This is a genomic window from Bacillus sp. AP8 (assembly GCF_000321185.1).
GTDB classification, from domain to species: Bacteria; Bacillota; Bacilli; order Bacillales; family DSM-1321; genus Bacillus_AD; species Bacillus_AD massilioanorexius.
The window spans coordinates 1-115,343 of sequence record NZ_CAPG01000027.1; the positions used below are offsets into that span (position 1 = coordinate 1).

Sequence of the window (115,343 nt, forward strand, 5' to 3'; positions counted from 1 at the left end):
ATTTTTTAGAAGTTATGTTAAGCATTGACACGATCTTCATGTGCGTCATCCATAGTTAAAGCCATAAAAACAGTTAATGCTACAAACCCTACAAAGAATGTACCAAAAGATTGAATAAGACTTCCACTACCCCACGCATCAAAACTAAATTTAAAAGCGACAATCAATAATAGTAAAGAAAGGATTTTGCTAGCTAATTTCATGAGAATCACCCTTTTATAATTTTTTTAAAATATTTAATATTTCTAATTGATGATTTTATTATAACCCAAAACGAGTGAAATGTGTACAATTTGTGACTCGTTTTTGAATATTTTTTTAAAATAGAAAAGTGTCACGTAAAATTCATTGAATTTTGGAGCGTTTTTGCTTTCTTTTTTCTCGTATTGTGATAAGAAAATAGGGAGCTTTTATTATTTACTTGTTTGAAATCTTTTACTTAATGTAAATTTTCTAAAGCGGATAGTGAAGTATTGCACAATTCTATGAAGAATTAGCTTTATAAAAATATGAATTGTATTACGATTTCTGTGAAAAAAGATAGAAGTTAATATATGTAAAAACATTAGGAGGAGTTCAAAATAAAAACCACAAAGATTAGTATCTTTGTGGTTTTGAATGGGTTGTGAGGGGATCGAACCCACGACCCGCTGATTAAGAGTCAGCTGCTCTACCAACTGAGCTAACAACCCGAAATACAATGTTATATTGATATATTTAATTATAACACTTAATTTAAATTTTTCAAACATTTTTAATTAAAATTATAAAAAGAAAATTCTTTAATGGGAATATATTGTTGGATAATAAAGAATACAAATAGAAACCTTGTAGCAAAAGTAGGCTATAATGAAGGGGATATCATTATCTAAACAAGTGGATTTAACATATCATTTCCTGAAATTATTGTTCGTTTCTTTTTTATGAAAAAGTCGAAATAATAATAACTTATATAGAATAAAGAGGTGTGAATTTAATATGGAATGTACCGCTATCATATTAGCTGGAGGAAAGTCCAGTAGAATGGGGAAAAATAAAGCATTACTAACTGTTTTTGATCAAACGAATATAGAAAATATTGTAAAGAAATGTCAGGAAGTTGCTTCGGAAGTATTGATTGTTACGAATGAATCTTCTCAATATGAATTTCTCAATGTCCCTTTGGTGAAGGATCGTTACAAAGACTGCGGGCCGTTGGCAGGATTAGAAGCAGGGTTGCAAGCTGCTAAATATGATAAATGTATGCTAATTGCTTGTGACATGCCATTTATCCAACCGAATATTATGGAAACACTTATTCGTAGTTTCGAGGATTTCGATGCTGTTGTGCCAAATATAGAAGGAAAGCTTCACCCACTGTTTGCTGCATATCGAAAGTCATGTATTCAACCAATTGAAAAAAGATTACATGACAGAAAGCATAAAATGAGAGAACTCTTTAATGATATTCAAGTGAAATTTATGACGGAGGAAGAATTATCATTAAATTTTAAAGATGCTAATTATGCCTTTTTTAATATGAATAGACCAGAAGAATATGAAGAGGCTAAAAATATGAAAGCGATCCTTGAACAAAAGGATAAAAAGTAAAGTATAGGCCTGTTTGTTATAATTTTGAACAACTTTAATAAAATTTCAGTTTATAAAATGAAGAATAGTATTTCTTTTCGTTTGGTTAAACGTTATTATAATATAATAGTTTTTGATATTTAAAAGAAATGAAGAAGGTGGACTTGAAATGAACTGCGAAATTACAAAAGAGCCAATTGATGTACAAAAATTAATTGATAAAGTTGTGAAAAGAGAAGCAGGAGCGATTACTACTTTCATTGGAACAGTAAGAGAATGGACAAGCGGTAAAAAAACAATGTATCTTGTTTATGAAGCTTATGTTCCGATGGCTGTAAAGAAATTAGAGCAGATTGTCTCAGAAGTGAAAGAACGATGGCCAGATGCGGAAATGGTCATTACTCATCGTATAGGAAAGCTTGAAATTACAGATATTGCTGTTGTAATCGCTGTTTCAACTCCACATCGACGTGATGCCTATGATGCAAATTCTTATGCTATAGAAAGAATTAAAGAAATTGTTCCTATCTGGAAGAAGGAGCATTGGGAAGATGGAGAAGAATGGATTGGTAATCAACAAGGTACAATTGAATATCCTTCAGGCAGACCAGAGGAGGAACATTTAAATGATTAACATCTTATTATTTACAAATTTAAAAGAGAAGTTCGGTAAAGATAACATGGAGTATAACGGAAACGGGAAAAGTATTTCTCAACTGAAAGAGCAACTGATCGCTGAATTTCAATTAGCTGAGGAATTGAAAGCTGTTATGGTAGCGGTAAATGAAGAGTTTGTTGATGAAGATTATATCCTTGTTGATGGAGATACTGTAGCATTCATTCCACCTGTTAGTGGGGGGTGATAGTAGTGAGTGAACGATATTCAAGACAAGAGCTATTCTCTTCAATCGGTGAGCGAGGTCAAGAGTTAATTCGTTCAAAGCATGTACTTGTAGTTGGAGCAGGAGCACTAGGATCAGCTAATTGTGAAATGCTAACTCGGGCTGGTGTTGGGAAGTTAACAATTATTGATCGAGATTATGTTGAGGAAAGTAATTTACAGCGTCAGCAATTATATACTGAAGAAGATGTATGGCAAAAGCTCCCAAAAGCTGAAGCGGCTAAGCGACATTTGAATAAAATAAATTCTGATGTTGTTATAGAAGCGATTGTTGCAGATGGTAATGCTATAACGTTAGAAAAACTTGTCAAAGAAGTAGACGTTGTTGTGGATGCAACAGATAACTTCGAAACACGTATGGTAATGAATGATTTGGCTCAAAAGTATAATAAACCATGGATATATGGTGCGTGTGTTGGAAGCAGTGGTATGAGCTTTACGATTATTCCAGGAGAAACCCCATGTTTGAGTTGTTTATTAACAACGCTTCCATTACAAGGAATGACTTGTGATACAAATGGAATTATTGCACCAGCTGTGACAATGGTAGTAGCACATCAAAATGTAGAAGTGTTGAAAATTCTGACAGAGAATTGGGATAAAGTTCGTACAGGCTTTGTTAGCTTTGATGTATGGAATAATGATTATAGAGTGATTAAAGCAAGTAAAATGAAAAAATCTACATGTTTATCATGTGGAGAAAATCGTACCTATCCTTTTCTACAAAAAGAGAATGCAACAAAAACAGCGGTTCTTTGTGGAAGGAATACCGTACAAATTCGACCTGCGCAAAATCGACAGCTTCAATTAAATAAACTTGCTATAGAGTTGAAAGCAGCAGGTTATGAAGTGAAAGCTAATCCATTTCTCGTTGCAATTGAACATCGTGGTGAAAGAATGGTCATTTTCCAAGATGGACGAGCGTTAGTACACGATACAAAAAATGAAGCCAAAGCTAAATCCTTTTATCAAAAAATATTAGGGTAAATGATTTAAACTGTATCGAATGGAGGATGTCATGAGCGTAATTGAGCATAAAAAAGAGGCGCCTAACAGTGTTAATGTGATGGTGATTACTGTTAGTGATACACGTGATAAAGCAACTGATCGAAGTGGTCAAACGATGATGCAATTGTTAGAAGAACAAGGTCATCATGTGACGAAGTATCGTATTGTTAAAGATGAGCAAGAGGAAATCCATTCAGCGTTAAAAGAGGGCTGTGAATCGCCAGAGGTTGATGTCATTATTACAAATGGCGGAACAGGAATATGTAAACGAGATGTTACAATCGAAACCGTAACGAAAATTTTGGATAAAGAAATGCCTGGTTACGGGGAAATCTTCCGCATGCTGAGTTATACAGAAGATATTGGTTCGGCTGCAATACTTTCAAGAGCTATTGCTGGTGTAGCAAAAGGAACGGTAATATTCTCGACTCCAGGATCAACAGGGGCTGTGAAATTAGCGATGAATAAGCTCATTTTACCGGAAATTACTCATGTTGTGAGAGAAGTAAGAAAAGATTTACAGTAAGTATTACAAAAGCAAGGAGACTATGTGAAAGTCATATATATGACTTTCACATAGTCTCTATTTTTTAATCCATTATTAATTCAGTTATTGGGGTCGAAATTAACTGAAGAGTTTAGAAATGATTGTGTATAGAATGAATAGCTCATCTGGATTTTAGATGCGTTATCTATTTCAAAGAGGCTATAAGGCTTTTTAGAATAAGAATATGTGAAGTATGAATACATTAACACAATCAGTGTGCCTTAGGGCACACTGATTAAAAGATAATCGAAAGCCAACCTTTACAGCTCTCTAATGTAGTCTCCGTTTTTACCGCCTGTTTTTTTCATGAGCATGGTAGGTCCTATAATCATATCTTTACCGCCAGCTTTACACATATCATATATAGTTAACGCTGTAGCTGCTGCGGCTGTTAATGCTTCCATTTCCACACCTGTTAATCCTTTTGTTTTTGCTTCTGCAAGGATTATTACCTCATAATGAGAAGTTGACTCATCAATCTTCCACTCAAAATTTATGTTCACGCCAGTTAAAGCAATTGGATGACACATTGGAATAATAGAGGAAGTTTGTTTAGCAGCCATAATTCCAGCTACTTGTGCTACTGCAAAGACGTCTCCTTTTTTATTTTTACCCTCAACGATTTGGTTATAGATGTTTTCATTGACGATGATAGAAGATTTTGCGATTGCAGTACGCTCTGTTTCATTTTTATAAGAGACGTCGACCATCTTTGCTCGACCTTGTTCGTTAAAATGTGTTAATTCGCTCATGAATAGCACCCTTTCAGTTCTTGGTTCTTTTGGTATAATGACAGTGATACATGATGATGTATAATAATGAATTGTAACATTAAGATATGGATTTATACAATTTCTTATTGAAAGAAATAAAACCTATATATTTTTGTGATATAATAATTTTTCGTATAAGTAGTATTGGAATCATTATAGTAGCTATACATGAATTACATAAGGAGTCGATTGTACATGGTAGAAAAAAGAAAACCTATTCCTGTTTCAGAAGCAATTCATAAATTAATGCAAAGAGTAAATGTTCTAGATACCGAAGTAGTTTCTTTATCAGATGCATACAACCGCATTTTAGCAGAATCTATATTGGCAAAACATGATATCCCACATTTTGACCGTTCGGCAATGGATGGCTTTGCTGTAAGAGCAGAGGATACAGTTGGTGCAACTGGGGACAATCGTATTTCTTTTAAAGTAGTTGATCATATTGGAGCAGGTCACGTTTCAAAAATTACTGTTGGAAAGAATGAGGCCGTGAGAATAATGACTGGTGCCGCGCTACCTGATGGAGCAGATACGGTCGTGATGTTCGAACAAGCACGTGAATTGGACGATACTTTTTCTGTACGCAAAACATTTGAAAAAGGCGAAAATGTTTCTTTTAAAGGAGAAGATGCTAAAATCGGTACAGAGCTTGCTAATCCAGGATCACTTATTCATCCAGGTGTGATTGCCTTACTCGCTACTTTGGGTTATGGCAAAGTTACTGTAAGTAAAAAGCCGGTTGTTGGTTTACTTTCTACAGGAACGGAACTACTTGATGTGAATGATGAATTAGAACCAGGTAAAATTAGAAATAGTAATGGCTGGATGATTGAGGCACAGCTCAAAAGAATGGGCATTGAATGCCGTTCTTATGGTATGCAATCGGATGATTTGGAAAGTTGTTATGAAACAGTTGTACAAGCTCTGAAAGAAACAGATTGCTTAATTACAACAGGTGGCGTTTCCGTAGGAGATTTTGATTTATTACCAGCTATATATGAACGTCTTGGAGCAGAAGTGTTGTTTAATAAAATTGCCATGAGACCAGGCAGTGTAACAACGGTTGCTGTTACTGAAAAACATATTTTATTCGGACTTTCAGGGAATCCATCAGCATGTTTTAGTGGTTTTGAATTACTAGTTCGACCTGTGTTATTAAAAATGATGGGTAGCACAAAGCCATACTTACCACAAACAAAAGCCGTTTTACAAGAAGACTTTGTGAAAGCAAACCCATTTACTCGTTTTATAAGAGCTACCTTTGAAAACACTACAGATGGTGCGATTGTGACACCAGCAGGATTTAACAAGTCGAATGCTGTATCATCTTTAGCGAAGTGTAATGCAATAATTGTTTTACCAAGTGGAACAAAAGGCTTCACTGCCGGAATAGAAGTAGATGTTTTATTATTAGGATATGAAGAAGGAGAAGCGGAGTGGAAGCTGTGAAGATTCTACAAATCGTAGGATATAAAAATAGTGGTAAAACGACGCTTATTGAAAAGTGGATTGAGTTGTTAAAAAAAGAAGATATACGTGTTTCGGTTATAAAGCACCATGGTCATGGAGGCCCTTTAGAAATGCCTTCAGATCAAACAGATAGCATGAAGTTTTTAAATAGAGGGGCAACTAGTTCTTTAGCTATTGGTAATGGTGTCGTACAAGTACATTTTCAAGATGATTTAGTATTTAAGCAATTATTAGCTATCTCTGCTTTTGCTGAACCAAATGTGATATTAGTTGAAGGGTTTAAAAATGAAAACGAACCAAAAGTAGTCATTGTTCGTTCAGCAGAAGATTGGAAAACGTTAAGAAAATTAGAAAACATACAACTTGTCATTGTGCATAATCAAATCGATATTAATGAAGAATATGTGGTAATGAATCGAAATAATCAAGCGGAAATAGATAGTTGGCTTGTGGAATACTTAACGAAGTAATGTTTTATAAACAAATCTATATATAGTGTTGTCTTGAAATGTTACCATAAACAATTACTTCACTGTATAATATGTAAAAAAGGCGAAAAACTTTTGAAAACAAATTAGTATTGAGGAGAAGAAGTACATGACGGTAAAGCCAATGATTGACCAACTAAAACGACCAATACATGATTTGCGTATTTCGGTAACAGATCGTTGTAACTTTAGATGTGCATATTGTATGCCTAAAGAAGTATTCGGAGACGATTTTGTCTTTATGCCTAAATCTGAATTACTTTCGTTTGAAGAGATGCACCGAATTTCAACGATATTTGCCTCATTAGGTGTTAAAAAACTACGTTTAACTGGTGGAGAACCATTGTTAAGACATAATCTAGAAGTTTTAATAGAAAAACTTATAAACATTGATGGGATTATTGATATAGGCTTAACAACAAATGCCGTATTATTAAAGAAAAAAGCAAAAGCACTCTATGATGCAGGATTGCGAAGACTGAATATTAGTTTAGATGCGTTAGAACCAAAAACATTTGGTGAGTTAAATGGAAGAGGAATTGAATCATCAATCATTTTGGAGAATATCGAGTACGCACAGCAGCTAGGGTTTGAAATAAAGGTGAATATGGTTGTGCAAAAAGGTATCAATGAGCAAGAAATTCTTCCCATGGTAGCTTATTTTAAAGAAAAAGGAATCACATTACGTTTTATTGAATTTATGGATGTTGGTAATGACAATGATTGGAGCTTTGAAAGGGTCGTTACATCAAAACAAATTTTAGAAATGCTTTCCGAAACATATAATTTATCTCCTGCTCACGAAAATTATTATGGAGAAGTGGCAAAACGTTATAAATTTGATGATTGTGATTCTGAAATTGGTTTTATTTCATCTGTGTCGGAATCATTCTGTTCATCTTGCACAAGAGGAAGACTATCGTCTGATGGTAAGTTTTATAAATGTTTATTTGCATCCGAAGGCTTTGATTTAAGAAAAATGCTTCGAGATGGGTCAACAGATGAAGAAATCATCCAAGCAATTAGACAAGTTTGGGAAGGTCGAACAGATCGTTACTCAGATGAAAGAACGGCTCAAACAGTGAAAAATCGTAAGAAAATTGGTATGTCTTATATTGGTGGTTAATAATACATTTTTCTTTTAGACGTAAAAATAAGGCGGAACACATAATAAACGTGCTACATCAGCGTTTATTAAAAAGTAAGAATACACATAAACCATAACATGTTCACTGGAAATAATACAATTTGAAGCGTAGAGGCGTCTAAAAAGGGATTGACAATCTCTTTTTAGACGCCTCTTTTTCATTTTATGCGGTTGTTTTTATTTCTTCTTTAGGTTTATCTTTTGGAATCCAAAATGCAAAAAACAAACTCACTAAGGAAAGTGCTGCTAAGATGATAAATATTCCGTGTAATCCATTTGCCAAAATAGTAGGAGGAACATCATTACCGCTACTTGCGTAAGAACTAATTTGTTGATTTAAATATGTTCCTAAAATCGCAACACCTAACGTTTGTCCTAATGTACGGAAAAAAGTATTAGATGAAGTAGCGACACCTCTTAAGCTCCAATCAACTGCTGATTGTACAATGATTGTGTAAATGGTCATGGACAAACCAAACCCAAGTCCAAGGATAAAAATAATAAAAAGAATAACCCAACTTGGTGTAGAAACAGAAATAGCCGTTAAGGAAAGTGAACCGAGGGCTAGTAGGATAATTCCAATAAATGATATAGGCTTAGGTCCATATTTAATCATTAAACGACTCCCGAGTGTCGCTCCAAGTGGCCAGCCAATTGACATCGGCATTAAAATCATACCAGAAAACATGGCTCCTTTTCCTAAAACTCCTTGTACCCATAAGGGAATATAAGCAGTGACACCAATCAGTATTCCACTTGCTAAAAATGAGACTAAGTTTGAAACAGATACTTCTCGATATTTAAATACTTTAAATGGTAGCATCGGTTCTGGATGTTTGATTTGAATAAAAATAAAGATAGCAAGAAACAAAATAGAAATGGCAAATAAAGTTAAGATGATGTTTGAACTCCAAGCGAATTCACTACCACCTGTGAGTAATGCTAATAGTAAAGCACTCGTTCCTAGAGTAAATGTTAAAGCTCCACCGTAATCAATTTTACGTTTTTGTTTGTCGATTTTTTCTTCAAGGTTTTTGGCAATTAGCCAAATTGTAATTAGACCAAAAGGGAGATTGATAAAGAAAATCCAATGCCAACTAATATAATCGACTAAGAAGCCTCCGAATAAAGGTCCGATAATCCCCGCAATTCCCCATATTGAACTAAACAGACCTTGTACTTTAGCTCGTTGTTCAAAGCTGAAAATATCTCCAATTATCGTGAATGTAATAGGTACGACAGCGCCTGCGCCAATACCTTGTATTGCTCGGAACAGAATTAATTGACCCATATTTTGTGAAAGTCCACATAATGCAGACCCAATCAAAAATAAAATTGTCCCAAATAAGAATACTTTTTTTCTTCCAAAAAGATCAGCTAATTTTCCATAAATAGGAGTAGTAACCGCTGATGTCAGTAAGTATACGGCAAAAACCCAACTTATCAACTCGATACCACCAAGCTTACTTACGATTGCAGGCATTGCTGTACTAATGATGGTTCCTTCTATCGCAGATAAAAAGGTTGCAATCATTAAGGCTATAGTTATTTTTTTTTGATAAGAATTCATCTGTAGCTATCCTCCTGAATAGTAGATGGAACAAAAAGTGAAAACTATATCATATAATTTATCCAATTCATCTCATCACTGAACTTGTAAACATATGGAATAGTTTAAGAAATATTCAGTAATTGGTCAATATAAAAACTGTTTAATATTATTTGTAAATGGTGGAGAGGAAAGAATTGTTTTTTATAAAGGTAAAAATTATGAAATGTACGATTATTTCCAAAAAGACTCTCCATTCATTTTGAAAATCAGTAAGGAACTAACATAATGTGGGAATGGCTGATGGATCATGGTGTAAAAGTGACAAGAAAATGACGATAACCCTTATCAATTAGAATGCAGAGGAATTGTTTTAAAATTTTGTTTACTTCAATAAAGCTTTTATATCAGTGTTTATTTAGTTTAAAAAAAGCAATGTGTAATTTTCTACATTTACATAGGGATAAAGATGTTCAATTTTACACTCTATATCTTAAAGTACCTTTGTTACAATCTGTATAGTGAAAACGTAAGGAGGGTTATTAAAATGAAAAGAATGATTACTTATATGATGTGTTTAATAGCTTCTTTCGCTATTTTAACAGGTTGTTCTGAAGAGAGTAATTCAAATGTTAATCCAGCAGTCGATAATGGCTCTGTAGACGATAATTACATCGGAGATCCGAATCCTGTTTTAGAAGAGAACTATAAACAAACACCGGCTGAGGCTAAACAATTAGAAGATCTAAAAAAACAGATTGAACAAGAAGAAAAAGTTGAAGAAGAAGAAAGTTCTGGTGGAGGACATATTCTATAAAAATCAATCGATTTGAAAAGGAAGTGGAAAACAAATTGAAAGTGAACGAAGAGAAAATTATACATCGACTTGCTTTATATATGTTTCTACAAAAATTTTATGCAGGACATTTAAATCAACTAGATTTGTCTAACTGGAAAGAGCTTTTCATTCATTTAAACAAAGATGTTCATTATTTCACAAGCTCTGAGATGTTAAAAGCGATGGAGTCGTTTGCCAAGCTTAAAGAGGAAGATCTTGAGGATTTATTATATGATTTTAATCGTCTGTTTGTTGGACCTAATAAACTAGAGGCATCACCATTTGAATCTTCTTATCGCAGCGAGGAACGTGCAGTATTACAATTCTATACGCTTGCTGTAAGACGTTCTTATGAAAGAGCAGGTTTAGTATTAGTAAAGAAAAACAATGAACCAGATGATCATCTTGCATATGAGCTTGAATTTATTTGTTATTTGCTTGAAAACGGCTTAGATGATGAGACATATCTAAAAATGCATGAAGCCTTTTTAAATAATCATTTATTTGAATGGATCCCAGCACATAGTGAACTAATTCGAAAACATACAACGAATCCTATAATAATAGGAATTTCTTATTTATTAGATGGATTATTAGACGTAGAAAAAAATGATGGACTTCTTAAGGAGGGAAAATAATGGGTAAATTTTCTAGACGTACCTTTCTAAAAGGATCTGCTACATTAGGAGCTCTAGTAGGATTAGGAACGACAACTTCTAGCTTTAATAAGGTAGATAAAAATAAAGCACTTGCTGCAGGAAAAACAAAGCAAGTGTATGGTACATGCCCAAGAAACTGTTATGATGCTTGTTCACTTGTTTCAACAGTAGAAGATGGAACAATCAAGTTTATTACAGGAAACAAAAATAATACGTATACAAATGGTCGTTTATGTGTGAAAGGATACACATATCCTAACTATGTATACTCACCAGACCGTATCAAATATCCAATGGTACAAAAGAAACGTGGATCAGGTAAGTGGGAGCGTATTTCATGGGATGAAGCCTATGAAATGATTGCTAAGAAAATCTTAGCCATTAAAGAAAAGCATGGTAGTACATTACCAATTTGTTTAAATAAATATTCTGGTAACCAAAACATCCTTGCAGATGCTGTCGGAGGAATGATGGCTAGCTGGGGATATACAACAAAAGCAACAGGTACACCTTGTTGGCCAGCAGGTATTGATTCTCAAACATTTGACTTTGGAACGGCACTTAATTCAGATCCAGAAACAATGGGTGAATCTAAACATTTAATTCTTTGGGGAGTAAATCCTGCCTGGACTTCTGTTCACTCGATGACTATTGTTCAACAAGCGAAAGAAAAAGGAACAAAGGTTGTAGTCATCGATCCAATTATGACAGATACAGCATCAAATGCTGATGAATTCATTCAAATCAAACCATCATCTGATGGTGCGTTAGCACTTGGTATGGCGAAATATATTTTAGATCATAATCTACAGGATACGGAATGGATGAAAAACAATTCGGTAGGTTATGAGGAGTACATGAATTATGTACGTAATAACATTACTTTAGAATGGGCAGCAGAAGAAACTGGTATACCAGTTCATGAAATTGAGCGCCTTGCACGTGAATATGCCGCAGCAAAACCTGCAGGTATTTGGATTGGTTATGGCTTACAAAGACATACGAATGGTGGAGCAACAGTTCGTGCTATCGATGCTTTAGTTGCATTAGCTGGAAACATTGGTATTTTAGGTGGCGGGGCTAACTACGCTATGCTAGATAGCTATATCTTTAATTATAATTGTGCATCTGCAGAGACTCCAAAAGGTAGTGGAGGAGAGGGAGATCGTACAATCAACATGAATAACTTCCCAGCTCAAGTTCTTGCTCTTAATAATGATCCAAACGCTATTCCTATTGAAATGCTTTGGGTAGCATGTCGTAACCCAATTGCTCAAGATCCAGAAACATCTGTATCTTTAAAAGCCTTTGATTCAATTGATTTTGTTGTAACAGCAGATCTTTGGTTTAATGAGACGGTTAATCAATCGGACTTAGTTCTACCAATTAGTTCTATTTTCGAAAATTGGGGAGCAACAGCAAGTTACTGGCACCATTGGATTAACATTAACGAGCCAGCAATTGAGCCATTGTATGAAACTAAAATGGATATCGAGATTGCGATGGGAATCTCGAAAAAGTTAAATGAATTACAACCAGGTTCTTGTACGTATCCAACAGATCTTACACCAAGAGAATGGCTTGAAAAAGAATTCTCTCAAGAAACTCTTCAATCATTAGGATTATCTAAATTTGAAGATTTCTTAGATAAGGGTGCAGCGAAAATAAAAGGCTATGACAAGCCATGGTCAGATGGTAAGTTTAGAACACCATCAGGTAAATTTGAATTCTCATCTAAATTATGTGCGGAATTTGGACATCATAATCTACCTGTTTATGTAGAAAAAGTGAAGGCGCCAAAAGAATATCCGATTCGTATGATGTCACCACACTTTAAATATGGCTTACACTCTCAATTCCAAAACCTTGAGTGGATGCAATCTATCAACAATGAACCGTTTGTAGAAATTCACCCTGAGCTTGCGAAGTCAAGAGGTATTAAAGATGGAGATATGGTACGCGTGAAAAATGATATTGGTTTCTTAGACTTGAGAGCTAAATTTACGATTACTGTTCCAAAAGATACAGTTGTTATTTATGAAGCTTGGTATAAGGATCAAAAATTTAACGTGAATTATTTAGTTAAAGCAACTCCATCTGATATGGGATTAAATGCAACTGGTCAAGCTGGATTAGCTTTCCATGATCAGTTTGTAACTGTTGAGAAACTGTAAGGAGGTTTAAATGATGGCAAAGAAAAAGGAAAGATTAGGTTTCCAAATTAACATGGATCGTTGTATTGGCTGTAATGCTTGTACAATTTCATGTAAAAGTTTTTACAATTTAGAGCCAAGCATCAATCGTCGATTTGTAAATGAGTTAAGTGAAATGTTAACAGGTACGCAAAAACGCTGTTATATTTCAACAGCTTGTAACCATTGTGATGAACCAGCTTGTGCGAAAGCATGTCCTACGGGAGCATATACAAAGCTTGAGAATGGTATTGTTAAACATAATCAAGATCGTTGTATTGGTTGTCAAATGTGTGGAACGGCATGTCCTTACGGAGTACCACAATTTGATACGGTTAAGAAGAAAATGGATAAATGTTCAATGTGTTCAGATCGTTTAGCAGAAGGTGAAGATACAATTTGTGTAGCATCTTGTCCAATGCAAGCTATTTCAATCATTGACTTAAATGCAATTAATGAAACTGAACTTGTTTCTGATGTAGAAGGATTCGTGGATTCAAGTATTACTGGCTCATCTACTCGTTTCAAATTACCAGAAACAACTACTGTCGTTAGAGGTGATGTATAATGGAACATAGTATGACTCTTGTTGTATTCACATTTCTTTCTCAATTAGCAATCGGTGCGTTTGCTGGATTCTTTTTCTTAGATGTAATGAAGAAATCTATTTCTAAGAAAACTAGTTTTATTGCATTGATTACGATTTTAGTAGTATCAGTTGTAGCGGTAATTGTTTCTGTTTTCCACTTAGGTCATCCGTTTGCGGCCTATAGAGCCATTTTAAATTTTGGTGATTCATGGTTAACAAGAGAAATTGTGTTCTTCCCTTCATTTATGTTATTTGTATTTATCTATGCATTTTTTGCAAAAACAGATGGGATGAAAAAAATCATTGGATGGATTACAGTGGCTCTTGGAGCGATTACGATTTTCTGTACAGCCATGATTTATACGATTCCAGCTATGCCGGCTTGGAATAATGGAACGACAACGGTTGCATTCTTTGTAACAGCTTTATTAGTAGGACCAGTTCTTGTTCAAGTGTTAGTTTCAGTTCTAGAAGGTAAGTTTGTTGACTTTACAGTCTTGACACTTGGTGCAGCTGTTGTAGCAATTGGATTAAATGTGATTAACTTGACAATCATGAACGGAAGTTTTCCAGCTGCAGTTGAAACTGCTTCATTATTAATGTCTAGCCCGCTATTCTGGGTAAAAATGGTATTGTTAGTAGTTGGTTTGGCGATTGCAGTTATTTCATTGGTTAATCGCAAGTTTAAATCTGTTACATTTGCATCTGCCATTTTGGTTTGCTTCATCGTAGCAGAATTTGTTGGAAGAATGTTATTCTATTCAACTGGAGTACATTTATAAAATTTTTCTAAAAAGCAGTAAGCCCTGTACCATTGCGGACAGGGATTTTACTATAAACACAAGCCTGTTACATTTGAAGGAGGGGGATTGCGATGATTTTTGATCGAATTAAAAAAATGTCTAATGTTCTAATGAAGAAAATAGATAAAATTGAAGTAGATTCTAATAAATGCTTAAAGGTTCGTTCGGTAATAAGTAGTTGCCAAGCATGTATGGATGTATGTCCGGCAAATAGCATTCAGATTAAACAAGATTCTTTAGAGCTTGAAGATACTTGTCTAGCATGTGGGTTATGTACCGCTGTTTGTCCAACCAATGCATTAAAGTGGAACGATCCTCCTCTTATTCAATTGTATAATCAGCTAACTCGTATGTTAGAAAAAGAACAAATCGTTTATGTAGCATGCTCAACTTCATTTCAGCATAATCGAAATGTGAACGTAATGGAAGTGCCTTGTTTTGGTATGCTTCCAACTGAATTTTGGGTTAGCCTTGGAAAGTATGCTTCTTACTTACGTATTTTGCATGATTCAAATCATTGTACAACGTGTAAAATTCCTAACGGTGAAAATTTATTTATGGAACAGTTGCAAAAAGCTGAGCGTTTGCTAGAGATATCTTTTCAAATTGTATCAACCATTCATGAAGAAAGTGAAAATGATGTCGAAGAAATTGACCATAATCGTCGTCGTTTTTTATCTTCTATCTTTGAGGAAGTAAAAGAAACGAACACGATTGCCGTTAAGGAAGCATTAGAGGTTAATAAAACACTTTCACCTTTTGAAAAGTTTGATCGATATTATCAGCAGCAAAATGAAGTAGAAGCCATTGCGGATGAAGTAAATGAAATTAAAGAAACGGTGGTTCATCAATTGTTGAGTGATGCAGTAACGCACACGGACAAACGAGAACTGTTGTTAAATACATTCAAGAAATCAGATAAGTTGCAAGCAGAAATGAACTTTTTGATGCCGGAAATTAACGAAAATTGCACCCGCTGTGGAGCTTGCTCATTTCTATGCCCGACTGACGCACTCTATGCAGATGGTAAGGACATCATTTTAGCAACTAGCAAATGTGTATCATGTCAGTTGTGCGTAGAAATTTGTTACGAAAAGCATATATCTCTTGTACCGAAATCTGGTACAATTTTTAATAATAAATTTATGTATCTCTTAAAAGAGTGAAGAAAGTGCTCAAATATAGCACTTTCTGACTGTTATTAAAAGGTATTGAGAGGACTTCCTCTTAATACCTTTTTTTGCGGTTAAAGCGTTTTTTTATCTTAGAAGAATTGTTTGTTTTATAACAATATTTAGATTTGAGTTTACATATTCAGTTGACCGTAGCGGACAGTGGCGACCCCTGCGTGAAAAGCGGCTCGGGTACCGCCTAAGGAAAGTCGACGACATTTTATCTATAATACATATAGTCAAAGAAATAAGAGGTTGACTCAAAAGGTCATATTTTAGATGGAATAAAGAGGCATCTAGAAGCTTAATCATTCCAATCACATGACAAAGCGAGAGTCATCAGCTTTTATTAACAAGGTAAAACACATTAAAAATAATGTATTGTGAAGCGTGGAGGCGTCCAAAAGTAGCGGAACATCACTTTTGAGACAGCCTCTTTTTGTGATTCAAAGTTTAGTAAAATAGTAGAAATGATCTAGTTTTTTAAAAAAATTTTATTTTATAAAACAAATTAGACACGTATTACGTCTATACTATATGTATAAGGAACTTATTCGATTTATTAAAATATGAATATATTAAAATCAAATGTTGACAGAATGGTTTTAAGGAAGAGGAGTGAGACAACATGAAAAAGTTCTATCGTATCGTAATCGCTCTTGTGCTATTGAGTTTTGCGTTAGGAAGTATGGTACATTTTGCTTATGCCGATACCGGAAAAAAAGAAAATACGAAGAAGAGTGTTAAGTTATCCAGTATTAATTATGAATACAAAGCGAAACAAGCACCGGTAAAGTTTAATGGAAAAGTTCGGAAAATTGCTTACTTAACAATTGATGATGGACCGTCTCCATATAGTGCTAAGCTTATTCAAGTGCTAAATCAAAACAAGGTACCCGCCACTCATTTTTTAATTGGGAGCAATGTCAAAGCATATCCAAAATACGTAAAGCAATTTTATAATCGTGGAGACTATGTTGGTATGCATACCATGAGCCATAATTATAATAAACTGTATAAGCAAGGTCAGATTGTAAAAGAGCTTAAACAAGAGCAACAGCTGATTAAAGGTATCACTGGGAAATCGCCTCGATTATTTCGATCACCGTATGGATCGAAACCAGGTTTAACGAAGCCTTTACGTGATCAAGTTGTAAAAGCGGGTTTAAGAACTTGGGATTGGACAATTGATTCAAATGATTGGCGCTATCAAAAAAATCCTGCTAGAATCGTGGCTGAAGTTAAAAAGCAATTAAAGAGACCTGTCGAAGTGATATTAATCCATGATAAAAAAGGTACAATTGAAGCACTACCGCAGATTATTAAGACAATTAAAGACGCTGGATATGAATTTGGTGTATATGAGGAATCGAAACACTTTATGGTCAATTTTAATAAGGATAATCGCATATAAAGGGTATGGAATGGACGATGAATAAGAATAAGACATTACTAATAATACTATCTTTGTTAACTATTAGCTCTTTGGTCGGATGCTCAAATGAAGAGAAAGAATACATTGATAAACATACACAAATCGTTAGACAAGCGACAGAAATTTCAAAACAAAATGTTCTCTTTGGAGAATATCATATGGAAGAACAAGAGTTGTACGAGATTATTATATCTGAAGGTGAAGATTCGATAAATAATGTACAAAAACAAATGGAAAATGCATTAACAATTATTAATCAGAGTAAAGAATTAGTAAAAAGTGAAAATGATAGTTTGCTAGTAACAAAGACCAAATTAGACGAAAATGAACCATTGTTAAGTAAGCTTAGAAAAAGCAATAAAAAGAGCATTGCACTCAAGTTGGATCATATGTATAAAGAAAGAATGACAATATATCAAGAAGCGTTAAATCAATATGATCAATTATTAGATTGCGAAGAAAAACTATATGTAGCATTTCAAAATGGAGCAGAACTTAAGGAAGTTTCAGAGGAAGTAGATCATATTAACGAGGAAAGTCAGAAAGTAAGAAATGTTATACAACAATTTAATAAGGTTACTCAGAGGTACAATCAAATATGTGAGAAATTATAAAATTTTTGTCCTAAGGAGAATTTGTTTTCAAAGATGTAGAAGTCTCTAGTTCCTCAATGCTCTAAAAAATCCGTACAGAAGTTCAAGGAGCAACCTTCTAGTCAGATTTTTAATGTTAGTCGGAGGTCCACAGGATGGAGGTCGCGTCGGCATTGCCATAGAACGTGGCGATTTTTGCCGATTGTGGTTGCGCTTTTCTTCTAAGGGAGTAACTGAAAAGTCTTGAATAAACAAATAAGCGTAAAGCTAAGTAAAGATGTCACTGAGATGTCTTTTACTTAGCTTTTTCTTTTTTCATCAATAAGAGATAGCAGTTTAGTTGTGAGTTAATATATCGAAATGCTAATTATAGTTATTTTAATATGTACAAAATTACACTTGATAAGTGATTTTTGACTAGAAAATGACGATAATCATTATCATTTATCTGATGAAATGAAGATTTTGCATAGATTAACAATGGTTAAAAACTTGTGATATCAATGGTTTGAGGCGATTTTTGGTGGTGAGTGTAATTTTGAACACTGTACTGCTTAGAATCATGTATAGATTTACACTCTATTTATTATAATTCCTTTGTTACAATTATTTTGAAAAAGAAAGAAGGAGGAGCGGTTCTACATGAAGCGAAAGATAACGTATATGGTCTGTATAGTTGGAATTTTAGCTGCATTAACAGGTTGTTCAAATGAAAAAAATGCGATTGAATCTTCAAAGGTAAACAGTGGAGAAATTGATAAAAATTATGTAGGAGATCCTAATCCAGAATTGAAAGAAGAATATTTCCAATCTTCAGAAGAGTCAAAAATACAAGATGCTGTTAAAAAGGCTATTTCTGAGGAAGAGAGCGATCATGATAGCGGCGCACTTTCTGTTCATTAATTCAACATTGAGATTACGGACATCATTAAAGGAGGTACATATAAATGACTAAATTTTCTAGGCGTTCTTTCTTAAAAGGGTCTGCAACACTTGGAGCATTAGTAGGAATCGGTACAACAGCTTCTAGTTTTAAAAAGGTTAATCAAAATGAAGCGAAAGCAGCAGGTAAAACAAAACAAGTCTTTGGATCTTGTCCAAGAAACTGTTATGATACTTGTTCTATCGTGTCAACAGTACAGGATGGAACAATCAAGTTTATTACAGGAAACAAAAATAATACGTATACAAATGGGCGATTGTGTGTGAAAGGTTACACATATCCGAACTATGTATATTCACCTGATCGTGTAAAATATCCTATGAAGCAAAAAGGACGTGGAACAGGGAAGTGGGAACGTATTTCCTGGGATGAAGCATATGAAATGATTGCGAAAAAAATTCTTGCCATTAAAGAAAAGCATGGAAGTACTTTACCTATTGCGCTAAACAAGTACTCTGGGAACTTTAACGTATTATCATACGGTGTAGAAGGTATGATGTCTAGCTGGGGTTATACAACACGAGCAACAGGGACACCTTGTTGGCCAGCAGGGATTGATTCTCAAACTTTTGACTTTGGTACAATCGTTAACTCTGATCCAGAGATGATGGTGAAATCAAAGTATTTAATTATTTGGGGTGCGAATCCTGCTTGGACATCTGTCCACTCTATGAGCATTATTCAAAAAGCAAAAGAAAACGGTACAAAAGTTGTAGTAATCGATCCTATTATGACAGATACTGCGGCAAATGCAGATGAGTATATTGAAATTAAGGCTTCATCAGATGGAGCATTAGCTTTAGGTATGGCGAAGTATATACTAGATCATAACTTACAGGACAATGCATGGATGGAGAAGAACTCAATTGGCTATAAAGAGTTCATGAATTACGTTAAAAACAACATCACTTTAGAATGGGCTTCGAAAAAGACTGGAGTACCAGTTGATGTGATCGAACGTCTTGCACGTGAATATGCAGCAGCAAAACCAGCAGGAATTTGGATCGGTTATGGTATGCAAAGGCATACAAAGGGTGGAGCAGCTGTTCGTGCAATTGATGCGCTTGTAGCATTATCAGGTAATATCGGTGTAGTTGGTGGTGGAGCAAACTATGCACAACTTGATAGTTGGGGCTTTAATTATGCTGCACAAAGTGCTGGTACACCACCTGAAGGTAGTGGCGGAGAAGCGGATCGTGCCATCAATATTAATAATTTCCCAGCACAAGTATTGGCACTTAATAATGATCCAAATGAAATTCCAATAGAAATGCTTTGGGTAGCATGTCGTAATCCAATTGCACAAGATCCGGAAACATCCGTTTCGTATAAAGCATTCGATTCTATTGATTTTGTTGTAACAGCTGACCTATGGTTTAACGAAACGGTAGCACAATCAGATTTAGTACTTCCAATCAGTTCGATTTTTGAAACCTGGGGCTTACATGCAAGCTATTGGCATTATTGGATGAATATTAATGAACCAGCAATTGATCCATTATATGAAACAAAATGTGATGTCGAAATTGCAATGGGCATTTCCAAAAAATTAAATGAACTTGAACCTGGTTCTTGTACTTATCCAACAGATCGATCTATGGAAGAATGGGTAGCTATGGAAATGAGTGACGCATTTATTGAGAACTTCGGTTTTAAATCATGGAAGGATATTTTAGAAAAAGGAACAGCAAAAGTTAAAGGCTATGATGCAGCTTGGGCAGATGGTAAGTTTAGAACACCTTCTGGTAAATACGAGTTTCTATCAAAAAAATCTGCCTCATTCGGGCACCATGCTTTACCAGTTTATGTTGAAGAAATGGAAGTTCCAAAAAATGCTCCAATACGTTTATTATCTCCACATTGGAAGTACGGTTTACACTCTCAGTTCCAAAATTTAGAATGGATGCAATCAGTTCACAATGAGCCTTACATGGAAATTCATCCTGAATTAGCGAAGCAAAAAGGGATTAAAGATGGCCAAATGGCTAAGGTTTTCAATGATATTGGTTTTGTGGAAATTAAAGCAAAAATAACTCAAACAGTTCCAAAAGATGCCGTTGTCATCTACGAGGGATGGTATAAAGATCAGAAATTTAATGTGAACTATTTAGTTAAAGCAACTCCAGCTGATATGGGTTCATGTGCAACTGGACAAGCTGGATTGGCGTTCCACGATCAGTTCGTAAATGTTGAAAAAATGTAAGGAGGTTTAAGGGATGACGAAGAAAAAGAAAAGATTAGCGTTTAGTATTAACATGGATCGTTGTATAGGATGTAATGCTTGTACGATATCATGTAAAAGTTTTTATGATTTAGAACCAAGTATAAATCGACGCTTTGTTCGAGAAAGTGATGAAATGCTAACAGGAACAGCAAAAAGATGCTATATTTCAACTGCTTGTAATCACTGTGATGAACCAGCATGTGCTAAAGCATGTCCGACAGGAGCATATACAAAACTTGAAAATGGAATCGTAAAGCATGATCAAGAGCGTTGTATTGGCTGTCAAATGTGTGCAACAGCATGTCCTTATGAAGTTCCACAATTTGATACAGTTAAAAAGAAAATGGATAAATGTTCGATGTGTTCAGACCGTATAGATGAAGGAGAAGATACTATCTGTGTTTCATCTTGTCCAATGGAAGCTATTTCTATTATAGATTTAAATTCCATTAACGAGTCGGACTACGTTACAGATGTTGCGGGCTTTGTTGATTCAACAATTACTGGTTCATCAACAAGATTTATCTTGCCTGAAGCAAGTCATAGTGTTAGGAGGAAACAATAATGGAACATAGCATGACTCTCGTATTTTTTACATTCCTTTCACAATTAGCTATTGGCGCTTTTGTTGCATTCTTTTTTCTTGATGTTTGGAAGAAAAATGTTTCGAAGAAATCTGGTTTTATTTCTTTAGTGACAATTTTAGTTTTTTCGGTAGCTGCTGTAATCGTTTCACTATTCCATTTAGGACATCCGTTTGCAGCTTTTAGAGCATTGTTAAATATCGGGGATTCATGGTTAACAAGAGAAATTGTATTTTTCCCATTATTTATTTTATTAGTATTCATTTATGCATTTTTTGCAAAGTCAATCGGTGCGAAACGATTGATTGGATGGATCACTACATGTGTAGGAGCGATTACTATCTTTTGTACTGCAATGATTTATACAATTCCAGCTGTTCCAGCTTGGAATAATGGTACAACAATGGCAGCATTTTTTATTACTGCGTTATTAACGGGACCTGTATTCGTTCAAATATTAGTGTCGTTTCTAGAAGGTAAAGCTGTGGATTTTTCAAAGTTTACGATTGGAGCAGTGCTTTTAGCTTTATTAGTAAATGTGATTAATATCACAATAATGAAAGGTAGCTTCGCTCAAGCAGTAGAAACAGCTGATTTATTAATGGCAAGCCCTTTGTTTTGGTTAAAAATGGCTTTGTTAGTAGTTGGTTTAGCAGCTGCTGTTTATTCATTAATCAAAACAAATATTAAATCCTTAACAGTGGTTTCTGTAATGTTCATATGTTTTGCAGTGGCTGAATTTGTTGGAAGAATGCTATTCTATTCTACTGGCGTTCATTTATAAAAGTTTTTATCTAAAAGATTGTAGTGTGACTTATTCGTGAGCAACGAGTTAGGTGAGTATACAAAGATACTATGTGTTGAAAGGTTCACTGCTCCCCCAGTGGAAAGGGACGTCTTAGAGCGAAATTAAACTTAGCCTATATTCACGATCTGTTCATAGCAATATAGACAAAGAATACGAAACCGCCTTATAAAATGAAGATATTCTAGAATGAGATGGATAATAGGGTGACGGGAGAAGTTTGTGGTTAAAAAGTTGGGGATAATTGCTTTCTCAAATGAGTTTAGATAGTTAAAAATGATTCAATAAGTATGGGCTTGTCATAGGTGAATAGATCTCACTTTTGGCAAGCCTTTAATTAGTTAAGGTTTTTTATAGATTACCCATGCTATCTCATGTCCTGTGAAATTTTTAATGAGAGCATTAAATTCATTAAATCAGTATAGGAGTTTAGCTGTACATCTAAAATACTTTCAATTTTTTTTAACCGTTGACGAAGTGTATTTTGATGAATGAAAAGTGCTTGAGCTGTTTTAGAGATATCACCGTTATGATTGCAATAATAATATAACGTTTGAATAAGCTCCGTTTCGTTTTCTCGATCATGGTTCATGAGTTTTCCTAAATACTGCTTCGAAAAATCTTTTAATAAGTCATCATGGATATAGGATAACAGGCGAATGTAGCCAATATCTTGATAATGAATCAAACCATCACTACCTTGAACATAATCATGCATTTGTAAGGCTATTTTTGCCTCTTGAAAGCTCTTATGCAAATCTAGGTTTGAAACATAGGGACGACCAATGCCAATTACCGTTTTAATATCAGGGTATAATTCTGAAATTTTACATTGTGTTTGACGGAGCCACTGATTAAACTCTTCTTTTGATATCGTCTTGGATTTAAAAAAGATAATGGAAACAATTCGATGGCTTAAATAGGTTGAATAAATATTTAATCTGTCATGCGTTTCGAGTTGATTTTGAATATTGTTAATGATGTCTTTTGTAATGGCATGATTACTTTGCAAATTAATGGCTAATACAAAACCGTTTGGGGTAAAATCCATTTTCCAAATCTGTATGAGCTCATGTAATTCATTCTCCGTTTCAATATTGTTATTTAATATGTCAAAAAATAATTGATCTCGATATTTTAAATGGATAGATTGTGCACTTTCCTCTTGTTTAATCCATGTCTTTATAGCTGGAGTTACAAGTTGAAATAAACGAATGATATCAAAGTCCAGTCGATTGCGGATTTTCTCTAGAAAAAGATAGCCAATCGTATTCTCAAAAGAATCTTTAATCTTGTATGAGAAGAACTCATTTGAACCGTCGCTAATAATAGATATATCATTTTCGATTAATTGAAATTCATTTAAATGGTTTATATCATTGCTAGATAAATGAAATGATGAGAGATTGCCATATTGCTTTTTGTTATTAAAAAACATAACCTCTTGCCCTATAAATTTGCTAAGACGCTTCAAAACAGTATGAATATCGTTCATATTTAAAATCTCGAGCCAATAAGAGACCATTTCATTTGAAAGAATATGGAGTAGGTTTTGTTTTTCTAAAGATAATACTTGGTTTAACTGATTAAGTAAATAATGCTCATCTTCCTTTACAAAGAAGAGTAAGGGTTTTTGAATTTCATTTGCTAGATCAATTAAATAATAGGGTACAGATCTGTTGGTTTTTGAAAAAACAATAATTCCATTCGTTAGCTTGTTCTCAAGACTAGCTTCTATTAAGGGGAATTGTTGTTCAGTGCTTTCAATAATTAACACGCTATCTGGTTGAGATGGAATCTCATTAAAACAAACATTTGAAATAATATTTGCTTTTCCATTCCAACCAGCAAGAATGTTACCAAAAAAGAAGGGGTTACAGGTCATCAGTTGATTAAATGTTAGTGACATAGCTTTCTTACTCACTTTCTTTAGCCCAAATCTGTGTTCTATTTGCTTTTTGATATTTATATCGTGTAGATGGATTTGTAATTGTTTTCATCGTGTATTCTTTTAATGTAGCCTTATATAAATCATCACATTCATCATTTATTGACCCGATTGAAATAGCTTCAGCAATACATGCTTGCACACAAACAGGTTGTTCGCCTTTTTGTAAGCGCCCGTAGCACATATCACATTTATCAGCTTTATTTGTGCTTTTGTGAATGGTTATTGCTTGAAATGGACATGCAGATGCGCATTTACCACAGCCAACACAGTTTTGATTATCTAAAACTACAATACCATTACGCATTTTTCGAATACAATGGTGATTGCAAACGGTCATGCATGCTGGTGTTTCACAATGGTTACAAGATGTTGAAAAATGAATATGCTCTTGTTCATCCTGTTGATAAATAGTTTGGATTCTTCTTCGATTTGTTTGACTAGTTTCATGTTCATTGCTACAAGCATACGTACAAGAACGGCAATAGATGCATTTATTGACATCAATAAAAAAGGCAAGCTGTTTCATTGGAATCACCTCATTCATTATCATACAAGAAATGAGATCAGAAAGTAAGAAAAATGTGATGAAATTCACATATAAAGATGTTATGATTTTATCAGCTATGCCTAAAAGGAGAATAGTAATGTATTTTACTCAATTAGAAAGGTAAGCAGTGTTGAAGGCAATATTTTTATTATAATGTAGAACTTTTAATATAGCTGTTTTTTTTAGAGAGTTGCTTTTCAATATGTTCGGTGATTAAAATCAGAGGATAAAGAACACGGTTGATAGAAACGTAAGGTGCGAGACTTCTGTGGATGCAACCTATACCTATACTCACTTTCAAAGTTTGCGAAAACAGTCTTCGTTATAAATGACTAGCAGTAAAGATGTAAGAAAGGAGGTAAAGAGCTTGGATCAAAACTATAAAGTAACTCGACATATATGTCCGCGAAATTGTTATAGTAGCTGTGCTATGTTAGGGTATACGAAAAATGGAACGCTGATGAAGATTTCTGGAGATCAAAAACACGGTTATACAAAAGGAAAGCTTTGTCCAAAAGGTTACAATTATCTCTCCCATGTCTATCATCCAGAAAGGCTCAAATTTCCGATGAAGCAGATTAAAAGAGGAAGTGGGGAATGGATTAGAATTTCTTGGGATGAGGCAATTGAAATCATTTGTCAAAAAATGATTGAGTTATATGATCGATATCATTCAAACTTATCTTTAGCATTAAATAAATATTCAGGAAACTTTGGTGTACTTCATAATAGTGTAGAGGGATTCTTTAATAGTCTGGGACAAACGACTCGGGCTGTTGGTTCACCGTGTTGGTCTTCTGGATTAGATGCTTCCATTTATGATTTTGGCAATTATAAAAACTCTGATCCAAGTCAACTAGCACTAGCAGATACCATTATTTTATGGGGGAGTAATCCAGTTTGGACATCCATGCATTCAGTACCGTATTTATATGAAGCTAAACAAAGAGGAGCAACTATCATTACGATAGATCCGGTTTATACAGCGACAGCAAAAAAATCAGATATTTATGTGCAAATAAATCCAGGTACTGATGGTGCACTTGCTTTAGCGTTAGCAAAAGTTATTTATGATGAGAATAATCATGACGAGTCATTTCTCAATCAGAATACAAAAGGATTTCATGCATTCATTGATTATGTGAATTCTCTGGATTTGGAGCTGTTACTTCAAGAGTGTGGTCTATCTAAGGATGCTCTTCAAGTCATAGCAGCTCATATTTCAAAAGCCAAAAAAACGATTACTTGGATAGGTTTTGGTTTTCAAAGAAATATAAATGGTGGGCAAAATATACGCACTATTAATGCATTAATGGCCATGACAGGTAATGTTGGAAAACCAGGTACGGGTGTTTTATATGCACAAATGGGGAGTTGGAAATTCTCAAATAAAATAATGAATTATTATAACCAAGGTTATTCAGAGTCAGACTGTGTGAGGTCGATCAGCATGAATGACTTTGCTCAGTCGTTAAAGTTTACGAAGAATCCACCCATTAAGTTCCTTTGGATTTCTTGTCGTAACTTATTGGCGCAAAACCCTGATCAAAAGTTGTTGAAAAAACAATTGCAGGAATTGGAGTTAATTGTGACAGTTGATCAATTTTTAACTCCATCTGCTGAGCTTTCTGATATTGTACTACCCACTACTACCAACTTTGAAGAATGGGATATCGTACCTAGTTATTGGCATCATTGGATTGGGATTAACGAGCCTGCTATTTCACCTTTTTATGAAAGTAAAAGTGATTTAGATATTTCGTGTTTACTATCAAAAAGGCTAAATGAATTACGACCTGGATTCTCAAGTTTTCCTTATGATAAGTCTACGGAAGACTTCATAACAGAACAATTTACAGACGATATTTATAAGCGATTAGGTATTTCTAGCTGGAAAGAGCTATTACAAGGGCCACGATTGTTAGACTTTCCGAAGATTGCATGGGATAAATGGCAATTTGAAACACCATCCGGAAAATTTGAATTTTATTCAGAAAAAGCGTTAAACAATGGGAAGCCTCCTATCGCCATGTACCCATTAAGTCATGAAAAAGTAAAGAAGGATCAATTTTTACTTCTTTCTAATCACGGACAATTTAATTTAAATTCTCAATTTAAAAACTTGAACTTTTTACAAGAGAAAAGTAAAGAACCCATTGTGTATATACATCCTATTAGTGCAGAGAAAAAAGGAATAAGGAATGATTCACGAGTTGTTATTTATAATCGTAATGGTGAGTTAAAATTGAAATGTTTATTTTCACAGGAAATACATCCTTCCATTTTACTCGTTCAAGCGGATCATTTATTAGTTAATGAATTAATTTCGTATACACCTACGGATATGGGAGAGATGTCCTCTTGTTTTGAAGGAATGGCTTTTAATAGTACCTATGTGAAAATAGCATCACTTGACACATTTTCTTTATAAGAAAGTGTGTTTTCTTTGTATGGAAGAAGTGATAATTAAGTATTTTTGATAAGCTTTTACGGTTGTTAGTTAATTTTCAGAAAATGGTTTCGTCTTATTCGGTGAAATTCTTTACGTTCTTTTCTTTCAGAAATGAAAGATTAAAGTAAGGTATATAAATGTTATTTTTTATAAATATTTCGTATAATCTCATAGAGGAAGGGGGGAGAAAATGAATATACCATATAATGCAGATTTATTTAGGCTAATCAATGATTTAGGAAAAGATAACACGTTCTTAAATCCCCTTTTTATATTCTTAGCAGAGTATATGATTTATTTTTTAGCATTTGCACTCCTTGTCTTTTGGTTTACGAGAACGAGACAAAATAGACTTATGGTAGGAAGTGCAGTCTTTTCTTTTGCGCTAGCTGAGCTGATTGGTAAAAGCTTGGGTCACTTTTATTCAAATTATCAGCCTTTTGTCGAGTTGTCGAACGTTAGTAAGCTTATTGAAAAGGATATAGGTAATTCATTTCCTAGTGACCATACTATGGTCTTCTTCGCTATATGTTTCACGTTCTTTTTGTTTAATAAAAGATTTAGAAGCCTATGGTTATTTTTAGCTATTTTTGTAGCAATTTCACGTATGTGGGTAGGTGTTCATTATCCGGCGGATGTTCTAACAGGAGCAGCAGTTGCTATTGTTTCATCTTTTATTTGCTACAAGCTCATTCCTAAAAGTCGTGTTGTTAAAGTACTTCTAGACTTTTATGAAAAATGTGAGAGTGCTGTTTTGCCTAATAAACAAAAGGGAAAAGAGAGCCAATTATAATAGCCATTTTAGAAGAAATGAAATCAAAAACACACTTTTAGGAAAAGTGTGTTTTTGCATGTGAATAAGGATGAACCATAAGATGAGTTCTTGTTTTACAGGGTAAAAAAATGTAGAATGTGAATGAGTACACAAAAGTGCTTATTCTTATAAAGAAGGGTATGACAGTTATATTGGAATGGAGAAACATTTATCGTGGCATCTTAATGGGAGTTAGCGATTTAATTCCCGGCGTTAGTGGTGGTACGATTGCCTTTATTTTAGGCATATATGATCGATTATTAAATGCGATAAGTGGATTTTTTAGTCGCGATTGGAAGAAACATATTGGATTCTTATTGCCATTGGGTTTAGGGATTGGTATTTCCTTATTATTATTAAGTCGAGTGATTGATTACTTATTAGAAAAACATTATGAGCCAACGCAATTCTTTTTTCTAGGTTTAATTATTGGTGTGTTACCCTTAGTTTCTGTACAAGCCAATGTTAAAAAACATTTTACCGGGAAGCATATCACACTTTTATTGGTAGTAGCTGCTTTGCTAGCTTCTTTAGCGTTTATTAAACCTAATGAAACGCAACCTATTACAAGTTTAACATGGGCATCAACAATTGGCTTGTTTTTTGCTGGTTGGTTAGGTAGTATGGCGATGCTACTACCTGGAATAAGCGGTTCTTTTATTCTGCTTATACTAGGTGTATATTCGACAGCCATATCAGCACTATCAAATTTAAATTTACCCATCATTTTAACTATTGGTGCGGGTGTAATTGTTGGTTTTATAGTCAGTAGCAAAGCCATTAGCTATGTGCTTCAGCATTATCCATATATAACTTATGCTGTAATCATAGGCTTGATTGTCGGATCAATCTTTGTAGTATTTCCAGGAATTCCGAATAGTATAATGACAATGATTATAAGCGTGATTACTTTTATATTAGGTCTTGCTGTCACATTTATGTTTAGTAAAATGAATAATAAAGGCTAATTATGTAATAAAAATTTAGTATATAAGAAGGGCTGTCTTTTAAGATAGCTCTTCTTTTTTGGGGTAAGTATGTTTTGGAAAGATATGATCGATATTGAGATATAAATGAGCGGATTGAAAGAAGAATGATTGATAACGAGCAACATATGAGAGATAACCAAGCTACTAATGATCGAATGAAGAGAATTTCCTAGTGATAACATAGTAATTCAAGTATGATAGATTATACTTGATGAAATGATTTATTAATGCACTAATATTGAGGTTGTTTTCTAAAAGATTGTTGTTTCTAAACAAGTACAGTGAATAAACAATGCATAAAAAGGTTGATTGGAACCCTAGGTGGAAGATTCTTATGGGAGCACCACCTCTACAAAAAGCAAACATCCTGGAGCGGAATTCAACTCACCCTATCTTCACTACTTGTTCATAGGCAACAAAGTATGAGGAAACAGCCATTTATAATTATGGCTAAAATAAAAATTCTACCCCCTAAAATTCCAGGAGGTTTGACATCTGTTCAATACCTTGACATGAATGAAAGTTCGTTTGAATTACTTGAAATCAATGATTGTAGGATAGTTGGAGAGGAAATAGAACGACTTAGATTCGAACAGGTTATATTTAAAAATGTACATTTTATTGATGTGGATTTTAGGAATATTGAATTAATAGATGTTATATTTGATCATTGTGATTTATCTAATGCTAACTTTACAGATGCAATCATTCATCGTGTTGAGTTTAATGAATCTAAAATAGTAGGTTTGAACTTATCTGAAGCAACTATACATAATGTTCTATTTAATCATTGTCATGGTAATTTAACTGCATTCGGCTATAGTAGAATGAAGCAAGTAACATTTATGAATAGTTCATTAAGGAATGCAGATTATTATGAAGCAACATTTCATAAAGTGACTTTTGAAAATTGTGATCTAAATGAAGCGAATCTTAGTGGTACATCTCTTAATGGAATGGATTTAACAAGTTGTACGTTTAATCAATTACTTGTAGGAAGAGATGATTTAAATGGCTGTATCGTTTCTCCGGAGCAAGCGATTGGTTTTGCTGGTTTGTTAGGACTCATTGTGAAAAACGATTTATAGAATAAAAGATAAAAAGCGTCTCAACAGTAGGTGTTGCATACTTTTGAGACGCTTTATTCTTCTATCTGTTCAATTAGAGTTCATAATTTCAAGAAATTCTTCCTCAGTCACAGTATATGTTCCATGTTTGAAAGCGGCTGATACTTTTGTATCACCAAATCGTTGACCAATGATCAAATAATCAGTTTTGGATGTTACAGAGCCTGCCATTATCCCACCTTTTAGAGTGATCTCTTGCGCCATTTGTCTTCTTGTTTTAGAGAGTATACCTGTGATGACAATAATTTTCCCTTGGATAGGATTAGTTGATGTAGAGGGTTGTTTGTACAAGATGATACCACATTCCTTTAATAATAAATCGCAGCTTTTACAATGATATCGTACCATATTTTAAACTATTTTTTTATAATGAATTCTAGAGAAGAGGAGGTAGTAAATGTTTAAAACAATAGAATATCTTCGCAACGGTAACGAAAAGCAACGACGTGCTTATGATGTAATCAATAAAATAGGAGTGATGAAAGATTTACTATCATACACACCTATTTTATGTGGAACAATTCCAATTCAAATTGATTTAGAAGATTCAGATTTGGATATCATAATGGATGTGAAAGACTTTCATGATTGGAAGAATACGATTACTCAATTATATAGTAAGCAGCTAAACTTTAACCTGAAAGAGAAGATTATTCGTAATCAACCTACAATAAAAGCTAATTTTATATATGAAGGATTTGAATTTGAACTCTTTGGTCAATCGAAGGCAGTTGATCATCAATATGCTTATATCCATATGCTCATTGAGCATGAAGTAATGTTACGTAATCCTTCCATGAGAGAAAAAATTATCGCATTAAAAAAACTAGGATATAAAACCGAGCCTGCGTTTTGTAAATTACTTCAACTAGAAGGAGATCCTTACGAAAGTTTAATTGAATATGGGAGAGAGAAGGGAATCATTACATAATGAAAATTTTGATGGTTTTCTTTTTGAAATGAAGTGACTAGTGCTATTATTAAAGATAATCACATAAAATAAAGTCTACATTTACGAGTACTTAGTATTATGAGAAATTCTATGTTTTTTCGTTGAGACTTATTAGTACTGTACGTACTATACCTTCAGTGAAATGTAAGAGTCTCGCTTCAAAATGTAGAAAATATACGGAGGGAACGATAACCTCTATTAATTAAAGGAGAGAGCGTATGATTACATATAACAGTCGTAATGAAGTCCCAGAACAAGAAAAATGGAATTTAAACGATTTGTATTCATCAATTGAGGCGTGGGAGTCTGATTATTCAAAAGTTGAGGCAATGGCCCAGGAGTTAGCTGCCTTTGACGGAAAAGTGAATGATGGAAAAAATCTATTAGAATTTCTGACAAAGCAAGAAGAAATGTCAAGTTTATTTAATAATGTCTATGTGTATGGTATGTTAAAAAAAGATTTAGACACAAGGGACTCTGAAGCTCAAGTTTTAACAGATAAAGCTTCAAACTTAGCCGTAAAAATTAATTCAGCATTATCCTTTTTTACTCCACAATTATTAAGTATAGATGAAGCTGATTTGAAAAAGTATATTGCTGAAAATGAAGGTTTGAAATACTTTGAACAAGATTTAATAGAAACATATCGTTATAAACAACATGTGTTAACAGAGGAAAAAGAAGCACTTCTTTCTCAATTAGGGGAATCATTAGGTGCATCGCGAAAAACATATGAAATGATTAACAATGCGGATATCCAATTTGGTGAGGTTATGAATAAAGATGGAGAAAAGGTCGAACTAACAAGAGGAATGTATTCGAAACTAATAGAAGATGAAGATAGAGAGGTAAGAAAAGAAGCATATAAAGCCTATTATAAGCCTTATCTTCAATTGAAAAATTCGATTGCTTCAACACTTTCTTCCGCTATTAAAACGAATGTAACTTTGTCTAATATACGCCAATATCCATCGGCACTCGAAAAAGCTCTTTTTGGAGATATGGTATCCAAGGACGTATACGAAAATTTAATTCAAGCTACGAAAAATAATTTAGCTCCCGTTCATAAATATACTGAAATTCGTAAAGAAAAGCTAGGATTAGATGAACTGCATCAATATGATTTAAGTGTTGATCTCGTAAAAGGAGTGAAGCAGGAAATCTCATATGATGAAGCATATGATACAATGCTAAAGGCGTTAAAACCACTAGGTGATGAATACTTAGCTATCATTTCTTCTTTTAAAGATAAGCGCTATATCGATGTTAGAGAAACTCCTGGTAAGCGATCTGGTGCATATAACTTGGGTGTTTATGGTGTTCATCCATTCGTATTGCTAAATCATCACGATGATTTAGATAGCTGTTTTACGTTAACTCATGAGCTTGGTCATGCTATGCACTCATGGCTTTCATCAAGCCATCAGCCTCGTATATCGGCAGGCTATTCCATTTTTGTTGCTGAAGTCGCATCAACGGTTAATGAAGTTTTGTTAATTAATTACTTAATAGAAAATGCAAAAGACGATCAAGTCAAGGCATATTTAATTAATCATTTTATCGATCAATTCCGTGGCACTTTTTATACGCAAGTAATGTTTGCAGAATTTGAAAAAATCACACATGAACTTGCAGCTAATGGCGTTCCATTAAATGTACAAAAATTTAATGAAATATATGAAAAATTATTCCGTGAATATAATGGTGATATGATAGTTTTTGATGATGAAGTGAAATATGGTTGGTCACGAATTCCTCATTTTTATCGTCCTTTTTATGTTTATAAATATGCAACGGGTTATGCATCAGCCATTTATATTGCTGATCAGCTGTTAAAAGGCAATAAAGATATGCAAAAGAATTATTTGGAATTCTTAAAAAGTGGCAGCTCGGATTATCCATTAGAGCTATTAAAGAAAACAGGTGTGGATTTAACAAATCCAGAACCGATTAATAATGCGTTGCAACGATTTAGTCAATTAGTCGATCAATTTGCGAGCTTGTAAATCAATTTAAGGAGGGACTTCATAAAAGTGGCATTTTGCACTTTTATGAGGTCCCTATTTTTTTATATAAGCGTGAATGAAAGCTGCTGGATGCCTTAAGGGATTCCTGGATTATAGGTTGCTATGGCTTGTTCATATAAATTCTCTTTATTCATATTTATGATGGTTCTAAAGAAATAATCTTTTAAAAAAATTCAATTGAACAACATATAAATTTCACTTTCTAGGGGAAGTAAAACTAGAGTGACTTTCTCAAAAGTTGATTATTGTAAGACTACTCGCTAGTGGATTTAGCTTGTATTTTTCTTTTAATGAATTGACCATCAATTTACTCACTCTTTGTTAATAGGTAATAAAACAAGATACAACCTAAAGAAATGAGGTTTATATCATGGCATTTGTAGAAATAAGAGATTGTTATAAAACATATCAAATGGGAGATACAATTGTTGCGGCGAATAATGGCGTGACCTTTGAAATAGAAAAAGGAGAATTTGCAGTTATAGTGGGACCTTCTGGAGCAGGAAAGTCTACCGTTTTGAATATACTTGGAGGGATGGATACGTGTGATGAAGGCCAAGTTATTGTTGATGGTACGGACATTGCAAAATTTAATTCTATTCAATTAACAGGTTATCGAAGAGCGGATGTTGGATTTGTCTTTCAATTTTATAATCTAGTTCCAAATTTAACAGCAAAAGAAAATGTTGAATTGGCTTCGCAAATATCGCCAAAAGCATTAGAGGCAACGGAAGTTTTAAAAGAGGTTGGTTTAGAGGAACGACTTAATAATTTTCCTGCTCAACTGTCCGGAGGAGAACAACAGCGAGTGGCTATTGCAAGAGCTGTAGCAAAGAGTCCAAAGTTATTACTTTGTGATGAACCAACTGGTGCCCTAGATTTTGAAACAGGTAAGTCTGTTTTGAAGTTATTGCATGATACATGTCGTAATAAAGGGACGACGGTTATTGTCATTACTCATAATTTAGCGATTGCCCCAATGGCAGATCGTGTAATTGAAATCAATAATGCCAAGGTTCGTCAAGTAAAAGTCAATTCAAATCCTACACCAATTGAAAATATTGAGTGGTGATGGAAATGAAGAAAAAATCATTATATAAAGATATAAATCGTGAAATCTGGTATTCAAAGGGGAGATTTTTCTCCATTCTCATTCTTACCATGCTTGGTGTTGCTTTTTTTGTAGGATTAAAAGCTGCAGGTCCAGATATGTTACATACTGCTAATCAATACTATAATCAATATCATTTAGCAGACATTGAAGTTCAATCTACATATGGTTTAGATGAAAGTGATGAAAAAATATTAAAGAAAGCTTCAGGAGTCGAAAATATAGAATTTGGTTATTCAGCTGATGTAGCATTTAAGAATTCTGATTTAGTTGCGAAAGTTTTTTCAACTTCTGATAACCAAAAAATTAATAACTATCAAATCAATAAAGGACGTATGCCATCAGCTTCAGGTGAAATGGCAATGGATCATAAGTTATCTAATCAATTTAAAATTGGAGATATAATAACATTTGAAGAGAATGAAAATCAAAAATTAAGTGATGTATTTCACAAAACTACATATAAAATTGTAGGTTTCGTTACATCTAGTCAATATATTGAAAAAAGTGAGCGTGGAGTTAGTTCTATAGGTAAAGGGAAAGCAGATGCGTTTCTCATCATTCCTGAACAAGATTTCAATATGGATGTATATACTGTTGCTAGAATTCTATTAAAGAATACGAAATATGCTCCTGCGTATTCCGAAGAATATGAACAGTATATTGAGACAAATATAGCAACTATTGAAAAGCTTTTAAAGAATCAGCCACAATCTCGTTTAACAGCTATGAAACAGGAAGCTGAGAAGGAAATTAATCAAACAGAAACAAAATTGAGTCAAAGCAAGCAGGAGTTAGTGAATAATCAGAAAAAACTAACGAATGCAAAAGAGGAGATTAATAAAGCAAGAGAACAATATAAACATGGAGAATCTGAACTATATAATAAATTACAGACTGTAGAATCACAACTAAATGAAAAGGAAAAACAATTACAAGCGGCAAAACTCGAACTAGATGATACCTCTAGTAAAATAGTAAATGGTAAAAAAACAATAGCTGAAGGCCAAGCAAAATTAAAGGAAGCTGAACAAGTATTAGAGACAAAACAAAAAGAATTAAATGAACAGAAACAAGAACTTGAATTAGCAGGATTATTATATGGTGAAAATTTCATGAAAATCCAAGCAACACAAGCACAGTTAACAACTGAAAAGAATAATCTTGAAACAACTAAACAGAAATTTGCTAGTCAAGAAGTCGAAATAAGAGAAGCTGAGAATGAATTAAGATTAGGAACAGAACAATATAAAAAAGGTAAAGCACAATTAGCTGTAGCTTGGGAACAATATAAGAATGAGAAGTTTAAAGGAATACAAGATTTAACTAATGCAAAGTCAAAAATCGATGTAAGTGAAAATGAATATGAAAAAAATCTAGCCCTTTTTCAAAAAGAAAAACAAAAAGCAGAGAGGAAATTTAAAGAGGCAGAGAAAAAAATTCAACAAGCAAAAGCTGATTTAGAAAAGCTAGAGTTACCAAAGTATTATGTAAATGATCGTTCTAATAATCCGAGATATTCCGATTTTAAAGATAATGCTAATCGAATAACTTCACTATCGTCCATTTTTCCAGTGCTGTTTTTCTTAATAGCAGCTCTCGTTTGTTTAACAACAATGACTAGAATGGTAGATGAACAACGTACCCAAATAGGTTTGATGAAGGCTTTAGGTTATAAAAACCAAGATATTATTGCTAAATATTTTGTGTATGGTTCTTTAGCCTCTATTATTGGCTCCTTTTTTGGCTTACTTATTGGCTTAGAGCTATTTACTAGAATCATTTATAATGCATATTTAACATTGTATGATATGCCAGATTTAATTATATTATTTGATTTTAAAATCATTACGGTTGCTGTTATTGTTGCATTAATTTGTACAAGCGCTACCGCTTTCGTTTCCACAAGAAACATATTACGGGAAAATGCAGCTACACTTATGCGTCCAAAAGCTCCAAAAAATGGTCAGCGAATTCTACTGGAACGTATAAGATTCATATGGAAACGGTTGAATTTTACAAGCAAAGTTACATCGAGAAATCTATTTAGATATAAGAAAAGAATGTTTATGACAATTTTTGGGGTAGCTGGCTGCACGGCATTAATGTTCACAGGCTATGGGTTACGAGATACTATCCAAGATCTTGTGCCACTGCAATATGGTGAAATTATGAAATATGATGCAGCGGTATTATTATCAAATGATGCAGAAATAAAGACGTATGATCAGCTGTTAGCGAAAAAGGATAATGTGACTTCGAAAACCAGTGTTTTTCAAGCTAATATGACGGCAGTAAAAAAAGGTGTAAATAATCAAGAAGTAATGGTAATGGTTCCAGAGAAGAAGAAGGAATTGAATACTTATATTACATTGCGACATATGGACACAAAGAAATCGGTGAAGATACCTCATGAAGGAGCGGTCCTTTCTGAAAAATTAGCATCTTTATATAATGTGAAAGTTGGAGACTCTTTCATTGTAAAAAAAAGTGATGGTGAACAGTTTCGATTAAAGGTGAATGATATTGTTGAAATGTATGCAGGACACTTTCTTTTTGTTTCACCTTCTTATTATCAATCTATTTTTGGAGAAAAACCGAATTATAACGTTGATCTATTGAAATTGAAAAATACAAATGAATCATGGGAAAATACTTTTGCAGAACAATTAATGAATATAAGTGGAGTAATTGGGATTAGTTATACAAATACCTATAGCAATTTATTACAAAATACAATGGATAGTTTAAATGTGGTAGTAATCGTTTTAATCGTTTCTGCGGCATTATTAGCTTTTGTTGTTTTATTTAGTTTAGCAAACATAAATGTCTCTGAACGAATTCGTGAATTATCTACTATTAAAGTACTAGGGTTTTATCCAAGAGAAGTGACGATGTATGTGTATCGAGAAAATATGATTCTAACTATATTAGGCATTGCTCTTGGGTTTCTATTTGGAAATGGGTTACTTCAAATTGTTATTTCGACTGTGGAGGTAGACCAAGTTATGTTTAGTCATGTTGTACATGTGACTAGTTATGTGTATTCAGCGGTATTAACCATTATTTTCTCATTATTTGTTATGCTTGTCATGCATATCAAACTAAAGAGAGTAGATATGATTGAGGCTTTAAAATCAGTAGAATAACCGTATAATAAAAAACACAATTGTTGTTGAAGTAAAAAAAGATCTTTTGTTAGTAAGTGAGTCTCCTCAATCGCTGCGGGGGCTCACTTGAACTGCTTTTCCTGTGGCGCGGTGAGCTCTCCTTGTTATAAAGTGCCTATAGAATCTTGCTTTTCCCGCTTCCCCGCAAGAATTACGCACCTTACGCTCCTATCAACCGACTTTATATCCACTGTTTTTTTCACCGAACGTATAAAAATAATAATCTTTTAGAAAGCAACCAAAATGAAATATCAACAATTAAGGAAAAACAGAAACAATAAATAGATTATAGTTAAGAAGAGCTACTAAAATGAAAAGCTGTAGCTTTTATTGATGGATTCTGTGAAATTTTAAGAAGGATAGAAGATAACATTATAAAAGCTTACGACTTTATCAGTGGAATTGATATAAGTATGTTCACTATTTGCAGAAAAAGTCATTACCTCATTTTCAGTTAAAGTAAATGGATTTCCCTGAATTTCAATTTCTAATACACCGTTTTTTATCAATATGTATTCTTCTCCAAAATGACTTTCTGATGTGTGTCGATAACCTGGTTGAATATCCACTTTGTATATTTCAAATTTTTTATCGGGATGAAATGGAAAAATGGAATAAACTAAATAATTACCATTCTCATCGTTTACAGGGGCAATTTCATTTAGTTTGATTTTCGTCACTTGAGGTCGATCTTCTTCTTTCATAAATGTTGAAAAGGATACCTGTAATCCATTCGCGATTTTCCACAATGTTGTGACGGTTGGATTAGAGCGTCCTTTTTCTATTTGCGCTAACATAGCTTTACTAACACCTGTAAGCTCAGCCACTTTATCTAAACTTAAATGACGAGATTTTCTTATTTGTAACAGGTTCTTTGCTATCGTTTCCTGAATGGGTTCCATGCATAGCACTCCTTGAAAGATTTCGTTGTTAATTATAACACACGATTGTATAATATAACAAACAAGGAGGGGTAAAGGTGAATCAAGTATCAAAAGCAATGGAGTTAGAAGAAACAAATCCGTTTCTTCAAGGCGTGAAGGATTGCATACCAACATTAATTGGCTATATTAGCATTGGACTTGCGGCTGGAATCGTTGCTGCAGCATCACATTTAAGTGTACTAGAAATGGCACTGATGTCTATACTCGTATATGCTGGTGCATCGCAATTTATTATTTGTGCTTTATTAGTTGCAGGTAGTCCTATTTCTGTTATTATTTTAACCGTTTTTATTGTCAATTTACGACATTTATTATTAAGTATGGCATTAGCACCTCAATTTACAAAATATTCTGTATTAAAAAATGTTGGCTTTGCTACTTTGCTGACTGATGAATCTTTTGGTGTTGCTGCGAATAAAGTAGCTCAAGGTGAGAAGCTAAATGATCATTGGATGAATGGATTAAATATTACAGCCTATTTATCATGGATTGTCTCATGTGTTATTGGAACTTTATTTGGTAAGTGGATTTCTAATCCGGAAGTGTTTGGATTGGATTTTGCTTTAACCGCAATGTTTATAGCTTTGCTTGTTTTACAATTACAAAGTGTAAAGAAAACGAAGCTTTATTTCTATTTATCTCTGGTTTTATATATGATTATTGCAATGGTTATCTTCTGTATGTTTGTTCCATCTCATGTTGCAGTTATTCTATCTACAATCCTTGTTGCAACAATAGGGGTGGTGACAGATAGATGAGTATAAGTTTAACTGTCTTTCTTGTGATTTTGGGAAGTGCAATTGTAACATTTATACCAAGAGTCCTTCCTTTTTTAGTTGTTCGAAATTTAAATCTACCTCAATCGGTCATTAAGTGGCTATCGTTTATACCAATTTGTATACTTACAGCGCTAATTGTGGATAGCTTTCTTATTGATGGAGACCTATCTGTTTCGATTGATTGGAATGTCTTGTTTGCTATTATACCAACATTAATTGTTGCGATATGGACGAAAAGTTTATCGTTAACAGTTATTTTCGGTATTGTCTGTATGGCAGGAATTCGATATTTTTTGTAAAGGCTTATTAGTAAGTTTTGTAGAAACTTTTACAAAATGATCTGATGATTGAAAGGAGAGTATAGGATGAAAGAATTTATAGGTAATTGCTCGATATGTAGAAAGGAACTTTATTGCCTTGATGGATTTTTGAATGGAATTATTTTAGAACATAATCAGTTGCTTATTTGTTTTGATTGTGAGAAAAAAGAAAAGGTCGAAAAGGCTGAATAGTAAATAAATAGTGTTTTAAAGTGAGCTAATCACTTTATTCTTATGACCACTATTCTATATGATAGGTACAAAATCAATGAAAGTGGGTACTAGAAATATGAATGAAAGCTTTCAACCTCTTTTTACTCCATTTACACTTCCGTGTGGGGTAGAATTGAAAAATCGGATTATCATGGCTCCTATGACAACTTATTCAGCAAATGCAGATGACACTGTTTCAGAAGAAGAACTAGCCTATTATACAAGAAGGGCGAATGATGTAAGCATGGTAGTGACTGCTTGTACCTATGTGCAGGCAAATGGAAAAGGCTTTGATGGACAATTTGCAGGTGATCGAGATGAAATGATCCCTAGTATGAAAAGGTTAGCGTCAACTATAAAGAACCATGGAGCAAAAGCAATTTTACAATTGTATCATGGGGGGAGACATGCGAAGCCATCTTTAGTTCAAAATGGTGAAATCGTTGCTCCGAGTTCTGTTGTTTCTGAAAATGATAAAGGGGCTTATATGGTGAAAAAGGCTCCTAGAAGTATGACTGATACAGAAATTTTACAGTTAATTGAAGCTTTTGGACAAACAACTAGAAGAGCAATTGAAGCAGGATTTGATGGTGTAGAGTTACATGGAGCAAACGGATTTATACTACAACAATTTTTTTCTCCTTTTAGTAATCAAAGAACAGACCGTTGGGGAGGGAGTTTAAAAAATAGACTTGCCTTTCCACTTGCTATTATTGAAGAAGTACAAAAGGTAGTGAAACATTATGCAAAAGAACCCTTTATCATTGGCTATCGATTATCCCCTGAAGAACCAGAAACAACTGGTATTACAATGAAAGACACTTTTAACCTAGTAGATGCGATAGCAGATAAAGGTCTGGATTACATACATATTTCTATGCTTGATTTTTGGTCTGAAGCTCGTCGTGGTGTGGATGCAGTTAGACCGAGAATAGAATTAATTCAAGAAAAAGTAGGGGAAAGGATTCCAATCATCGGAGTCGGCTCTATTCGTTCAGCAAATGACGCAATAAGGGCAATCCAATCAACAGATATCCCATTATTGGCTCTTGGAAGAGAATTAATTATGGAGCCTGATTGGGTCGGGAAAATTGTCAGAGGGCAAGAAGAACAGATTCATACTTCACTTAGTAGAAAGGATCAACAGAAATTGTGTATACCTGATCCGCTATGGAAACAAATTATAGAAACGAAAGGATGGTTTCCTTTAGTAGATTAAATAGGGGGTACTAATTTGGTATTTGATTATGTAAGACCTATTTTTATTTTCTTGCTTATTTTTTCGATTTTTACTTTTTGTATGATATGGATAAGAAAAAATAAAATGGCTGGTTTGGATCGCTACTATATATTTTGTTTATCGTTTTTATGTATCGCAGTTTCTGGTATGCTTTCGTGGCAAACTGGAATGATTGTTGATGATTTAAATATGAATGGAGATGGAGTCAGTTTTATTCTATTCTTATGCATTTTTGCTATAAATATAGTGAATGTGGTTTTTAGTTTAGTAAAAAAGAAGCGGGAAGATGTGTAACGGACGGTTAAACTAATAAATTCGAAGCATAACAAAGAGCAATGGAAAGAGATTGATTACCATTGTTCTTTTTATTTAATTTGCCTTATTCGATAAATAGAATGATATGTCATTTGAAAGAATCGATGTATCATTAGGATACCAGAAATATTGTTCCCCGTCATAAAAGATGGAGATTTTATAGGCAAGTGGTCCATTTACATACAGGAGAATATCAAAATGGCTTCGTTTTTCGCGTTTTGGCATTGATTTAAGCGGATTATTTTTACTCGTTTTTAAAAGTTGTATAAATATTTCTATATTATCTCGGTCCTTCCATACAGCCACTTTTTTATTATTCGATGAATAGGTGTTGTAGACTTCAATCGTGTGGATATTATTTAAAGGGATATTTCGGAAAAAGTAGTTATATTTTTTGTGATTTGATGAATCATATATTTTGTATCCGTGAATAAGAGTAGAATCTTTCAAGGCTATTAAGTTGGATGCCTCTTTAATAGAATACATTTTTGTTCCCTTACGGTGAAAGGCAGCATCTCCATTTTTTGATTTATAGTTGGCATCTTGTACATGATTGGCTACTTTGAATTGAACTTCTCCAATTTCTTCTCCAATAAATGATTCATCTGCTATCACTACATCATTAACCGCTATATATTCTTTTTTATCCCATTTTATAAAATCTATCCAATCAATTTCAGGATATTGATAGGTGCAGCCAGATAAAAGAAGTAAGATGAATAGCAATTGCATAATGTTTTTCATTCATTTCTCCTGAAGAATTCTTATTATGTTACGTAGTTATTTATTTGTTTCTATTTTATAACATTTAGTGCTTTATTTGGTGATTAATGTGCGTGAAGATAGGGATTTTCGAACAATAAAAGAATAAGTATGTATAACAACTTGAAGGTAGGTGAAGAAGGTGTATATTGCGATAGCTATTTTTATGTTTGTAGTGATTGTCTTTTTATTAATAAAGTATTTTATAAATAAAAATTGGATATTGGTTTATACAGTGTTTGGAAATGAGGACTATTATAAGATTATTTCTCTTTTGAAGGAAGCTGGAATTACATATAAAGTAGTCAAACCTGACCGTGTAATCAACAGCCGTGTTGAGCGTTTTAATGACCAAACAAAGTATCAAATCTATGTGAAAAAAGGAGAGGAATATCAAGCGGAATTTGTTTTACATAAACGAAAGTAAAGTTTGCTTGCTGAGTAAATAGTATAAAATGTTAACTTAAGGGTCCTTTTTCAATTGTTTAGGAAATGACAAAAATCTATACTTGTGGATAATTTGATTTTCGAATTTGTTGAAGTCTAGTTTCAGCGTCTAGCCTTTTAATGTCATAAGTCAATCCGACTAGAAGGTTAAGAAATAACCTATTAGTCGGGATCAACTTATGCTGGTCGGGCTGATCAAGACGCTTGTGTTTTTGTTCTTTCATATTGATTCAAAGTAAACATTTTTCTTTGTTGTTATAGAAGTGAAAAAAGCCGAAGACAACCATTTTTGTATAGTTCTATAACTTTTCTGTTTTCTTTTCCATATAGTAACCTCGATGAATGACAGATTTAATTGTATAGGTGCAGTTGACCTTTTTTCTAACTCTATAGATTAATGAGCTAATTTCTTCATCAGCTACAATATGATCAGGATCTCCTACTCTTTCTTGCCATACAAAATGTGTAATATCTTCTTTTGAAATAAGATTCCCGATATTTTTATATAGCAATTTAAAACAAGCATATTCTTTAGTTGGCATTTTGATGGTTTTCTTTTCTAGAGTTACCGTTTGTAAAGCATCATTTAATACAAGTGTTGTTGAATTTGTAAGATGAGGTAAAGTAAATTCTCGAGTAACTTCATTATCTATACTTACTTGAAATTCAATTAAACCATTTACTAAGTGAATAATGTCTCCTTGTTTCACTTTATATGGAGTCCAGGGGTCAAGTTTGTTATGGTTCACTTCGGTTCCATGCTTGCTATTTAAATCTTCAATAAAAAGCTCTCCGTTATTCATATATATCGTACAATGTTGTCTAGAAACGAAATCATTGTATAATTTAAAGTCTGCATTGGAATGTTGGGTTGCTCTGCCAATTAACAATTTCTTTCCTTCGAATATATATAGATACTCTCCGTTTTGTTCTTTGTTTACGGATTTTAACATAATTTTATAAGTGTCAGTTAGCATAAAAATAAGTCCCCCTCTATGGAAAAATCAGAAAATTCTATTTATTGTTATCTGATTTTCATTTTCATTACATGGTTATGTAACAGGTTCAATTTTATAATTAAAAAATATGAAGCACCTTCATTCCAACAAAAAGAAATTAAAAAGAAAGTAGGTTGGAAGAATGAAAAAATGGATTATGCTAACAATTTTTTTATTTATCTTAATTTGTGTATTACTATATTGGAATATTTATAAAACAGACAAAACTACGCCTGAGGCTATCTTTAATGAATATATTAAACAATTTTCTTCAAAAGATTACAACAAAATGTTGTCATTAGTTTCTGAAGAAGAACTCAAAAAATATGATTATACCAAAGAAAGCTTTATAAAAAAATACCAGAATATTTATAACGGAATTGAAGTATCCGATATTCGAGTACTATCGAAACATTTTACATATGATGAAGAACACGATTCATATGAGGGTAGCTTTAAAACTGAAATGGACACATTTATTGGAGAAATACAGTCTACATTTACCCTTTCCTTTATAAAAGAAGAGAAAAACGAAGAAGATGCTTGGAAAATTCAATGGAGTCCATCCTTAATATTTCCAGAGATGGGGTGGGAGGACAAAATTAGTGCAAAAACGATTATACCGACAAGAGGAGAAATTGTCGATCGCAATGGCATTCCTCTAGCACAAAATACAGAGTTATATGAATTAGGAATCATACCTAGTCGTTTAGGAGAGGAAAAAGAAAAAAATATTGAGAGAATTAGTCAATTCTTTCATATACCGAAGGAAAATATTACAAAAGCGCTCAATCAAAAATGGGTGAAACCAGAATTATTTGTTCCGATTACGACAATGCCAGTTGATTTTAAGCTTGATTCAGTAGATTTAATGGATATTCCTGGAGCTTCTTTTCAAATAAAAACGATTCGTTATTATCCGTTAAAGGAGAGTGCGGCACATCTGATTGGATATGTAAGAAAAGTCACAAAGGAAGATCTAGAAAAAGATCAAAATCATGTCTATTCTGCCAACGACTACATAGGTAAATCAGGTTTAGAAGAAACCTTTGAAGAACTTTTAAGAGGGAAAAAAGGTGGAAGTATACAAATTATCGACGAAGATGGAAAGCTTAAGAAAGTGTTAAAAGAAATAGAAGTAAAAGATGGTGAGAATATTACCGTTACCATTAATTCTGTCTTGCAAAATAATTTCTATCAATCTTTAAAAAATGATGTGGGATCTGTTAGCGCTATGAATCCATCTACTGGTGAACTTTTGGCTTTAGTAAGTTATCCTTCCTTTGATCCTAATTTAATGGTAACGGGAATGACTGAGGAAAAATGGAAAGAATATAGTGACAACCCGAATCTTCCATTTTTAAATCGATTTACTAGTGTTTATGCACCAGGATCTACTTTTAAGGCAATAACAGCAGCTATAGGTTTAACGAATGGAACAACATATCCTGAAAAAGTGCGACATATATCAGGTCTTCAATGGAGAAAAGATAATAGTTGGGGTGGCTATTACGTTACACGGGTTAGTGATGTTACATCTGTGAATATGATTGATGCACTAGCTTATTCCGACAATATATATTTCGCTCAAGAGGCTTTAGAAATGGGTGTAAAACAATTTGAAAAGCAGGCATTAACATTTGGATTTCAGGAGGATTTTAATCTACCGATTTATTTGAAAAAAAGTCAATTATCTAATAAAGGAATTGACTCAGAAGTATTACTAGCTGATTCAGCATATGGACAAGGCCAAGTATTAATGTCATCCATTCATTTAGGAGTTGCGTTTACGCCATTTGCAAATAATGGTGAGATGGTTCTACCTACTCTTATTCATGATAATGAAGCGCCAAAGACACAACAAACCATTTCAAGTAATGTAGCAAATACAGTAAAGAGTGGGCTAATACAGGTGGTTGAACGAAAAAAAGGGCCAGCGCATAACTTAAAAACATCCAAAGCTGTACTAGCAGCAAAAACAGGTACAGCTGAATTAAAAAATAAAAAAGGTGAAGATGGAATAGAAAATGGGTTTTTAGTAGTTTTTGATACTGAATCACCATCTATCCTGATTACAGCAATGATAGAAAATGTAAAAGGTCGGGGTGGAAGCCATTATGTATCTAATAAAGTCCAACCTATTTTAGATCAATATCTGACCTTTTACAAATGATTAAAGGAATGATTATTATGATTAAAATAAGAAAGAATTTAAGCTCAATAAGTGCATTAATTGTTATTCTTTGTAGCATTATTTATATTGTGTTTCCAACTCCATTTACTCTTAGTATGTATTGTATAACCGCAATTGCGTTTGTAGGTTTTACTCTATTTTATTAAGCAGAATAGGTTGAAGAAATGAAGACATTGAATCCTGAAAAGACGAAAAAACGGAGCGTACAAAACGATAAAGTAAGCATACGGTCAACTCACAATTTAACTTTGGGAGGCTATGCACCATTTAATGAGCCTGAGATTGCTTTTTCGGTCGTTGTTCCTAATACAAAAACAGATTCACATCCAGTCAATAAAAAAAAGGTCAAGGGATTTTTAAAGCATATTTTGATTTAAAGAGGCAATCGAATGAATAAAACAAATCTCATAGCACTATTGTCATCGCAAATATTAAATGTAATACTGTTTCCCTTATTTCTTGACCTCTTTCATTATTTACATCTTATTGTTTATATGGTTATTTGGTTTTGCATAACTGTGTTGGTGTATTTCAGCGTTTATTGGTACAGAAAAGTAAACATTCAGATTTCTAAAAGTCTATTTTATTTTTGTTTAGTTTTATATACAATGTGTCTTTTGATTTTACTCTTTATCCGTCCGGCTGAACAGAATGATTATTCTTATAATCTTGTACCTTTCCAGACGATTTTTTACTATCTTTCAGGAGAAGTGAACTTACTTATTGCTACTTATAATTTAGTAGCAAACATCGGTTTATTTATACCGTATGGTGTGGCTTTCCTGCTCTTAAAAAGTACTCAAGAGTATTCGATAGTAAAACGAACCATTATTCCTATTCTTTCAATTATTGTAATTGAATTATTGCAGTTTATATCACGTAGGGGTAGCCTCGACATCGATGATGTGATCTTAAATGTGATTGGAGCAATAATAGGCTATCGAATAACACCGCTCATTCGTAGAGTGGTAAAAATCATATGATTATTATTGGCTATTAATCGTATAAGAGTAGGTTGCGAAATAAAATTCATGAGTTTTTCCAACTAATTCAATATATAGAATATGTTCCGTTCAATGAGACAATGGTGATTCTATTGTCCAGGCTAAAAGGGTTTGAAAAATTAATAAGGTACAAATAAGCTATTAGAAATTTGTAGTGATACGAGTCTATGGAACGTTTTTCAATCAAGTGTTTTTTAAGTCCGATCATTCATGATGAAAACGATTGAACACAATAGATTGTGAAAAGAAATTAGGATTAGAAGAACTCATTTTTATATATATGAAGAGCTTGTTTGTATAAACTCAAACAAGCTCTTTTGGTATTTTGAAGTATAAGAAATCCATTAATCTTTCATTAAATCAGGCTTAGTAACAGCTACATAGCTAAGGATCACATATGGACACGTCCCAACTTTATTTTGATCTTCATCAGACATTTGAGCTAGAACAGCATCCTGTCTCTCAGTAGTCAAATCTTCATTACCAAAGGTATTCATTAATTTGGTTAATGTGTTCTCCATTCTTTAGCAGTAACTTGTTCACTAGACATGTTGTAACTCAAAAGGTAAATTATGACTGTTTTGCTTTTCTTCTCGAACAATGTCTAGTCCCTTTTCACACAGCTTTATAGCAGGTTCAATTAGATGATACGTATAGGGAAGAGAAAAGTTCTCGATTATCTGCTTGTAGCTGTACATCACCTTTATAAACAAGAACTTTGCTTTCAACATTCTTAAGCAATTCAGCTTTTTCTAGTTTTTACATGATAATATAGTTTAGACGGTTGTTCGTCCAAGTTTTCCGCAAGCTGTTCCAGATGATTTATTAGAGTGTTTTGAAATTTATAGTCAATTATTGTTGTGTGAAAAATTAAGAAAAATTAAAGGAATAGGAAGTCTTATGTAGAAAAGTATCTACAGTTATGAATGAAATTCTAAGGAGGTATACGATGGAAACTCTTCATCCAAAACTAAAGTATGTATTGGATCATTTTTTACCGACGTATCAAGAAGGCTATATACCCTCTTTAGAGGAGATACGTGCTCGAAATGTTTTAGGAACATTTGAAAATGTTGAAACAGTTCATGAAGTAACGAATCGTGTAATCGATGGACTAGCAGGAGAAATACCTTTGCGTATTTATAAACCAGAAGGAGAAGGTCTTTTTCCTATCATTGTATTTTTTCATGGTGGAGGCTTTGTGTATGGTAATCTAGACAGTCATGATGGTGTATGTAGAAGTATTGTGAATGTAGCTGAGCAAGTATTGGTAGCCGTCGATTATCGCTTAGCCCCAGAGCACCCTTTCCCAGCAGCGCCAGAAGATTGCTATGCAGCTACCAAATGGGTATTTGAACATGCGGAAGAGTTGAAAGGAGATCGATTGAAATTATCTGTAGTAGGGGATAGTGCTGGAGGTAATTTGTCGGCAGTTGTTTCGATTATGGCTAAGGAACGAAAGGAGTTTACGATAGCAAAACAAGTGTTGCTTTATCCAGTAACAGATTATTGTCAACCTAACTCGTATGCTTCCTATCATAAATATGGTAGAGGCTATTTTTTAACGAATGAAATAATGGCTTTATTTAAAAGTCTTTACGTTCCAAAACAAGAAGATAAGAGTAACTATTATCATGCACCATTGCATGCTCCGGATTTAACCGATTTACCACCAGCTTTTGTTATTACAGCAGAATTTGATCCGCTTCGTGATGAAGGAGAACTATATGCCAAAAAGCTTGAAGAATCTGGTGTTCCAGTTGTATTAAGAAGAGAAGAAGGGTTGATTCATGGCTTCTTTAATCTATTTGGGATAATGGATTCTAAAGATGATATTAAGGAAGTTTATGAAGCAATTGCTACATTTCTTAATAGTGAAAGGGTACGAACATAGTTAAAAAATGCCATGTCAATCTATATACATTCCTTAAATATTCCTTCTCTAAGAAAAACCACATAATAAAATCTCAAAACGTAATAAAAAATGAATAAGTAAGTAGATTTCTTTAAAGAATAAATATTATGTTCATTATGAAAAGCTGTTTTCTAAAAGATAGTTGTTTTTCATTAGAATGGATAATGGACACCATCTATTAAAATGGTTGGTTCAATGGGCAACAGGGGTGAGACTCCTGCTCGAGAAGCAGAATACGTAAGATCCTACAGGAGAAATGTGGCAAGATGCCTCGATGACTTGCGTGTCGAAAGTTAGCAACTAGAAGAGAAAGTAACGATATTCACTACTTTTTCATTGGATATAAAGTTTACTAAAACGATAAGCCTAAGCTTACATGAACAAAAAGATCATCATGTACTTTAATAATAAGCAAAGGCAAATAGGAACTATAGTCATGGATTACGGTTGCTATTTTCTTTTGTTACATCATGATATTAAAGAGTGGAGAGTATATGATCAGAACGTATTTATACAATAAAAATGAAACAAAAGTAATTAGTGAATTGGATATTCAAAAAGTAAAATGGTACTTGAAGGAAGAAAATATTAATGAAGGGAGTTTACTTTGGGTTGATTTATATGATACTTCGTTAACGGAATTACATATTGTCGGTGATCTATTCAATTTCCATCCTTTGACACTTGAAGACTGTTTACAACATACTTTGCGTTCAAAAGTAGATAAATACGACAATTATACTTTTTTTGTTTTCAATGCCATAAATTATAATGAAGAGAAGGATGAGGAAATTACCACTCAAGAGCTTAATATATTTCTTGGAGAAAATTTTATCGTGACCGTTCATCCAAAGAGAATTAAAGCAATTGGAAGAATCGTAAGTAGAGTGCAGTATTCTACAGTAACAATGGAGAAAGGTCCGGATTATTTATTGTATTGTTTGTTAGATGAGATTGTTGATGAGTATTTTCCTATTCTCGATAGAATCTCAGAACGTATAGATGAACTAGAAGATGAAATGTATGTAAATCCTGCTCAAGAAATTTCTGAAGAATTTTTAGCATTAAAGAGAACAATTGTATTAATCAGAAGGGTGATTCAGCCTAAAAAAAGAATATTTGCAAATGTAGGAAGCCGATATATGTTCAAAGTTCAGGAAGAGAATATTCCTTATTTTATGGATCTTGTGGATCATTTAGAACGAATTGCTGATTCCTTAGAAGTGTTCCGAGATTTGGTTTCTGGAGCCATGGATACCTATTTTTCGTTGGTTTCTGCACGTACAAATCATACGATGAAAAGATTAACAATTATTACGACTATTACTGCAGAATTGACAGCAGTTACAGGTTTTTTTGGTATGAATTTGCCAATCCCTTATCAAGAAAGCCCGTATATGACGACTGCAGTATTTGTTATAGTGCTTCTCATACCTTATATTGGTTGGAAAGCCGCTAAGAAATGGATATAATCAATAGAAAAAAAGGTGTCTTAAAAGTGATATAAGACACCTTTGAAGTAAAAATGATTGTAGGGAAAGTGGATCCTTTTAGGAGAGTCTAGTACTCGAATCTAGAAAATGCTCGAGACTAGTTGAAGTAAAGAAAGTACTCAAGTCGTAGACTTTATTAGTTAAGATTCATAGCGATACCATATGAAGATTGGAAGCAATCAAGTTTTTCAACGACGGCAACGTCTTCTTGAACTACTAGATTCACGTCTTCTCCGTCTTCTAAATGATGAGGATTCTCTTCTTCTGCGTCTTCTGCGTCTTCTCCTTCTAGAAGATGATTCACTTCTATGTCTAGGGCTCATGACTAACACTCCTTTCACTAGTAGTAGATAATATAGTATGAAAAAACAATAGATTATGATACGATATTAGCCTGCTTCTCCGTACTTTAGGAATAATAAAGTGTTTTATTTTCATAGAAAAAGGCCAATTGACTTTTATAGTGCAATTGACCTTTTTTATTTTAGGATATGTTTAAAAAGATGGTTGTTTCTAAATGAGTTCAGTAAAGAAAATTAGTAAAAAAGTCGATTGATGCTTAGGTGTGAGACCCCACAGGCACTGTGTGCCGAGAAGGCTCATAGCCTGCCCCGATGAAAGCGAGCATCCTGAAACTTAAGCCTCTATTAACTAACTTGTTTAAAGGAAACAAAATATTCGAAAACAGCCTTATTTTAAAAGCATATAATGGTTATGCTTCTTTCGTTTCATACCAATCCTTAATCTCATATACTCCAAGGAGCTCTTGTTTACTATAATCACAAACATCACAAGCGTCACTATCTTCTTTTACTAGAATTAGATGTGTAGGTGTTTCGGTAAGAACTCGTAATATTTTTGTTTCGTTTTCTTTCATTTCCACTACGTATTTTTTACCAGAAATAATATTGCCACATTCAAGTAGGTTCTTCATGTATCCTCACCTTATATTTGATTTTTTCTAAATAGTATACTGTCCATATTTAGTCTATAGAAAAATGTACAATACTTCAAGATCACTATATAAGTTACATTTGTATGTATTTATCTCGCACAAATGACAAAAAAGATATCATTTTTATACTTGATTTGTGCACATAAAAATCGCTGGGAATTCATAAACTTCCCAGCGATTACAGGTTCGTTAAATAGTTATTTATATAATTATCATAGAGCTATTTTTTGTGCGCATAGCTATCTCGAGAAATTCTTTTTCGATCGGTTACTTTCCCATTTGTAATCGTTTCTAAATACGTTACACTTTTTGTTACAGTCGTATCATTACTTACAACTGAACTAGATAATTGATAATTTGTATTTGATGGCTTAGAATCATCTGTTGAATAAACAGTAAATGTTACTGATGAAGGACTAACTGTTCCTTCAATATATACAGGTGTTTTGTATGGATTTGTAAATTTTAAATCTTTATATGGATATGCAATCGCTGCATCTTGACCGATTGGAACATATCCGACTGTCATACTATGGTTGTATCGTACATCTGGGATAATACCTGCTTTTATAATGGCATTATATAATGTAGTACTAACTTGACAAACACCGCCTCCTAAACTATCAACAACTTCTCCGTTTAAATAGGAACCAGCAGGTTTATATCCTTTATCTGCTGTCGTATTCCCAACATAATCATTAAAGCTAAACGTTTCACCAGGCATTAGTAAATAAGAATCAATTGTTTGTGTGGCGATTTTGATATTCGTATTACGATTGTAGTTGCTAGCAGAATAATTTGTTGTAAATGTTCCTATTTTTTTCTAACTGGCATCAGTTTTTCTTTTGTGATATTGGCGGAAACCTCTTCTAAATTAGCTGTTACAGTAATGTCTTTTTTATTATTGGAATTAAGTGCTTTAACAAGTGATTGCTGTAGTTGTTCCTGGTTGATTTTATAACCTTTCACATCGTTTGTAACACTCACATTCCCATTTCTAATCGAGATACTAGCATTTTTGGGACTTTTTTTCATTTCTTTCTCAATAGAAGAAACCCAATTATTTAGTATAGACTCATCGATACTATATGTAAGAGTATATTCTTTCCCTTTTTCATCCTTAATCAGTTTGTATTGTTTAAGCAATTTTTCTTTTTTTCCATATTGAAAGGCATCGTTAAGCTGTTTATCTGTGTCGTATTGTACGCCAATATCTTTTAATTTCTTTTGGTATGTTTTTTCTCCTATTTTAACAGTTACATTAATTTCATTGTATTGATTGGTGATATTAGCTAGAGCTTTGACCCCATCTTTTTTAGACATTTTACTTAAATCTTGACCTTCTATGACTACTTTTGGATAAAATGTCTCGTCGTATTTTTTGACGCTTGAGTATATATATCCATAGATAGCTCCGCCTGCGATTATAATAGTTGCAATGATAGCAATTAACCAAATATATCTTTTTTTCATAATAAAAATGATACCCCCAAAATTTTAAGCATTTTTCATTTCATAACATTATACGTTAATGTTACTAATATATTACAAATATTATGGTAATGTTACAAATGTTTCTAGAGTTCTAGTTTAACATAAAGCAAGCTTTTTCGAAAATAGTCTAGAAGCTTTGTATTTAAAAAATTTGAAAGTATATTAACATGACTTTTGTCTAAATTTAAGATTATACCTTCCTTCCAAAATTACAAAATATTTGAATTTTAACAAATGGTGAATATAAACAATTGTTATGATGGTTATGTTGTAATTCTCGTTCCTGTGCATGAAATTCTTTCTTCAAACTCTTAAAGCTTCAGAATTAAGACAATTCATGTATGTATAAGGGAAATTACTTATTATTGACTTGAGTTTATTGTTTTTTTTCATGTAAAATAATGAGAGTATAGAAATTTTTGAAAGGAGTAGTTGATGAATAAAACATTAATTCAACCAGATGATATTTGGATTTTATGGGCTTTCCTTGCAGGGTGGGCAGCCATAAGTATATATTTAGAGCAAAAGTATAAATGGGCATCGAAAATATCCGGTGCAATCATTGCTCTTGTGGGTGCTATGATTTTAGCAAACTTACATATTATACCTACCGAATCAATAGTGTATGATACGGTTTGGGGTTATGTCATTCCGTTAGCTATTCCACTCCTTTTATTTCAAGCAAATATTTTTAAAATTTGGAATGAAAGTGGAAGATTGCTGATCATGTTTTTTCTAAGTTCGGTCGGTACTGTTGCTGGTGCTATTATAGGATTTTTCTTATTAAAAGATTATATTCCTGGATTAGAAAAAATCGGGGCAATGATGACAGGCTCGTATATAGGTGGCGGGGTCAATTTTGCTTCCATGTCAACTAAGTTTGAAACACCCGGAGAATTGGTATCCGCAACTGTAGTTGCAGATAATATGATGATGGCTTTATACTTTTTTATGTTGATGTTAATACCAACATTACAGTTCTTTAGAAAAAGATATAATACCCCTCATATGGATGAAATAGAAAGAAACAATTCAACAGATCATAATCAAGCTGCTGCTTTTTGGAAAAGAAAAGAAATTTCCTTGCAGGATCTTGCATTATCAATTGGAACTGCGTTTGGATTAGTAGCTGTTTCTTTTAAAATAGCTGAAATCATTTCAAAGGTTATTCCTTCAGGGGAAGGAGTATCATTCTTTTATGTGTTCATACGAGGAATTTTTGGTGATAAATATCTCGTTTTAACTACTATTACTATAGTGGTTGTTACTGTATTCGCCAAGTTTTTTGAAAGATTACGAGGTGCACAGGAAATTGGAACGTATTTAATTTACATTTTCTTTGTAGTTATTGGTGTTCCAGCTTCTATTTCTTTAATTATTCAACAAGCTCCTTTGCTATTGTTGTTTGTGGCGATTATGGTTCTTATTAACATGGTCGTATCATTAAGTCTTGGTAAATTATTTAAGTTTAATTTAGAAGAAATAATTGTGGCAAGCAATGCTAATATTGGAGGTCCTACTACTGCGGCTGCTATGGCCATCTCAAAAGGGTGGACAAAACTTATAGTTCCTATTCTATTGGTTGGAACTTTAGGTTATATCGTAGGCAATTATGCAGGTACAGCTATTGGTTATTGGTTTGCTACCATGTTATAAAAAATAAGGGCTGTCTGTAATGTGATAGAACATCGCGTTTTAGACGGCCCTTCGTTATTTTATTTGGAATAAATTTTTTATGAGACTGAAAATTCTGTGTAACATTTTCTGTGAATTAGTTACAATGATTGAATAAGAGGGGTGAAGAAAAATGAAATACATTAAGGTTGAACAGTACGATGCCTTTAGTAATAAACCGAATAAAGGCAATCCAGCTGGAGTTGTTATAGAAAACAGCGGTTTTACAGATGAAGAAATGAAAGAGATCGCGAGAAAAGTCGGTTTTAATGAAACATCTTTTCTTGAGATATCTAAAAAGGCTGATTTTCGTATTCGTTATTTTACACCTGGTCATGAAATGAATTTATGTGGACATGCGACAATGGCTACGATTTATGCTTTGTCTTCGAAAGGATTACTAGGAAATAAACAAGAATTAACCATTGAAACAAATGCGGGTATATTGCCAATAAAAATTGCTAAGGAAAAACAAGATACTTGGATAACAATGCAACAAGCTTCACCTCAATTTAAACCATTTAAAGGATCTAAAGAAGATTTAGCAAATTCGCTTGGAATTGAGTTGACAGATATTTCTGATGAATTACCTATTGTATACGGAAGTACTGGCATTTGGACATTGTTGATCCCTATTCGTACATTACATGTATTCCAAAATATGAAGCCACAAAATCAATTGTTTCCTGATATTCTTAAAGAGATGCCCAAAGCATCAATACATCCTTTTTGTTTAGAAACATATGACGCTGAAGCACATATGCACGCACGTCATTTTTCATCGCCTTTTTCAGGAACTATTGAAGATTCGGTTACGGGTACAGCATCTGGAGTAATGGGAGCCTATTACGCTACTTACATTGGTCCAAACTTTCATTCATCATTACATTTATTAGTAGAACAAGGAATGGAAATAAATAGGGATGGTCGTGTACAAGTCATTGTAACGAGAAATAATGATAAACTCGATATTGAAATTAAAGGGAATGCTGTCTATGTAAAAGAATTTGAAATTACTATATAAAATCGGGTTTATAATCCTAAACAAACGTGAAATACATAATAGTAAGAGTATTATTTGATTATATGAATGACACATGAAAGTCTGAAAAGATACGCTTTCCTAGGGGGAATAATGATGAATCAACTATCAGATATGCCCAATATTGGTAAAGTTGTCGAGGAGCTACTTGTTAAAACAGGTATTGAAGACCAAGAGGCATTAAAAGAAATCGGGAGTAAAGAGGCATTTAAACGAATAAAAAAACTTGATGAAACGTCTTGCTTAAACAAACTTTATGCTTTAGAAGGAGCCATTCAAGGTATTAGGTGGCACGATTTATCAACTGAAAAGAAAGCGGAGCTAAAGGCCTATTTTAACAAAATAAAGGATGGAGAAGGAAAATGAAGCTAGCTAGTTTGCATGCGCATTTTTCCAATATACATTATATAGAACAATGTTTATCATCTTTACCAATAGAATCGATGCATTTTGTGGATCCTGGATTACTAATGAAAGTCCAATCAGATGAACATTTTAGCGATATCGCTGCAAGAAGAAAAGTAAAAGAACAAATTGAATGGATTGCAGAAACAAATGTGGATGCCATATTAATTACATGTACCAATTATATTGCTCTCTTAGATGAAGTAGTTCTTGATTTATCAGTACCCATAATAAAAATTGATGAGCCATATTTTTCTTTTGTATGCAGTATAGAACAGCCACAAATCATTTTATTTACAAATCCAGCAACTGTCACCGCAACGATGCAACGTTTAAAAGAGTATGCGATATCTCATCATAAGTTAATTGATGTAGAGGCGGTCGTGATAGATGATTCATTCCATCTTTTAATGCAAGGGAAAAAATATGAATATAACGAAAAGGTTACGAATTTCATAATGTTATTAATGGAGGATGGTGAAAAAAACATCTCTGTTGCTCAATTATCAATGGTAGAGGCTGCTGACCGGATATCTGAAAATTATAATAAAATGATCATGCATCCATTAAAGATGTTAGCTTCCACATTGACAAATACCTATCACAGTGAAAAAATGTAAAAAGAAAAAGTTTATGGTACCCCATAAAAATGATGAGGAAATTTGACCTAACTATACACTTTTTTGTTACAAGAGGTAAATGGATTTCCAACTTGTATTCAACGATTTGATGATATAGTAGAAGATTAAAAACAGTATTGGTTACAATCACTTTAAATGATGAGGGTGTTCACTAAAAGTTTGACTTTTGGGACAGCCTCTTTTTATGTAGTTTAACTAAAGACAATATTATTACATTAATTCGGTGTGAAAAACTAGTGGGTAAAAAGGTTGATTGAAGCGTAATCTGTGGAGAGACGGTGGTTCAGGTGGAACCCACATGGTGCTATGTTCCGAGGAGGTTTACCGTCCGAAAGTAAAAAGTGTGCATCCTTCCTTAAATACAATTCAATGTATACTGATTCTTCGTTTAATGGTAGGAAATAAAAAATTGTGAAAATAGTCTTTATAACACATGTGCTAAAGATAAAGGACAAATCACGTATGAATATAGTTGTTTAAGTGAAAAATGGAAGCATAGCAGAGAAGTTTTGAAAGGATTTCACTATGAGAAAAAGCCTAATCTTCACTAAGTTATCTCCGGCTCAGATTATTGTTTTGTACTATTTTCTTGCTGTTTCAATTTCAACGATCCTTTTACGTTTACCAATTGCTTTGCAAGATGGTGTAAAGCTCACTATGATTGATTCGTTGTTTCTTGCTGTAAGTGCCGTAAGCGTAACGGGACTTTCTGTGATTGATATTACGAAAACCTTTAGTGTTCCAGGATATTTTATTCTAATGTTTATTCTACAGTTCGGTGGTATTGGCATTATGACTTTAGGTACTTTTTTATGGCTGCTTTTTAAAAGAAAAATTGGTTTTAAAGAAAGACTTCTAATTATGACTGATCAAAATCAAGTTTCTTTCTCAGGACTTGTATTCTTACTAAAGCAAGTATTAATATTAATTCTTGCAATTGAAGCAATAGGAGCAGTTGTGTTAGGTTTTTATTTATTACATTATTATTCTTCTGTTCCTGAAGCATTCTTACAGGGTATATTTATGTCCATTAGTGCAACTACAAATGCTGGCTTTGATATCGGTGGAAGTTCATTGGTTCCGTATGCGCATGACTATTTTATCCAAATGATAAATATTACTCTTATTATTTTCGGATCAATAGGTTATCCAGTACTTATTGAAGTAAAAGAATACATGATAAAAAGGAGAAAGAATAAAGGCATTCATTTTTCTTTATTTACAAAATTAACAACAACTACATACTTCATTCTAATAATAGTAGGAATTGTAGCAATATTAATTTTAGAGTATAAGCATTTCTTAGTAGGAAAAAGCTGGCATGAAAGTTTTTTTTATGCCTTTTTTCAATCAGTAACAACAAGAAATGCGGGTCTGGCAACGATGGATGTTAGTCAATTCACGAATCCTACTCTTTTTGTATTATGTGGACTAATGTTTATAGGTGCCTCTCCGAGTTCTGTAGGTGGTGGAATACGCACAACCACATTCGCTATTACGATTTTGTTTTTGTTTCATTTTGCAAGAGGAAATAGGCATGTGAAAGTATTTAAACGAGAGTTGCATGAAATTGATATAAAAAAATCAGTAGTAGTAACGATGATAGCTTTAATTATATGTAGTATAGGTGTTTTTGTGCTAAGCATAACGGAACCTTTTTCTATTATGGAAATTATTTTTGAGGTTTGTTCGGCATTCGGTACAACTGGATTATCCTTAGGTATAACGCCGGAATTATCGACATTTGGTAAATTAACATTAATAGTTATTATGTTTATTGGTAGAGTGGGTATTCTTTCATTCATTTTCATGCTTGGTGGTGAAAAAGATCCAGATCCGTATCATTATCCAAAAGAGAGAGTTATTATTGGTTAATTATGAAAGAAAAGAGGCTGTCTCTACGTTTTTTGGGGGAAAAATAATAAAGAAATAACCCAAAATAGGAAGGTGTCCATCTGGACACCTTCCTTTTCAATAAATGAGAAGTTAAATAATTTTAGCAGTTTTTTGCATATTTTGCTGCCTATGACAAGTAGTGATTTGAATTCCACATCAGGATGCCCCTTCAAGAGTATCATATCTTACTCTTCGAATGAGGTGTTAGGAAAACAGCCTAATACTAAAAGAGTAAATAGAGCATGATTATGCCGATTCCGCAAACAAGTACAGTTCCAAGAACTCCTTGGATGGCTGGCTTGAGACCAGCTTTTTTGAAATCAGAAAGATTAATTCCTAGTCCAAGGCCAGCCATAGCCATAGCTAACAAATAGGAGCTAATAGGAATTAAGGCATTCGTAAAAGATTGTGGAAAAATATTCAAAGTATTAACGACACTCATAGCCAAAAATCCAAAGATAAACCAAGGAATTGGTAAATTTTTGAGCGATTTTTTTTCGTTTGAAGAAGCTTTTTCTCCAAAAATTGAACCGATTATTAATGCAACAGGTAATAATAAGGCAACTCGACCTAATTTTACGACAATACCAATTGTATCCGATTCAACTCCACCCGGAATCGTTGAAGCAATCACATGAGCGATTTCATGCAGAGTTGCTCCGACCAAAACGCCATAATTATAAGGATGCATTTCTAAAATTGGAAATAAAAATATATAAAATAGAGAAGTAATTGTCCCAAGAATAGCTACCCAGGCAACAGAAACAGCTGTATCCTCTTGTTTACTTTTTAATACAGAAGCAATGGCAACGACAGCTGCAGCACCACATATAGCAGTTCCTACGGATAATAAAATATTTAAATGGGGATCGACTTTAAGGAGCTTGCCAATATAATACATGCCAAAAATCGTAATGACTATCACAATGATATCTGTTAAAAGAACGGGCCAACCTGCATCAAGTATTTGCTGTAAATTTAGCCGTAATCCCATTAAAATAATACCAGCACGTAATAAATATCTACTACTAAAAGATACTCCGCCTTTAATCGAGTCTGGTACTTTTAAAAATGCATTCCATGCCATTCCAAGAAGAATAGCAATAATCATCATCCCCATTATTGAGAAGAAAGGTAATTTGGTAATTTGCCCAGCTATCAGAGCAATGATAAGAGTTAAACCAATTCCAAGGAGAAAGGAAAAGGGTGACTGGGTGTTAGTTTTATTCATGAAAGCCTCCTGCGATGACTAAATATGTAAGAAATCCCCCACTTATATGTAGGGGAGTTTAATGAAAATACGCGTTTATTATAAGACGGGCTTCATCGTTTCCTTTAATACCGAAATAGAGTGGTTTAATTTTTGTTGCTCTTCTTCTGATAGATCGAGTTCAATTACCGATTCAACACCTTTTCGGGAAATGACGGATGGAGCGCTCGAAAACACATCAGTTTGTCCATATATTCCATCTAAATAGACACCTACTGGGAGAATAGCACGTTCATTATTTAATACTGCTTTTGCGATTCGAGCAACGCACATACCAATACCAAAATATGTAGCTTTTTTTCTTTCGATAATATAGTATGCTGCATCACGAGTATCAATAAAAATTTGCTCTAAATCTTTAATATTATACTTGTCTCCATGTTTCTTGATATACTCCTCAATTGGTTGTGAGGCAATTGTTGAATGGCTCCAAGTCGCAAACTCTGTATCCCCATGCTCTCCCATAATGTAAGTGTGTATATTACGAGGATCAACATTGAAATATTCAGATAAACCGGAACGTAATCTAGCCGTATCAAGTGTTGTACCTGAGCCGATTACTTGCGAATGTGGAAGTCCAGATTCTTTCCAAGCAATATACGTTAATATATCAACAGGATTCGATGCAATAATTAAAATTCCGTTAAAACTTGCATCCATAATATTTTTGATAATACTTTTCATAATAACAGCATTTCTCTCAACTAAGGCTAAACGAGTCTCTCCTGGTTTTTGGTTAACTCCAGCAGTAACAATAACCACGTCAGCGTTGCTGCATTCTTCGTAGCCACCTGCACGAATTTTCATACGAGCTGGGCCAAAGGGTACGCCATGACGTAAATCGGCAGCCTCTCCCTCTGCTTTCGCTGTATCTAAATCAATTAATACTAATTCTTCAGTAATCCCTTGATTGACAATGGAATAAGCAATAGCAGTTCCAACGAATCCTGTACCTACAATAACTACTTTTTTTGTTTCATACCCCATATATTAGACACTCCTAACAATAGTTTTAATGAGCTATCACAACTATTATTTAAAAATTACATGTGATTTATTCGAAGAACAGCTTAATTTCTTGCGATGGTGTTAAGATTTTTATGTTAGAATGGAAGATAATTGAAATTTTGGTTGGTGTTTTGGTTGAGTATAGAAGTGAACTTCTATGTATTGCTGGAGGGATGTGCGATAAAATGAAATTCCGTTTGATTCTATTCATGATATTGATAGTAGTTTTCATTTTGTTATTAGTACTTTTTCTCGATCGTGATATAGAAAGAATAAGTGTGATGAAAAACTTTTCTGATCGATCGCATCGAGTAGAAAACAATAAACAAGAGAAAGCAAACATAAAGTATATTGCGTATAAGGAAAAAATAGATGAAAAGAGGGCGGAAAGAGTAAAACATATTCTGCAAAAAGCTGAATGGAAAAGCTTTAAGAAAATCAAAAAGGCGCCAGATTATAAATTCTATTTTAATAAGCGTAAGTTAGGTACTAAGATATCAGTGTTTTCTGTTTATTATACAGGTACGGATGAACAAATCAAAGTAGTTCTACCGCTGCAAAAACAAGTTACTATTTTATCCGAGAGAGATTCTAAAAGTATTTTGAATCTAATAAGTGTCAAATATTAATAGAGAAGTAGGTTGAAGATATTGATTGAAAAAAGAACTTTATGGATTACACCGTTTAATGAATATAGAACTCTCGCTGTATATGTGCCAAATAATTATTATGAAGTGGAACAAGACTATCCTGTATTATATATGCATGATGGCCAGAATGTATTTCAAGATACTGATGCAGTTGGAGGTGTATCTCTAAATATTAATGAATATTTAGATAACCAAGTAATTGACATTATTGTTGTGGCTATTGATGCAAATCCAATAAGAGAAGATAGAATTAATGAGTATTGTCCATGGAAATGTGGAGATTTCTGTGAATCTTTACTAGGAGAACGTAGTAATTTAGGAGGCTTAGGGGGAGAGTATATTGATTATATTGTGCATGAGCTTAAGCCATTTATCGATCTAAATTACCGCACAAAAAAAATCATACATCAATAGCAGGTATTTCATTGGGAGGGTTAATTTCAACCTATGCTGCATGTCGCTATCCAGACATTTTCACTAAGGTAGCAGCTATATCATCTGGCTATTTCCGAAATCAAGAAGAAATGGAAAAAATGATAAGTAGTGCAAATCTTACCAACATCAAAAGATTTTATTTGGACTGTGGTACTAATGAGTTTGGAGAAAGTGAAATAAATTCGGCATTTTTACAATCCAATCAGACTGTATATGAAATGATAAATAGAAAAGTATCAAATTCAATGTTTCGAACAATTGATAATGGAAAGCATGAATACACTTTTTTTAAGAAAAGAATTCCTGAGATCATGACATACTTGTTTGCGGAATAAGAGAAAGTGTAGGAAAGTGGATGCGCTCAGAAACACGATGGGATACTTAGAGTTCACTCATTTCCATATGAGCAAAACTGATATAAGTCTGAATCTAGAGCGGTTGACGTTACTCTGGATTCAGACTTAACTTTCGATATGTGTAATGCGACTGAAAACGGGTCTGTGATAAAATAAGTTTTAGTGCAAATGGGTAAGGAAATGGAGGTATTATTATGTTAGAAAACAAAAAAATGGAGATTAAGCATTTTGCAATAGGTATTCCAAAAACGATGGAATTTGGTATAGACCAAGAAATGCAAACTGCCATTTGTAAAGAAGCTGTTGAAGAAGCGTTTTTAACCAAAGATGGATTTCAAGGTGACGGTAGAGCAGATCAGAAACATCATAGTGGATTAGACCGAGCTGTCTGTCTATATCCTTATGAGCATTATGCTCAATGGGAGAAAGAATTTCAAACTTTATCAAGAGCAGCATTTGGTGAGAATTTAACTGTGTCAAATATGCTTGAACGTGACGTTTGTATTGGGGATATATTTCAAATAGGGGATGCAGTTGTTCAAGTAACACAAGCCAGAATTCCATGTAGTACGATTACAAGAAGAAACAATATTAATGATTTGCTCAAAAGAATTGTTGAAACTGGATATACAGGTTACTTATGTCGTGTTTTGAAAGAAGGAACAGTAAAAAGTAATTCAAACATAACATTAAAACAAGCTCATCCAAAACAAGTAACCATACAATATTGTAATGAAATCTATTTTCACGATCAAAAGAATGTTGAAGGTATAGAAAAAATCTTGGAAGTTGCTGAATTGGCAGATGATTGGAGAGATAAATTAACAAAGAGATTGGAAAAGCTAACAAATAGCAGCTGTTAAGTAATCGGAAAATATCTTATTACAGAAGTCGAATTTGAATGAACTAGTTTACTTATACATATGGTCGTTCATTTTATTGGAGGAAAAAGGGGCTCTACAAAGTGGTTTTTATCACTTTGTAGAGTCCTTATTTTTTGTATGAGTGTGTTCTTAAAACGTGTTTAGTTTTATGTTTCTCTTGGTTGATTTAGAAGGAGTAATATGGAGAGAAAATATAAGGGGGTGTCCTTTATTTTCACTTTTGGACATCCTTTTTTGGGAATAGGTGAAACTCTTAAGGAAAAAGTAATAATTGCAAGACTTTACAGTGTTTATGAATGATGTCTTTTTACGTGAAAATGTTGACTAAATCGGTCATTTAGTAAAAGTTATTGTATTCGTTTTTTCTGTTATTTTAATCCTATTCATAAGGTTGAAGTATTAAGAGGCATAATAATAAAACATATAGTGAACTTTTTAAGAGGTGTTTTATGAATTCTAAAATAAAAATAGCCATTTTTACTATCATATTGATCATAGTAGCTGCTGTTATTGTAGGTATAGGACTAATACAAAATGAACAAACAGAGGTTGAAAAAGAGCGGACTTATACTGTGAAAACGGGAAATATTAAGGCTTATGTTTCAGGAAAAGGCATGGCAACGCCAATTAAAAGAATAATGATTAATACAACTACAGCTGGACGTATCAAAGAGAATTATTTACAAAATGGAAAATATGTTTCAAAAGGAGACTTGTTAGTAAGCTTTGATAAGTATGACTTCTCCAGTGAGAGAGAAAATATTGAAATGAACCTGAAAAAATTACATTTAGAATTAGAATCGTTAGAAGAATTGAAAGTAGTAGCTAATCAAGCGTCTGAATATATTGGGGAAAACCATACAGAATTAGATACACAAATAAAAAAAGTGAAGGTTGAAATAAATAGTGTAGAGAAAGAATTGAGAAAGTTGGGAGAAAAGGAAAAAGCTCCTAAGTCTATCTATGCACCAATTAGTGGTTATATTGCTGTTGGTACTGAGCTGCAAGTTGGTAATGATGTTGCAGCCAATCAAACTCTTGCTTCTATCACGAATTATAAAGAATTAAAAGCGAATCTCTCTGTTGATGAATTAGATATCCCGCAAATTGAAATAGGACAAGATGTTCAAATCATGGTACAAGCTTTTCCAGATGAAGTGTTTGTTGGAAAGGTGATAAGCATTGCAAATGAAGGGGATTACAACAATGGAGTCGCAACATTTAAGGTAGAGGTTTCAATAGAAAATCCAAAACTAATTAAGTCCGGAATGAGTGTAAATGCAAAAATAAAATTGAAAGAAAGTAGTAATAAATTAATCGTACCTATAGAAGCACTCGTTGAAAAAGCTGGAAAGTCTTTTTTAAATGTTATGACAGATAAAGGGACAAAACTCATCGAGGTTCAGACGGGAATTAACGATACGAAGAATATTGTGATTAGAAATGGAGTGAGTGAGGGTCAAAAAATATTATTACCTAAAAAAGAATCTCGTTCAACAAATCAACTTTCTAAATAGAATAATACCTTTTTCATTCTGCTATCGAAGTATTGGAGGACAGTAAATGCTTATTGAAATGAAAGACATTTGCAAAAAATATATTTTAGGAGAAGAGGAAATAACAGCTCTCAACAATGTATCATTGAAAATTACGACAGGGGAAATGGTTGCTATTATTGGTCCATCAGGTTCTGGTAAGTCCACATTAATGAACATTATAGGATGCTTAGATGTACCAACCTCTGGTGACTATCTTTTGGACGGACTTCGAATAAATGCAGCTAAGGATAATGAACTAGCTGAATTTCGTAATCAGAAAATTGGATTTATCTTTCAAAGCTTTAATCTTTTGCCTAGACTGACAGCACTTGAAAACATAGAACTTCCATTAATTTATCGAGGAATTACAGCAAAAAAAAGGAGAAAATATGCAAATCAGGCTCTTGATAAAGTGGGATTAGCTAATCGAATCGATCATCTACCTAATAAACTATCGGGTGGCCAACAACAAAGAGTAGCTATAGCTAGAGCTTTAGCAGGTAATCCACCCATTATTTTAGCTGATGAACCTACAGGAGCATTAGATTCAAAGACAAGTGGTGAAATCATGCACCTTTTAAAAGAGTTGAATGATAAGCAAGGTCATACAATTGTCCTAATAACTCATGATAATAATGTCGCTGATCAAGCCTCAAGGATTCTTCGGATGAAAGATGGTATTTTAACGGAGGTAGAATGAATTTTGGCTAAATTCGAAGTGTTTCGCATGGCAATGAAAAATCTTTGGTTGAGAAAGCTCCGTACTTTTCTGACAATGCTTGGAATCATTATTGGGATAGCTTCTGTGATAACGTTAGTTTCGCTTGGAGATGTCTCTTCTAGAACAGTAAAAGAGCAAGTGAATCAATTAGGCTCAAACTCTATTGTGGTAACAATTACTGGAAGAGGGGAAGAAACAACGATTCCTTATGAGGATACTCTTGAATGGAGAAAAATAGCTGGTGTAGAGGAAGTGTCACCACAGTTTCGAGCTTCCACTACAGCTCGGAGTGAGGCGCTAAATAAAGTGGTTTCAATTGAGGGTGTAACTGAGGGATATAGTGTTGTTAATCATTTTTTTGTGCAAAAGGGAAGATTTATTCATTCTATTGATGTAAGCTCAAGACAAAAAGTAGCCGTGATTGGTGTAGAGGCCGCATCGACCTTATTTCCAAATAAAAATCCAATAGGGAAAGTATTTTTCTTAAGTGGTGAATTATTTGAAGTAATCGGATTGCTAGAAGAAAAAGGACAAACGATAACTGGTTCATTAGATAATACGATTCTTATACCCATAAGTACGGCTGAACGCTTATTTGGACAAACGGGAGTATCTCTAATCAATGTAATGGCAGCCTCTGAAGAAAGTGTTGATTTGGCTGTTAATGGCATTGAGAATCGTTTGCTAGAGATTTTTCATAATAATACGGACAGTTTTATGACGATGACTTCACAAGATTTATTAAAGACCATTGATTTAGTCAGTGCAATTATGACTTTTCTATTAGCTGGAATCGCAGGAATCTCCTTATTTGTAGCAGGAATAGGAATTATGAATATCATGCTTGTGTCTGTGACTGAACGTGTGAAAGAGATTGGTATAAGAAAAGCATTAGGTGCGAAAAGACGTGATATATTAGCTTTATTTTTAATTGAAGCCATTGTGTTAACCACTATGGGTGGAATAATGGGTATTGTTTTAGGAATTTTAAGTGTTATAGGGCTTTGCGATATTATTGGAGTAACACCGCTTATTTCACCGACTATAGTCATTACTGCGTTTTTCTTTTCATTATGTATAGGAATCATATTTGGAATATTGCCCGCTAATCGAGCGGCAAAATTAAAACCAATTGATGCCTTGAAATCAGAATAAAAAAACAGATATTATGAATGAAAGTTTGTTTGTTGTTTTAATTTCATCTCATTAATTTAGCGGACTTCAAAAAAATGGAGCTGTTTTATGCTTATCGATGGAAAGATAAAGAATTTAGGGAAATATTGGCTGTAAGATGGGGCTATAGACCATTTTTTATACAGGTGATTTTTATTTTGATATATAAGCAGGAAAAAGCAAACCTCCTCTAGAAATATGTAGGGAACACAAGAGGGGGGAATCACGAGCATGAAGATCGAATTTTTAGGGACAGGTGGAGCAATGACGATTCCACGGCCACTATGTAGTTGCCGAGTTTGTGAAGAAGCTAGGGTGAAAGGGGTACCATTTAGTCGATCAGGTCCTAGTTTATTTGTACATGAAGCAAATCTATTATTTGATACATCAGAAGATATTTATAGTCAGATTAATCGCTCCAATATTAAACAAATTGATGGTGTATTTTATTCTCATTGGCATCCAGATCACGTCATGGGGAGAAGAGTACTTGAATCATTAAATGTTGATTGGAGAAATTATCCTCCGAAGCACACTCAAACAAACGTATATTTACCCGAACAAGTTTCAAAAGATTTTAATACGTATCTTGGATCAAAAGAACATTTGCGTTTTTTTGAAAATGAGAATTATATTAATCTTCATGAATTGATGGATGAGGATATGATTATTATTAATGATACGCGTATTACTCCTTTTCGATTAGCAGAGGATTATGTCTATGCATTTCTTTTAGAAAAGAATGATAAGAGAATTTTGATTGCAATGGACGAATTAAATAATTGGAAGCCTAAAAAAGATTTAGAAGGCCTAGATTTGGCTATTTTACCAATTGGTATTTTTGAATATCATCCCCTTAATGAGAAAAGACTTTTTGCAAGTGATCATCCTATCCTACAGCAAGAATGTACATTTTTGGAAACATTAGATATTATTAAGACTTTAAAACCGAAAAAAACGATTTTAACTCATGTTGATGAGATAAACGGTTTATCATTTAATGAATTACTAAAGCTGGAAAAGCAACTATATGAAGAAGGACTAAATATTGAAATTGCTTATGATACATTGATAGCAGATGTAGAGTAGTGGCTATTATTTATAATAATTAATTAAAACAGCAGGAAAGGATGGGAATTTCACCTTTCATACTGCTGTTTTTTTATGATTATATTAGTTATTAATCAACGAAAATAACTGATTTCTATTTCTCGGAATTTGGGTGTGTTTAGAAAGCATGTGATTCGCTTTTAGTTTTTCGTAAGTAGCTAGAACCCATGGACATTCCATATGAGCGAGTTCTACTAGGTTTTCCTGTTGAAAAAATGCGATAGGATCTCCCTCGTAGACGATGCCGCCTTCATTCATCACAATTACTTCATCTGCCCATTCGTAAGCTAAGTTTACGTCATGAGTGGACAGAATGATCGTTCGATCATTTTGTTGAATCGAATTTAACACATTTATAATTTGTTTTGAGTAATACGTATCTAAACCAGCTGTTGGTTCATCAAGTATAAAGACGTCTGGATCCATGGCTAAAATCCCAGCTATAGCAACTCTTTTCTTTTGCCCCAGACTTAAAAAATGTGTGGGCTTATGCTTAAAGTCTACAACACCCGTTTGAGCCATTGCCCATTCAACTCTTTTACGTACATGTTCTTGTGACCATCCTAAGTTAAGAGGTCCAAAGGAAATGTCCTGCATGACATTTGATGAGAACAATTGAGAATCTGGATCTTGAAAAGCAATATTCACTTGTTTTCGTAAGGACAGTAAAGATTTTCGGTCATATTTTAATGGATTACCCTTAAAATGAATGGTTCCACTTGTAGGCTGTAAAATTCCATTAAGATGGAGAAATAAGGTGGATTTCCCAACACCGTTTTTTCCAACCAATGCAATCTTTTTCCTTTTTTAATAGTAATTGTTAAATCACATAAGGCAGTCGTTCCATCGGGATAACTGTATGTCACTTTGTTTAAATCAAAATATGTGTTATCCACGTAAAATTGTCCCTCCAAATTGTCTATCTATTATCATTAGAGCAATCAAAAATAGAATCATGATTATCCAGTTAAGCATAGAATAGCGATAATTTTCTTGTATAAATAAAAGATCATCTTTATAACACCTAGCATTCATAGCATTAGTTAGTTGATGAGAACGTTGAAAAACTTGTATAAATAAAGAAGAAACGAGAAGCCCTAATGATTTAATGCCTTGACGAATGGAAATATAACCAAGTCGTGAATGCTGTGCTAAAAAAATATCGTGAGATGTTTCAAGAAATACAAAAATAAAGCGATAGGTTAATTCAATTAGCTCTATTAACAATTTAGGAATCTTCCATTTTCTTAAGATATCAAAAATGGTTGTCATAGGTGTTGTCAATGTTAAAAAGTATAAGCAGCTTATACTTCCTAGTACGGTAAAGAAAAGTTTAATCGCTTTCACGATACTGTCATGCGTTATAAAGATGAACCAATTCCCTACTTTCAGTGACCAAGCAATACTTAGGGGTAATGTGTCAATAGTATCAAATGAAAGTAGAATGGTTATTAAACCTGATAGTAAGAAAAAAGCTGGAAGCAACAATAGCTTCACATAATATGAAAATGGGATTTTAGCTGCAAATAAGATAAAAGAACTCATCACTATAAAAGTGATGAGTGATACAACTATATTTTGAACCATCAAGGAAAAAATCAACATCATCATTGAAAAAGTCATTTTTTCTAATGGGTGAACATCTTTAAGTCGGTTGAAATAAGCATATTTATCAATTAATAACATGATCTTACTCTTTTTGATCTACATTATTTTTTTTCTTCTTTCCTTTGGAAAAACCGATAAAATAGCCTATAAAACCTGCTCCTAAACCTGCTTGAAGCGAAAATAATAAACTTTCAATCTCTCCACTTGGTGGCTCCAATATGGAACTAAACCAAGGCTCATAATCAGGAGCGATATTTCCAATTTCAGCCTCAGCCTCTCCATCAGCTCCACCAAACTCTGCTCCTTTTTGAAGAAATAAAGGAAATATGGCTAGTATAATAACAAATAAGATGAGAAGGAGATTTTTTTTCATTTTAATGAGCCTCCTTTGTAAATACTTTTAATTTCATTAATTCTGCAACATTATATTTTCTTAGTACGTTCATTACGACTACTGTTAGTATACCTTCACTAATGGCTAATGGAATTTGTGTTACAGCAAAGATTCCTGCAAATTTTGTAAATGACGCCATAAAGCCACCAACTTCAGATGGAAAGGCTAAAGCCAATTGAATAGATGTAAAAATATAGGTTCCTAAATCACCTAAGGATGCAGCTAAAAAGACAGCAACGGAGAAGGAGAGACCAACTTTTTTAGCTCCTTTAAAAATGAAAAAGGCAATTATTGGGCCGGCAATTGCCATTGAAAAAGTATTGGCACCTAATGTAGTTAAACCGCCATGAGCTAATAATAATGATTGAAATAAAAGAACAATAAATCCTATAACGCTCATTGCAGCTGGACCAAATAAAATTGTACCAAGTCCCACACCAGTAGGATGCGAACAACTACCTGTAACAGAAGGGATTTTTAATGCGGATAATACAAATGCGAATGCACCCGATAAACCTAACATCATTTTCACTTCTGGGTTTTCCTGCGTAATTTTTTTGATTGTGAGTAAACCAGCAATTAGAAATGGTAATGAAATCGCCCACCAAAAAATCGCCCACTCAGCTGGTAAGAATCCTTCCATAATATGCATCGCAAATGCTTTTTTTGGAACAAACAGCAAAAATACGATAAAGTACAAAATCTTGTAATTCAATCTTTTCTTCATTTTCCAATCTCCTTTAAAGTTTTTTGAAAAGTGCTTTTTTATAAGGGCCTTTTGGCAAATTTTATTGTCTAGGAACAAGTATTGAGTATAGTTGAGTAGAATTCTGCTTCATGATGCACGCTTTTCACTGGGGTAGGCAGTGAGCCAGCTTTTTGCTACGCACTTGAGCAGGCTCGCCCTTTACACTCCAATCAACCTTTAAAAACTCTCAATCTTCTAAACACAGCCTTTAATAAAACAAAAAAGCACTTTCCTCAATAAAGGATAAAGTGCTTGATTTACCATTAAATAAACAGAATGAAACCAATCTGTTCTATCAGCGCACCCATCCTCGTGGGTATTACATTCACTATATTAAATGGCAGGTCTCCTGGCTTCGAATCAACACTTGATTTCACCTTCCCATTTCAATACTAGAAACAGTGGTATAAGAAATAAAGCTCCTCGTTACAGTGGCGGGACCGCTTCGGATTGACACCGAATTCCCTTTTAAGCTAAATGCTACTATGAGCTTTAGCACCATTAAGTGTATTCAATTTTTGTTCCGATAAACATTTTATCACGAATATTTTTAAAATTCTATACATAAATTTCATTTCTTTTTGGAATTATCAAAAAATATTTTTTCGAGAAAAAACGCTGTAATAGCAATGGTTTAGCACCTTTTTGAACCAATGTACTGAATTTTTCATATTTTAAAAGCAGATATTCTGTTGTATGATGTACATAGTTTTTAGATATTGAAATAATTTATTTGTTTTACCTATGTATAGATTTTTACGTTCTACTAATAAGAAAACTACTAATACTGGGTTGAATACAAATATCGGATGAAATGTCTAGTGTTTCGTCTATATTTTATAACTTAATAAGTATGATTAGTTCTCGGTGTGATTTTTCTGTAATACAAAAGTTAAAGATTAATAGAAAATACATTGAGTTAAATGGGAAATCAGTGTAAATCTGATGCAGCCCCCGCTACTGTAATGCTGATGAAATTGTTATGACCACTGGCAAATTGCTGGGAAGGAACAAGAGTAAAATGACGCTAAGCCAGGAGACCTGCTTTTCATACGTGATGATCATTACTTTTCGGTGGGAAAGGTAAAAGAGCTACTATTTGTATGAGAATGTCATGGACTTTTTAACGATGTCTCTTTTTCATGCTTATAGCTTTTTTATGAAACCTTATTCGATAGAGTAAGGTTTTTTCTTTTTTACTTTTTATCTGTTCAATCAGAATAAGTAAGACCGAAAAATAGTCTGGTAAATTTTGAACGAATGAAGGATGGGAAGTTGAATGACAACATGGAATTTAAATGGGACAAGTACTCATTTGTTTATGTGTAATGGTAGCAGTTGCAATCGAAAAGATGCAGAAGAAGTAACTCTTGCAATACGTGATGAAATTGCAAAACAAGGATTAGATGAACATATTCATACAACAAGAACTCGATGTAATGGCCGTTGTAAAGATGCGCCTGTCGTAATCGAGTTTCCAAAAGGTCTTTGGTACGGCTCACTAACACCTGAACTTGGTAGAGAAATCGTTCAAAAATACAATCAAGAACCAATTATGGATTATGTTAGTTATCAATTTATTGATGGAAAAATGGCTAGAAATCAAAAATATAAAGCGATTAATGGAATCTCTAAGAAAAAATAAGATGTCCGAGACATAAAGGAGTGTTTTCATTGAGCGAAAAAGGCAAATTGTTTTTAGTAGGATTTGGTCCTGGTAATTATGAACATATTACAACACGGGCAGTCGAAGCAATACGAGAAAGTGATATAGTACTTGGTTACAAAACATATGTCGATCTCATTCAGGGTTTAATCTCTGATAAAACCGTTGTTAGTACAGGAATGACTGAAGAAGTGAGTCGTGCACAAGAGGCTGTTAAACAAGCGGAACTTGGAAAAAAAGTAGCTGTTATTTCCAGTGGGGATTCTGGTGTATACGGTATGGCCGGGCTCGTATATGAAGTATTGGTTGAAAAAGGCTGGAAAGAAGAAAGTGGTATCGCAATAGAAATAATACCAGGAATTTCTGCTATAAATTCCTGTGCATCTTTGTTAGGTGCTCCGATTATGCATGATGCTTGTACAATTTCATTAAGTGATCACCTAACGCCTTGGGAGCTTATTGCCAAAAGAGTAGATGCAGCCGGACAAGCGGATTTTGTTATTGCGTTATATAACCCACGTAGTGGTAGGAGAACAAGACAAATTGTGGAAACTCAAAAGATTCTTTTGAAATATCGCTCACCTGATACACCAGTTGGATTAGTGAAAGGGGGCTACCGTGATACACAATCAGTTGTTATGACTACATTAAGCGACATGCTAAATCATGAAATTGGAATGCTAACAACAGTCATTATCGGAAATTCTTCCACATTTTTTTATGAAGGTAAAATGATTACACCGAGGGGCTATCAAAGGAAATATACACTTGGTTCGGAAAAACAACCGTTAAAGCCTCATCAACGTTTAAAGAAGGAAGCAGAACCTTGGGCATTAAATCAAGAAACAGTGATTACAGAGATCATACAAGACAAAAACACATCATCGTTAGAAATCGCGTTAGAAGCATTAGCGCTAATTGATGGAGAAAAAAGAGAGTATATACAACCAAAGTTAGAATCCATATTTGAACTTGCAGTAAGTCCTGGAGTTGCCAATAAACAATTTTCAACTCAGCAAATGTTAACACTTGTTGAAGTTGTAGGAGATAAGGGAACGATGGAATATACTCCAGATCATCAAATAGTTCTACGTATCCCAACTGTACAACCAGAGGTTATTACGAAGAAACTTCAAGATGCTGCTTTTTTACTTTCACCAATCGGGGATGTCGTTACGATAAAAGCTTGCGATTTCTGCGATGGTGAAAAGGCGGAATCTATCCCATATGCAGAGGAAATTCAAGAATTAGTCGAAGGAATAAGTTTACCTAAACGATTAAATATCGGCTTTAACGGTTGTGGTATGGCGTGTTATCAAGCCGTCATGAACGATATAGGAATAGTTTTTAGAAAAGGTAAATTTGATTTGTTTCTTGGAGCAAAGCCTGTTGGTAGAACAGCACATCCAGGTCAGCCGGTTGAGGAGGGAATTCCTCCTGAACAAATAGTTGGGAAGATAAAAGCTATTATTGACAATTATAAGGAAAATGCACATCCAAATGAAAGATTATTTAAGTATTTTAAACGTGTAAAAGAAATTGAAGGATATAAGTTTCAGGATATGTCACCAAAAATTGAAATTGCTCCTGCACCTTGTGGAGATTAAAGGGGGAAATGAAATATGAAGGCTGTCTTATTTGTAGGTCATGGAAGTCAATTAAAAGAAGGAAATCAAGAAGTCAGTGCATTTGTTGAAAAAATGCTACCAACTATGGATGGAAATTTAATAGTAGAAACTTGCTTTTTGGAGTTTGAAACACCGAATATTCCACAAGGAATTGCTGCATGTGTGAATAGAGGAGCAACAGATATTCATGTAATTCCGATTATTTTGTTACCAGCTGGTCATTCGAAAATTCATATCCCAGCGGCAATTGACGAGGCAAAGGAAAAGTATCCGAATGTGAACTTTACATATGGTAGACCTATTGGAGTACATGAGCAGATTCTTGAAATACTAACATCTCGCTTACAAGAAGCAGGTCTAGATATAAATGTTAACCATGAAGAGACTGCTATTCTATTAATCGCTAGAGGAGGAAGTGATCCTGATGCCAATAGTGATTTTTACAAAATTTCAAGATTACTTTGGGAGAAGTTAGATGTAAAGTATATTGAAAATGCATTTATGGGTGTAACATCTCCTTCTGTAGATGAAGGAATAGAGCGTTGCTTAAAACTAGGTGCCAAAAAAATTATCATGCTTCCTTATTTCTTGTTCACTGGTGTTTTAATGGAAAGAATGGCTGATTGGAAGGATATCTATGAAAAGCAGTATCCAGAATGTGAATTCGTTTTAGCTGAATATTTTGGTTACGATCCTAAGCTGCAAATTATTTTACAAGACCGTGTGGCTGAGGCTTTACAAGGAACTGTAAAAATGAACTGTGATACTTGTAAATATCGAATTGATGCGATGGAGTTTGTTGACCATCATCATCACCATGATCATTCCCACCATCACCATCACCATCATGAACATCATGATAAAACGGAGTCGGTGAAATGATTTTATTTTTAGCAGGTACTAGTGATGCAAGAGAATTAGCCATTTCCATAGAAGCAGAAGGGTATCCAGTTTTGGCTACGGTCGTAACTGAATCGGCTGCTAATAGCTTGAAAGCAGAGGGCTTGCATGTTCATATTGGTCGATTAACAGCTGAAGATATGGAAGAGATGATTCGTAAAAAAAACTTTAAAGCCATTGTGGATGCAAGCCACCCATTTGCTGAAGAAACATCAAAAAATGCTCTTCTAGCAGCAGAATTAGCGAATGTTCCTTATTTTCGCTACGAAAGAGAAATACAGAGTTTTAAAGATGATAAGCTAATAATCGTGAAAAATTATGAGGAAGCGGCAAATTTAGCTGCCGAAAAACGCGGTGTTATTATGCTGACGACTGGTAGCAAAACACTGCATATTTTTACAGAAAAGTTACTAGGTTTAGAAAATACTAGACTGCTAGCAAGAATGTTGCCGCGCTTAGATAATATGGAAAAATGTCAAGAGCTTGGTGTGGAGCAAAAGAATATCATTGCCATCCAAGGGCCATTTTCTAAGGATTTAAATAAGGCTTTATTTGAAAACTACGGTGTCACGCTCATGATTACAAAAGAAAGTGGAAAAGTTGGTTCGGTGGACGAAAAGCTAGAGGCAGCTTCAGAAAATGGAATCGAAACGATTATGATTTCACGTCCAAAAGTAGAATACGTTAACGTCTATTCAGATTTTGTAGATATGATTGCTGCGATAAAAAGTCAAGTTAGCCAGAAAAAGCATTAGATTAGGAAGTTGAATCAAATAGTAGAAAAGTTGAATCATTTTCTCTTGAAGTTGAAACAGTTTCATAAAAAGTTGAATGAGTTGATCTCAAAGTTGAAACGAATCAATCAAAAGGCAATGGTTTTCATTGAGAAAGGGGAAATACAATTGGATTTTCGTACAGAATTTAAACCATTAACAGTACAACCACAACAAATAGAAGGAATTAGTTTTGACATTATAACAGAAGAAATAGGGGAACATCCTTTTTCACCTGAACAATACAAAGTAGTTCAGCGAATTATTCATGCTTCAGCTGATTTTGAACTAGGTAGAAGTGTTCTCTTTCATCCGAATGCCATTAAAGCCGGAGTAGAGGCTATTAGAAAAGGTAGAAATGTGATTGCAGATGTACAAATGATTCAAGGGGGAGTTAGTAAACCGCGAATTGCGAAGTATGGTGGCGAGGTAAAAGTATATATTTCCGATGAAGATGTCATGAAAGAAGCAAAGCGTTTAAACACAACACGTGCCATAATCTCGATGCGAAAAGCATTAGAAGAAAATGAAGGTGGTATTTATGCAATTGGAAATGCACCGACAGCTTTATTGGAACTAATTCGACTAGTGAAAGAAGGGGTAGCAAAACCAGATTTAATTATTGGTTTACCTGTAGGGTTTGTATCAGCTGCTGAATCGAAAGAGGAGTTGGCTAAATTAGATATACCATTCATTACGAATATTGGTCGTAAAGGTGGTAGTACAGTAACGGTAGCTGCGATTAATGCTATTTCTCTATTAGCCGATCAAAAATAAATGCAAAAAAAAGAAAGAAAAGATCCATCAAAAATGCGACATGGATATACAACAGGAGCTTGCGCAACAGCAGTAACAAAAGCAGCATTACTTGCACTAATTACGGGAGAAAATCAATCTGATGTAACGATTCATTTACCAGTTGGAAAAAAAGCAACATTTCTAATTGAAAAATACGAACGAAATGAGGAATGTGTTACAGCTGAAACGATAAAAGATGCTGGAGATGATCCTGATGCAACCCATAAAGCATTAATCGTTTCAACTGTACATTGGATTAATGAGCCGGGAATTGTATTAGACGGTGGAATTGGGGTAGGCAGAGTGACAAAGCCTGGTTTACCCATTCCGGTAGGTGAAGCAGCAATTAATCCGGTTCCACGAAAGATGATTTATGAAACTGTTCAAGAAGTAATGGAAGAATACGATGTGTCAAAAGGAGTTAAAGTGGTCATCTCGGTTCCAGATGGTGAAGAAATTGCTAAGAAGACGTTGAATGGCCGTTTAGGTATTGTAGGAGGAATATCCATTTTAGGAACAAGAGGTACCGTTGTTCCTTTTTCAAGTTCAGCTTATATGGCTAGTATAGTTCAGGCTATTAGTGTTGCCTTGGCGAATGGTTGTGAACATTTGGTGTTCACTACAGGTGGACGAAGTGAAAAATATGCCATGAGTCTTTATCCAGAATTACAAGAAGAGGCATTCATTGAAATGGGGGACTTTGTGGGTTTTTCAATGAAGCAGTGCAAAAAGCAGGGAGTAAAAAAGGTGTCTCTAGTTGGGATGATGGGGAAATTTTCGAAGGTAGCACAAGGAGTTATGATGGTTCACTCAAAAAGCGCACCTGTTGATTTTCATTTTTTAGCAAAAGTGGCAAAGGAAGCGGGAGCGGATGATGCTTTGTTAGAGGAAATATCGCTAGCAAATACAGCCTCTCAAGTAGGAGATTTGATGCTTGAAAATGGCTATACACACTTTTTTGATCAATTAAGTGCGTACTGCTGTCACTCGATTTTGAAAGAAGTGAAAGGTGGTCTTAACTGTTCTACTGCCATCTATTCCATGAAAGGACAATTATTAGGAAGGGCTGTTGACATTGACACAATCAATTAAGCTAATCGGTATTGGTGATAACGGTACAGAAAGCTTGTTACCGTTATACAAAAAATGGATTGATGAATGTGAAGTATTAGTTGGCGGTGAGCGAGCTCTTTCTTTTTTTCCAAAATTCAAGGGCGAAAAGGTCATCATTAAAGGTGGACTGAAGCAATTAACAGAACGTCTTTTGCAGGAAAAAAAGCCAACGGTTATTCTCGCTTCAGGTGATCCGTTATTTTATGGAATAGGAAGCTATTTATCTAAACATATTAAGCTCGATATCTATCCTTATTTAAGCTCGATACAAGTAGCTTTCTCTAGAATAGGAGAATCATGGCAGGATGCTTATTTCACAAGTGTTCACGGAAGAAGTATAAAGGGATTAGCACAAAGAATAGATGGCTATTCGAAAATTGTGCTTTTAACAGATAATCAAAACACACCCAATGCCATTGCAGACTATTTGTTAAAATTTGGCATGATTGAATACCGTGCTTTCGTTGCGGAAAATTTAGAATCCATCAATGAAAAATGTGGTTGGTATGAACTTGAAGAGATGAAGCAAGAGAACTTTTCTCCGTTAAATATTCTCATTTTGAAAAAAGAAAAAGATTGTAAAGAGTGGTCCTTAGGTATAGAAGATGAAGAGTTTTCTCAACGTAAACCCGATAAAGGATTAATAACCAAAAAAGACATTCGTGTTTTAAGCCTATCATATATGAATCTTAAAAAGGATAGCATCGTTTGGGATGTAGGAACTTGTACTGGCTCAATGGCCATTGAAGCAGCCAAAATTGCTCGTGAAGGCCAAGTGTTTGCAATTGAAAAAAATGAAGCTGATCTTGACAATTGTATGCTCAATCAACAAAAGTTTCGTGTGGATCTCACGGCCATACATGGAAAAGCTCCAGAAGGGTTAGAAATGTTTCCTGATCCAGATGCCATATTTATAGGAGGCACTGGCGGTGAAATGAATGAGCTTATTCAAGTGTGTTGTTCACGACTGAAAAAAGGAGGCCGCATTGTTTTAAATGCAGTCACTATTGAAAATTTATATTTAGCTAATCAAGCTTTCAATCAAGCAGGATTTGATACTTCTGTAACGCATACTCAAATTTCAAAAAGTAAACCTATTTTACAAATGAATCGTTTTGTTCCTTTAAATCCGGTTTATATCATTTCAGCAGAAAGAAAGGAAGGAAACAATGAGTAATCTTGGTACATTGTTTGGTCTAGGAGTAGGTCCTGGTGATCCTGAGTTAATTACAGTTAAAGCTTTCCGCAAAATTACGGAATCACAAGTAATTGCCTATCCGAAAAAAAGAAAAGGTAGTAAGAGTTATGCACAGAAGATTTGTGATGTCTATCTCAATACTGCAGAGAAAGAGATGCTTGGCCTTGTTTTCCCGATGACGAAGCATAAAGAAACGCTTGAGCGTGAATGGAATCAAGCTGTTGAACTTGTATGGGAGAAACTAGAACAAGGAAAAGATGTGGCGTTTTTAACAGAAGGTGACCCCATGCTATACAGCACCTTTATTCATATGATGAATTTGATGACAGCGTTACATCCTGAGGTAAAGATTGAAGTTGTACCAGGTATTTCATCAGTTCTAGGAGTAGCCTCTCGACTTTCCATTCCACTTGCTGATGGTGATGACCATGTTGCGATTATTCCGGCAACTGATAATTATGAAGAAATGAAAAAAGTAATCGAGAATCATGACTGCGTTATTTTTATTAAAGTAGCTAAAGTGATAGATTTAATGCTTTCTGTTTTAAGAGATTTACAATTAATGGATAAAGCGTCGGTTGTTACGAAAGTGACTTCTGATGAAGAAATAATATGGGATATCCGCGAATTAGATGGTGTGGAACTTGAATATTTAACGTTAATGGTGGTGAGAAAATGAAAATTTACATTGTTGGAGCAGGACCAGGTGACCCGGATTTAATCACTGTTAAAGGATTAAATATTCTTCAAACGGTTGATGTCATATTATATACGGATTCATTGGTTAATGATGAATTAATTGCAAAGGCAAAGCCAGATGCAGAAGTGTTAAAAACAGCAGGTATGCATTTACAGGAAATAGTTGAGATCATGGTTAACCGTGTTCGAGCAGGAAAAAAAGTTGCCAGAATACATACAGGAGATCCAGCGATGTATGGAGCTATCATGGAACAAATTTCTCTTTTAAAAACAGCAGGTATTGGCTACGAAATTATTCCAGGCGTTAGTTCAGTTTTTGCTTCAGCAGCAGCTATAGGAGCAGAGTTAACCATTCCAGATTTAACCCAGACGGTCATTTTGACTAGAGCAGAAGGACGTACTCCCGTACCGGAGTTTGAAAAGTTACAAGAATTAGCGAAGCATCATTGTACAATTGCGATGTTTTTAAGTGCAACATTAACCAAAAAAATAATGAAAGAGCTACAAGCAGCTGGATGGAGTGAGGAGACACCCATAGCTGTCATTCAACGTGCCACTTGGCCAGACCAAAAAATTGTCCGTACAACATTAGCACATTTAGATGAAGATATGCGAAAGAATGGGATTCGTAAGCATGCGATGATACTTGCTGGATGGGCATTGGATCCAGGTATTCACGATAAAGACTACCGTTCTAAGCTTTATGATGCAACTTTTACTCATGGTTTTAGAAAAGGTGTGAAAGCATGATGATTCAGTTAAAAGAAGGAGAATTTCCTGCGGTTAATCAACATCATCAATATGCGATTGTCGCAATAACAAAGCATGGGGTTGAACTAGCGAGGAAATTACATGCTGTGTTTACTCATTCTGATTTGTATTATATGAGTAAACTCGAACGAGGTGATGAGCAGCAAAAACATATCCAATTATTTAGTGGAAGCGTTCGACTATTACTTCCTGTTCTTTTTCGAAAATATGATGGTCTTATTTTGATTATTTCGCTCGGTGCAGTTGTTCGTATGATTGCACCGATTTTACAAGATAAAAAAACGGACCCTGGAATTGTTGTAATTGATGATCGTGGTGAAAATGTCATTAGTGTTTTATCAGGTCATTTGGGAGGAGCTAATGAATTAACACATGAAGTAGCAGCTTCATTAGGAGCTAGCGCCATTATTACAACGGCTTCTGATGTTCAAAAAACGATTCCAGTAGACTTATTTGGCTCTCGATTTGGCTGGGTTTGGGATTCTGCTGAAAAATTAACACCAGTTAGTGCATCAGTAGTGAATGAAGAAAGGGTTGCCATTATCCAAGAATCAGGGGAAAAAAATTGGTGGACCTTCGAACGAGAAATGCCTTCTCATTTTACTCTTTATTCTGATATTCAAACGGCATTAATCGATAAACCACAAGCGGCACTTGTGATTACGCATCGGAAGTTAAATGATGATGAACATGCCATTTTGGAAAATGGAGTCGTTTATCGACCGAAAAGCTTAGCTATTGGTATGGGGTGTAATAGAGGTACATCAGCAGAGGAAATTGAACAAGTTATCCTTAATACGATGGACGAGTTAAAGCTATCGATTAAAAGTGTTAAAGCAATTTGCACAATCGATCTGAAAAAAGATGAGCTTGGATTAGTGGAAGTAGCTAATAAATATGATTGGGAATTTGTTTATTATTCTCCTCAGGAGCTTAACAAAGTAAAAATAGAGCAACCATCAGATACGGTTTATAAATATACAGGTGCTCATGGGGTAAGTGAGCCAGCTGTGAGGCTCTATACTAGGGCTGATGAGCTTGTCCTCGTTAAGAAAAAATCAGGTAATACTACAATTTCGGTAGGTGTTATTGAATTCTAATCAAATTGTTAGAGGAAGTGTAAAAATGAAAAGGAGAAGATTAGTCCTAGCGGGAACTGGTAGTGGTGTTGGAAAAACAACATTAACTCTAGGTATTATGTCTGCATTCCGGAAAAAAGGGTATTCTGTTCAAGGCTATAAATGTGGACCTGATTATATTGATCCAACTTATCATAGTGCTGTTACAGGAAGAGTTTCTCGGAATTTGGATAGTTGGATGTTCGATGAAGAAATATTGAAAGATATTATAGCTCGAAATAGTGAGGATGCGGATATTTCAATTATAGAAGGGGTAATGGGTTTTTTTGATGGGAAAAGCCCATTATCCAATCAAGGTTCAACTGCTGAAATTAGTATAATTACAGATTCCCCAGTAATTTTAGTTGTGAATTGTGCAAGTATGGCACGTAGTGTTGCTGCAATAGTTAAAGGCTTTCAAAATTTTGACTCTTCACCGAATATCGTTGGAGTAATAGCTAACTGTGTAGGAAGTGAAGGTCATTATAAAATTGTTAAAGCGGCAATTGAAAAAGAATGTGGGATTCCAGTTGTTGGCTATATGAAAAAAGAAAGCCATATTGATATACCAAGCAGACATTTAGGTCTTATTCCAGTTATTGAACGAGGAGAACTTGATGATTTTTTTGATACATTAGGAGAACTTGTTTTAGAGACTGTGGAGGTAGATCAGCTATATCAACTAGCTGAAACAAAGGTAATTGAAAAAAACATACATCCATCTTTGAATCAAAATTAGAAGAGATTGTAACGATTGCAGTGGCGAAAGATGCTGCATTTAATTTTTACTATCAAGAAAATTTGGAATTATTGGAAGCGTACGGAGCTAAGCTTGTTTATTTTTCACCATTAAAAGGAGAAGTACTTCCTACTGAAGCCAATGGTCTATATATTGGGGGAGGTTTTCCAGAAGAGTTTGCCGATATTTTAGCTCACCATGAAGATGTGAAGAGCTCGATAAAGATTGCCATTGAAAATGGTTTACCAACACTAGCAGAGTGTGGCGGCTTTATGTATTTAACGGATTCTATTATCTCATCAGATGGTAAGAGCTATGACATGGTGGGCTTAATTCCTGGGAAAGTCACGATGCACACTAAAAGAGTGGCATTAGGCTACCGAGAAATTAATGGAGCTACCGATAATTTTTTGATTAGACAAAATCAATTTGTAAAAGGGCATGAATTTCACTACTCGACCTTTTCAACGGATATGCCTTATAAACCGGCTTACGAGACGAAAGGAAGAAAAGGAGTAAAAAAAGAGGGTTATTTATTAGATAATCTTGTATCGGGTTATACTCATCTACATTTTGCTTCTAATCCTGAAATAGTTAATCAATGGGTTCAAACTTGTTTACTGTATAAAACAAAGAAGACATCATAGAGGAAAGGGGTTTGTTTCATGAAGAATGGAAAAGTATATCTTGTTGGGGCTGGACCTGGAGACCCTAAACTATTAACTATACGGGCATTAGAGTGTATAGAACAAGCAGATGTTATTGCTTATGATCGATTGGTCAATCCAGAAATATTAACATATGCTAAAAAGGATGCAGAAATTATTTTTTGTGGGAAATTACCTGGGAAGCATGCATTCATTCAAGAAGAAATTCATCGATTATTAGTTGAAAAAGCGCTGGCTGGTAAAACAGTCACAAGATTAAAAGGTGGAGATCCATGCGTATTTGGTCGAGTAGGAGAAGAGGCGGAAATTTTAGCTGAGCAAGGGATTTATTATGAAATTGTTCCTGGCGTTACTTCTGGTATTGCGGCACCGGCTTATGCAGGAATACCAGTAACTCATCGTGATTATGCGTCTAGCTTTGCCATGGTTACAGGTCATGGAAGAGCAAACAAAGGTCAAGATCATATTAATTGGCAGGCACTTGCACAAGGAATTGATACGATTGCCTTTTATATGGGGATGGGAAATCTACCCTACATATGTGAAAGTTTGATAACCCATGGTAGAGATATTCAGACACCGGCTGCTGTTATAGAATGGGGAACGACGAAACGACAAAGAACCGTTACTGGAACACTTGAGAATATATATGAGTTAGCTGAAGAGGCTGGCTTAAATCATCCAGCTATTTTCTTAGTGGGGGATGTTATAAAAATTCGAGAAAAGGCTATGTGGTTCGAGAAAGTCATTGATTGTGAATAGAATTTAGAGGTGTAGGGATAAGTGAATGTATTAGAGGCTTTAAAAAAACGAAGAGCGATTCGAAATTATGAAAATCGTGAAATAACAAAAGATGTCATAGAAACCTTATTAGAAGTTGCTACATGGGCACCTAATGATCGTAATAGAGAGCCTTGGAGTTTTTTTGTCATAAAGGATGAAGCAAAGAAACGCTATGAAAATATGGCTGAACAATACTTGGAAGAACGTTTTCCAACAAAGCCCAATCTTATTAAGAGTTCACTAGACGTTGTAACGAGTACACCTGTTATCATTGTGGCAACTGCTGATATCACATCAGATGATGAAGCTGCTTCTACAGATAATGAATATGCTGTTTGTTGTGCCATTCATTCCATGTGGTTAGCAGCGGAAGAACTTGGACTAGGTTTTGTCTGGCGTACTCGTGGAGTAGGGCTAGTTAGAGATCAGCGTTTATATGAGTTTATTGGAGCGCCTGAAAATAAAAAAATCATTGGTACTGTCTTTATTGGCTATCCTCAAGAAAATCTTGAATTAACTGATAAAAGAAGAAAATCATATGATAATAAAACAATTTGGCTATAAGTATAGATAATGTCATCATCTTGTGCTGTTTTCTAAAAGGTGTTGTTTTTACATAAGTTCATTAGTATAAAAAGGATGAGTAGAATTCAACTTATGCGCACTTGTGATAGAATGGTAATAATTTTTGCGAAAATATCATGAAATTTAAAAGTATTGTAATAATCTGTTAACAATTAAAGCGTATAGTGTAGTTATAACCCCTTTTTCTTAAAATATATGTTTTGTAAATAGCTAGCCCATTGGGTTAGCTATTTTTCTGTCACTATATTGGAAAATTTATCATTTGGTGTAAGTGCTATAATTATAGATAATATTTGAGGGGGAAGTGGATACTGTGAAGAAAGTTGTCGTCATAGGTGGAGGCATTACAGGACTATCAACGATGTACTATTTACAAAATTGGAAAAGGCAACACGGATTAGAAATTGAGTTACTATTAATTGAAAAAAATAATCAATTAGGTGGGAAGATTAGAACGGTTTATCATAATGGTTTTAAAATCGAAAGCGGTGCGGATTCCATTGTAGCAAATAAGAAGGATGTTCTTCCTTTATTAGAGGATTTACAATTAAATGATGATATTGTTTATAATGCAACAGGTACGTCATTTATTTATACAGATCATCAATTACATAAAATGCCTGATGGCTGTGTATATGGGATACCTACAAGTATAGCTGCTTTAAATAACAGTGCTCTTGTTTCTAAACAAGGAAAGGAAGCTGCGCTTAAGGATTTAGATAGTGAGAATATAAGGTTTACAAAAGAAGACTCTATTGGAGAGTTTTTAGAGTGCTTCTTAGGTAAGGAAATGGTTGAAAAACAAATATCACCGATTCTTTCTGGTGTTTATTCAGGAAATCTTTATGATCTTTCCATTGCTTCAACACTTCCATATTTACTAGATTATAAGAATGAATATGGTAGTATTATACGTGGATTAGCTGCTAATCCTCTACAAGCTAATAAAAACAATAAAAAATTTATTTCGTTTAAAAATGGATTAAAAACATTAATTGATCAATTAGAATCCAAATTGACAGATGTTACTATTTTAAAAGGGGTACAAACATCTTCGGTTCAAAAAGAAAAACATGGATATGCAATCACTTGTGAAAATTACGATACTATACAAGCAGATACGATAGTTTTAAGCATACCTCATAATGCTGCACAGCAATTATTGAACGATGAGAAATTAGATCAAAATTTTAATCGATTAAAAAACTCATCTCTAATTAGTATTTATTTAGGATTTGATTTACCAGATTCAAAATTACCGACAGATGGTACTGGCTTTATTGTTTCATCAGAAGATACGGATTTGCTTTGTAATGCTTGTACTTGGACAAGTAGAAAATGGCCAAATACATCAACAGATGGTAAATTATTAACACGTCTTTTTTATAAAAGTTCCATACCTTCTTATGAGCAACTGAATAATATGAACGAGAATGAATTGTTGAAAGTAGCGATGATGGATATCGAAAAATCGCTAGGATTGAAAGATATGCCTATTTCAGTAGAGGTAACGAAATGGACGAACTTAATGCCCAATTATACGATTGAACATCCAGAGTGTATACGTTTATTAAATATGGATTTAGAAAAAACGTATCCAAATGTTCATTTGGCAGGCTGTTCATACTATGGCGTAGGTATTGGAGCTTGTATTACAAATGGTAAAAATTTAGCAGAACGTTTAGCTAAAAACCTGTTTGTATTTGCGTAATAATTGTAGGAAAAGACTTGTATCGTATCAATTATTGATACGATACAAGTCTTTTTTGATGATCATTTTATTCATTGCGACGGTTGTGAATGTAGAAAGTCTAGCAAGTGGATTGCGACGCGCGACATGATAAGTAATTATTTGGAGTGAAGGTTCATCGTCGACTGCCATACGGACTTGGAACATAAATCAAGCAATATTTGTTGCTTGTTCAATGACAACACGGTTTGTGATAATGGTATTTGTTATATAGGTATAATATTATTTGTGGCTGAAAAAGACTTTTTGAATGTAAATTCGATATAAACTAATAATTTGTAAAGGAAAATGGCAAAATAAATCAAGTGCAATTCATAAATATAATCTAATGTATCGAGAATAGATTATAGAAAGAAGTGGTTGAATGGTTGAGTTATTAGGTATATTAGCTGGAGTATTTATCTTATTATCCTTTGCAATTACTGGGGAAAGAAAGATTCGCATGATTAATATTATCGGTTGCATCCTGTTTGTCGTTTACGGTCTTTTAATTGGGGCACTAAGTATATGGATCATAAATGGAATTCTAATTTTTATACATATTTGGTATCTAATAAAAGGCAAAATAAAAGAGGAAAGTAAATAATTTTTGTTCTCTACATGACCTTCGTCTATGAAAATTGAACGAAGGTTTTTTTAGTAAATAACTATTGAAAAATATTTTTATTTTTCGAATAAATTTATTTACATATAGAAAAGAACGGAGTATTATAATCTCTAGTTTCATATTTTCAAATCGCTTAATCATTATGAGCGGGGGACCCATAATAGGATGAATAATGTCCTGCCGGGGTGAATCCTACGTTTTGTAGGTAGGGATACTCTTCTGTCCCGAATCCGACAGCTAACCTCGTAAGCGTTGTGAGAGGGGAAGGTGAAGCTTATGGAAAAATTTATAACAGTCCATAAGGTTATTTACTGTGCCTTATGGGCTTATTTATCTTTGTCTTGAACAGCATATTGATGAAAAAACTAGTTCGTTGACCTTACACTGCAATATATAACTGCATAGGAGTAGCACAATTTGAGGAACGAACTTAGTAATTATGATCGTATTAAATTTCAATCATATGGAGATGTCATTATGTTATCAGGATTAAAAAGATTGTTAATTGGTCATCCGCTTAAGTCAACCGAATTAGGAGATCAGAAATTAAATAAGAAAAAAGCTTTAGCTATTTTATCTTCAGATGCTTTATCATCTGTAGCATACGGACCTGAGCAAATATTAATAGTCTTACTATCAGTAAGTGCACTAGCATATTGGTATTCGATTCCAATAGCTGCATTTGTATTATTTTTGCTATTGGCACTTATCTTATCATATCGTCAAATCATATATGCTTATCCACATGGTGGAGGAGCATATATAGTATCAAAGGAAAATTTAGGTGTAAACGCGGGGCTGATTGCAGGAGGATCTTTATTAGTAGACTATATTTTAACCGTATCGGTTAGTGTTTCTGCTGGTACAGACGCTATCACATCAGCGTTCCCGACACTTCACCCATATAAAGTAATAATTGCTTGTGTTTTAGTTATTTTGTTAACTTTACTGAATTTAAGAGGCTTAACCGAGTCTGCTTCGATTTTAGCTTATCCAGTTTATTTATTTGTATTTGCTTTATTCATATTAATTGGTGTCGGTATATATCAAATTGTAACAGGTCACGTTTCACCTGATTTACACCAATCAATCGGTACACCTGTAGCAGGTATTTCGTTGTTTATATTATTGAAAGCATTTGCTTCTGGCAGTTCAGCATTAACAGGAGTAGAAGCAATTTCAAATGCTATTCCTAATTTTAAGGATCCCGCACCTAAAAATGCTGCAAAAACGTTAATGGCAATGGGGCTAATTTTAGCTGTACTATTTACTGGAATTGTTTTTCTTGCTTATTATTATGGAGTTGGACCAAAGCATGATGAAACCGTTGTATCACAGATTGCTAGTCAAATATTTGGAAGAAACTTGATGTATTATTTTATCCAGGGGACTACAGCCTTAATTCTTGTCTTAGCTGCTAATACGGGTTTTTCTGCTTTTCCCTTACTTGCTTATAATCTAGCAAAAGATAAATATATTGCCAGAATGTTTACGAATAGAGGGGATCGATTAGGTTATTCAAATGGTATTATTTTTCTAGGAATCGCTTCGATAGTATTAATTATCACTTTCCAAGGTCATACGGAAAAACTAATCCCGTTATATGCAGTCGGTGTATTTATTCCTTTTACGTTTTCTCAAACGGGTATGCTTGTAAAATGGATTCGTGAAAAACCAAAAAACTGGCTTGTAAAACTAACTATTAATTTTGTTGGAGCATTTATTAGCTTTGGTGTTATGATGATTTTCTTCATAACAAAGTTTACTCAAGTTTGGGCAGTATTAATTTTCTTACCATGGCTTATTTTCTGCTTTCATAAAATTAAAAAGCACTATGATGCAGTCGGTGCACAATTGAGAATCGCTATAGACGATCCCGCACCTAAAATTTCAGGGAATGTAATCATTGTACCTATAGCTGGAATGACAAGAGTTGTGGAAAATTCATTGAATTATGCTAAATCACTCGCACCAGATCAAATCATCGCTGTTCATATATCATTTGAAAAAAATAGTGAAAAGAGCTTTGAGGAAAAGTGGAAGAAATGGCAACCGGATATTCGATTAGTTACGCTATATTCAAGTTATAGAAGCATGGTTCAACCACTTACCAAATTTATAAAAATCGTTGAGCATAAAGCAAATGAGTCTAACTATCGAGTAACGGTACTGATTCCACAATTTATTCCGAATAAAAGCTGGCAAAACATTTTGCATAATCAATCCAGTTTAATCATTCGAACTGTGCTACTTTATCAAAAGGATGTTATCGTTACAACAGTGCCATTTCATTTAAAAGGCTAAGATAGCTGTCTTAAATATGGTATCCTTTAAAAGAGCTGGTGTTTACGTGTCTAGTTAGATTATTTTTATCATTTACTTCTTCCGCTATAGAGGAAGAAGTAATATATACAAAAAGAGAGGGTGTCCAACCAATTCAATGGATTTTGGACACTCTCTTTTTTAGATTAATAGTTTGTGATTTTATTGATTTTATTTAGTTCATTGAACGATAACTGAATATCTCATATTCATTTAAGTTATATTCACTTCCAGATGAATGAAGTTCTCAGAAGAAAAGAGAATATAATAGGTTATTTTCGACATAATGAAATTATAGAATGCTGCTTCAGGAGGAATTGTTTTTGGGAGATTTGAATATTGGCTTGATAACAATTAAATTACTTATAGGCTTTCTAGCTTTATTTTTTACAATCCTGATAACAGGGAGAAGTTCGATTACGCCTTTTCATTATGTATTTATCCTATTATTGGATGATTTAGTTGGACATGCTATCTATGAGGATCACATTAATATTATGTATGTGTTATATACAATTGGGCTGTGGACCGTATTAATGCTGTTGTTTCAATATCTCTCATTAAAATGGAACAAGGTAAGGTTTATTTTAGAAGGAAAACCTGCGATTATTATTAGAAATGGAATAATTGATAGGAGTTTAGCTGCTAAATATAAACTGAGTGTGAATCAAATATTGAGTTTATTAAGACAAAAAGATGTTTTTTCATTACGTGAAGTTGCATTTGCACTTATGGAGCCGAATGGACAAATCAGTATACGTTTGCAGTCAACACATGAAAAAACAACAAGACAAGATTTTCATTTTCCTGAGAACCCCATATTTTTAGCTACTACATTTATCCTTGATGGCAAAATTATTTGGGATAATTTAGAAGAATTTGGTTACGATCGTAATTGGCTGTATAATCAATTACAGGCTCAAGGGTTTGAAAATGAAAAAAATATATTTTATGCGGAATGGTTACAAGATCAAGGGCTTCATATTTCTCCAAAATGAGATTTATAAGTTGAAAAACAATCATCTTTAGCAACTAACATAAAAGTATTGTTATTAACGAAGATAAAGCATTACGCTTAATTATAAAATAGATAAGAATGTAAGAGGGTGGCGTCCTAAAATTATGGACGACACCCTTTTAACAATAGCTCTTATTTCAATATGTCATGATCTACATATCGTTCTCCATTTATCTCACTTAGAACGTTTATTGCTACTTTTGCTCCGTCGCCTGCTGTGATAATCGTATGTACACTTACTCCTGCACAAGTACCAGCAGCCCATATTCCTGGAATGTTTGTTTGCCCTTCATTATTTACATCTAACACGGTTTTAATTCTAGGTTCTGTACCAGCTTTTGTTAGAAGTCCAATTGTTTCTGCAAGTGGAACAAGAGCGCCAGTAGCTAGAATAACATGATTTGCTTTGTAAGTATCATTGTCTTCAGTTACTATTTCAAACCCTGATTCTAATTTTTCAATGTTAGTAACTGTAGAAGCTACTAGTTCAGTACCAAATTTTTCTGCTTGTTTTTTTCCTGTTTCAATTAAATCTGGACCAGCTACTTCTAAAACTCCGTAATGATTTTCAACCCAGGCACGTTTTGTCATACCTTTGTCATTATCAATTAATAATGTTTTCTTACCAGCCTTTGAAGAAAAGATTGCAGCGCTAGCACCAGCTGGTCCAGCTCCAATAATAATAATATCAAACATATGTAATCATCCTTTCTTTAATAAATAGCTTCAAGAGGTAGAGTATATGTAATTTTCTTAATTGTCAAATATTATGTGGTAATAAACGGTTCTTATGGTGAAGAAATTATATCGGTGATGATAGCAAAGCTAAAAACTGCGCGAAGGTGCAGTTTTTAGCTATTATTTTGTTTCTTGAATCGATCTGCCTTCTGCCATTTCTTTTCGTAGAATCATACAGGTGCTTGTTGAGTGTGCAACTAAACTATCTTTTTCATCATAAACATGACATTCAAGTAAGCCAATATTATTTCCTTTTTTTATAACTTGGCTGATCGCACGAAGCTTAGATCTCCAAATAGGTTTCAAAAAATTAAGTTTGATTTCAACAGTAGTAAAGGCTTCATCATCTTCAAGTGTACTAGCAAAAGCATAACCCATTGCAGCATCAGATAAGTCACATAAAATACTACCATGAAGGGTTCCCATAGGGTTATAAAAACGTTCGGATGTTTCCATTTCAAAAATGATTTTTCCTACTTCTAAATCAGAAATTTTAAATCCTAATAATTTTGCGATTGGTGCATCTGGAAGCTTACCTTGTTGAACTTTTTTTAAATTATCGTAATGTTTCATAGTTTTCTCTCCTTATCATATGGAATGGCATGTTAATAATCATACTAGTATAAAATGAATGATTAATCATTCATTTTTGAGGCTTATGTAAAGAATAAAGAGGGTGCCAATGAAAGTCTGTTTTTATGAGCTTATAATATGTAATTTAGTCCAGTGAATAAAATTAGTAAAAAACTGTTGAGTGGAGTACCTGCTGTAATACTCCTAAGAGAGCAGCGGGGGAGCGAAAGGCCCGCTGCTCTATGACTACTGTGGAGCAAAATGCACCCTTTACTAACTACTTATTTATAATGAAAATAGTCCTATGAAAATATGAAAAATCCCCTCAAGTATTAATTAGAAGATGAACCTGAATTAGAAGCTGCTGTGGCAGCTGATATGGAAGCAATAATAGCTGCTTGTTCGGCTAATATTATACTTTGAATACTGTTTTGAATAGTAGAGTTTAAAGTCTGAGCAGATTCAGCCCTTAGATATGGAGCAGATACTATAGCAATAGTAAATAAACTACGATTTGCTTTTCCTAAGCTAAAGTTCCCAAACCCTTTTTGTTTACTAAGCTGGTCATCTACTTTCATCATTTCATTTACAATACTTTCTGGCTGAACTTCAAGGATTGCTAATATCCCTAAAAGGGTTTTAGAGTAGGAATTGAGAGAGATTTTATTCTCTTTTAATAATGCTTCATATTGCAATAAGCGATCACATTTATTTGAATGTGAGTCATTACTTAGTGATAATAAATGACTAATAGCTTGTAAAGTATTCCCTTTTCTTAAACCCTGATTATTTAAGTAATCGTAGCATTTTTCTATTTCATGAATAGCCAAAGAAACATCAGAGTGACTATGAGCAAGAATTAATGCGTTCATATAATCTTCACTTGAGGTTAACCATACATGCTCTTCTTTCATTTTTTGATAGAAATCAAGGGCTCTTTCAATAATCATTGATACATCATTATTGTCTACTTCAGTTGCCAAAAAATAGGCCATGAATGGAAGGTTATGTGAGCGTTTGAATCCTGCTTTCTTTAGGTCTTCGTAATATTTTTGAGTCAATTGAAACACTTCAAAACCATTTGAATGTAAAGATAAGGCTATAGAAATGGGAAGTAAATTATTGCTTCTGAAATAAGAAAAAGCAGAAGTTTCTTTTTTTACGTATTCCATCATTTCTTTTGCTTTTTCGATATCCACTGTTTGATTTTGCAAAGCTATTTGTAAAGCGGCGAATTTTTGAACTAATTGATTTTCAAAACGAAATGCTTTTTTTATTTGCTTTTCATTTTCTAGAAATAAATCTAACATGGTATTCATCATTAATCCTCCATTAAAAATTTTTTATTCAGTGAAACTCTTTTTAGAGAAGCTTACATAAATCGCCATATTGTATATTCTGGCATATATATTCCAACATCCAAACTTTGATGCTTCTAATGTAAAGGAGTGGAGTATTAGCTCTAGTTTGTGCGGTATAAAATAAGTATAACTTTATTTATGATATTTTTGATTTTTTTCTGTAATTATCTATTTTTGGATAAGATTTATCAATAAATCATGAAAACCCTGAGTTGAAATGGCATATACTTTAAAATGGGAATAAATATTGAAGAAATTATTAGCAAGAAAGGGTCCTTATTCATGCTTAGAAGATTATTTCTCATTATGACAGTCTTTTTATTTGTTATTAGTGGATGTGGTGTTACAGAGCCAGTCAATCAAAAAATACATATAGAGGAAGTTTCAGTAATAAAAAAGGTTGATAAAATACAAGAGCAAGTAAATTCCATGACTTTAGAGGAAAAAGTAGGCCAAATGATTATTGGTGGCTTTGACGGTTATCAGCTAGATACGAATGTTCAGTCATTAATAAATCAATATAAATTAGGAGGTTTTATCCTTTTTAGCCGGAATATTAAGGATACGAAACAGCTCGTTCAATTAACCAATGCATTGAAAAAGGCTAACACTGTTAATAAGATCCCTCTCTTTTTATCTATTGATCAAGAGGGTGGCAGAGTGAATCGTATGCCAAAGTCGATTATCAATACTCCAAGTAACCGCATGATTGGACAAAGTAAAAAATCTGCATACAGTTATGAACTAGGAAGAGTTCTTGCAAAGGAAGTATCAGCGTTAGGATTTAATGTTGATTTCGCCCCTGTATTGGACATTCAAAGCAACCCGGAAAATTCGGTTATTGGTGATCGTTCCTTTGGTTCTGATGCTAATCTTGTAGCGAAGCTAGGTGTATCAATGATGAAGGGAATCCAAACTGAAAATGTAATTTCTGTCGTTAAACATTTTCCAGGACATGGGGATACGTTGATGGACTCTCATTATCATTTACCGAAAGTACATGCTTCACTTTCAAGATTACAATCGTTTGAATTTATTCCTTTTAAGGAAGCTATTGAAAGCCAAGCGGATATGGTAATGGTTGCACACATCCTATTGTCTAATGTAGATGGAAAATATCCAGCATCGATGTCAAAGGTTATTATAGAAGATATTTTGCGAAATCAATTAGCATTTAATGGAGTTGTCGTTAGTGATGATTTAACTATGGGAGCTATAGTGAACCATTATCCAATTGCTAATGCGGCTATACGATCTGTAAGAGCTGGTACGGATCTTCTTTTAATTGGACATAATCAAGATCATAATGTTGAAAAAGTATTTCAAGCGCTTAAGAAAGCTGTACAAGATAAAAGAATTAGTGAAGAACGAATTGATCAAAGTGTATATCGGATTCTATCTTTAAAGAAGAAATATCATCTGAACTCAACTCCAAAATTTGCTTTACAGGTGCAGGAATTGAATAAAATGATTCAGCAAGTTATTAAGAAAGGAACTGAGTAAGGTAAGAATACATGATGAAGAAGAGAAATAAATCTGTGAAAATGTAATTTAAATTTAGAGCTTGCAGGAATGTTAAGCTTTAGCTGGAATTAGGTAAATAATAAATGAAGAAGTGGGTGATGTAATCGTGAATGATTATCATATTTTCCAATCTCCTCAGAATATTATTTATGGTAAAGGGTCTTTTGAAATAGTTGGTAAGGAAGCTAAGCGTCGAGGGAAGAAGGCACTTATAATCAGTGATCAGACGATGCTTTCTCTAGGATTTGTTGATCAATGTTGCAGCTATTTACAACAAGTCTCAATAGAAAGTGTCGTGTATTTAGGAGTAGTTACCGAACCTAATGATCAATATGTGGCTGAAGCTTTAGACATTTGTCGAAGCGAGTTCTGTGATGTTGTTATTTCAATAGGTGGAGGTAGCTGTATAGATACAGCAAAAGCGGTTGCTGTTGTATCTGCAAATGGAGCCTATATTGGAGATTATATCAATGGAAATAAACAACCATCACATCCTTCACTACCTCATATAGCTATCCCCACTACTGCCGGCACAGGTTCCGAGGTCACTGATGTCACTGTAATTACAAATTCTACGAATGATGTAAAAATGATGATTAAGCAGCCTGTTTTTTTGCCAACAGTTGCTATTGTTGATCCAACTCTTACACTTTCTTCACCAACACAAATAACAGCTTCTACAGGAATAGATGCACTCTGTCATAGTATTGAAGCCTATTTGTCCCGAAAGGCCCATCCTCTAACAAATACATTAGCACTTTCTTCGATGAAGTTACTCTATGATCATTTACCGATCGTTTACCGAGAAGGGAGCAATATAAACGCTCGTGAAGCAATGGCTTTAGGCTCTTTACAAGCAGGATTGGCTTTTTCAAATGCTTCTGTCTGTTTAGTACATGGTATGTCACGTCCGATTGGAGCTCTTTTTCATGTCCCACATGGTTTATCAAATGCTATGTTGCTACCTGTTGTTTTACATTTCAGCAAGGGAGAATGTATGGAGCAATTAGCGAGTATAGCGAATGTGATTTGTCCAGATCAACATTTTCCTTCTACAATGGAAGCTGCTGATTTTACAGTAGAGGCGATTGAAAAACTATGTGAAACATTAGAAATTCCTAACTTGAAGCAATGGGGAATTACTAAAGATGAGTATATGAAAGCTATTCCAAAGATGGTAAATGATGCAATGGAAAGTGGAAGTCCCGACAATAATCCACGAGTTCCAACTATTGAGGAATTGAAGGTCTTATATGAAGATTGCTATGATTATCATTTTTTAATGAATCATTAGGCTATATGGAGAGGAGAGTGGAAAGATGACCTTTTCAAACATTATGTTAGTATTCATCTTGGGAATTGTAATGCTTTCGATTGGACTTACGACTAACAACAAATGGTTAAAGTTGCTTTCTATTATTCCGTTTGCTATTACCGTTTGGCAGTTAATCAGCCTATTTTTAAATGATTTATGAATCTTCTATTGAAGTAGATTTAGAGCTTTGAAGTTTTAGTACAAATAATTTAGATATCTATCATGCTTGCAATGAGCTATTGTTGAAAGAAGGAAGGGTCTTCTTTTAAGTTTTATCTTATTGCTAAAGCATGTTTTTTTCTTGTAATTATGGCACTACTATACGTTATTAATGGTTTTTCATATGGGTGGAATACGTATGAGATACCGAGGTTGAGAAGTAATTAAGGGGGATCCTATAGGGAGAGCTTTTTGTTACTTTTCATAATCGTATTTATTCCGTTTAAATGCTAACAGATTATTTGTGAAATTACTAATAAGAAAATTTGCATTCCTTTCTACAATTCATAGTGGAACGATTGACTAATTTGTAATGCAACGATAATGTTAATTATAGTAGTATAATCATTTTGAAGGTTTAATAGTGAATTATCGTATAAAATTAGGAGGGAACTAGAATGGGTACCGGGCATCATAAAGGTTTAACGATGCGAACAATTAAGGTAGAAGAGGTGGATCAATTTTCTGATATTATTAAATATGTGTTTCAAGTATCAAAAAAGACAATAGATGAAGATGTTGATTTAATTGCCAAGAAAAGTCATCAATTAAAGCCAGGAACGGCTTTAGGATGGTTTGATAAGGATAAATTAATATCGCAAATCGTTACACTTCCATTTGAAGTAAATATCCATGGTGTTATTTATAAAATGGGAGGTGTTACTGGTGTTGGAACATATCCAGAATACGCTGGTCAAGGACTCATTCATATGTTAATGAAAGAAAGTTTAAAACGAATGAGAGAGAAAGGGCAATACATCTCTTATTTATATCCATATTCGATTCCATATTATCGGAAAAACGGATGGGAAATTATCTCTGATCTAATTGAATATAAAATTAAAGATACACAATTACCGAAATACCGAGAAATTAATGGTAGAGTACGTAGGGTTGACATGAATCATCATGATGTAAAAAAAGTATATGATGCGTTTGCTAGAAAAACAAACGGTGCGATGGTTCGAAATGATTTAGCTTGGGAAGCGAAATTATTAGAAGGTCCATCTGATATACAGTCTGCGGTGTACTATACAGAAGATGACAAGCCTGAAGGTTATTTGAATTACCGTGTATTAGAAGAAAAGTTTTACGTAGATGAAATGATCTATTTGAACGAAGAAGCAAGAAGAGGTTTATGGAATTTTATAAATGCCCATTTTTCCATGGTCTATTTCGTCGAAGGAAAAACATGCGTTCATGAACCGGTCGCTTTCTTATTAGAGGACGGAGAAATTGAACAAAAGATATTTCCTTACTTTATGGGAAGAATTGTAGAGGTTAAAGGGTTTTTAGAGAGATTCCCTTTTAAAGAAGTGAAAAATTCAAAAATCATTTTGAAATTAAATGATCCGATTCTTGAATGGAACAGAGGAACCTTTATATTAGAATGGGATGAAAAAGGTAAATTACAAATTGACTGCGATAAAAATATCCGATCTTCTGAAGGAATTACTTTATCAATTCAAACACTAGCAACTATGTTACTTAGCTATCAAAGACCATCATTTTTGATGAGCATTTCAAGAATATCAGGAGATAAACAAATGGTGGACATGTTAGAGAAAATCATTCCAAATAACGCTCCTTGTTTTTTTGATTATTTCTAATAAATATATTCTGTATGACATATGTTAAATCTATATACAAAAAAGCACTGTGAATCATTTTTGCAGTGCTTTGTCTATGTTATTGCTCATTCCGATAGAACAAGCAAAAGTAACTAATATTCTATTATTTTCTCATTTGCTACACCCAGCAGTAGGGCAATATGGACATTTATTTTGGCCTTCAATTTCATAGTAGTAGCAACAAGTAACTCTTTTATAATGCTGAATAGCTTTCGGAATCGATTGGAAACAAAGAAAAACTTTGAAGGGAGAACGTTTTTCGATATCATTCCATACTTCTTTTTCTAATAACAATTCAATATCCTTTTCCACTTGAGATATGTTATCACTTTCTTTTAATAATCGATCATACATCCATAAAGTATAACCCCAAATATTTTCCCATAACACCAATTTAGGTGTTTTTGTTTTTGAAGCAATTGGCAAAATCATTTTTGCTGCAAAGTTTTTAAGTATTTGATTTAGTTCAATAGTGATATTTTGTTCTTCGACTTTTTTCCAGTTAGGGTTAGATAAAATGAATAATGGAATCCAGTGTTCATCATTCGGGTCATCATAAATATAAAGGTCTTCAAGAGTACCTGCCCATTTAAGTCGATACTTACTTAACATAAAAAACTGAGCTGTTATAAAAAGTGCGTATCTTCTAATCCACATAGAAGCGACTACTCTTGGGATATCGGTATTTATTCTTTTTTTCGTGTAAGATATCATTTCATCTGCTCGTTCAATCCAGTCATTTACTGTGAATGTTGTGGATTCACAAGAAAAAGCAATTCGATAGCTTTCAAGTTCTTTTATAGCGATGGACGATATTTTTTGCATCGATGATAACTCCTGACTTTATGTAGGTAAAAAATGAATCATAGATTGTTCGCTGTTTATTATAATTGTTTTTTACTCTAATTGAAAGTCTTTCTCATTCGAAAAATATTCCATAAATGAGTCATTCTATAAAAGGAAGATTTGTGAAGATATGTCCTATCGAATGTTTTGTATAATAGAGCTAGCCATTCAGAAAATAGGAGGAAGAAAGAAATGATAGTTATTAAAATACCTAGAGAACAAAAATTAGATATAGTACGTAATATCCAACATCATTTTTATGCAGAAAGAGATGAGGAAATTGGAGAGCTGGCTGCTGAGAATCTATTGGACTTTATGTTAAAACAAATTTCTCCACATATATATAACCAGGCAATTCATGATGCCCAAAAAACGATAGAACAAAAAGTTACTGCACTTGAAGAAGATTTATATGCACTTGTTCAACCCATTCCATACAGAGATTAATTTTAGCTTGTCCCACTTTCATAATAAGTGGGATTTTTTTTGGAGAAGAACTGATTATACATTTAATCAGAAAGCGGTGGAGCTTTTTGGACATTTTAGGGAAAGATGATATTAGGAGAGAAAGGAATTTTTTAAAATTCCTATTTAAATAATTGAAAGAAATCGAGTGAAAGAAGTAAAAATCATTCATTAATCAAAATTGTGGAAGTCATCTTAGTAGTGGCATAATTTACTTTACAATACTTGTTAAAGCTATGGTAATCTATTTAAGGTTATAATTATGCATTTTATTGGAGGGAGCATATGAAAAACAAACTAGAAAAGTCCTTTAAAATTGCCCATAAAGAAGCCAGAATTGGAGTAGCTTTAGTCCTTTTTAATTTTGTCTGGTGGTTTGGGTTTGCCTATGGACTAGGATCAGAAGATCCAGCTAATTATACATATGTATTCGGATTACCTGCATGGTTTTTTTATAGCTGTGTGTTAGGCGTAGTTGTAATGGTAGTTCTAGTTATATTATGTGTGAAATTTCTTTTTACTGAAGTGCCATTTGACGAGGAGGAAGAGAAGCAATGATATTAAATTGGGCAGTTATTCTTCCTTTAGTTATATTTTTAGTCATTATTTTTATGATTGGTGTATGGTCTAATCGCTCGATGAAATCATCAAATTCTTTTTTACAAGATTATTTTCTTGGTGGTCGTCAGTTAGGAGGATTTGTTCTAGCGATGACGATGATGGCTACCTATGGTAGTGCAAGCAGTTTTATTGGTGGTCCAGGTGTAGCGTATACAAGAGGATTAGGTTGGGTTCTATTATCGATGGCTCAATTAGCAACAGGCTATTTTGTCCTAATGGTATTAGGGAAAAAATTTGCGATTGTAGCGAGAAGATATAAAGCGATTACATTAATTGATTTTTTAAAGGAACGTTATAAAAGTCATACAGTCGTTTTATTATCAGCAGCTAGTATTATCATCTTTCTTTTTTCAGCAATGGCTGCACAATGGGTTGGTGGAGCTCGATTAATTGAATCATTAACAGGGTTATCTTATAAATCTGCACTTTTTATCTTTGCTATTTCAGTACTTATATATGTGATTATTGGTGGATTCAAAGCAGTAGCTTTAACGGATGCAGTACAAGGTACAATTATGTTAATTGGTACTGTGATTTTATTAATTGCAACCATTATTGCAGGTGGCGGACTTTCGAATATTATGTCTGATTTAATGCTTGAAAATCATAATTTAATAACACCATTTGGAGCAGAAAATGATTTGACACCATTATATGTATCGTCTTTTTGGATATTAGTTGGAGTAGGTGTAGTTGGTTTACCGCAAATAACTGTCAGAGCCATGAGTTATAAAAACTCAAAATCAATGCATCAAGCGATTATTGTCGGTACAATTGTCATTGGTACAATCATGTTAGGCATGCATTTGATAGGTGTTCTAGCAAGACCAGTAGTACCAGGAGTTGAAATTGGTGATATGGTGATGCCAACTTTAACTTTAAAGGTATTACCTCCATTATTAGCGGGTATAGTATTGGCTGCACCTATGGCGGCTATTATGTCTACCGTTGATTCATTATTAATTCTTGTAGGTTCAACTATTGTAAAGGATATTTACATAAACTATATCAAACCTAATGCAACAGAAAAACAAGTAAAGAACACAAGCTTTATCGTTACAACTATAATCGGTGTAGCTGTTGTTCTCTTTGCTTTAAGTCCACCTGATTTATTAATTTGGTTAAATCTATTCTCGTTTGGTGGTCTAGAATCAGTATTTATTTGGCCGGTTGTATTTGGATTGTATTGGAGTAAAGGGAATAAGTACGGTGCTATTTGTTCAATGATTGTTGGAATGGGTACATATATATTATTTGATCGTCTACATCCAAATGCTTTAGGAATGCACACGGTAGTATTACCAATTGTACTTTCTTTATGTGCATACATTTTGGCTAGTTGGTTTACTGCAAATAAGGTTGGTAGGACAGAATTATTATAATAATTTTAAAAAAGTAATCGAAAGAATTATCGTTTTAAAAAGAGACAAAAAACTATCATCATGTATCAGATGTTGGTTTATTGTCTCTTTTTTATTGATGATAATGTTTTTGCATAGATGATGCATATACATTGACTATTAGTTATAAATCTCTTTAAAATACAACTATTCAATAAATTAATTGAATAGTTGAGGTGTATGTGATGAGTGAGGAAAGAGATTTAAAAGATATGCTCTATCAAGAGTTTGCGAGAATAGGAAAATGTCTTTCGAGTCCTAAGAGGTTAGAAATATTAGATTTATTGACTCAAGGTCCAAAATCTGTTGAGCTAATATCTAAATGTACCATGATGACAGTTGCAAATGTATCTCAGCATTTGCAAACACTTCATAGTGCGAAGCTAGTAAAGTATAAGAAAAAAGGTAATTACGTAATTTATGAGTTGGCTGATCATGCTGTTTTACAATTTATGTCCGCCTTCCATGATTTGTCTGAAAAGCAATTATCACAAGTTCAGCAAATAAAAAGAGAATTCATGAATGAAAGCCTACATGTTCATGGAATTTCTTTTGCTGAATTACAAGTGAAAATGGAAAATGATGAAATTGTACTTGTTGATGTAAGACCGAAAGAAGAGTATGAGGAGTCACATATTCCAGGAGCTGTTTCGATTCCAATTGAGGAACTAGAGCGAAAATTAGCAACACTACCAACAAATAAAGAAATAGTTGCTTATTGCAGAGGTATTTATTGTTTACTGTCTGTTAAGGCCGTTCACATAATGAAAGAACATGGGATGGCAGCGTTTCGACTTGAGCGTAGTGTTTACCAGTATTTCCAATATGTGAGCAGTGAGAAATAAAAGTAGGAGGATATAAGGATGGGAGTAGTTATTTTTCGAGAAATATTTGGGCGAAATAGGAAAGGAGGAGGGAACTATGTCATTAGTATCTGAACAAATAGATAGTAAAAATCCTCAAGATATAATGGTTGAAAGCTATATTAAATTACCAGAAAAGCAACGTCAGCTTTATCGTCGGTCATTGTTTATCGTGATGATTTCTCAAATATTCGGTGGAGCAGGTTTAGCGGCTGGAATAACTGTCGGAGCACTTTTAGCGCAAGACATGTTAGGTACAAATAGCTTTGCCGGTGTTCCAACGGCATTATTCACTTTAGGTTCAGCTGTTGCAGCTTTTTTTGTTGGTCGATTGTCTGATCGATTTGGTCGCCGATTCGGTTTAGTAACAGGCTTTTTAGCAGGGGGAATTGGGGCAGTAGGGGTTGTGTTTGCTGCTGTAAGTGACAGTATTATTCTATTATTTGCATCCCTTTTTATATATGGAGCTGGGACTTCGACTAATTTACAAGCTCGATATGCAGGGACTGATTTAGCAAATTCGACTCAACGGGCAACGGCAGTTAGTATGGCAATGGTTTCAACTACATTTGGAGCAGTAGCAGGACCGAATTTAGTTGAGATTATGGGAGGATTTGCGAAATCAATTGGAATTCCGCCACTTGCTGGTCCATTTATTTTAGCAGCCGCTGCCTTTTTGCTTGCTGGATTGTTTCTACTCATTTTCCTTCGTCCAGATCCACTTATTGTTGCAAAAGCGATAGCTAGAGTATCAAATGACGCACATAATAAACAATCCAAACAACTGACTCAAAATCCGCAAGGACATAAACGAGGAATTGTTGTTGGTGCAACGATCATGATTTTAACACAAATCGTAATGGTGGCAATCATGACAATGACTCCCGTACATATGGCACACCATGGACATAGTTTAAGTCAAGTTGGAATCGTAATTGGAATTCATGTTGGTTCGATGTTCTTACCATCACTTATTACAGGAGTACTTGTTGATAAAGTAGGTCGAACAGTGATGGCAAGTGCTTCAGGTGCTACTTTATTAGCCGCTGGGATTTTATCGGCATCTGTACCTGGAGATTCAATGATTGGTTTAACAATAGCGCTAGCTCTTCTTGGATTAGGTTGGAATTTTGGGTTAATCAGTGGGACAGCTTTAATTGTTGATGCAACGAATCTATCTAATCGTGCGAAAACACAAGGTAAAGTGGATGTATTAGTTGCCTTAGCAGGTGCATCTGGAGGTGCTTTATCAGGGATGGTTGTGGCAAGCTCTAGCTTTGCAGCACTTTCACTTATAGGTGGACTCTTGTCATTAATACTTATTCCAATTGTTATTTGGTCACTCAATTCAGCTGAAAAATAATTTGTAGTATAATGAAATAAGTCAACTAGATTGATAGAAGATTTAGTTGACTTTTCGTATTTTATAGTAGAAATAAACCTATTTAGCTAATGAATAGTGAAGATAGACCTATTTCTATGTCTTTTCTTTGAGCAAGTAACATGATAGAATAATATTTATTTGAAAATTCCCATTTAACAACTATATATACATCGATGTTAGTTATAGGAATGATAATAGATAGAATAAATTAGACAGAAATAACAGACAGGAAATAAGAGATATACTTTTTGTTAAATATCTTTCTTCATGTTTGACAAGGTAGAAGGAGATTATACATATGAATAAACAAACATTATTATTTGATTTAGATGATACGTTAAGTCATTGTAATAAATACTTTATTGAAAGTAAAAATGAATTTGTCGCTAATATGTTGAATTGGTTTGATAATATTACTGAAGAAGAAATTAGAATAAAACAAATGGAGATTGATATTCAAAGTATAAATCAATATGGTCTTCGTTCATCTAGATATCCAGAATCACTGGTTTCTACATATAAATTCTTTTGCATGAAATATAATCAAAAAATGGATCATGAAAAAATGATTAAATTAAGAAAAATAGGATTTAGTGTTTTTGATATTCCCGTACAGCCTTATCCTGAAATGTATAATGTGTTAAATACACTTAAAGATGATGGTCATGAATTATGCTTATATACTGGTGGCGATGTGAAGACACAGATGAAGAAGGTTGCTCACTTAGAGTTAGAATCTTATTTTCAAGATCGGGTATACATCTTTGAACACAAAAATACTTATTCACTTAAACAAATATTGAATAGCCATAATTTAAATCGAAGTGTTACGTGGATGATTGGAAATTCATTGAAAACGGATATCCGTCCAGCACTTGAAGTAGGCATTCATGCGGTACATATTCCAGTAAAAGAAGATTGGAGCTATAATGTAACAAATTTAGAAAAGTCTCAAGCGGATAAACTGTTAACGATTGATTCTTTAGTCCAACTTCCTAAAGTCATCAGAGATTATGCTACATTTGACAGTAAAGTTATTTAAAATAGTTTAAAATTGGCATATTATTTATAGTGAAGGTCGATAAAAGAAACATAAAACAGATATTTCTTTGTACAATATATATTGATACAATTTATTTGATATAATATTTTTGTTAATAGGAGATTGATGATCATGTTAAAATTTATCGGAAATGGCAGCGCGTTTAATACACAATTAGGAAATAATAATGCTTTTATAAAACGTGACCGTCATTTATTTTTAATAGATTGTGGTAGTACAAACTTCAGTCGAATGATCGATAAAAAGTTACTAGAAGACGTAGATCAAATTACTGTATTACAAACGCATTTACATGCGGACCATATAGGCTCATTAGGTGATTTGGTTGGATATGCTTTTCATTGCATGGAACCAAAATTATCTGTTAAAGTAACGATTTTAACACCATTAGCTTTAACTGCTGATGTGAAGGCTATCTTGCAAAAGGTTGGAGTTCCAGAAACACAATATAAAAGTGTAGAAATTGATACAGAGCATCAACCTGAAAATGTCGTAGGTATTACTTCTATTAAACCTTATCTTGTTGAACATGTCCCACATTTAACTTGTTTTTCATACCTTCTACATATTGATGGAAAAACAGTGTATTATAGTGGAGATTGTAATATGATTCCAGATGAGATTCTAAAGCTTATGTTGGATGATAAAATTGATTTATTTTATCAAGACACAAGTAAAGCTGATTTTCCAGGAAATGTTCATTTATCATTAAGACAATTGGAAGAAGCAATACCTGCTGAACTCAGACCTAAAGTTTATTGTATGCATTTAGACCCTATTTTTTCAAATAGTGAAGCAGAAAATCTAGGATTTCATGTTGTAAACCATATATAATTTTGGGGAAAGTAGTGTTTTCCATTTGGTTTTGTTTTTGAATATGTGATATGTAAGAGATGTTAAAAAGGTTTTCCTTTTAAAAGACATCTCTTTTTTATTATTTCTAAAAAGCTGGAAGACCTTTTCATAAGAATATGTGTTTTTCCTTTTAAAACAAAATAAAATAAAAGTATTCAAAAACATGTCAAAATGTTGTATAATTCAGAAAATGGTAAAAATGTACAAATTCGATTGATAAGATATTACGTTGATGTTCTAGTGATAAGTGGAAAGGATTGATATCTTGTTAAAAAATATCCCTTCGATTATTTCTCCAGAATTAATGAAGATTCTTATGGAAATGGGGCATGGTGATGAAATTGTTTTAGCTGATGGAAATTTTCCAGCTGCATCTATGGCAAAGCGATTAGTACGTTATGATGGTCAAGGTACTATTCATTTATTAGAAGCAATCGCGGATTTTTTCCCTATTGATACTTATGTTTCACATCCAGCTACTGTTATGAAGGTTGTAGAAGGAGATTCTATCAATCCAACTATTTGGGGTCAGTACGATATTATACTATCGCAAGCAGAAAATAGAATCATTAAGTTAGAACATTTGGAGAGAAATGATTTTTATGAACGTGCTAAAAACGCTCATGCAATTGTTGCAACTAGTGAGAAGGCGTTGTATGCAAATATTATTCTAAAAAAAGGAATAATCACAGAAGATCGATAATAGGAGAGCTAATAAATCAAATGAAGAGAAGGTGAATAACGTTTATGTTGGTTGCTGAAAGGCATGCGAAAATAGTAAATATTCTCAATGAAAAAGGTAGTATCCGAGTAACGGAATTAAGTCAAATATTTCGTGTAACTGAAGAAACAATTCGAAGAGATCTAGAAAGATTAGAAGCTGAGGGAAAGCTTTGTAGAAGTCATGGTGGGGCAATAAGATGCAAAGAAAATACAAGTGAACCTCCTTATTTTGAACGAGAGGTTATTCACGTTGAAGAAAAAATGGAAGTTGCTCGAGAAGCATTACAATATATAAAGCCGTATGATCGGATAATTCTTGATGCAAGTTCGACAGCTTGGTATATGGCTAAAATCTTACCGGATTTACCATTAACCGTCCTTACTAATTCGATGAAGGTTGGTTTAGAATTAGCGAATAAAGAAAAAATATCCGTGATTGTAACTGGTGGTAAAATGCTAACTAAATCTTTATCTTTTGTTGGTCCTTTAACGGAAACAGCCTTGGATGAGTATCGTGTAAATAAAGTATTTATGTCTTGTCAGGGAATTGATAGGGAATGGGGTGTAAGTGACTCTAATGAAATGCAGGCGATAGTGAAGAAAAAATTTATGAGTGTATCAAATCAAGTCTATTTATTAGTCGACAATAGTAAATTTGGAATAAAATCTTTTTCGAGAGTATCTTCTTTAGCTGAGATTGATTTTATTATTACTGATTCGAAAACAGATAACAGCCAGGTTCAACTATTTAGAGAAGCTGGAATTGAAGTTAAACGTTCTAGGGCATTAAAAGATTATTCTTTAAAGAAATGAAAAGGATTTACAAAAAAGACAATTACAAAAATTTACATTTTATTATTGAATGTTTTGTGAAAAGTTATTATAATCAATAAAAACAAATGAAAACAAAAATAAAAGCAAGCATAGACAGATTGTAATTATATTTCTGAATATTCAATTTAATATTATGATGACGCTTACAAATATGTTGAAAAAATGAAGAGAAGGCTGGGGGTAGAATGGTTTCTAAATTACTTGAAATGAAAGAAATCTCTAAAAGTTTTCCAGGCGTTCAAGCACTTTCAGATGTTTCCTTTGACTTACAAGCAGGTGAAGTTCATGCATTAATTGGTGAAAATGGTGCTGGAAAATCCACATTAATGAAAATACTTACTGGTATATACCAAAAGGATTTTGGATGTATTCTTTTAGAAGGAAAAGAAACGGACATTACAAATCCTAGAATAGCACAGAATCTCGGAATTAATATAATTCATCAAGAATTAAATTTAATGCCTGATTTGACCGTAGCACAGAATATTTTTATTGGTAGAGAACCTCATGCTACAATCCCACTCTTTTTAAATGACAAAAAAATGAACAAGAAAGCACAGGAACTATTGGATCATCTTCACTTAAACCTTAATCCAAAAGAGAAAGTTGCGGATTTAACGGTGGCTAAACAACAAATGGTTGAAATCGTAAAAGCCCTTTCCTTTAATGCGAAAATATTAATTATGGATGAGCCCTCTTCTGCCTTAACAGATACTGAGATTAATAGCTTGTTTAGTATTATTCATACACTGAAAAAACGAGGAGTTGGAGTTGTATACATTTCACATCGTATGGAAGAGCTTATGTATATTTCAGATAGAATAACTGTTATGCGTGACGGTACTTATGTTGGCACAAAACCGACTAATGAAACCTCCATTGATCAAATTATCTCTATGATGGTTGGAAGACAAATTTATCAAGAGACTACTCCACAATTCTCTTATTCCAAAGAAGAAAAGGTTCTTGAGGTAAAAGGACTTAATCAGGGAAAATTTTTAAAGGATATTTCTTTTTATTTAAAAAAAGGAGAAATACTAGGCTTTTCTGGTTTAATGGGAGCAGGAAGAACGGAAGTAGCTCGGGCAATTTTTGGTGCAGATCGTATCAGCTCTGGTGATATTTACATACATGGGAAAAAAGTGAATATAAAACAGCCACATGATGCTGTGAAAAATGGAATTGGCTATTTATCAGAAGATCGTAAACAATTTGGGATTATTACGGAAATGGATGTTAAGACAAATATATCCATTGCCTCTTTTTCAAAGTTTCAACGTTTCAAAGGCTGGATGAACGATGGAAGAATTACCATAAAAGCTAAAGAAATGGTAGAAAAATTGAACATAAAGACACCTAGTGTAAACCAAGAGGTTAGGTATCTTTCTGGAGGGAATCAACAAAAAGCTGTTATAGGTAAATGGCTGACGAAAGATTGCGACATACTTATATTTGATGAACCTACAAGAGGAATTGATGTAGGAGCTAAAGGTGAAATTTATAAACTGTTAAACGAATTAGTTAGTCAAGGTAAATCCATCATTATGATTTCTTCAGAGCTGCCAGAGATTCTTCGAATGAGCCATAGAATTATTGTTATGTGTGAAGGAAGAATAACAGGTGAATTATCCAGTGAATTGGCATCTCAAGAAGCTATTATGAATTTAGCGACCAAAAGAATAAGTTAGCTATTTCGATAGAAAGGGGGATTTATTTTGAAAATGGTTTCAAATAATGCGGTAATTAAAAACAAGAAAGTTTATGTTAAATCTGGTGCTATGCAGCAACTCTTAGCTTTTGCAAGTCTTATTATTCTAGTCATCTTCTTTTCTATTTCTTCAAGTAATTTCTTCCAGTTTTCGAATGTTATGGGCATATTAATTTCTACAGCGGTTACAGGGATCCTCGCTTTAGGAGCGACTTTTGTCATAATTACAGGTGGTATTGATTTATCTGTTGGAACAGTAATGAGTTTATGCTCCGTTATGACAGGTGTATTTATAACAAATATGGAATTGCCTACAGCAGTAGGAGTTCTATTAGGTATTCTTACAGGTGCATTTTGTGGATTTATGTGTGGCGTTGCGATAGCGAAGCTAAAGATTCCTCCTTTTATTGCTACTTTAGCAATGATGATGATTGCCAAAGGCTTAGCACTTGTTATCTCCGGGACAAAACCAATCTATTTTACCAATACTCCTGAGTTCTCTAAAATTTCCTTAGGATCTATTATCCCAGGTTCTAATATACCAAATGCCGTTTTCATTTTTTTTAGCGTTGCCATTATTGCAGGAATTATTCTTTCAAAAACGATCGTGGGTCGATATAACTTTGCTTTAGGTAGTAATGAAGAAGCAACACGATTATCAGGTGTAAATGTAGATAAATGGAAAATTATTATTTATTCAATGGCAGGAATTTTTACCGGCATAGCTGGTGTTCTTATGGCTTCTCGATTAAACTCTGCCCAGCCAGCCCTGGGTATGGGGTATGAGTTAGAGGCAATCGCTGCAGTAGTAATTGGAGGTACCTCACTAAGTGGAGGAAAAGGAACAATCCTTGGAACTATCATTGGTGCATTAATAATGAGTGTATTGACAAACGGACTAAGAATATTGTCAGTGCCACAAGAATGGCAAACTGTCGTAGTTGGTCTAGTTATTATTTTGGCGGTTTATACAGATATTTTACGCAGAAATAAAAAGTAATTTGAAAATGGTATTTTCTCAGTTTAAGAGTTAAATACATTAACCAAAAAAAGGGGAGAATGATTTATGAAGAAAAAGCCATTTTTACTTATGTTGTTACTTATACTTACATTCGGCTTATTGAGTGCATGCTCTGAGGACAAAGAAAAAAACAAAGATAAGGCGTCAACAAAAGAGTCAAAAGAAGGAGAAGTATATATTCCTATTATTTCAAAAGGATTTCAGCATCAATTTTGGCAAGCTGTAAAGCAAGGGGCTGAAAAAGCAGCAGATGAGTTCGATGTGAAAGTAACTTTTGAAGGACCAGAATCAGAATCTCAGGTAGACAAACAGATTGAAATGTTACAGGCTGCATTAGACAAAAATCCAAGTGCAATTGGTTTTGCTGCGTTAGATAGTCAAGCAGCTATTCCATTATTACAACAGGCCAAAGATAAAAATATCCCAGTTATTGCATTTGATTCAGGTGTAGAAAGTGACATTCCAGTTGCTACTGCAGCAACAGATAATATGGCTGCTTCAGCAATGGCCGCTGATAAAATGGCGGAGCTGATTGGTGGAAAAGGGAAAATTGCAATGGTTGTTCATGATCAAACAAGTCGAACTGGAATTGACCGCCGTGATGGATTTAAGAAACAAATTGAATCTAAGTATCCAGATATCGAAATTGTTGACATTCAATATGGTGGTGGCGATCATTTGAAATCTACCGATTTAGCTAAAGCTATTTTTCAAGCACACCCAGATGTCAAAGGTTTCTTTGGTTCAAATGAAGGATCTGCAATAGGTGTTGTTAATGCTATTAAAGAATTAAAGCAAGAAGGAAAAATTGTAGTAGTAGGATTCGATTCTGGAAAACAACAAATTGACGCTATCAAAGATGGAACAATGGTAGGTGCTATAACGCAAAATCCAGTAAGCATTGGCTATGAAACTGTAAAAGCTGCTGTTCAAGCAATTAAAGGTGAAAGTGTTGAGAAGAATTTAGATACAGGTTTCATGTGGTACGATAAATCAAATATTGACAGTGAGGAAATTAAGGCAGCTATTTACGAATAAAATCGTATGTTTATCGTTAGAATTCTTTGGATTCTAAACTAATGCAAAGATGAAGGAGAGGCTGTCTTAAAGGAGTTCTTGTTGACAGCCTCTTCATTTGTGAATGGTTACATGTATAAGCCAAAAATAAAAAACTCCATGGAGGTTATAAAACAATGACGGATGTGATTGAACAACTGAAATTATACGCAGAGAAGATTGTTCAAACAGGATTGGTGGTTGGTGCAGGAGGAAATTTAAGTATGCGTGAAGGTGATTTTATGTATATTTCACCAAGTGGTTTTGATTTACAAGAAATTGAAGATCATCAATGGGTTAAAGTAAATATAAAAACGGGAGAGATTTTAAGTAACCTAAAACCTTCCTCAGAGTTATTAATGCATTTAGAATGTTTTCGAAATCGACCTGATATTCAGGCTGTATTACATTCTCATCCAAGTTATTCAATAGGTGTTTCTAGTGCAGGACATGAGATTCCTATGTTGTTTCCAGATTTTCCAGCGATGGTTAACCAAGTATCGTATCTCGAATATATGATACCTACTACTGATGTATTAGCAAATGCTGTTGCAGATGTGATTAAGGAAAGTGACGTAGTTGTTATGAGAAACCATGGCGTATTAACAGTTGGCAAAACATTAAAGGAAGCTTATTTCTTTATGCAACTTATTGAAGAATCTGCAAAGGTTTATACAATTGCATCAACTGTTGGAACTCCGAGAACTCTTACTAAACAAGAATGTAAAGCGCTTAGAGAGCTGTCCTCTGAAAAATATCGATCTCAGCTTTTAAAAGATAGCAATTAATCTAGTAATGGCTGAAAGGTGGAATATGAATGAAGCATGTATATGCTTTCGATTTAGGGGCATCTAATGGAAGATTAATAATGAGTAGTTTTGATGGAGAAAAATTATACAACGAGGAAATACATCGCTTTACTAATTTTCCAATACATAAATCAAACAATCTATTCTGGGATTTTCCAGGTATGATTCAAGAATTGAAAAACGGCATGGCAAAAAAAATAAGAAACGATTCTATAGAAATAGAAAGCCTTGGAGTAGATTCGTGGGGTGTAGATTTTGGCTTGCTTTCAAAAGAAGGTCATTTGCTTCAAAATCCAATGTCATATCGAGATTCTCAATTTATTAATGGAATGGGAGGAGTTCTTACAAACATATCAAAGAGGGATCTATTTCAAAGAACAGGAGTAGAAACGGCGCCAATAAATACAATTTCGCAATTATATTTTATGAAGCTATATCATCCACATTTATTAGAAGATGCAGATGCCTTACTTCTAACTCCCAACTTAATTAATTACTTCTTTACTGGAGAAAAGGTAAACGAGTTTACAATTACTACTACTACACAATTGTATAATTTCGCAGAGAAAAATTGGGATTTTCAATTGCTTCAAAAACTAAATCTTCCGACAAAAATCTTAACTCCTATTACAAATTCATCTACGGTTCTTGGGAATACTTTATCACACATTCACGATGATTTAGGAATAAGACCAATAAAGGTAATAAATGTAGCAGGACATGATACAGCTTCTGCAGTCGCGGCACTACCTATAGAAAAGAAAAATTCTGTCTTTATGAGCTGTGGCACTTGGACTTTAATAGGTGTTCAAGTGAAGGATCCAATAGTAACAGATCTATCATTTTTATGGGGATTTACGAATGAAGGAATGATTGACGGGGAGTTTCGTTTACAGAAGAATAATATGGGTCTTTGGATTCTTCAGCAATGTCGCAAAATTTGGGCAAAAGAGGGGGATACATTTAGCTATACAGAAGAAAATTGTATTCTTCAAAACACTACATCTATAAATAGCTTAATAGATCCTGATGATTTTGTCTTTTTTAATCCAGAAAATATGGTGGAAGAGGTACAAGAATATTGTCGGAATCGTAATCAAGTTGTACCAGAAAAAAAAGGTGAGATTATTAGATGTGTTCTTGAAAGTTTAGCATTAAAATATCGTTGGATTATAGAAAAGCTTGAGCAAATAACAGGTGAACAATTATATGGTATTTATATGGGTGGAGGAGGCATTCAAAATGAATGGCTTTGCCAATTTACTGCAAATGCAACAAATCGTCTAGTTCACACAGGTCCAGTAGAGGCAAGTGCAATCGGAAACGGGTTATCACAATGGATCACGTTGGGAGAGATTAAAAATTTAGATGAAGGAAGGGAGATAGTAAAGAAATCTTTTTCTACGAAAATATATGTTCCGGAAGATCAGAATGATTGGCAAGAGAAATTTTATACATTTAACAAGCTATTAAAGGAAAGATGGGAGGATGAGTAAGATGAGTAAAAATAGATATATAGGACATTTACCTAAAGTGGGTATTCGACCAACGATTGACGGAAGAAGGAAGGGAGTTCGGGAATCATTAGAAGAAGTAACAATGAATCTAGCAAAAGCTGTATCGAATTTATTAAGTGAACAAGTTTTTCATAACAATGGTGAAGCTGTTGAATGTGTGATTGCAGATACATGTATTGGTGGTGTCGCAGAGGCAGCTCAAGCAGCAGAGAAATTTGCTAGAGAAGGTGTCGGAGTTTCAATTACCGTTACCCCATGTTGGTGTTATGGATCTGAAACTATGGATATGAATCCAGAAATACCAAAGGCGGTTTGGGGGTTCAATGGTACAGAACGTCCAGGTGCAGTGTATTTAGCAGCAGTTCTAGCAGGGCATAATCAAAAGGGCTTGCCAGCATTCGGAATATACGGAAAGGATGTTCAGGATGCTGGAGACACTGAAATACCTGATGATGTAAGAGAGAAACTCATACGATTTACGAAGGCAGGATTAGCAGTTGCAATGTTAAAAGGAAAATCATATTTATCGATGGGCTCGGTTTCTATGGGAATTGCAGGAAGTATGGTACAGGAGGATTTTTTTCAAGATTATTTAGGAATGAGAAATGAGTATGTAGACATGTCAGAATTTATCCGAAGAATGGATAGAGAAATTTATGATCATGATGAATTTGAAAAGGCAATAGAATGGGTTAAGAGCAACTGCCAGCAAGGAATAGATTTAAATAAACTGAGCTATAAACGAACAGAAGAGCAGTTAGCACAAGATTGGGAAACAAGTGTGAAAATGACTTTGATAGCTAGAGATTTAATGGTTGGAAATGAGAAGCTCGCTTGTATGGATTATGGAGAAGAGGCATTAGGACATAATGCAATTGCTGCTGGATTTCAGGGACAAAGGCAATGGACGGACCATTTTCCAAACGGAGATTTTATGGAAGCCATTTTAAATTCCTCATTCGATTGGAATGGTATTCGTGCTCCTTATATTCTAGCGACAGAAAATGATAGTCTAAATGCAGTAACTATGCTATTTGGTAATCTTTTAACAAATACAGCTCAAGTATTTGCAGATGTCCGTACTTTTTGGAGTCCAGAAGCAGTTAAAAGAGTAACAGGTTTTGAGCTTGAAGGTATAGCCTCTAATGGTATTATTCATTTAATCAATTCTGGCCCAGCTGCCTTAGATGGGACAGGGCAACAAACGGTGGATGGAAAGCCTGCGATGAAGCCGTTTTGGAAGATTACAGAGGAAGAAGTAGAAAAATGTTTGAAAGCTACTAGTTGGAGACCAGCTTCAACGGAGTATTTTCGTGGTGGTGGATATTCAAGTGATTTTTTGACTCTTGGTAACATGCCGGTGACAATTGCTAGAATCAATCTTATAAAAGGTGTTGGTCCAGTTTTGCAACTGGCTGAAGGATACACTGTAGATTTACCTGAGGGGGTTCATCAAACGTTAGATGATCGAACAGATCCAACATGGCCAACAACATGGTTTGTTCCACGTTTAACAGGTGAAGGAGCATTTTTCGATGTTTATGATGTTATGAACAACTGGGGTGCTAATCATTGTTCGTATAGTTACGGTCATATTGGAGCAGATTTGATTACTTTAGCCTCGATGCTTCGAATTCCAGTAAATATGCATAATGTCGCAGAGGATAAAGTTTTCAGACCGAGTTCGTGGAGTATGTTTGGGACTAAAGACAAAGAAGGTGCTGACTATAGAGCATGTCAAACATATGGACCACTTTATAAGTAATAGTAAGGGTTTTTAGTAGAAGTTTTTATGAATGAAGAGTCTCAATTATTAATAATACAATTATAATTGGGACTTTTTTCGCTTTGTTCGCAATGATTGACGTTCAGTTAGATAATAAAGATACCAATCAAAATTGTCATTTTTATTCTAATCTAGTTTATGTAGTTGTTTTGGGTTTTAGAAATGGATAACCAATGCTATGTATGACAAAGTAAATTCCTGCGAAACAAAGGCAGCTTACAATTAAATTCTCTTCTAGTAGAATAAAGTTTTTTTCTAGTAAATCATGAACTATATAAGAAACTAATAGAGTGAGAAATACGCCTCCTTTACTTTGCTTCTAAAAGGAACTATATAATACTTTAGATCAGTACAAAACTATCACCTCATTTCATAATGTCCTATTCTTTTCTACTTTATGACAACAAAGCACCAAACAATTCAAAAATAGTAAATTATTTGAATTTATATAGCGGTTCAATAGTATACATTACAAGAGCTTTGAATATTGCTTTTTTAAAGATAAAAAACTCTTAAGATGAAAAAATCGCTTCATTTAATCTGGAGAAATGTCATTATTAACATGTGAATTTTAAACCATATTTTTAATGAACTTTGTAGATGAAGAAAGGAGGACAATTTAATGGAGAAGAAGTATACGATTGGTATCGACTATGGTACAGAATCAGCTAGAGTTGTACTTGTGGATCTTATAAATGGTAATGTAATTAGTAATGAAATAATGAATTACAAACATGGAGTAATAGTAGATGAGCTACCATCTGGAGAACTTCTTGAAGCGGATTGGGCTCTTCAAGATCCAAATGATTATTTGAAAGTGCTATCTATAACTGTACCAAGTGTCATAAAGAAATCGAATGTAAAAGCAGAAAATATTATTGGTATTGGAATTGATTTTACAGCCTCCACGATTTTGCCTTTGGATGGATTAGGAAATCCATTGTGTTTTCATAACAAGTGGAAGAATAATCCTCATAGCTGGGTGAAGCTTTGGAAACATCATGCGGCTCATAAGGAAGCGGATTATATGACCCAAATTGCTTTAGAGAGAAAGGAATCATTTTTGCAATATTATGGAGGGAAAATTTCTTCAGAGTGGATGTTTCCAAAAATATTACAAGTTTTAAGAGAAGCACCTGAAGTTTTTGAAGAAACCGATTTATTTATGGAGGCGTGTGATTGGATTACTTATCGTTTAACAAATCAATTAGTTAGGAGTAGTAATACAAGTGGTTATAAAGCATTATGGAATAAAAAAGATGGTTATCCAAGCACAGCTTATTTTAAACAGGTACATCATCAACTCGAAAATATTATCGAGACAAAAATGAGAGGTACTGTAAAGACAATTGGTAGTAGAGCAGGACAATTAGTAACTGAAATGGCTGAGTTAATGGGACTCATTCCTGGAATAGATGTTTCTGTAGGAATTATTGATGCTCATGCTGGTGTTGCAGCAGTTGGAGCTATTTATCCTGGTCAATTTGTAATGACTATTGGAACTTCAACATGCCACATGTACATTTCCAAAGAACAATCGGTCGTTGATGGGATATGTGGAATGGTAGCTGATGGGATTATTCCAGGTTATATTAGCTATGAAACAGGACAGGTTGCAGTCGGTGATTCTTTTGCATGGTTTTTAGAACATGGAGTACCAAGTTATTTGAAAGAAGAAGCAAACGAAAAGAATATTCAGTTACATGAGCTATTAGAGAATAAAGCAAGTCAGTTGTTCCCTGGACAATCAGGGTTACTTGCACTAGATTGGTGGAATGGTAATCGTTCTATTTTGGTAGATGCCCATTTAACTGGTGCTATTATTGGTTTTACTCTA

Annotated in this window: 110 protein-coding genes, 1 tRNA gene, 2 pseudogenes and 3 riboswitches (1 of these 116 running past the window's edge); of the genes and pseudogenes, 88 read left to right on the top strand and 25 right to left on the bottom strand. The window is 33.9% G+C overall.

The window, feature by feature from the left end; genetic code table 11:
• Positions 1 to 17: 17 nt before the first annotated feature.
• Together BN349_RS04675 and BN349_RS04680 are read right to left on the bottom strand one after the other, a co-directional pair.
• Positions 18 to 203 carry a hypothetical protein gene (locus BN349_RS04675; RefSeq protein ID WP_019241116.1) on the bottom strand — a complete coding sequence of 62 codons (186 nt, stop codon included), beginning with the start codon at positions 201 to 203 and terminating at the stop codon, positions 18 to 20.
• Between the two features lie 416 nt (positions 204 to 619).
• A tRNA-Lys gene (locus BN349_RS04680) sits at positions 620 to 692 on the bottom strand.
• Positions 693 to 978: 286 nt separating this feature from the next.
• Here BN349_RS04680 and mobA point away from each other — a divergent pair.
• The 5 genes from mobA (at position 979) to BN349_RS04705 (ending at position 4,004) form a co-directional block, all read left to right on the top strand.
• Complete coding sequence (gene mobA / locus BN349_RS23350) at positions 979 to 1,590, top strand: molybdenum cofactor guanylyltransferase (RefSeq protein WP_019241117.1); 612 nt, start codon at positions 979 to 981, stop codon at positions 1,588 to 1,590.
• Between the two features lie 148 nt (positions 1,591 to 1,738).
• Complete coding sequence (locus BN349_RS04690; RefSeq protein WP_019241118.1) at positions 1,739 to 2,203, top strand: molybdenum cofactor biosynthesis protein MoaE; 465 nt, start codon at positions 1,739 to 1,741, stop codon at positions 2,201 to 2,203.
• A complete protein-coding gene (gene moaD / locus BN349_RS04695) occupies positions 2,196 to 2,432 on the top strand; it encodes a molybdopterin converting factor subunit 1 (protein WP_019241119.1) in 237 nt (78 codons plus the stop codon). Before BN349_RS04690 ends, moaD begins: the two co-directional genes overlap by 8 nt.
• A gap of 5 nt (positions 2,433 to 2,437) precedes the next feature.
• The gene (locus BN349_RS04700) at positions 2,438 to 3,457 is read left to right on the top strand and encodes a MoeB/ThiF family adenylyltransferase (RefSeq protein WP_019241120.1); all 1,020 of its coding nucleotides are present in this window, start codon (positions 2,438 to 2,440) and stop codon (positions 3,455 to 3,457) included.
• A 31-nt stretch (positions 3,458 to 3,488) separates the two neighbouring features.
• Positions 3,489 to 4,004 carry a MogA/MoaB family molybdenum cofactor biosynthesis protein gene (locus tag BN349_RS04705; protein ID WP_019241121.1) on the top strand — a complete coding sequence of 172 codons (516 nt, stop codon included), beginning with the start codon at positions 3,489 to 3,491 and terminating at the stop codon, positions 4,002 to 4,004.
• A gap of 281 nt (positions 4,005 to 4,285) precedes the next feature.
• Here BN349_RS04705 and moaC read toward each other — a convergent pair whose 3' ends face one another.
• The gene (moaC, locus tag BN349_RS04710; protein ID WP_019241122.1) at positions 4,286 to 4,777 is read right to left on the bottom strand and encodes a cyclic pyranopterin monophosphate synthase MoaC; all 492 of its coding nucleotides are present in this window, start codon (positions 4,775 to 4,777) and stop codon (positions 4,286 to 4,288) included.
• Positions 4,778 to 4,993: 216 nt separating this feature from the next.
• Here moaC and BN349_RS04715 point away from each other — a divergent pair, with 216 nt between their 5' ends.
• The 3 genes from BN349_RS04715 (at position 4,994) to moaA (ending at position 7,885) form a co-directional block, all read left to right on the top strand.
• Positions 4,994 to 6,250, top strand: coding sequence for a molybdopterin molybdotransferase MoeA (locus BN349_RS04715; RefSeq protein ID WP_019241123.1), 1,257 nt, complete (start codon positions 4,994 to 4,996; stop codon positions 6,248 to 6,250).
• A complete protein-coding gene (gene mobB, locus BN349_RS04720; RefSeq protein WP_019241124.1) occupies positions 6,238 to 6,741 on the top strand; it encodes a molybdopterin-guanine dinucleotide biosynthesis protein B in 504 nt (167 codons plus the stop codon). Before BN349_RS04715 ends, mobB begins: the two co-directional genes overlap by 13 nt.
• A gap of 127 nt (positions 6,742 to 6,868) precedes the next feature.
• Positions 6,869 to 7,885, top strand: coding sequence for a GTP 3',8-cyclase MoaA (gene moaA, locus BN349_RS04725; RefSeq protein ID WP_019241125.1), 1,017 nt, complete (start codon positions 6,869 to 6,871; stop codon positions 7,883 to 7,885).
• Between the two features lie 184 nt (positions 7,886 to 8,069).
• On the opposite strand, the gene BN349_RS04730 is transcribed toward moaA, so the two are convergent.
• Positions 8,070 to 9,476 carry an MDR family MFS transporter gene (locus BN349_RS04730; protein ID WP_019241126.1) on the bottom strand — a complete coding sequence of 469 codons (1,407 nt, stop codon included), beginning with the start codon at positions 9,474 to 9,476 and terminating at the stop codon, positions 8,070 to 8,072.
• A gap of 526 nt (positions 9,477 to 10,002) precedes the next feature.
• Here BN349_RS04730 and BN349_RS04735 point away from each other — a divergent pair.
• From BN349_RS04735 to BN349_RS04790, 12 genes are all read left to right on the top strand, one after another.
• Positions 10,003 to 10,272, top strand: coding sequence for a hypothetical protein (locus tag BN349_RS04735; protein ID WP_019241127.1), 270 nt, complete (start codon positions 10,003 to 10,005; stop codon positions 10,270 to 10,272).
• A gap of 41 nt (positions 10,273 to 10,313) precedes the next feature.
• On the top strand, positions 10,314 to 10,931 hold the full coding sequence (locus BN349_RS24750) for a TorD/DmsD family molecular chaperone (protein WP_222860256.1): 618 nt from the start codon (positions 10,314 to 10,316) through the stop codon (positions 10,929 to 10,931).
• Entirely contained in the window at positions 10,931 to 13,126 is a 2,196-nt protein-coding gene (locus tag BN349_RS04745) for a molybdopterin-dependent oxidoreductase (protein ID WP_019241129.1), read from the top strand. Before BN349_RS24750 ends, BN349_RS04745 begins: the two co-directional genes overlap by 1 nt.
• Before the next feature lie 10 nt (positions 13,127 to 13,136).
• Positions 13,137 to 13,712 (top strand): 4Fe-4S dicluster domain-containing protein, encoded by a 576-nt coding sequence (locus BN349_RS04750; RefSeq protein WP_232423516.1) that lies wholly within the window; start codon positions 13,137 to 13,139, stop codon positions 13,710 to 13,712.
• Entirely contained in the window at positions 13,712 to 14,515 is an 804-nt protein-coding gene (locus BN349_RS04755) for a dimethyl sulfoxide reductase anchor subunit family protein (RefSeq protein WP_019241131.1), read from the top strand. The genes BN349_RS04750 and BN349_RS04755 overlap by 1 nt, the downstream gene beginning before the upstream one ends.
• Before the next feature lie 92 nt (positions 14,516 to 14,607).
• Positions 14,608 to 15,702: a 4Fe-4S binding protein gene (locus BN349_RS04760; RefSeq protein WP_019241132.1), complete on the top strand. Its 1,095-nt coding sequence runs from the start codon at positions 14,608 to 14,610 to the stop codon at positions 15,700 to 15,702.
• A gap of 634 nt (positions 15,703 to 16,336) precedes the next feature.
• Positions 16,337 to 17,122 carry a polysaccharide deacetylase family protein gene (locus BN349_RS04765; protein ID WP_019241133.1) on the top strand — a complete coding sequence of 262 codons (786 nt, stop codon included), beginning with the start codon at positions 16,337 to 16,339 and terminating at the stop codon, positions 17,120 to 17,122.
• Between the two features lie 17 nt (positions 17,123 to 17,139).
• Positions 17,140 to 17,757: a YkyA family protein gene (locus tag BN349_RS04770; RefSeq protein ID WP_019241134.1), complete on the top strand. Its 618-nt coding sequence runs from the start codon at positions 17,140 to 17,142 to the stop codon at positions 17,755 to 17,757.
• Between the two features lie 621 nt (positions 17,758 to 18,378).
• Entirely contained in the window at positions 18,379 to 18,639 is a 261-nt protein-coding gene (locus tag BN349_RS04775; protein WP_019241135.1) for a hypothetical protein, read from the top strand.
• A gap of 44 nt (positions 18,640 to 18,683) precedes the next feature.
• Positions 18,684 to 20,882, top strand: coding sequence for a molybdopterin-dependent oxidoreductase (locus BN349_RS04780; protein WP_019241136.1), 2,199 nt, complete (start codon positions 18,684 to 18,686; stop codon positions 20,880 to 20,882).
• A gap of 13 nt (positions 20,883 to 20,895) precedes the next feature.
• Complete coding sequence (locus BN349_RS04785; protein WP_019241137.1) at positions 20,896 to 21,468, top strand: 4Fe-4S dicluster domain-containing protein; 573 nt, start codon at positions 20,896 to 20,898, stop codon at positions 21,466 to 21,468.
• On the top strand, positions 21,468 to 22,271 hold the full coding sequence (locus BN349_RS04790) for a dimethyl sulfoxide reductase anchor subunit family protein (protein ID WP_019241138.1): 804 nt from the start codon (positions 21,468 to 21,470) through the stop codon (positions 22,269 to 22,271). Before BN349_RS04785 ends, BN349_RS04790 begins: the two co-directional genes overlap by 1 nt.
• A 388-nt stretch (positions 22,272 to 22,659) precedes the next feature.
• On the opposite strand, the gene BN349_RS04795 is transcribed toward BN349_RS04790, so the two are convergent.
• Positions 22,660 to 24,216 carry a PucR family transcriptional regulator gene (locus BN349_RS04795; RefSeq protein ID WP_148335267.1) on the bottom strand — a complete coding sequence of 519 codons (1,557 nt, stop codon included), beginning with the start codon at positions 24,214 to 24,216 and terminating at the stop codon, positions 22,660 to 22,662.
• Positions 24,209 to 24,769, bottom strand: a complete 561-nt coding sequence (locus BN349_RS23360) for a 4Fe-4S dicluster domain-containing protein (RefSeq protein WP_019241140.1) — start codon at positions 24,767 to 24,769, stop codon at positions 24,209 to 24,211. The genes BN349_RS04795 and BN349_RS23360 overlap by 8 nt, the downstream gene beginning before the upstream one ends.
• A gap of 388 nt (positions 24,770 to 25,157) precedes the next feature.
• On the opposite strand from BN349_RS23360, the gene BN349_RS04805 reads away from it, so the two are divergent.
• From BN349_RS04805 to BN349_RS04820, 4 genes are all read left to right on the top strand, one after another.
• On the top strand, positions 25,158 to 27,221 hold the full coding sequence (locus BN349_RS04805; RefSeq protein ID WP_019241141.1) for a molybdopterin-dependent oxidoreductase: 2,064 nt from the start codon (positions 25,158 to 25,160) through the stop codon (positions 27,219 to 27,221).
• Positions 27,222 to 27,432: 211 nt separating this feature from the next.
• Positions 27,433 to 28,035 carry an undecaprenyl-diphosphatase gene (locus BN349_RS04810; protein ID WP_019241142.1) on the top strand — a complete coding sequence of 201 codons (603 nt, stop codon included), beginning with the start codon at positions 27,433 to 27,435 and terminating at the stop codon, positions 28,033 to 28,035.
• Between the two features lie 173 nt (positions 28,036 to 28,208).
• Positions 28,209 to 29,024: a DUF368 domain-containing protein gene (locus BN349_RS04815; RefSeq protein ID WP_026089168.1), complete on the top strand. Its 816-nt coding sequence runs from the start codon at positions 28,209 to 28,211 to the stop codon at positions 29,022 to 29,024.
• 509 nt (positions 29,025 to 29,533) lie between these two features.
• On the top strand, positions 29,534 to 30,133 hold the full coding sequence (locus BN349_RS04820) for a pentapeptide repeat-containing protein (RefSeq protein WP_232423517.1): 600 nt from the start codon (positions 29,534 to 29,536) through the stop codon (positions 30,131 to 30,133).
• A 69-nt stretch (positions 30,134 to 30,202) separates the two neighbouring features.
• On the opposite strand, the gene BN349_RS04825 is transcribed toward BN349_RS04820, so the two are convergent.
• Complete coding sequence (locus tag BN349_RS04825; protein WP_019241145.1) at positions 30,203 to 30,463, bottom strand: BRCT domain-containing protein; 261 nt, start codon at positions 30,461 to 30,463, stop codon at positions 30,203 to 30,205.
• A 106-nt stretch (positions 30,464 to 30,569) separates the two neighbouring features.
• Between BN349_RS04825 and BN349_RS04830 the strand changes: the two genes are divergently transcribed.
• The 4 genes from BN349_RS04830 to BN349_RS04845 all read left to right on the top strand — a co-directional run bounded on the left by BN349_RS04830 (position 30,570) and on the right by BN349_RS04845 (position 37,411).
• Positions 30,570 to 31,103: a DUF4269 domain-containing protein gene (locus BN349_RS04830; protein ID WP_019241146.1), complete on the top strand. Its 534-nt coding sequence runs from the start codon at positions 30,570 to 30,572 to the stop codon at positions 31,101 to 31,103.
• A 239-nt stretch (positions 31,104 to 31,342) separates the two neighbouring features.
• Positions 31,343 to 33,130, top strand: coding sequence for an oligoendopeptidase F (pepF, locus tag BN349_RS04835; protein WP_019241147.1), 1,788 nt, complete (start codon positions 31,343 to 31,345; stop codon positions 33,128 to 33,130).
• A 391-nt stretch (positions 33,131 to 33,521) separates the two neighbouring features.
• Complete coding sequence (locus BN349_RS04840) at positions 33,522 to 34,223, top strand: ABC transporter ATP-binding protein (RefSeq protein ID WP_019241148.1); 702 nt, start codon at positions 33,522 to 33,524, stop codon at positions 34,221 to 34,223.
• A 5-nt stretch (positions 34,224 to 34,228) separates the two neighbouring features.
• Positions 34,229 to 37,411, top strand: a complete 3,183-nt coding sequence (locus BN349_RS04845) for an ABC transporter permease (protein ID WP_026089169.1) — start codon at positions 34,229 to 34,231, stop codon at positions 37,409 to 37,411.
• Positions 37,412 to 37,782: 371 nt separating this feature from the next.
• Here BN349_RS04845 and BN349_RS04850 read toward each other — a convergent pair whose 3' ends face one another.
• A complete protein-coding gene (locus tag BN349_RS04850) occupies positions 37,783 to 38,334 on the bottom strand; it encodes a helix-turn-helix domain-containing protein (protein ID WP_019241150.1) in 552 nt (183 codons plus the stop codon).
• 98 nt (positions 38,335 to 38,432) lie between these two features.
• On the opposite strand from BN349_RS04850, the gene BN349_RS04855 reads away from it, so the two are divergent.
• From BN349_RS04855 to BN349_RS04875, 5 genes are all read left to right on the top strand, one after another.
• Positions 38,433 to 39,134: an AzlC family ABC transporter permease gene (locus BN349_RS04855; protein ID WP_034293717.1), complete on the top strand. Its 702-nt coding sequence runs from the start codon at positions 38,433 to 38,435 to the stop codon at positions 39,132 to 39,134.
• Entirely contained in the window at positions 39,131 to 39,454 is a 324-nt protein-coding gene (locus BN349_RS04860) for an AzlD domain-containing protein (protein ID WP_019241152.1), read from the top strand. The genes BN349_RS04855 and BN349_RS04860 overlap by 4 nt, the downstream gene beginning before the upstream one ends.
• Positions 39,455 to 39,520: 66 nt before the next feature.
• Positions 39,521 to 39,667, top strand: coding sequence for a hypothetical protein (locus BN349_RS26090; protein ID WP_019241153.1), 147 nt, complete (start codon positions 39,521 to 39,523; stop codon positions 39,665 to 39,667).
• A 97-nt stretch (positions 39,668 to 39,764) separates the two neighbouring features.
• Complete coding sequence (locus tag BN349_RS04870; protein WP_019241154.1) at positions 39,765 to 40,907, top strand: NADH-dependent flavin oxidoreductase; 1,143 nt, start codon at positions 39,765 to 39,767, stop codon at positions 40,905 to 40,907.
• A 15-nt stretch (positions 40,908 to 40,922) separates the two neighbouring features.
• Entirely contained in the window at positions 40,923 to 41,222 is a 300-nt protein-coding gene (locus tag BN349_RS04875; RefSeq protein WP_019241155.1) for a hypothetical protein, read from the top strand.
• Positions 41,223 to 41,297: 75 nt separating this feature from the next.
• Here BN349_RS04875 and BN349_RS04880 read toward each other — a convergent pair whose 3' ends face one another.
• The gene (locus BN349_RS04880) at positions 41,298 to 41,987 is read right to left on the bottom strand and encodes a hypothetical protein (RefSeq protein ID WP_019241156.1); all 690 of its coding nucleotides are present in this window, start codon (positions 41,985 to 41,987) and stop codon (positions 41,298 to 41,300) included.
• A gap of 160 nt (positions 41,988 to 42,147) precedes the next feature.
• Here BN349_RS04880 and BN349_RS04885 point away from each other — a divergent pair, with 160 nt between their 5' ends.
• Positions 42,148 to 42,432, top strand: a complete 285-nt coding sequence (locus BN349_RS04885) for a hypothetical protein (RefSeq protein ID WP_019241157.1) — start codon at positions 42,148 to 42,150, stop codon at positions 42,430 to 42,432.
• A gap of 319 nt (positions 42,433 to 42,751) precedes the next feature.
• On the opposite strand, the gene BN349_RS24755 is transcribed toward BN349_RS04885, so the two are convergent.
• Positions 42,752 to 43,429 carry an FHA domain-containing protein gene (locus tag BN349_RS24755; RefSeq protein WP_019241158.1) on the bottom strand — a complete coding sequence of 226 codons (678 nt, stop codon included), beginning with the start codon at positions 43,427 to 43,429 and terminating at the stop codon, positions 42,752 to 42,754.
• A gap of 163 nt (positions 43,430 to 43,592) precedes the next feature.
• On the opposite strand from BN349_RS24755, the gene pbp4 reads away from it, so the two are divergent.
• The 3 genes from pbp4 to BN349_RS26285 all read left to right on the top strand — a co-directional run bounded on the left by pbp4 (position 43,593) and on the right by BN349_RS26285 (position 46,627).
• On the top strand, positions 43,593 to 45,623 hold the full coding sequence (pbp4, locus tag BN349_RS04895) for a penicillin-binding protein PBP4(5) (protein WP_019241159.1): 2,031 nt from the start codon (positions 43,593 to 43,595) through the stop codon (positions 45,621 to 45,623).
• Positions 45,624 to 45,808: 185 nt separating this feature from the next.
• Positions 45,809 to 46,021: a hypothetical protein gene (locus BN349_RS04900; RefSeq protein ID WP_026089170.1), complete on the top strand. Its 213-nt coding sequence runs from the start codon at positions 45,809 to 45,811 to the stop codon at positions 46,019 to 46,021.
• 231 nt (positions 46,022 to 46,252) lie between these two features.
• On the top strand, positions 46,253 to 46,627 hold the full coding sequence (locus tag BN349_RS26285) for a VanZ family protein (RefSeq protein ID WP_222860257.1): 375 nt from the start codon (positions 46,253 to 46,255) through the stop codon (positions 46,625 to 46,627).
• A 365-nt stretch (positions 46,628 to 46,992) separates the two neighbouring features.
• Here BN349_RS26285 and BN349_RS25795 read toward each other — a convergent pair whose 3' ends face one another.
• Positions 46,993 to 47,169 carry a hypothetical protein gene (locus BN349_RS25795; RefSeq protein ID WP_157381018.1) on the bottom strand — a complete coding sequence of 59 codons (177 nt, stop codon included), beginning with the start codon at positions 47,167 to 47,169 and terminating at the stop codon, positions 46,993 to 46,995.
• A 428-nt stretch (positions 47,170 to 47,597) separates the two neighbouring features.
• On the opposite strand from BN349_RS25795, the gene BN349_RS04915 reads away from it, so the two are divergent.
• Positions 47,598 to 48,542 (top strand): alpha/beta hydrolase, encoded by a 945-nt coding sequence (locus tag BN349_RS04915; protein WP_019241162.1) that lies wholly within the window; start codon positions 47,598 to 47,600, stop codon positions 48,540 to 48,542.
• Positions 48,543 to 49,057: 515 nt separating this feature from the next.
• Positions 49,058 to 50,035, top strand: a complete 978-nt coding sequence (corA, locus tag BN349_RS04920; RefSeq protein ID WP_019241163.1) for a magnesium/cobalt transporter CorA — start codon at positions 49,058 to 49,060, stop codon at positions 50,033 to 50,035.
• 157 nt (positions 50,036 to 50,192) lie between these two features.
• Here the strand turns inward: corA and BN349_RS25800 are convergent, their stop codons facing one another.
• The 4 genes from BN349_RS25800 to BN349_RS24765 form a co-directional block, all read right to left on the bottom strand.
• Complete coding sequence (locus BN349_RS25800; protein ID WP_019241164.1) at positions 50,193 to 50,360, bottom strand: hypothetical protein; 168 nt, start codon at positions 50,358 to 50,360, stop codon at positions 50,193 to 50,195.
• Between the two features lie 408 nt (positions 50,361 to 50,768).
• The gene (locus BN349_RS04930) at positions 50,769 to 50,990 is read right to left on the bottom strand and encodes a hypothetical protein (RefSeq protein ID WP_019241165.1); all 222 of its coding nucleotides are present in this window, start codon (positions 50,988 to 50,990) and stop codon (positions 50,769 to 50,771) included.
• Positions 50,991 to 51,231: 241 nt separating this feature from the next.
• Positions 51,232 to 51,828, bottom strand: a complete 597-nt coding sequence (locus BN349_RS24760; RefSeq protein ID WP_081591181.1) for a VanW family protein — start codon at positions 51,826 to 51,828, stop codon at positions 51,232 to 51,234.
• Positions 51,825 to 52,484: a peptidoglycan binding domain-containing protein gene (locus BN349_RS24765; RefSeq protein WP_019241167.1), complete on the bottom strand. Its 660-nt coding sequence runs from the start codon at positions 52,482 to 52,484 to the stop codon at positions 51,825 to 51,827. The genes BN349_RS24760 and BN349_RS24765 overlap by 4 nt, the downstream gene beginning before the upstream one ends.
• A gap of 456 nt (positions 52,485 to 52,940) precedes the next feature.
• Here BN349_RS24765 and BN349_RS04945 point away from each other — a divergent pair, with 456 nt between their 5' ends.
• The 5 genes from BN349_RS04945 (at position 52,941) to BN349_RS04965 (ending at position 58,142) form a co-directional block, all read left to right on the top strand.
• Positions 52,941 to 54,161 carry a DUF819 family protein gene (locus BN349_RS04945; protein WP_019241168.1) on the top strand — a complete coding sequence of 407 codons (1,221 nt, stop codon included), beginning with the start codon at positions 52,941 to 52,943 and terminating at the stop codon, positions 54,159 to 54,161.
• A gap of 151 nt (positions 54,162 to 54,312) precedes the next feature.
• Positions 54,313 to 55,203: a PhzF family phenazine biosynthesis protein gene (locus BN349_RS04950; RefSeq protein ID WP_019241169.1), complete on the top strand. Its 891-nt coding sequence runs from the start codon at positions 54,313 to 54,315 to the stop codon at positions 55,201 to 55,203.
• Between the two features lie 114 nt (positions 55,204 to 55,317).
• Positions 55,318 to 55,587, top strand: a complete 270-nt coding sequence (locus tag BN349_RS04955) for a TfoX/Sxy family protein (RefSeq protein ID WP_019241170.1) — start codon at positions 55,318 to 55,320, stop codon at positions 55,585 to 55,587.
• Positions 55,584 to 56,246: a hypothetical protein gene (locus tag BN349_RS04960; protein WP_019241171.1), complete on the top strand. Its 663-nt coding sequence runs from the start codon at positions 55,584 to 55,586 to the stop codon at positions 56,244 to 56,246. Before BN349_RS04955 ends, BN349_RS04960 begins: the two co-directional genes overlap by 4 nt.
• 546 nt (positions 56,247 to 56,792) lie before the next feature.
• Complete coding sequence (locus BN349_RS04965; RefSeq protein ID WP_019241172.1) at positions 56,793 to 58,142, top strand: TrkH family potassium uptake protein; 1,350 nt, start codon at positions 56,793 to 56,795, stop codon at positions 58,140 to 58,142.
• Positions 58,143 to 58,386: 244 nt separating this feature from the next.
• Here the strand turns inward: BN349_RS04965 and BN349_RS04975 are convergent, their stop codons facing one another.
• Both BN349_RS04975 and BN349_RS04980 read right to left on the bottom strand, forming a co-directional pair.
• A complete protein-coding gene (locus tag BN349_RS04975) occupies positions 58,387 to 59,394 on the bottom strand; it encodes a YeiH family protein (RefSeq protein ID WP_019241174.1) in 1,008 nt (335 codons plus the stop codon).
• 78 nt (positions 59,395 to 59,472) lie between these two features.
• Complete coding sequence (locus tag BN349_RS04980) at positions 59,473 to 60,420, bottom strand: L-lactate dehydrogenase (RefSeq protein WP_019241175.1); 948 nt, start codon at positions 60,418 to 60,420, stop codon at positions 59,473 to 59,475.
• Positions 60,421 to 60,533: 113 nt separating this feature from the next.
• Here BN349_RS04980 and BN349_RS04985 point away from each other — a divergent pair, with 113 nt between their 5' ends.
• From BN349_RS04985 to BN349_RS05020, 7 genes and pseudogenes are all read left to right on the top strand, one after another.
• Positions 60,534 to 61,070: a hypothetical protein gene (locus tag BN349_RS04985; protein ID WP_019241176.1), complete on the top strand. Its 537-nt coding sequence runs from the start codon at positions 60,534 to 60,536 to the stop codon at positions 61,068 to 61,070.
• A gap of 105 nt (positions 61,071 to 61,175) precedes the next feature.
• A pseudogene (locus tag BN349_RS23375) lies at positions 61,176 to 61,861 on the top strand (alpha/beta hydrolase).
• Between the two features lie 215 nt (positions 61,862 to 62,076).
• The gene (locus BN349_RS04995; protein WP_019241177.1) at positions 62,077 to 62,745 is read left to right on the top strand and encodes an MOSC domain-containing protein; all 669 of its coding nucleotides are present in this window, start codon (positions 62,077 to 62,079) and stop codon (positions 62,743 to 62,745) included.
• Between the two features lie 470 nt (positions 62,746 to 63,215).
• A complete protein-coding gene (locus BN349_RS24770; RefSeq protein ID WP_019241179.1) occupies positions 63,216 to 64,283 on the top strand; it encodes an efflux RND transporter periplasmic adaptor subunit in 1,068 nt (355 codons plus the stop codon).
• A gap of 46 nt (positions 64,284 to 64,329) precedes the next feature.
• Entirely contained in the window at positions 64,330 to 65,004 is a 675-nt protein-coding gene (locus BN349_RS05010) for an ABC transporter ATP-binding protein (RefSeq protein ID WP_019241180.1), read from the top strand.
• 3 nt (positions 65,005 to 65,007) lie between these two features.
• On the top strand, positions 65,008 to 66,180 hold the full coding sequence (locus tag BN349_RS05015) for an ABC transporter permease (protein ID WP_019241181.1): 1,173 nt from the start codon (positions 65,008 to 65,010) through the stop codon (positions 66,178 to 66,180).
• A gap of 249 nt (positions 66,181 to 66,429) precedes the next feature.
• Positions 66,430 to 67,287 carry an MBL fold metallo-hydrolase gene (locus BN349_RS05020; RefSeq protein ID WP_019241182.1) on the top strand — a complete coding sequence of 286 codons (858 nt, stop codon included), beginning with the start codon at positions 66,430 to 66,432 and terminating at the stop codon, positions 67,285 to 67,287.
• 84 nt (positions 67,288 to 67,371) lie between these two features.
• Here the strand turns inward: BN349_RS05020 and BN349_RS23385 are convergent, their stop codons facing one another.
• The 4 genes from BN349_RS23385 to BN349_RS05040 all read right to left on the bottom strand — a co-directional run bounded on the left by BN349_RS23385 (position 67,372) and on the right by BN349_RS05040 (position 70,037).
• Entirely contained in the window at positions 67,372 to 68,097 is a 726-nt protein-coding gene (locus BN349_RS23385; protein WP_019241183.1) for an energy-coupling factor ABC transporter ATP-binding protein, read from the bottom strand.
• Positions 68,098 to 68,196: 99 nt separating this feature from the next.
• Positions 68,197 to 68,994 (bottom strand): cobalt ECF transporter T component CbiQ, encoded by a 798-nt coding sequence (gene cbiQ / locus BN349_RS05030; RefSeq protein WP_019241184.1) that lies wholly within the window; start codon positions 68,992 to 68,994, stop codon positions 68,197 to 68,199.
• A gap of 4 nt (positions 68,995 to 68,998) precedes the next feature.
• Positions 68,999 to 69,289, bottom strand: a complete 291-nt coding sequence (locus BN349_RS05035; RefSeq protein ID WP_019241185.1) for an energy-coupling factor ABC transporter substrate-binding protein — start codon at positions 69,287 to 69,289, stop codon at positions 68,999 to 69,001.
• 1 nt (position 69,290) lies between these two features.
• On the bottom strand, positions 69,291 to 70,037 hold the full coding sequence (locus BN349_RS05040) for an energy-coupling factor ABC transporter permease (protein WP_019241186.1): 747 nt from the start codon (positions 70,035 to 70,037) through the stop codon (positions 69,291 to 69,293).
• A gap of 343 nt (positions 70,038 to 70,380) precedes the next feature.
• Positions 70,381 to 70,576, bottom strand: a riboswitch (cobalamin riboswitch).
• A 354-nt stretch (positions 70,577 to 70,930) separates the two neighbouring features.
• A riboswitch (cobalamin riboswitch) is annotated at positions 70,931 to 71,121 on the top strand.
• A gap of 216 nt (positions 71,122 to 71,337) precedes the next feature.
• On the opposite strand from BN349_RS05040, the gene BN349_RS05045 reads away from it, so the two are divergent.
• The 17 genes and pseudogenes from BN349_RS05045 to BN349_RS05125 all read left to right on the top strand — a co-directional run bounded on the left by BN349_RS05045 (position 71,338) and on the right by BN349_RS05125 (position 89,174).
• Positions 71,338 to 71,703 (top strand): (2Fe-2S) ferredoxin domain-containing protein, encoded by a 366-nt coding sequence (locus tag BN349_RS05045; protein ID WP_019241187.1) that lies wholly within the window; start codon positions 71,338 to 71,340, stop codon positions 71,701 to 71,703.
• 29 nt (positions 71,704 to 71,732) lie between these two features.
• Positions 71,733 to 73,331, top strand: a complete 1,599-nt coding sequence (cobJ, locus tag BN349_RS05050) for a precorrin-3B C(17)-methyltransferase (RefSeq protein WP_019241188.1) — start codon at positions 71,733 to 71,735, stop codon at positions 73,329 to 73,331.
• Positions 73,332 to 73,346: 15 nt separating this feature from the next.
• Complete coding sequence (locus BN349_RS05055; RefSeq protein WP_019241189.1) at positions 73,347 to 74,234, top strand: sirohydrochlorin chelatase; 888 nt, start codon at positions 73,347 to 73,349, stop codon at positions 74,232 to 74,234.
• Positions 74,231 to 75,007 (top strand): precorrin-6A reductase, encoded by a 777-nt coding sequence (gene cobK / locus BN349_RS05060; protein ID WP_019241190.1) that lies wholly within the window; start codon positions 74,231 to 74,233, stop codon positions 75,005 to 75,007. Before BN349_RS05055 ends, cobK begins: the two co-directional genes overlap by 4 nt.
• A 147-nt stretch (positions 75,008 to 75,154) precedes the next feature.
• The gene (locus BN349_RS05065) at positions 75,155 to 75,802 is read left to right on the top strand and encodes a precorrin-8X methylmutase (RefSeq protein ID WP_019241191.1); all 648 of its coding nucleotides are present in this window, start codon (positions 75,155 to 75,157) and stop codon (positions 75,800 to 75,802) included.
• Positions 75,803 to 76,915 carry a cobalt-precorrin-5B (C(1))-methyltransferase gene (locus tag BN349_RS05070; RefSeq protein ID WP_019241192.1) on the top strand — a complete coding sequence of 371 codons (1,113 nt, stop codon included), beginning with the start codon at positions 75,803 to 75,805 and terminating at the stop codon, positions 76,913 to 76,915.
• Entirely contained in the window at positions 76,893 to 78,113 is a 1,221-nt protein-coding gene (gene cbiE, locus BN349_RS05075; RefSeq protein WP_019241193.1) for a precorrin-6y C5,15-methyltransferase (decarboxylating) subunit CbiE, read from the top strand. The genes BN349_RS05070 and cbiE overlap by 23 nt, the downstream gene beginning before the upstream one ends.
• Positions 78,106 to 78,813 (top strand): precorrin-2 C(20)-methyltransferase, encoded by a 708-nt coding sequence (gene cobI / locus BN349_RS05080; protein ID WP_019241194.1) that lies wholly within the window; start codon positions 78,106 to 78,108, stop codon positions 78,811 to 78,813. Before cbiE ends, cobI begins: the two co-directional genes overlap by 8 nt.
• Entirely contained in the window at positions 78,810 to 79,583 is a 774-nt protein-coding gene (cobM, locus tag BN349_RS05085) for a precorrin-4 C(11)-methyltransferase (protein WP_019241195.1), read from the top strand. Before cobI ends, cobM begins: the two co-directional genes overlap by 4 nt.
• Positions 79,583 to 80,704 (top strand): cobalt-precorrin 5A hydrolase, encoded by a 1,122-nt coding sequence (locus tag BN349_RS05090; protein ID WP_026089174.1) that lies wholly within the window; start codon positions 79,583 to 79,585, stop codon positions 80,702 to 80,704. Before cobM ends, BN349_RS05090 begins: the two co-directional genes overlap by 1 nt.
• Positions 80,705 to 80,729: 25 nt before the next feature.
• Positions 80,730 to 82,108, top strand: a pseudogene (locus tag BN349_RS23390) (cobyrinate a,c-diamide synthase).
• A gap of 18 nt (positions 82,109 to 82,126) precedes the next feature.
• The gene (gene cobA / locus BN349_RS05100; RefSeq protein WP_019241197.1) at positions 82,127 to 82,891 is read left to right on the top strand and encodes a uroporphyrinogen-III C-methyltransferase; all 765 of its coding nucleotides are present in this window, start codon (positions 82,127 to 82,129) and stop codon (positions 82,889 to 82,891) included.
• A 21-nt stretch (positions 82,892 to 82,912) separates the two neighbouring features.
• Positions 82,913 to 83,476, top strand: a complete 564-nt coding sequence (locus BN349_RS05105; RefSeq protein WP_019241198.1) for a nitroreductase family protein — start codon at positions 82,913 to 82,915, stop codon at positions 83,474 to 83,476.
• Positions 83,477 to 83,810: 334 nt separating this feature from the next.
• Positions 83,811 to 85,208, top strand: a complete 1,398-nt coding sequence (gene hemG, locus BN349_RS05110; RefSeq protein ID WP_019241199.1) for a protoporphyrinogen oxidase — start codon at positions 83,811 to 83,813, stop codon at positions 85,206 to 85,208.
• Between the two features lie 403 nt (positions 85,209 to 85,611).
• Positions 85,612 to 85,833, top strand: a complete 222-nt coding sequence (locus BN349_RS05115; RefSeq protein WP_019241200.1) for a hypothetical protein — start codon at positions 85,612 to 85,614, stop codon at positions 85,831 to 85,833.
• A gap of 141 nt (positions 85,834 to 85,974) precedes the next feature.
• A riboswitch (cyclic di-AMP (ydaO/yuaA leader) is annotated at positions 85,975 to 86,120 on the top strand.
• 211 nt (positions 86,121 to 86,331) lie between these two features.
• Positions 86,332 to 88,158, top strand: coding sequence for an APC family permease (locus BN349_RS05120; protein WP_026089175.1), 1,827 nt, complete (start codon positions 86,332 to 86,334; stop codon positions 88,156 to 88,158).
• A gap of 341 nt (positions 88,159 to 88,499) precedes the next feature.
• A complete protein-coding gene (locus tag BN349_RS05125) occupies positions 88,500 to 89,174 on the top strand; it encodes a DUF421 domain-containing protein (protein ID WP_019241202.1) in 675 nt (224 codons plus the stop codon).
• 152 nt (positions 89,175 to 89,326) lie between these two features.
• Here the strand turns inward: BN349_RS05125 and BN349_RS05130 are convergent, their stop codons facing one another.
• The 3 genes from BN349_RS05130 to BN349_RS05140 all read right to left on the bottom strand — a co-directional run bounded on the left by BN349_RS05130 (position 89,327) and on the right by BN349_RS05140 (position 91,827).
• Entirely contained in the window at positions 89,327 to 89,890 is a 564-nt protein-coding gene (locus BN349_RS05130) for an FAD-dependent oxidoreductase (protein WP_019241203.1), read from the bottom strand.
• 162 nt (positions 89,891 to 90,052) lie between these two features.
• Positions 90,053 to 90,505 carry a PaaI family thioesterase gene (locus BN349_RS05135; RefSeq protein WP_019241204.1) on the bottom strand — a complete coding sequence of 151 codons (453 nt, stop codon included), beginning with the start codon at positions 90,503 to 90,505 and terminating at the stop codon, positions 90,053 to 90,055.
• A 332-nt stretch (positions 90,506 to 90,837) separates the two neighbouring features.
• Positions 90,838 to 91,827, bottom strand: coding sequence for a DUF4003 family protein (locus BN349_RS05140; RefSeq protein ID WP_081591182.1), 990 nt, complete (start codon positions 91,825 to 91,827; stop codon positions 90,838 to 90,840).
• Positions 91,828 to 92,148: 321 nt separating this feature from the next.
• Here BN349_RS05140 and nagZ point away from each other — a divergent pair, with 321 nt between their 5' ends.
• The 4 genes from nagZ to BN349_RS05160 all read left to right on the top strand — a co-directional run bounded on the left by nagZ (position 92,149) and on the right by BN349_RS05160 (position 96,534).
• Positions 92,149 to 93,369 (top strand): beta-N-acetylhexosaminidase, encoded by a 1,221-nt coding sequence (gene nagZ / locus BN349_RS05145; RefSeq protein ID WP_019241206.1) that lies wholly within the window; start codon positions 92,149 to 92,151, stop codon positions 93,367 to 93,369.
• Positions 93,370 to 93,496: 127 nt separating this feature from the next.
• The gene (locus BN349_RS05150; RefSeq protein WP_019241207.1) at positions 93,497 to 94,684 is read left to right on the top strand and encodes an iron-containing alcohol dehydrogenase; all 1,188 of its coding nucleotides are present in this window, start codon (positions 93,497 to 93,499) and stop codon (positions 94,682 to 94,684) included.
• Between the two features lie 25 nt (positions 94,685 to 94,709).
• Complete coding sequence (locus BN349_RS26095; RefSeq protein WP_019241208.1) at positions 94,710 to 94,865, top strand: hypothetical protein; 156 nt, start codon at positions 94,710 to 94,712, stop codon at positions 94,863 to 94,865.
• Between the two features lie 457 nt (positions 94,866 to 95,322).
• On the top strand, positions 95,323 to 96,534 hold the full coding sequence (locus BN349_RS05160; RefSeq protein ID WP_019241209.1) for a GNAT family N-acetyltransferase: 1,212 nt from the start codon (positions 95,323 to 95,325) through the stop codon (positions 96,532 to 96,534).
• Positions 96,535 to 96,666: 132 nt separating this feature from the next.
• Here BN349_RS05160 and BN349_RS05165 read toward each other — a convergent pair whose 3' ends face one another.
• Positions 96,667 to 97,380, bottom strand: a complete 714-nt coding sequence (locus BN349_RS05165) for a hypothetical protein (protein WP_019241210.1) — start codon at positions 97,378 to 97,380, stop codon at positions 96,667 to 96,669.
• Between the two features lie 213 nt (positions 97,381 to 97,593).
• On the opposite strand from BN349_RS05165, the gene BN349_RS05170 reads away from it, so the two are divergent.
• The 16 genes from BN349_RS05170 to BN349_RS05245 all read left to right on the top strand — a co-directional run.
• On the top strand, positions 97,594 to 97,848 hold the full coding sequence (locus tag BN349_RS05170; RefSeq protein WP_019241211.1) for a DUF2164 domain-containing protein: 255 nt from the start codon (positions 97,594 to 97,596) through the stop codon (positions 97,846 to 97,848).
• Between the two features lie 303 nt (positions 97,849 to 98,151).
• Entirely contained in the window at positions 98,152 to 98,424 is a 273-nt protein-coding gene (locus tag BN349_RS05175) for a YhdT family protein (RefSeq protein ID WP_019241212.1), read from the top strand.
• Complete coding sequence (gene panF, locus BN349_RS05180) at positions 98,421 to 99,869, top strand: sodium/pantothenate symporter (protein WP_019241213.1); 1,449 nt, start codon at positions 98,421 to 98,423, stop codon at positions 99,867 to 99,869. The genes BN349_RS05175 and panF overlap by 4 nt, the downstream gene beginning before the upstream one ends.
• A 203-nt stretch (positions 99,870 to 100,072) precedes the next feature.
• Positions 100,073 to 100,732, top strand: coding sequence for an ArsR/SmtB family transcription factor (locus BN349_RS05185; RefSeq protein WP_019241214.1), 660 nt, complete (start codon positions 100,073 to 100,075; stop codon positions 100,730 to 100,732).
• A 76-nt stretch (positions 100,733 to 100,808) separates the two neighbouring features.
• Positions 100,809 to 102,113: an MFS transporter gene (locus BN349_RS05190; RefSeq protein ID WP_019241215.1), complete on the top strand. Its 1,305-nt coding sequence runs from the start codon at positions 100,809 to 100,811 to the stop codon at positions 102,111 to 102,113.
• A gap of 319 nt (positions 102,114 to 102,432) precedes the next feature.
• Positions 102,433 to 103,176, top strand: coding sequence for an HAD family hydrolase (locus BN349_RS05195; RefSeq protein WP_019241216.1), 744 nt, complete (start codon positions 102,433 to 102,435; stop codon positions 103,174 to 103,176).
• 132 nt (positions 103,177 to 103,308) lie between these two features.
• Complete coding sequence (locus BN349_RS05200) at positions 103,309 to 104,031, top strand: MBL fold metallo-hydrolase (RefSeq protein ID WP_019241217.1); 723 nt, start codon at positions 103,309 to 103,311, stop codon at positions 104,029 to 104,031.
• Between the two features lie 286 nt (positions 104,032 to 104,317).
• Positions 104,318 to 104,755 (top strand): RbsD/FucU family protein, encoded by a 438-nt coding sequence (locus BN349_RS05205; RefSeq protein WP_019241218.1) that lies wholly within the window; start codon positions 104,318 to 104,320, stop codon positions 104,753 to 104,755.
• Between the two features lie 44 nt (positions 104,756 to 104,799).
• Entirely contained in the window at positions 104,800 to 105,588 is a 789-nt protein-coding gene (locus BN349_RS05210) for a DeoR/GlpR family DNA-binding transcription regulator (protein ID WP_019241219.1), read from the top strand.
• Positions 105,589 to 105,794: 206 nt separating this feature from the next.
• A complete protein-coding gene (locus tag BN349_RS05215) occupies positions 105,795 to 107,297 on the top strand; it encodes a sugar ABC transporter ATP-binding protein (protein WP_019241220.1) in 1,503 nt (500 codons plus the stop codon).
• Positions 107,298 to 107,330: 33 nt separating this feature from the next.
• Positions 107,331 to 108,317: an ABC transporter permease gene (locus tag BN349_RS05220; protein ID WP_051024204.1), complete on the top strand. Its 987-nt coding sequence runs from the start codon at positions 107,331 to 107,333 to the stop codon at positions 108,315 to 108,317.
• 66 nt (positions 108,318 to 108,383) lie between these two features.
• On the top strand, positions 108,384 to 109,376 hold the full coding sequence (locus tag BN349_RS05225) for an ABC transporter substrate-binding protein (RefSeq protein ID WP_019241222.1): 993 nt from the start codon (positions 108,384 to 108,386) through the stop codon (positions 109,374 to 109,376).
• A 155-nt stretch (positions 109,377 to 109,531) separates the two neighbouring features.
• Positions 109,532 to 110,182 (top strand): class II aldolase/adducin family protein, encoded by a 651-nt coding sequence (locus BN349_RS05230; RefSeq protein WP_019241223.1) that lies wholly within the window; start codon positions 109,532 to 109,534, stop codon positions 110,180 to 110,182.
• Positions 110,183 to 110,211: 29 nt separating this feature from the next.
• Positions 110,212 to 111,699 (top strand): rhamnulokinase, encoded by a 1,488-nt coding sequence (locus BN349_RS05235; RefSeq protein ID WP_019241224.1) that lies wholly within the window; start codon positions 110,212 to 110,214, stop codon positions 111,697 to 111,699.
• A gap of 1 nt (position 111,700) precedes the next feature.
• A complete protein-coding gene (locus BN349_RS05240; RefSeq protein WP_019241225.1) occupies positions 111,701 to 113,485 on the top strand; it encodes an L-fucose isomerase in 1,785 nt (594 codons plus the stop codon).
• A gap of 643 nt (positions 113,486 to 114,128) precedes the next feature.
• On the top strand, positions 114,129 to 115,343 hold the 5' portion of the coding sequence (locus BN349_RS05245) for a ribulokinase (protein ID WP_019241226.1). It continues 462 nt past the right edge of the window; 1,215 of the gene's 1,677 nt are visible here — the first part of the coding sequence; the start codon lies at positions 114,129 to 114,131; its stop codon lies beyond the right edge, outside the window.

Excerpts from the sequence above, each read along its gene's own strand:
- BN349_RS04675 (WP_019241116.1), bottom strand. The coding sequence starts at position 203 with ATGAAATTAGCTAGCAAAATCCTTTCTTTACTATTATTGATTGTCGCT.
- mobA (WP_019241117.1), top strand. The coding sequence starts at position 979 with ATGGAATGTACCGCTATCATATTAGCTGGAGGAAAGTCCAGTAGAATG.
- BN349_RS04690 (WP_019241118.1), top strand. The coding sequence starts at position 1,739 with ATGAACTGCGAAATTACAAAAGAGCCAATTGATGTACAAAAATTAATT.
- moaD (WP_019241119.1), top strand. The coding sequence starts at position 2,196 with ATGATTAACATCTTATTATTTACAAATTTAAAAGAGAAGTTCGGTAAA.
- BN349_RS04705 (WP_019241121.1), top strand. The coding sequence starts at position 3,489 with ATGAGCGTAATTGAGCATAAAAAAGAGGCGCCTAACAGTGTTAATGTG.
- moaC (WP_019241122.1), bottom strand. The coding sequence starts at position 4,777 with ATGAGCGAATTAACACATTTTAACGAACAAGGTCGAGCAAAGATGGTC.
- BN349_RS04715 (WP_019241123.1), top strand. The coding sequence starts at position 4,994 with ATGGTAGAAAAAAGAAAACCTATTCCTGTTTCAGAAGCAATTCATAAA.
- moaA (WP_019241125.1), top strand. The coding sequence starts at position 6,869 with ATGACGGTAAAGCCAATGATTGACCAACTAAAACGACCAATACATGAT.
- BN349_RS04730 (WP_019241126.1), bottom strand. The coding sequence starts at position 9,476 with ATGAATTCTTATCAAAAAAAAATAACTATAGCCTTAATGATTGCAACC.
- BN349_RS04735 (WP_019241127.1), top strand. The coding sequence starts at position 10,003 with ATGAAAAGAATGATTACTTATATGATGTGTTTAATAGCTTCTTTCGCT.
- BN349_RS04745 (WP_019241129.1), top strand. The coding sequence starts at position 10,931 with ATGGGTAAATTTTCTAGACGTACCTTTCTAAAAGGATCTGCTACATTA.
- BN349_RS04750 (WP_232423516.1), top strand. The coding sequence starts at position 13,137 with ATGATGGCAAAGAAAAAGGAAAGATTAGGTTTCCAAATTAACATGGAT.
- BN349_RS04755 (WP_019241131.1), top strand. The coding sequence starts at position 13,712 with ATGGAACATAGTATGACTCTTGTTGTATTCACATTTCTTTCTCAATTA.
- BN349_RS04760 (WP_019241132.1), top strand. The coding sequence starts at position 14,608 with ATGATTTTTGATCGAATTAAAAAAATGTCTAATGTTCTAATGAAGAAA.
- BN349_RS04765 (WP_019241133.1), top strand. The coding sequence starts at position 16,337 with ATGAAAAAGTTCTATCGTATCGTAATCGCTCTTGTGCTATTGAGTTTT.
- BN349_RS04770 (WP_019241134.1), top strand. The coding sequence starts at position 17,140 with ATGAATAAGAATAAGACATTACTAATAATACTATCTTTGTTAACTATT.
- BN349_RS04775 (WP_019241135.1), top strand. The coding sequence starts at position 18,379 with ATGAAGCGAAAGATAACGTATATGGTCTGTATAGTTGGAATTTTAGCT.
- BN349_RS04780 (WP_019241136.1), top strand. The coding sequence starts at position 18,684 with ATGACTAAATTTTCTAGGCGTTCTTTCTTAAAAGGGTCTGCAACACTT.
- BN349_RS04785 (WP_019241137.1), top strand. The coding sequence starts at position 20,896 with ATGACGAAGAAAAAGAAAAGATTAGCGTTTAGTATTAACATGGATCGT.
- BN349_RS04790 (WP_019241138.1), top strand. The coding sequence starts at position 21,468 with ATGGAACATAGCATGACTCTCGTATTTTTTACATTCCTTTCACAATTA.
- BN349_RS23360 (WP_019241140.1), bottom strand. The coding sequence starts at position 24,769 with ATGAAACAGCTTGCCTTTTTTATTGATGTCAATAAATGCATCTATTGC.
- BN349_RS04810 (WP_019241142.1), top strand. The coding sequence starts at position 27,433 with ATGAATATACCATATAATGCAGATTTATTTAGGCTAATCAATGATTTA.
- BN349_RS04830 (WP_019241146.1), top strand. The coding sequence starts at position 30,570 with ATGTTTAAAACAATAGAATATCTTCGCAACGGTAACGAAAAGCAACGA.
- pepF (WP_019241147.1), top strand. The coding sequence starts at position 31,343 with ATGATTACATATAACAGTCGTAATGAAGTCCCAGAACAAGAAAAATGG.
- BN349_RS04840 (WP_019241148.1), top strand. The coding sequence starts at position 33,522 with ATGGCATTTGTAGAAATAAGAGATTGTTATAAAACATATCAAATGGGA.
- BN349_RS04845 (WP_026089169.1), top strand. The coding sequence starts at position 34,229 with ATGAAGAAAAAATCATTATATAAAGATATAAATCGTGAAATCTGGTAT.
- BN349_RS04850 (WP_019241150.1), bottom strand. The coding sequence starts at position 38,334 with ATGGAACCCATTCAGGAAACGATAGCAAAGAACCTGTTACAAATAAGA.
- BN349_RS04855 (WP_034293717.1), top strand. The coding sequence starts at position 38,433 with ATGGAGTTAGAAGAAACAAATCCGTTTCTTCAAGGCGTGAAGGATTGC.
- BN349_RS04860 (WP_019241152.1), top strand. The coding sequence starts at position 39,131 with ATGAGTATAAGTTTAACTGTCTTTCTTGTGATTTTGGGAAGTGCAATT.
- BN349_RS26090 (WP_019241153.1), top strand. The coding sequence starts at position 39,521 with ATGAAAGAATTTATAGGTAATTGCTCGATATGTAGAAAGGAACTTTAT.
- BN349_RS04870 (WP_019241154.1), top strand. The coding sequence starts at position 39,765 with ATGAATGAAAGCTTTCAACCTCTTTTTACTCCATTTACACTTCCGTGT.
- BN349_RS04880 (WP_019241156.1), bottom strand. The coding sequence starts at position 41,987 with ATGAAAAACATTATGCAATTGCTATTCATCTTACTTCTTTTATCTGGC.
- BN349_RS24755 (WP_019241158.1), bottom strand. The coding sequence starts at position 43,429 with ATGCTAACTGACACTTATAAAATTATGTTAAAATCCGTAAACAAAGAA.
- pbp4 (WP_019241159.1), top strand. The coding sequence starts at position 43,593 with ATGAAAAAATGGATTATGCTAACAATTTTTTTATTTATCTTAATTTGT.
- BN349_RS04900 (WP_026089170.1), top strand. The coding sequence starts at position 45,809 with ATGAAGACATTGAATCCTGAAAAGACGAAAAAACGGAGCGTACAAAAC.
- BN349_RS26285 (WP_222860257.1), top strand. The coding sequence starts at position 46,253 with ATGTGTCTTTTGATTTTACTCTTTATCCGTCCGGCTGAACAGAATGAT.
- BN349_RS25795 (WP_157381018.1), bottom strand. The coding sequence starts at position 47,169 with ATGGAGAACACATTAACCAAATTAATGAATACCTTTGGTAATGAAGAT.
- BN349_RS04915 (WP_019241162.1), top strand. The coding sequence starts at position 47,598 with ATGGAAACTCTTCATCCAAAACTAAAGTATGTATTGGATCATTTTTTA.
- corA (WP_019241163.1), top strand. The coding sequence starts at position 49,058 with ATGATCAGAACGTATTTATACAATAAAAATGAAACAAAAGTAATTAGT.
- BN349_RS04930 (WP_019241165.1), bottom strand. The coding sequence starts at position 50,990 with ATGAAGAACCTACTTGAATGTGGCAATATTATTTCTGGTAAAAAATAC.
- BN349_RS24765 (WP_019241167.1), bottom strand. The coding sequence starts at position 52,484 with ATGAAAAAAAGATATATTTGGTTAATTGCTATCATTGCAACTATTATA.
- BN349_RS04945 (WP_019241168.1), top strand. The coding sequence starts at position 52,941 with ATGAATAAAACATTAATTCAACCAGATGATATTTGGATTTTATGGGCT.
- BN349_RS04950 (WP_019241169.1), top strand. The coding sequence starts at position 54,313 with ATGAAATACATTAAGGTTGAACAGTACGATGCCTTTAGTAATAAACCG.
- BN349_RS04955 (WP_019241170.1), top strand. The coding sequence starts at position 55,318 with ATGAATCAACTATCAGATATGCCCAATATTGGTAAAGTTGTCGAGGAG.
- BN349_RS04960 (WP_019241171.1), top strand. The coding sequence starts at position 55,584 with ATGAAGCTAGCTAGTTTGCATGCGCATTTTTCCAATATACATTATATA.
- BN349_RS04965 (WP_019241172.1), top strand. The coding sequence starts at position 56,793 with ATGAGAAAAAGCCTAATCTTCACTAAGTTATCTCCGGCTCAGATTATT.
- BN349_RS04975 (WP_019241174.1), bottom strand. The coding sequence starts at position 59,394 with ATGAATAAAACTAACACCCAGTCACCCTTTTCCTTTCTCCTTGGAATT.
- BN349_RS04980 (WP_019241175.1), bottom strand. The coding sequence starts at position 60,420 with ATGGGGTATGAAACAAAAAAAGTAGTTATTGTAGGTACAGGATTCGTT.
- BN349_RS04985 (WP_019241176.1), top strand. The coding sequence starts at position 60,534 with ATGTTAGAATGGAAGATAATTGAAATTTTGGTTGGTGTTTTGGTTGAG.
- BN349_RS04995 (WP_019241177.1), top strand. The coding sequence starts at position 62,077 with ATGTTAGAAAACAAAAAAATGGAGATTAAGCATTTTGCAATAGGTATT.
- BN349_RS24770 (WP_019241179.1), top strand. The coding sequence starts at position 63,216 with ATGAATTCTAAAATAAAAATAGCCATTTTTACTATCATATTGATCATA.
- BN349_RS05010 (WP_019241180.1), top strand. The coding sequence starts at position 64,330 with ATGCTTATTGAAATGAAAGACATTTGCAAAAAATATATTTTAGGAGAA.
- BN349_RS05020 (WP_019241182.1), top strand. The coding sequence starts at position 66,430 with ATGAAGATCGAATTTTTAGGGACAGGTGGAGCAATGACGATTCCACGG.
- cbiQ (WP_019241184.1), bottom strand. The coding sequence starts at position 68,994 with ATGTTATTAATTGATAAATATGCTTATTTCAACCGACTTAAAGATGTT.
- BN349_RS05035 (WP_019241185.1), bottom strand. The coding sequence starts at position 69,289 with ATGAAAAAAAATCTCCTTCTCATCTTATTTGTTATTATACTAGCCATA.
- BN349_RS05040 (WP_019241186.1), bottom strand. The coding sequence starts at position 70,037 with ATGAAGAAAAGATTGAATTACAAGATTTTGTACTTTATCGTATTTTTG.
- BN349_RS05045 (WP_019241187.1), top strand. The coding sequence starts at position 71,338 with ATGACAACATGGAATTTAAATGGGACAAGTACTCATTTGTTTATGTGT.
- BN349_RS05055 (WP_019241189.1), top strand. The coding sequence starts at position 73,347 with ATGAAGGCTGTCTTATTTGTAGGTCATGGAAGTCAATTAAAAGAAGGA.
- cobK (WP_019241190.1), top strand. The coding sequence starts at position 74,231 with ATGATTTTATTTTTAGCAGGTACTAGTGATGCAAGAGAATTAGCCATT.
- BN349_RS05070 (WP_019241192.1), top strand. The coding sequence starts at position 75,803 with ATGCAAAAAAAAGAAAGAAAAGATCCATCAAAAATGCGACATGGATAT.
- cobI (WP_019241194.1), top strand. The coding sequence starts at position 78,106 with ATGAGTAATCTTGGTACATTGTTTGGTCTAGGAGTAGGTCCTGGTGAT.
- cobM (WP_019241195.1), top strand. The coding sequence starts at position 78,810 with ATGAAAATTTACATTGTTGGAGCAGGACCAGGTGACCCGGATTTAATC.
- BN349_RS05090 (WP_026089174.1), top strand. The coding sequence starts at position 79,583 with ATGATTCAGTTAAAAGAAGGAGAATTTCCTGCGGTTAATCAACATCAT.
- cobA (WP_019241197.1), top strand. The coding sequence starts at position 82,127 with ATGAAGAATGGAAAAGTATATCTTGTTGGGGCTGGACCTGGAGACCCT.
- BN349_RS05115 (WP_019241200.1), top strand. The coding sequence starts at position 85,612 with ATGGTTGAGTTATTAGGTATATTAGCTGGAGTATTTATCTTATTATCC.
- BN349_RS05120 (WP_026089175.1), top strand. The coding sequence starts at position 86,332 with ATGTTATCAGGATTAAAAAGATTGTTAATTGGTCATCCGCTTAAGTCA.
- BN349_RS05130 (WP_019241203.1), bottom strand. The coding sequence starts at position 89,890 with ATGTTTGATATTATTATTATTGGAGCTGGACCAGCTGGTGCTAGCGCT.
- BN349_RS05135 (WP_019241204.1), bottom strand. The coding sequence starts at position 90,505 with ATGAAACATTACGATAATTTAAAAAAAGTTCAACAAGGTAAGCTTCCA.
- BN349_RS05140 (WP_081591182.1), bottom strand. The coding sequence starts at position 91,827 with ATGATGAATACCATGTTAGATTTATTTCTAGAAAATGAAAAGCAAATA.
- nagZ (WP_019241206.1), top strand. The coding sequence starts at position 92,149 with ATGCTTAGAAGATTATTTCTCATTATGACAGTCTTTTTATTTGTTATT.
- BN349_RS26095 (WP_019241208.1), top strand. The coding sequence starts at position 94,710 with ATGACCTTTTCAAACATTATGTTAGTATTCATCTTGGGAATTGTAATG.
- BN349_RS05160 (WP_019241209.1), top strand. The coding sequence starts at position 95,323 with ATGGGTACCGGGCATCATAAAGGTTTAACGATGCGAACAATTAAGGTA.
- BN349_RS05165 (WP_019241210.1), bottom strand. The coding sequence starts at position 97,380 with ATGCAAAAAATATCGTCCATCGCTATAAAAGAACTTGAAAGCTATCGA.
- BN349_RS05170 (WP_019241211.1), top strand. The coding sequence starts at position 97,594 with ATGATAGTTATTAAAATACCTAGAGAACAAAAATTAGATATAGTACGT.
- BN349_RS05175 (WP_019241212.1), top strand. The coding sequence starts at position 98,152 with ATGAAAAACAAACTAGAAAAGTCCTTTAAAATTGCCCATAAAGAAGCC.
- panF (WP_019241213.1), top strand. The coding sequence starts at position 98,421 with ATGATATTAAATTGGGCAGTTATTCTTCCTTTAGTTATATTTTTAGTC.
- BN349_RS05185 (WP_019241214.1), top strand. The coding sequence starts at position 100,073 with ATGAGTGAGGAAAGAGATTTAAAAGATATGCTCTATCAAGAGTTTGCG.
- BN349_RS05190 (WP_019241215.1), top strand. The coding sequence starts at position 100,809 with ATGTCATTAGTATCTGAACAAATAGATAGTAAAAATCCTCAAGATATA.
- BN349_RS05195 (WP_019241216.1), top strand. The coding sequence starts at position 102,433 with ATGAATAAACAAACATTATTATTTGATTTAGATGATACGTTAAGTCAT.
- BN349_RS05200 (WP_019241217.1), top strand. The coding sequence starts at position 103,309 with ATGTTAAAATTTATCGGAAATGGCAGCGCGTTTAATACACAATTAGGA.
- BN349_RS05210 (WP_019241219.1), top strand. The coding sequence starts at position 104,800 with ATGTTGGTTGCTGAAAGGCATGCGAAAATAGTAAATATTCTCAATGAA.
- BN349_RS05215 (WP_019241220.1), top strand. The coding sequence starts at position 105,795 with ATGGTTTCTAAATTACTTGAAATGAAAGAAATCTCTAAAAGTTTTCCA.
- BN349_RS05220 (WP_051024204.1), top strand. The coding sequence starts at position 107,331 with ATGGTTTCAAATAATGCGGTAATTAAAAACAAGAAAGTTTATGTTAAA.
- BN349_RS05225 (WP_019241222.1), top strand. The coding sequence starts at position 108,384 with ATGAAGAAAAAGCCATTTTTACTTATGTTGTTACTTATACTTACATTC.
- BN349_RS05230 (WP_019241223.1), top strand. The coding sequence starts at position 109,532 with ATGACGGATGTGATTGAACAACTGAAATTATACGCAGAGAAGATTGTT.
- BN349_RS05235 (WP_019241224.1), top strand. The coding sequence starts at position 110,212 with ATGAAGCATGTATATGCTTTCGATTTAGGGGCATCTAATGGAAGATTA.
- BN349_RS05240 (WP_019241225.1), top strand. The coding sequence starts at position 111,701 with ATGAGTAAAAATAGATATATAGGACATTTACCTAAAGTGGGTATTCGA.